The sequence below is a fragment of the Alsobacter ponti genome (assembly GCF_024294805.1).
GTDB lineage: Bacteria > Pseudomonadota > Alphaproteobacteria > Rhizobiales > Beijerinckiaceae > Alsobacter > Alsobacter ponti.
Map to the genome: position 1 here is coordinate 110767 of NZ_JANCLU010000001.1, position 110825 is coordinate 221591.

General features: G+C 70.6%; 109 protein-coding genes (2 of these 109 only partly in view). 53 read left to right on the top strand and 56 right to left on the bottom strand.

Features of this window, described 5'->3' with window-relative positions; genetic code table 11:
* The 11 genes from NK718_RS00565 to NK718_RS00615 all read right to left on the bottom strand — a co-directional run.
* Window positions 1-675, bottom strand: the beginning of a protein-coding gene (locus NK718_RS00565; protein ID WP_254737480.1) for a hypothetical protein. 1410 nt of this gene lie to the left of the window's left edge; the window shows 675 of its 2085 coding nt (coding positions 1-675); the start codon lies at window positions 673-675; the stop codon falls past the left edge of the window.
* A 1-nt stretch (window position 676) separates the two neighbouring features.
* Complete coding sequence (locus tag NK718_RS00570) at window positions 677-3562, bottom strand: DUF4159 domain-containing protein (protein WP_254737482.1); 2886 nt, start codon at window positions 3560-3562, stop codon at window positions 677-679.
* Window positions 3563-3565: 3 nt separating this feature from the next.
* Complete coding sequence (locus tag NK718_RS00575) at window positions 3566-4501, bottom strand: DUF58 domain-containing protein (RefSeq protein WP_254737484.1); 936 nt, start codon at window positions 4499-4501, stop codon at window positions 3566-3568.
* Between the two features lie 5 nt (window positions 4502-4506).
* Window positions 4507-5514, bottom strand: a complete 1008-nt coding sequence (locus tag NK718_RS00580) for an AAA family ATPase (protein ID WP_254737486.1) — start codon at window positions 5512-5514, stop codon at window positions 4507-4509.
* Between the two features lie 242 nt (window positions 5515-5756).
* Window positions 5757-6017, bottom strand: coding sequence for a hypothetical protein (locus tag NK718_RS00585; protein WP_254737488.1), 261 nt, complete (start codon window positions 6015-6017; stop codon window positions 5757-5759).
* A gap of 91 nt (window positions 6018-6108) precedes the next feature.
* Window positions 6109-7350, bottom strand: coding sequence for a CCA tRNA nucleotidyltransferase (locus NK718_RS00590; RefSeq protein WP_443092882.1), 1242 nt, complete (start codon window positions 7348-7350; stop codon window positions 6109-6111).
* Window positions 7351-7360: 10 nt separating this feature from the next.
* Complete coding sequence (locus tag NK718_RS00595; protein WP_254737490.1) at window positions 7361-7618, bottom strand: DUF6111 family protein; 258 nt, start codon at window positions 7616-7618, stop codon at window positions 7361-7363.
* The gene (locus NK718_RS00600; RefSeq protein ID WP_254737492.1) at window positions 7615-8286 is read right to left on the bottom strand and encodes a CoA pyrophosphatase; all 672 of its coding nucleotides are present in this window, start codon (window positions 8284-8286) and stop codon (window positions 7615-7617) included. The genes NK718_RS00595 and NK718_RS00600 overlap by 4 nt, the downstream gene beginning before the upstream one ends.
* The gene (locus tag NK718_RS00605) at window positions 8283-8906 is read right to left on the bottom strand and encodes a DUF1285 domain-containing protein (protein WP_371877186.1); all 624 of its coding nucleotides are present in this window, start codon (window positions 8904-8906) and stop codon (window positions 8283-8285) included. Before NK718_RS00605 ends, NK718_RS00600 begins: the two co-directional genes overlap by 4 nt.
* A 39-nt stretch (window positions 8907-8945) precedes the next feature.
* Window positions 8946-9872, bottom strand: a complete 927-nt coding sequence (gene hemF / locus NK718_RS00610; protein WP_254737496.1) for an oxygen-dependent coproporphyrinogen oxidase — start codon at window positions 9870-9872, stop codon at window positions 8946-8948.
* 35 nt (window positions 9873-9907) lie between these two features.
* Window positions 9908-10378, bottom strand: a complete 471-nt coding sequence (locus tag NK718_RS00615; RefSeq protein WP_256515082.1) for a tRNA (cytidine(34)-2'-O)-methyltransferase — start codon at window positions 10376-10378, stop codon at window positions 9908-9910.
* Window positions 10379-10660: 282 nt separating this feature from the next.
* Here NK718_RS00615 and petA point away from each other — a divergent pair, with 282 nt between their 5' ends.
* From petA to NK718_RS00635, 4 genes are all read left to right on the top strand, one after another.
* Window positions 10661-11185: a ubiquinol-cytochrome c reductase iron-sulfur subunit gene (gene petA, locus NK718_RS00620; RefSeq protein ID WP_371877187.1), complete on the top strand. Its 525-nt coding sequence runs from the start codon at window positions 10661-10663 to the stop codon at window positions 11183-11185.
* A gap of 41 nt (window positions 11186-11226) precedes the next feature.
* Window positions 11227-12504, top strand: coding sequence for a cytochrome b (locus NK718_RS00625; protein ID WP_254737500.1), 1278 nt, complete (start codon window positions 11227-11229; stop codon window positions 12502-12504).
* 29 nt (window positions 12505-12533) lie between these two features.
* Entirely contained in the window at window positions 12534-13397 is an 864-nt protein-coding gene (locus NK718_RS00630) for a cytochrome c1 (RefSeq protein WP_371877196.1), read from the top strand.
* A 115-nt stretch (window positions 13398-13512) separates the two neighbouring features.
* Window positions 13513-14388: an S-methyl-5'-thioadenosine phosphorylase gene (locus NK718_RS00635; RefSeq protein ID WP_254737504.1), complete on the top strand. Its 876-nt coding sequence runs from the start codon at window positions 13513-13515 to the stop codon at window positions 14386-14388.
* A gap of 150 nt (window positions 14389-14538) precedes the next feature.
* Here the strand turns inward: NK718_RS00635 and NK718_RS00640 are convergent, their stop codons facing one another.
* On the bottom strand, window positions 14539-14781 hold the full coding sequence (locus NK718_RS00640; RefSeq protein WP_254737506.1) for a hypothetical protein: 243 nt from the start codon (window positions 14779-14781) through the stop codon (window positions 14539-14541).
* A gap of 159 nt (window positions 14782-14940) precedes the next feature.
* Between NK718_RS00640 and NK718_RS00645 the strand changes: the two genes are divergently transcribed.
* Together NK718_RS00645 and NK718_RS00650 are read left to right on the top strand one after the other, a co-directional pair.
* Complete coding sequence (locus NK718_RS00645; protein WP_254737508.1) at window positions 14941-15480, top strand: adenine phosphoribosyltransferase; 540 nt, start codon at window positions 14941-14943, stop codon at window positions 15478-15480.
* A gap of 31 nt (window positions 15481-15511) precedes the next feature.
* The gene (locus tag NK718_RS00650; protein ID WP_254737510.1) at window positions 15512-16276 is read left to right on the top strand and encodes an SDR family NAD(P)-dependent oxidoreductase; all 765 of its coding nucleotides are present in this window, start codon (window positions 15512-15514) and stop codon (window positions 16274-16276) included.
* A 10-nt stretch (window positions 16277-16286) separates the two neighbouring features.
* On the opposite strand, the gene NK718_RS00655 is transcribed toward NK718_RS00650, so the two are convergent.
* Entirely contained in the window at window positions 16287-16769 is a 483-nt protein-coding gene (locus NK718_RS00655; protein ID WP_254737512.1) for a MaoC family dehydratase, read from the bottom strand.
* Complete coding sequence (locus tag NK718_RS00660; protein ID WP_254737514.1) at window positions 16766-17227, bottom strand: MaoC family dehydratase; 462 nt, start codon at window positions 17225-17227, stop codon at window positions 16766-16768. The genes NK718_RS00655 and NK718_RS00660 overlap by 4 nt, the downstream gene beginning before the upstream one ends.
* Before the next feature lie 183 nt (window positions 17228-17410).
* Between NK718_RS00660 and NK718_RS00665 the strand changes: the two genes are divergently transcribed.
* The 5 genes from NK718_RS00665 to NK718_RS00685 all read left to right on the top strand — a co-directional run bounded on the left by NK718_RS00665 (window position 17411) and on the right by NK718_RS00685 (window position 20666).
* Window positions 17411-17854: a hypothetical protein gene (locus NK718_RS00665; protein ID WP_254737516.1), complete on the top strand. Its 444-nt coding sequence runs from the start codon at window positions 17411-17413 to the stop codon at window positions 17852-17854.
* Between the two features lie 84 nt (window positions 17855-17938).
* Complete coding sequence (locus tag NK718_RS00670; RefSeq protein WP_256515087.1) at window positions 17939-18610, top strand: ribonuclease T2 family protein; 672 nt, start codon at window positions 17939-17941, stop codon at window positions 18608-18610.
* A 49-nt stretch (window positions 18611-18659) separates the two neighbouring features.
* Window positions 18660-19508, top strand: coding sequence for a 23S rRNA (adenine(2030)-N(6))-methyltransferase RlmJ (locus NK718_RS00675; RefSeq protein WP_254737520.1), 849 nt, complete (start codon window positions 18660-18662; stop codon window positions 19506-19508).
* A 224-nt stretch (window positions 19509-19732) separates the two neighbouring features.
* On the top strand, window positions 19733-19954 hold the full coding sequence (locus tag NK718_RS00680; protein WP_254737522.1) for a cold-shock protein: 222 nt from the start codon (window positions 19733-19735) through the stop codon (window positions 19952-19954).
* 118 nt (window positions 19955-20072) lie between these two features.
* Window positions 20073-20666, top strand: a complete 594-nt coding sequence (locus tag NK718_RS00685; protein ID WP_254737524.1) for a glutathione S-transferase — start codon at window positions 20073-20075, stop codon at window positions 20664-20666.
* Between the two features lie 66 nt (window positions 20667-20732).
* Here the strand turns inward: NK718_RS00685 and NK718_RS00690 are convergent, their stop codons facing one another.
* Entirely contained in the window at window positions 20733-21362 is a 630-nt protein-coding gene (locus NK718_RS00690) for an outer membrane protein (protein WP_254737526.1), read from the bottom strand.
* Between the two features lie 218 nt (window positions 21363-21580).
* Between NK718_RS00690 and NK718_RS00695 the strand changes: the two genes are divergently transcribed.
* Together NK718_RS00695 and NK718_RS00700 are read left to right on the top strand one after the other, a co-directional pair.
* Entirely contained in the window at window positions 21581-22378 is a 798-nt protein-coding gene (locus tag NK718_RS00695; RefSeq protein ID WP_254737528.1) for a glycosyltransferase family 2 protein, read from the top strand.
* Window positions 22375-23121, top strand: coding sequence for an SDR family oxidoreductase (locus NK718_RS00700; protein ID WP_254737530.1), 747 nt, complete (start codon window positions 22375-22377; stop codon window positions 23119-23121). The genes NK718_RS00695 and NK718_RS00700 overlap by 4 nt, the downstream gene beginning before the upstream one ends.
* Here the strand turns inward: NK718_RS00700 and pgeF are convergent.
* The 3 genes from pgeF to lgt are packed head-to-tail and all read right to left on the bottom strand — an operon-like array spanning window position 23108 to window position 25831.
* Window positions 23108-23941, bottom strand: coding sequence for a peptidoglycan editing factor PgeF (gene pgeF / locus NK718_RS00705; protein WP_371877188.1), 834 nt, complete (start codon window positions 23939-23941; stop codon window positions 23108-23110). The two genes, NK718_RS00700 and pgeF, sit on opposite strands and share 14 nt — an antisense overlap.
* A complete protein-coding gene (locus NK718_RS00710; RefSeq protein ID WP_254737534.1) occupies window positions 23904-25004 on the bottom strand; it encodes a class I SAM-dependent methyltransferase in 1101 nt (366 codons plus the stop codon). Before NK718_RS00710 ends, pgeF begins: the two co-directional genes overlap by 38 nt.
* Window positions 25001-25831, bottom strand: coding sequence for a prolipoprotein diacylglyceryl transferase (gene lgt, locus NK718_RS00715; protein WP_254737536.1), 831 nt, complete (start codon window positions 25829-25831; stop codon window positions 25001-25003). The genes NK718_RS00710 and lgt overlap by 4 nt, the downstream gene beginning before the upstream one ends.
* A 226-nt stretch (window positions 25832-26057) precedes the next feature.
* Between lgt and NK718_RS00720 the strand changes: the two genes are divergently transcribed.
* The 5 genes from NK718_RS00720 (at window position 26058) to NK718_RS00740 (ending at window position 29464) form a co-directional block, all read left to right on the top strand.
* Entirely contained in the window at window positions 26058-26333 is a 276-nt protein-coding gene (locus tag NK718_RS00720) for an accessory factor UbiK family protein (RefSeq protein WP_254737539.1), read from the top strand.
* Between the two features lie 301 nt (window positions 26334-26634).
* A complete protein-coding gene (locus NK718_RS00725) occupies window positions 26635-27138 on the top strand; it encodes a type III secretion system chaperone family protein (RefSeq protein ID WP_254737541.1) in 504 nt (167 codons plus the stop codon).
* 104 nt (window positions 27139-27242) lie between these two features.
* A complete protein-coding gene (gene proC / locus NK718_RS00730; RefSeq protein WP_254737543.1) occupies window positions 27243-28085 on the top strand; it encodes a pyrroline-5-carboxylate reductase in 843 nt (280 codons plus the stop codon).
* Between the two features lie 87 nt (window positions 28086-28172).
* Complete coding sequence (locus NK718_RS00735) at window positions 28173-28994, top strand: TetR/AcrR family transcriptional regulator (protein ID WP_254737545.1); 822 nt, start codon at window positions 28173-28175, stop codon at window positions 28992-28994.
* 107 nt (window positions 28995-29101) lie between these two features.
* Window positions 29102-29464: a tRNA-binding protein gene (locus NK718_RS00740; protein WP_254737547.1), complete on the top strand. Its 363-nt coding sequence runs from the start codon at window positions 29102-29104 to the stop codon at window positions 29462-29464.
* A 7-nt stretch (window positions 29465-29471) separates the two neighbouring features.
* On the opposite strand, the gene NK718_RS00745 is transcribed toward NK718_RS00740, so the two are convergent.
* The 3 genes from NK718_RS00745 to NK718_RS00755 are packed head-to-tail and all read right to left on the bottom strand — an operon-like array spanning window position 29472 to window position 32082.
* Window positions 29472-30836, bottom strand: coding sequence for an ATP-binding protein (locus NK718_RS00745; RefSeq protein WP_254737549.1), 1365 nt, complete (start codon window positions 30834-30836; stop codon window positions 29472-29474).
* Between the two features lie 8 nt (window positions 30837-30844).
* The gene (locus NK718_RS00750; RefSeq protein ID WP_254737551.1) at window positions 30845-31561 is read right to left on the bottom strand and encodes a response regulator; all 717 of its coding nucleotides are present in this window, start codon (window positions 31559-31561) and stop codon (window positions 30845-30847) included.
* Window positions 31558-32082, bottom strand: coding sequence for a MarR family winged helix-turn-helix transcriptional regulator (locus NK718_RS00755; RefSeq protein WP_371877189.1), 525 nt, complete (start codon window positions 32080-32082; stop codon window positions 31558-31560). Before NK718_RS00755 ends, NK718_RS00750 begins: the two co-directional genes overlap by 4 nt.
* 130 nt (window positions 32083-32212) lie before the next feature.
* On the opposite strand from NK718_RS00755, the gene NK718_RS00760 reads away from it, so the two are divergent.
* Entirely contained in the window at window positions 32213-33100 is an 888-nt protein-coding gene (locus tag NK718_RS00760) for a branched-chain amino acid aminotransferase (RefSeq protein WP_254737553.1), read from the top strand.
* A gap of 117 nt (window positions 33101-33217) precedes the next feature.
* Complete coding sequence (locus NK718_RS00765; RefSeq protein WP_254737555.1) at window positions 33218-34948, top strand: hypothetical protein; 1731 nt, start codon at window positions 33218-33220, stop codon at window positions 34946-34948.
* Here the strand turns inward: NK718_RS00765 and NK718_RS00770 are convergent.
* The 4 genes from NK718_RS00770 to uvrC form a co-directional block, all read right to left on the bottom strand.
* Window positions 34945-35409, bottom strand: a complete 465-nt coding sequence (locus tag NK718_RS00770) for a molybdenum cofactor biosynthesis protein MoaE (protein ID WP_254737557.1) — start codon at window positions 35407-35409, stop codon at window positions 34945-34947. The genes NK718_RS00765 and NK718_RS00770 overlap by 4 nt on opposite strands.
* Window positions 35410-35422: 13 nt before the next feature.
* Complete coding sequence (moaD, locus tag NK718_RS00775) at window positions 35423-35674, bottom strand: molybdopterin converting factor subunit 1 (protein WP_254737559.1); 252 nt, start codon at window positions 35672-35674, stop codon at window positions 35423-35425.
* 16 nt (window positions 35675-35690) lie between these two features.
* Window positions 35691-36290, bottom strand: a complete 600-nt coding sequence (gene pgsA, locus NK718_RS00780) for a CDP-diacylglycerol--glycerol-3-phosphate 3-phosphatidyltransferase (RefSeq protein WP_254737561.1) — start codon at window positions 36288-36290, stop codon at window positions 35691-35693.
* Between the two features lie 72 nt (window positions 36291-36362).
* Entirely contained in the window at window positions 36363-38426 is a 2064-nt protein-coding gene (gene uvrC, locus NK718_RS00785) for an excinuclease ABC subunit UvrC (RefSeq protein WP_254737563.1), read from the bottom strand.
* A gap of 131 nt (window positions 38427-38557) precedes the next feature.
* On the opposite strand from uvrC, the gene NK718_RS00790 reads away from it, so the two are divergent.
* The 7 genes from NK718_RS00790 (at window position 38558) to ychF (ending at window position 44699) form a co-directional block, all read left to right on the top strand.
* Window positions 38558-39709 (top strand): M24 family metallopeptidase, encoded by a 1152-nt coding sequence (locus tag NK718_RS00790; protein ID WP_254737568.1) that lies wholly within the window; start codon window positions 38558-38560, stop codon window positions 39707-39709.
* Between the two features lie 60 nt (window positions 39710-39769).
* The gene (locus tag NK718_RS00795) at window positions 39770-40321 is read left to right on the top strand and encodes a hypothetical protein (protein WP_254737572.1); all 552 of its coding nucleotides are present in this window, start codon (window positions 39770-39772) and stop codon (window positions 40319-40321) included.
* Between the two features lie 165 nt (window positions 40322-40486).
* Entirely contained in the window at window positions 40487-41431 is a 945-nt protein-coding gene (locus tag NK718_RS00800) for a ribose-phosphate pyrophosphokinase (protein WP_254737575.1), read from the top strand.
* Window positions 41432-41555: 124 nt separating this feature from the next.
* Window positions 41556-41996, top strand: coding sequence for a group I truncated hemoglobin (locus NK718_RS00805; RefSeq protein ID WP_254737578.1), 441 nt, complete (start codon window positions 41556-41558; stop codon window positions 41994-41996).
* Window positions 41997-42202: 206 nt separating this feature from the next.
* Entirely contained in the window at window positions 42203-42856 is a 654-nt protein-coding gene (locus NK718_RS00810) for a 50S ribosomal protein L25/general stress protein Ctc (protein ID WP_254737581.1), read from the top strand.
* Window positions 42857-42925: 69 nt separating this feature from the next.
* The gene (gene pth / locus NK718_RS00815) at window positions 42926-43534 is read left to right on the top strand and encodes an aminoacyl-tRNA hydrolase (RefSeq protein ID WP_254737584.1); all 609 of its coding nucleotides are present in this window, start codon (window positions 42926-42928) and stop codon (window positions 43532-43534) included.
* Between the two features lie 67 nt (window positions 43535-43601).
* Window positions 43602-44699: a redox-regulated ATPase YchF gene (gene ychF, locus NK718_RS00820; RefSeq protein ID WP_254737597.1), complete on the top strand. Its 1098-nt coding sequence runs from the start codon at window positions 43602-43604 to the stop codon at window positions 44697-44699.
* A 33-nt stretch (window positions 44700-44732) separates the two neighbouring features.
* Here the strand turns inward: ychF and NK718_RS00825 are convergent, their stop codons facing one another.
* A complete protein-coding gene (locus NK718_RS00825) occupies window positions 44733-48398 on the bottom strand; it encodes a hydantoinase B/oxoprolinase family protein (RefSeq protein ID WP_254738200.1) in 3666 nt (1221 codons plus the stop codon).
* A 105-nt stretch (window positions 48399-48503) separates the two neighbouring features.
* Window positions 48504-49400 (bottom strand): extensin-like domain-containing protein, encoded by an 897-nt coding sequence (locus NK718_RS00830; RefSeq protein ID WP_254737599.1) that lies wholly within the window; start codon window positions 49398-49400, stop codon window positions 48504-48506.
* A 173-nt stretch (window positions 49401-49573) separates the two neighbouring features.
* Here NK718_RS00830 and NK718_RS00835 point away from each other — a divergent pair, with 173 nt between their 5' ends.
* A complete protein-coding gene (locus NK718_RS00835) occupies window positions 49574-50812 on the top strand; it encodes an amidase (protein ID WP_254737601.1) in 1239 nt (412 codons plus the stop codon).
* Window positions 50813-51251: 439 nt separating this feature from the next.
* Here NK718_RS00835 and NK718_RS00840 read toward each other — a convergent pair whose 3' ends face one another.
* Complete coding sequence (locus tag NK718_RS00840) at window positions 51252-51569, bottom strand: hypothetical protein (protein WP_254737603.1); 318 nt, start codon at window positions 51567-51569, stop codon at window positions 51252-51254.
* A 109-nt stretch (window positions 51570-51678) separates the two neighbouring features.
* Between NK718_RS00840 and NK718_RS00845 the strand changes: the two genes are divergently transcribed.
* The 3 genes from NK718_RS00845 to NK718_RS00855 all read left to right on the top strand — a co-directional run bounded on the left by NK718_RS00845 (window position 51679) and on the right by NK718_RS00855 (window position 55161).
* Window positions 51679-51987, top strand: coding sequence for a cytochrome c family protein (locus NK718_RS00845; protein WP_254737606.1), 309 nt, complete (start codon window positions 51679-51681; stop codon window positions 51985-51987).
* 51 nt (window positions 51988-52038) lie between these two features.
* Window positions 52039-54777 carry an excinuclease ABC subunit UvrB gene (gene uvrB / locus NK718_RS00850; RefSeq protein ID WP_254737608.1) on the top strand — a complete coding sequence of 913 codons (2739 nt, stop codon included), beginning with the start codon at window positions 52039-52041 and terminating at the stop codon, window positions 54775-54777.
* Window positions 54778-54900: 123 nt separating this feature from the next.
* Window positions 54901-55161, top strand: a complete 261-nt coding sequence (locus NK718_RS00855) for a SemiSWEET family sugar transporter (protein ID WP_254737610.1) — start codon at window positions 54901-54903, stop codon at window positions 55159-55161.
* Here the strand turns inward: NK718_RS00855 and NK718_RS00860 are convergent.
* Window positions 55152-55691: a DUF1499 domain-containing protein gene (locus NK718_RS00860; RefSeq protein WP_254737612.1), complete on the bottom strand. Its 540-nt coding sequence runs from the start codon at window positions 55689-55691 to the stop codon at window positions 55152-55154. The genes NK718_RS00855 and NK718_RS00860 overlap by 10 nt on opposite strands.
* A gap of 118 nt (window positions 55692-55809) precedes the next feature.
* On the opposite strand from NK718_RS00860, the gene NK718_RS00865 reads away from it, so the two are divergent.
* Together NK718_RS00865 and NK718_RS00870 are read left to right on the top strand one after the other, a co-directional pair.
* The gene (locus NK718_RS00865; RefSeq protein WP_254737613.1) at window positions 55810-56166 is read left to right on the top strand and encodes a DMT family protein; all 357 of its coding nucleotides are present in this window, start codon (window positions 55810-55812) and stop codon (window positions 56164-56166) included.
* Between the two features lie 125 nt (window positions 56167-56291).
* A complete protein-coding gene (locus tag NK718_RS00870; protein ID WP_254737615.1) occupies window positions 56292-57494 on the top strand; it encodes a pyridoxal phosphate-dependent aminotransferase in 1203 nt (400 codons plus the stop codon).
* 96 nt (window positions 57495-57590) lie between these two features.
* Here the strand turns inward: NK718_RS00870 and NK718_RS00875 are convergent, their stop codons facing one another.
* On the bottom strand, window positions 57591-58223 hold the full coding sequence (locus NK718_RS00875; RefSeq protein WP_254737617.1) for an outer membrane protein: 633 nt from the start codon (window positions 58221-58223) through the stop codon (window positions 57591-57593).
* A gap of 438 nt (window positions 58224-58661) precedes the next feature.
* On the opposite strand from NK718_RS00875, the gene NK718_RS00880 reads away from it, so the two are divergent.
* Window positions 58662-60695 (top strand): elongation factor G, encoded by a 2034-nt coding sequence (locus tag NK718_RS00880; RefSeq protein ID WP_254737619.1) that lies wholly within the window; start codon window positions 58662-58664, stop codon window positions 60693-60695.
* Between the two features lie 330 nt (window positions 60696-61025).
* Here NK718_RS00880 and NK718_RS00885 read toward each other — a convergent pair whose 3' ends face one another.
* Genes NK718_RS00885 through NK718_RS00895 form a run of 3 tightly spaced genes read right to left on the bottom strand, consistent with a single transcriptional unit; the run spans window position 61026 to window position 63956 of the window.
* Window positions 61026-61943, bottom strand: a complete 918-nt coding sequence (locus tag NK718_RS00885; RefSeq protein WP_254737621.1) for a LysR family transcriptional regulator — start codon at window positions 61941-61943, stop codon at window positions 61026-61028.
* Complete coding sequence (trxB, locus tag NK718_RS00890) at window positions 61943-62905, bottom strand: thioredoxin-disulfide reductase (RefSeq protein WP_254737623.1); 963 nt, start codon at window positions 62903-62905, stop codon at window positions 61943-61945. The genes NK718_RS00885 and trxB overlap by 1 nt, the downstream gene beginning before the upstream one ends.
* A 34-nt stretch (window positions 62906-62939) precedes the next feature.
* The gene (locus tag NK718_RS00895; RefSeq protein WP_254737625.1) at window positions 62940-63956 is read right to left on the bottom strand and encodes a mitochondrial fission ELM1 family protein; all 1017 of its coding nucleotides are present in this window, start codon (window positions 63954-63956) and stop codon (window positions 62940-62942) included.
* Window positions 63957-64106: 150 nt separating this feature from the next.
* Here NK718_RS00895 and NK718_RS00900 point away from each other — a divergent pair, with 150 nt between their 5' ends.
* A complete protein-coding gene (locus NK718_RS00900) occupies window positions 64107-64568 on the top strand; it encodes an Lrp/AsnC family transcriptional regulator (protein ID WP_254737627.1) in 462 nt (153 codons plus the stop codon).
* 252 nt (window positions 64569-64820) lie between these two features.
* Here NK718_RS00900 and NK718_RS00905 read toward each other — a convergent pair whose 3' ends face one another.
* The 3 genes from NK718_RS00905 to carB form a co-directional block, all read right to left on the bottom strand.
* Window positions 64821-65372: a hypothetical protein gene (locus NK718_RS00905; protein ID WP_254737629.1), complete on the bottom strand. Its 552-nt coding sequence runs from the start codon at window positions 65370-65372 to the stop codon at window positions 64821-64823.
* Complete coding sequence (gene greA, locus NK718_RS00910; protein WP_254737631.1) at window positions 65344-65817, bottom strand: transcription elongation factor GreA; 474 nt, start codon at window positions 65815-65817, stop codon at window positions 65344-65346. Before greA ends, NK718_RS00905 begins: the two co-directional genes overlap by 29 nt.
* A gap of 108 nt (window positions 65818-65925) precedes the next feature.
* On the bottom strand, window positions 65926-69258 hold the full coding sequence (carB, locus tag NK718_RS00915; protein ID WP_254737633.1) for a carbamoyl-phosphate synthase large subunit: 3333 nt from the start codon (window positions 69256-69258) through the stop codon (window positions 65926-65928).
* Window positions 69259-69519: 261 nt separating this feature from the next.
* Here carB and NK718_RS00920 point away from each other — a divergent pair, with 261 nt between their 5' ends.
* A complete protein-coding gene (locus tag NK718_RS00920) occupies window positions 69520-69930 on the top strand; it encodes a GtrA family protein (RefSeq protein ID WP_254737635.1) in 411 nt (136 codons plus the stop codon).
* Window positions 69931-69933: 3 nt separating this feature from the next.
* Here NK718_RS00920 and NK718_RS00925 read toward each other — a convergent pair whose 3' ends face one another.
* The 3 genes from NK718_RS00925 to carA form a co-directional block, all read right to left on the bottom strand.
* Window positions 69934-70632, bottom strand: a complete 699-nt coding sequence (locus tag NK718_RS00925; RefSeq protein WP_254737637.1) for a class I SAM-dependent methyltransferase — start codon at window positions 70630-70632, stop codon at window positions 69934-69936.
* Between the two features lie 4 nt (window positions 70633-70636).
* Entirely contained in the window at window positions 70637-70969 is a 333-nt protein-coding gene (locus NK718_RS00930; protein ID WP_254737639.1) for a c-type cytochrome, read from the bottom strand.
* Window positions 70970-71050: 81 nt separating this feature from the next.
* Window positions 71051-72277: a glutamine-hydrolyzing carbamoyl-phosphate synthase small subunit gene (gene carA, locus NK718_RS00935; protein ID WP_254737641.1), complete on the bottom strand. Its 1227-nt coding sequence runs from the start codon at window positions 72275-72277 to the stop codon at window positions 71051-71053.
* Window positions 72278-72533: 256 nt separating this feature from the next.
* Between carA and NK718_RS00940 the strand changes: the two genes are divergently transcribed.
* From NK718_RS00940 to NK718_RS00960, 5 genes are all read left to right on the top strand, one after another.
* Window positions 72534-72992, top strand: coding sequence for a GatB/YqeY domain-containing protein (locus NK718_RS00940; RefSeq protein WP_254737643.1), 459 nt, complete (start codon window positions 72534-72536; stop codon window positions 72990-72992).
* Window positions 72993-73208: 216 nt separating this feature from the next.
* A complete protein-coding gene (gene dnaG, locus NK718_RS00945) occupies window positions 73209-75131 on the top strand; it encodes a DNA primase (RefSeq protein ID WP_254738202.1) in 1923 nt (640 codons plus the stop codon).
* Window positions 75132-75390: 259 nt separating this feature from the next.
* Window positions 75391-77373 carry an RNA polymerase sigma factor RpoD gene (gene rpoD, locus NK718_RS00950; protein WP_254737645.1) on the top strand — a complete coding sequence of 661 codons (1983 nt, stop codon included), beginning with the start codon at window positions 75391-75393 and terminating at the stop codon, window positions 77371-77373.
* Window positions 77374-77584: 211 nt separating this feature from the next.
* Entirely contained in the window at window positions 77585-78151 is a 567-nt protein-coding gene (locus NK718_RS00955; RefSeq protein ID WP_254737647.1) for a hypothetical protein, read from the top strand.
* Between the two features lie 135 nt (window positions 78152-78286).
* Window positions 78287-79726 carry an MATE family efflux transporter gene (locus NK718_RS00960; protein ID WP_371877190.1) on the top strand — a complete coding sequence of 480 codons (1440 nt, stop codon included), beginning with the start codon at window positions 78287-78289 and terminating at the stop codon, window positions 79724-79726.
* On the opposite strand, the gene NK718_RS00965 is transcribed toward NK718_RS00960, so the two are convergent.
* Window positions 79716-80147, bottom strand: a complete 432-nt coding sequence (locus tag NK718_RS00965; RefSeq protein WP_254737649.1) for a response regulator — start codon at window positions 80145-80147, stop codon at window positions 79716-79718. The genes NK718_RS00960 and NK718_RS00965 overlap by 11 nt on opposite strands.
* Before the next feature lie 186 nt (window positions 80148-80333).
* Between NK718_RS00965 and NK718_RS00970 the strand changes: the two genes are divergently transcribed.
* From NK718_RS00970 to NK718_RS00980, 3 genes are all read left to right on the top strand, one after another.
* Entirely contained in the window at window positions 80334-81542 is a 1209-nt protein-coding gene (locus NK718_RS00970) for a dipeptidase (protein ID WP_254737651.1), read from the top strand.
* An 87-nt stretch (window positions 81543-81629) separates the two neighbouring features.
* Entirely contained in the window at window positions 81630-81917 is a 288-nt protein-coding gene (locus tag NK718_RS00975; protein ID WP_254737655.1) for a YgaP family membrane protein, read from the top strand.
* Window positions 81918-82037: 120 nt separating this feature from the next.
* The gene (locus NK718_RS00980) at window positions 82038-82511 is read left to right on the top strand and encodes an NUDIX hydrolase (protein WP_254737657.1); all 474 of its coding nucleotides are present in this window, start codon (window positions 82038-82040) and stop codon (window positions 82509-82511) included.
* 7 nt (window positions 82512-82518) lie between these two features.
* On the opposite strand, the gene NK718_RS00985 is transcribed toward NK718_RS00980, so the two are convergent.
* Entirely contained in the window at window positions 82519-82818 is a 300-nt protein-coding gene (locus NK718_RS00985; RefSeq protein WP_254737660.1) for a hypothetical protein, read from the bottom strand.
* A 146-nt stretch (window positions 82819-82964) separates the two neighbouring features.
* Between NK718_RS00985 and NK718_RS00990 the strand changes: the two genes are divergently transcribed.
* Window positions 82965-83912: a nucleoside hydrolase gene (locus NK718_RS00990; RefSeq protein WP_254737662.1), complete on the top strand. Its 948-nt coding sequence runs from the start codon at window positions 82965-82967 to the stop codon at window positions 83910-83912.
* Window positions 83909-85690: an adenine deaminase gene (locus NK718_RS00995; RefSeq protein ID WP_254737666.1), complete on the top strand. Its 1782-nt coding sequence runs from the start codon at window positions 83909-83911 to the stop codon at window positions 85688-85690. The genes NK718_RS00990 and NK718_RS00995 overlap by 4 nt, the downstream gene beginning before the upstream one ends.
* On the opposite strand, the gene glsA is transcribed toward NK718_RS00995, so the two are convergent.
* From glsA to NK718_RS01050, 11 genes are all read right to left on the bottom strand, one after another.
* Window positions 85691-87553 (bottom strand): glutaminase A, encoded by a 1863-nt coding sequence (gene glsA / locus NK718_RS01000; RefSeq protein ID WP_254737668.1) that lies wholly within the window; start codon window positions 87551-87553, stop codon window positions 85691-85693.
* A 59-nt stretch (window positions 87554-87612) separates the two neighbouring features.
* A complete protein-coding gene (locus NK718_RS01005; RefSeq protein WP_254737671.1) occupies window positions 87613-88041 on the bottom strand; it encodes a hypothetical protein in 429 nt (142 codons plus the stop codon).
* A 73-nt stretch (window positions 88042-88114) separates the two neighbouring features.
* Window positions 88115-89626 (bottom strand): malonate--CoA ligase, encoded by a 1512-nt coding sequence (locus tag NK718_RS01010; protein ID WP_254737674.1) that lies wholly within the window; start codon window positions 89624-89626, stop codon window positions 88115-88117.
* A gap of 17 nt (window positions 89627-89643) precedes the next feature.
* Complete coding sequence (locus NK718_RS01015; protein WP_254737676.1) at window positions 89644-90909, bottom strand: allantoate amidohydrolase; 1266 nt, start codon at window positions 90907-90909, stop codon at window positions 89644-89646.
* A gap of 101 nt (window positions 90910-91010) precedes the next feature.
* Window positions 91011-91952, bottom strand: coding sequence for an acetamidase/formamidase family protein (locus NK718_RS01020; protein ID WP_254737678.1), 942 nt, complete (start codon window positions 91950-91952; stop codon window positions 91011-91013).
* A 30-nt stretch (window positions 91953-91982) separates the two neighbouring features.
* Entirely contained in the window at window positions 91983-93275 is a 1293-nt protein-coding gene (locus tag NK718_RS01025) for an amidohydrolase family protein (protein WP_254737680.1), read from the bottom strand.
* Window positions 93276-93352: 77 nt separating this feature from the next.
* On the bottom strand, window positions 93353-94297 hold the full coding sequence (locus NK718_RS01030) for an ABC transporter permease (RefSeq protein ID WP_254737682.1): 945 nt from the start codon (window positions 94295-94297) through the stop codon (window positions 93353-93355).
* A complete protein-coding gene (locus tag NK718_RS01035) occupies window positions 94294-95364 on the bottom strand; it encodes an ABC transporter permease (protein WP_254737684.1) in 1071 nt (356 codons plus the stop codon). Before NK718_RS01035 ends, NK718_RS01030 begins: the two co-directional genes overlap by 4 nt.
* A complete protein-coding gene (locus NK718_RS01040; RefSeq protein ID WP_254737686.1) occupies window positions 95361-96968 on the bottom strand; it encodes an ABC transporter ATP-binding protein in 1608 nt (535 codons plus the stop codon). Before NK718_RS01040 ends, NK718_RS01035 begins: the two co-directional genes overlap by 4 nt.
* A 106-nt stretch (window positions 96969-97074) precedes the next feature.
* On the bottom strand, window positions 97075-98088 hold the full coding sequence (locus NK718_RS01045; protein ID WP_254737688.1) for a BMP family protein: 1014 nt from the start codon (window positions 98086-98088) through the stop codon (window positions 97075-97077).
* 113 nt (window positions 98089-98201) lie between these two features.
* A complete protein-coding gene (locus NK718_RS01050; RefSeq protein WP_254737690.1) occupies window positions 98202-98462 on the bottom strand; it encodes a hypothetical protein in 261 nt (86 codons plus the stop codon).
* A 149-nt stretch (window positions 98463-98611) separates the two neighbouring features.
* Here NK718_RS01050 and NK718_RS01055 point away from each other — a divergent pair, with 149 nt between their 5' ends.
* The gene (locus tag NK718_RS01055) at window positions 98612-99685 is read left to right on the top strand and encodes an AI-2E family transporter (RefSeq protein ID WP_254737692.1); all 1074 of its coding nucleotides are present in this window, start codon (window positions 98612-98614) and stop codon (window positions 99683-99685) included.
* On the opposite strand, the gene NK718_RS01060 is transcribed toward NK718_RS01055, so the two are convergent.
* On the bottom strand, window positions 99686-102094 hold the full coding sequence (locus tag NK718_RS01060) for a thiamine pyrophosphate-binding protein (RefSeq protein ID WP_254737694.1): 2409 nt from the start codon (window positions 102092-102094) through the stop codon (window positions 99686-99688).
* Window positions 102095-102244: 150 nt separating this feature from the next.
* On the opposite strand from NK718_RS01060, the gene rocF reads away from it, so the two are divergent.
* Together rocF and minC are read left to right on the top strand one after the other, a co-directional pair.
* Window positions 102245-103198, top strand: a complete 954-nt coding sequence (rocF, locus tag NK718_RS01065; RefSeq protein WP_254737696.1) for an arginase — start codon at window positions 102245-102247, stop codon at window positions 103196-103198.
* 147 nt (window positions 103199-103345) lie between these two features.
* Complete coding sequence (minC, locus tag NK718_RS01070) at window positions 103346-104053, top strand: septum site-determining protein MinC (RefSeq protein WP_254737698.1); 708 nt, start codon at window positions 103346-103348, stop codon at window positions 104051-104053.
* A gap of 89 nt (window positions 104054-104142) precedes the next feature.
* On the opposite strand, the gene NK718_RS01075 is transcribed toward minC, so the two are convergent.
* From NK718_RS01075 to NK718_RS01085, 3 genes are all read right to left on the bottom strand, one after another.
* Window positions 104143-104577, bottom strand: a complete 435-nt coding sequence (locus tag NK718_RS01075; protein ID WP_254737700.1) for a Ros/MucR family transcriptional regulator — start codon at window positions 104575-104577, stop codon at window positions 104143-104145.
* Between the two features lie 434 nt (window positions 104578-105011).
* Window positions 105012-105728 (bottom strand): histidine utilization transcriptional repressor HutC, encoded by a 717-nt coding sequence (hutC, locus tag NK718_RS01080; protein WP_254737702.1) that lies wholly within the window; start codon window positions 105726-105728, stop codon window positions 105012-105014.
* Between the two features lie 3 nt (window positions 105729-105731).
* Window positions 105732-107090 carry a formimidoylglutamate deiminase gene (locus NK718_RS01085; protein WP_254737704.1) on the bottom strand — a complete coding sequence of 453 codons (1359 nt, stop codon included), beginning with the start codon at window positions 107088-107090 and terminating at the stop codon, window positions 105732-105734.
* A 102-nt stretch (window positions 107091-107192) separates the two neighbouring features.
* On the opposite strand from NK718_RS01085, the gene hutI reads away from it, so the two are divergent.
* The 4 genes in view from hutI to hutU are tightly spaced (at most 24 nt apart) and all read left to right on the top strand, a layout consistent with a single transcriptional unit that may run on beyond the window.
* On the top strand, window positions 107193-108434 hold the full coding sequence (gene hutI, locus NK718_RS01090; protein WP_254737706.1) for an imidazolonepropionase: 1242 nt from the start codon (window positions 107193-107195) through the stop codon (window positions 108432-108434).
* The gene (gene hutH, locus NK718_RS01095; RefSeq protein WP_254737708.1) at window positions 108431-109972 is read left to right on the top strand and encodes a histidine ammonia-lyase; all 1542 of its coding nucleotides are present in this window, start codon (window positions 108431-108433) and stop codon (window positions 109970-109972) included. Before hutI ends, hutH begins: the two co-directional genes overlap by 4 nt.
* A complete protein-coding gene (gene hutG, locus NK718_RS01100; protein WP_254737710.1) occupies window positions 109969-110787 on the top strand; it encodes an N-formylglutamate deformylase in 819 nt (272 codons plus the stop codon). The genes hutH and hutG overlap by 4 nt, the downstream gene beginning before the upstream one ends.
* Before the next feature lie 24 nt (window positions 110788-110811).
* Window positions 110812-110825 carry the 5' portion of a urocanate hydratase gene (gene hutU / locus NK718_RS01105; RefSeq protein ID WP_254737712.1) on the top strand. It continues 1663 nt past the right edge of the window, so only the first 14 of its 1677 coding nucleotides appear in the window; the start codon lies at window positions 110812-110814; its stop codon lies off the right edge, out of view.

Below are 110825 nucleotides of genomic sequence, written 5' to 3' on the forward strand. Positions count from 1 at the left end.
GCGCCGCTCCAGCACGCGCTGGCCGTCGCGGCTCACGGTGACCTTGACGGCGTCGGTGAAGCCCGGGTCGTCGATGCGCAGGCGGATCGTCTGGTCCTTGCCGACGATGCCGAAGCGCGGCGTATCCAGCAAAGCGATGCGGCGGTCGCGCTCGGCCGTGTGGCCGGTGATCAGCCCGTGGACGGGGGCGTGGAAGCCCAGCGCCTCGGCGGCTTCCGGGATGTCGTGGATCACGCCGTCGGTAATGAGGATCGCGCCGCCCATGCGGTCCGGCGGAACGTCCGCGAGGCCGCTCTGCAGCGCGGAGAACAGGCGGGTGCCCTCGCCCCCGCCGGAGGTTTCGCCGACCTCGATCGTGCGGGTCTCGACATCGGGCAGCGCGGCGAGGCGGGACTGCACGGCAGCGGCCACGGCGTCGGTCTGCGCCGCCCGCTTGTCGAGCGTCTGCGAGGCGGAGCGGTCGACGACGACGGCGACGACGTCCTTCAGCCGCTCGCGCTCCTCGCGCACGAAGGAGGGGTTGAACAAGGCGGCGATGAAAAAGGCGACGGCGAGCGCGCGCAGCACCGATCCCGTCTGGCGCACGGCGAGCGCCAGCCCCGCCGCCAGCACGCCGAGCAGCGCCAGCGGAACCAGCACGGGCAGCGGCAGAAGGGGCGACCAGTCGAGGCTCATGTCACTGCCCCAGCCGTTCGAGCAGGGCGGGCACGTGCACCTGGTCGGCCTTGTAGTTGCCGGTCATGGCGTACATGGCGATGTTCACGCCGGCCCGGAACGCCATCTCGCGCTGGCGCGGCGCGCCCGGCACCAGCGGATAGAGCGGTTCGCCGCGCCGGCCGCTCGCCCAGGCGGCGGCGAGGTCGTTCGAGGTGATGATGATCGGCGACACGCCGTCGCCGGCCCGCGCCGGGCGGTCGGCCTCCGGCCCCTCGCGCGGCAGCGCCTCGATCCAGGTCTGGCCGTCATTGTAGCGGCCGGGGAAGTTGTCGATCAGGTAGAAGGCCTTGGTGATCACGTGGTCCTTCGGCACCGGCTCCAGCTCGGGCACGGCGATGCCGGAGAGGATCTGGCGCAGGATGCGGTTCTCCGGCGTCTGCGGCGCGCCCGGACGCGACGACAGCGCGTCGCGCGTGTCGAACACCACGGTGCCGCCGTTCTTCATGAAGTCGTCGAGCTTGCGGATCGCGGCCTCGCCGGGCGCGGGCCGGTTCGAGACGATGGGCCAGTAGATCAGCGGATAGAGCGACAGCTCGTCGCGCGCCGGGTCGATGCCGGCCGGCTCGGCGGGGTCGAGCGCCGTGCGCGCCGACAGGTAGACGCCGAGGCCAGCAAGCCCCGAGCGGCTGATCTCGTCCACCGCCGCGTCGCCGCTCAGCACGTAGGCGAAGCGCGTGGCGAGCGCCGCGTCGGCTTCCTTCGGGCTCACCGGCGGGCGCGGCGTGGCCTGCGGCCGGGCGGCCGGCGCGCCTTGGGCAGGAGAGCCTTGGGCCGGAGCGCCTTGGACCGGAGGCGGCGCCTGGGCCAGCGCGGCGCGCGGATCGGCCAGCGATAGCGCCAGCGCGGCGGCGAGCACGAGGCCGGCGGCGGCGGCGCGGCCGCCGCGCACGAAGGCGAGCCGGCCGGAGAGCCAGAGCACCGCCAGCGTGTCGAGCGCGAAGCCGAACAGGGCGAGCGCAACCAGCCAGGGACGCAGATCGACGGGGGCCTCGCGCACCAGCGGTTCGGGCCGCGCGCCGAGCGCGGCGAAGTCGACAGGGGCGAGTTTCGCCGCGGCCGACAGCGTGTTGACCGCCAGCGGCGCGTCGGCCGAACCGTAGAAGCCCGGCGGGTGGTCGCGCGAGCCGGTGAGGTCGCCGCCCACGGCGACGGGCCTCGCCGTGGCGGGAGGCGGCCCGAACACGCCGAAGCCGTCCAGTGTGCGCAGCGGCGATACGAAGACGGGCGGGCCGGCGTTGCCGGCGGCGCGCGCCTGCGCCTCGCCGGTGCCCGCGAGCCCGACGATCCGGCGCAGCATGTCGACGAACAGGCCGGAGAGCGGCAGGTTGGACCAGCTCGTGTCGGCGGTGACGTGGACGAGCACGACGAGGCCCTGGCCGCGCCGCTCGGCGGTGATGATCGGCGTGCCGTCGGAGAGCGCGGCCCAGGTCTTGCGCGTCAGGTCGGCGTCGGGCTCGGCCAGAAGCTGGCGGTTGATGCCGACATCCTTCGGGGTCGCCAGCCCGCTGAACGGGCTCAACGCGTCGAAGGGCGCCAGCGTGCGCGGGCTCTCCCACGACAGCGCGCCGCCCAGCGCGCGTCCGCCCCGGCGCAGCCGCACCGGCACCAGCTCGTCACCGGTCGCCGCCGCCAGCCGGTTGCCGGCGAAGCGCAGCAGCACGCCGCCCTGCTGGACGTACTGGTTCAGCCGCTCGCGCAGATCGGCGGGCAGCGTGCCGATGTCGGCGAGCACGAGCATCGGCGTCTTTTCGTCGAGCAGGGTGCGGATCGCCTCCACCGGTCCCATGCGGGGCTCGCGCACGTCCGCGTAGGGAGAGAGCGCGCGCGACACGTAATAGGTCGGCGACAGCAGCGGCTGCGCCACGTCCACCGTCGCGCCGGAGACGACGCCGACGCGCCGCCGGCGGCTCGCCTCGTCGACCAGCGCCACCGCGCCGGCGGTGCGCTCGTCCGCCACGTCGAGGCGGGCGATGTCGTTGCGCAAATCGACCGGGAGCTTCAGCGTCGCCTGCGTCTCGACGGCCCCGGAGGGGAAGGCGAACGACGCTTCGCCCAGCGGCAGCCCGCGCCGGTCGCTGGCGCGGATGACGCCGGAGTCGCGGCCGTTGGGCGCGGCGCGCAGCACGCGCACCGACATGCCCGCGCCCGTGTTGTCGACGTTGGAGAGCGCCAGCGGACGCGCCACCGGGCCGGCGAGCACCGTCAGCGCGTGGTTGCCGATGGCCTGCTTCAGAGACGCCGCGAAGCCGGCGCCGTCGTCGATGGCGACGCCGTCGCTGATCCAGACGATCTCGGCCGTGGGCTCGCGGGACAGGAAGCGCTGCAGCGGCACGAGCAGCGCCATCCGGTCCGGCGAATGCGGCGCGGGCCGCAGCGCGCGCAGTTTCTCCAGCGCGGAGCCGGAATCGGCCATCTGCACGTCGGCCGCGCCGTCGGCCGTGGCGACGACGGCGGCGGGCCGTCCGGCGCGCGCCGCGCCGCGCAGCAGGTCCTCGGCCGCCTCGGTGCGCTGCGTCCAGTCCGGCGCGGCGGCCCAGCCGTTGTCGACCAGCAGCACCAGCGGACCGGAGCCGCCGGCAAGGTCCTTCGTGGGGTTCCAGACCGGCCCGGCCATGGCGACGATGACGAGGCCCGCGACCAGCAGCCTCAGCAGCAGCAGCCACCACGGCGTGCGCGCCGGCGTCTCCTGCCTCGGCACGAGGTCGAGGATCAGCTTGAGCGGCGGGAAGTCGATGCGCCGGGGCTGCGGCGGCGTCACCCGCAGCAGCAGCCACAGCGCGGGCAGCGCCGCCATCGCCAGCAGCACGGCGGGGGCGGAAAAGCCGAACGGCAGGGCCTCGAACATGGTTCAGCCTCCCGCCGCCAGAACCGGCCCGACCCCCGCGCCCCCGCGATCGGCGATGCGGCGGGCCAGCGTCAGCAGGGCCTCCGAGGCGGGACGGTCGGTGCGGTGGATCGTCAGCGTCCAGCCGCGGCGCGCGCACGCATCGCGCAGCGCCTCGCGGTGCGCCGCCATGCGCTCCAGGTACATCGCGCGGAACGAGCCGGCGTCGCCGACGCGCAGCGTGTCGGGGCCCTCGAGGTCGGCCAGCACGGCCTGCCCCTCGAAGGGGAACGTCTCCTCGACGGGGTCGACGACGAGCACGAGGTGGCCGCGCGCGCCGCGCGCCGCAATGCGCTCGATGGCCTCGCGCACCTTCGTGGCCGGGGAGAGGAAGTCGCCGATCAGCACCGCCTCGGTCAGCGGCGGCAGCGGCATGGCGGGCGGCAGGTCCTGGGGCGCGCGGTCGGCCGCCAGCGCCTCGGCCAGCTTGTCGACGATGGCGCGGGTCGCCGCCGGGTTGCTCAGGCCCATCAGGCCGACGCGCTCGCCGCCGCGCACCAGCACGTCGGCCAGGGCGAGGCCGAGCACCAGCGCGCGCTCCACCTTGGGCGCGAGCGCCAGCGACGACGAAAAGCCCATCGAGGCCGAGCGGTCGATCCAGAGCCAGATCGTGTGCGCCGCCTCCCACTCGCGCTCGCGCACGTAGTGCCGGTCGTCTCGGGCCGAGCGCCGCCAGTCGATCCGGTTCGCCGGCTCGCCGGGCGTGAAGGCGCGGAACTGCCAGAACGCCTCGCCGGGTCCGGCCTGTCGCCTGCCGTGGATGCCGTGCGCGGCGGTGGCGGCAATGCGGCGCGCCTCGATGACGATGCGGGGCAGGCGGCGGGCGAGGTCGAGCGCGTCCGTGGCCTGCCGGGGACCGGCCTTGGCTTCCTGGCGATCGAGCACCCGGACCTTGATCATGAGGGTCAGCCGATCCTCTCGACGAGCCGCGCGATGATGCCGTCGACGGTCGCGCCCTCCGCGCGGGCGGCGAAGGTGAGCGCGATGCGGTGCTTCAGCACCGGCCCGGCCAGCGCCACGACGTCGTCCAGCGACGGAGCCAGCCGGCCCTGGATCAGCGCGCGGGCGCGCACCGCCAGCATCAGCGACTGGCCGGCTCGCGGGCCGGGGCCCCAGGCGAGATGGTCTGCGATCTCGGCCGCGCCCTCGCCCGGCCGGGCCGAGCGCACGAGGTTGAGGATGGCCTCGACGACGCTCTCGCCGACGGGCAGGCGGCGCAGCAGGCGCTGGGCCGCCATCAGCTCTTCGGCCGTCATGGCCTGGGTGGGACGGGCCACGGCGTCGGTGGTGGTCTCCAGCAGGATGCGGCGTTCGGTGGCGGCGTCCGGGTAGGACACGTCGATCTGCATGATGAAGCGGTCGAGCTGCGCCTCGGGCAGCGGATAGGTGCCCTCCTGCTCGATCGGGTTCTGGGTGGCGAGGACGTGGAAGGGGCGCGGCAGGTCGTGGCTCTCGCCGGCGACGGTGACGTGGTACTCCTGCATCGCCTGCAGCAGCGCCGACTGGGTGCGCGGGCTGGCGCGGTTGATCTCGTCCGCCATCAGGAGCTGGGCGAAGATCGGGCCCCGGATGAAGCGGAACGAGCGCCGGCCGGCGGCGGCCTCCTCCAGCACCTCGGAACCGAGGATGTCGGACGGCATCAGGTCCGGCGTGAACTGGATGCGGCGGGATTCGAGCCCGAGCACCGTGCCCATGGCGTCGACCAGCTTCGTCTTCGCCAGGCCCGGAACGCCGACCACGAGGCCGTGCCCGCCGGCGAGAATGGTGATGAGGGCGTTCTCGACGACCTGCTCCTGGCCGAAGACGACGCTGGCGATCGCTTCCCGCGCGCGCCCGACCTGGGCCACCGCGGCCTCGGCCGATTGCACGATGGCGGTGTCGAGGCTGGCCGTGTTGGAAACCTCAGCGCTCATGGAGTCCCCGTTTTTCGTTTGGGCGGTCCGCCCGCCGTCTTGCCCTGTGGTCGTCTCGCCGGTCAAAACCTACCAAGCATCAGTTTCGCCCGGAGTTCCGGCCGCCTCAAGGCCGACGACGCCCCTCCGCGCAACTGTCGCCCACACGATCGCGTGCGCGCAACCAAGAAGTCGGGCGCGGGCGGCGCGCGGCAAGAGCTTCCAAGCCGCGCGCGGCGAAAGCGTGGCGCGAGCGTGGCGTCTCAATCGGCGCTGGGGAGGCGACGGATCGTGAACTCGATCTGGCCGTCGTCCAGCTCGCGCCACCACTCGATCTCGGTCATGTAGGCGGCCTTCGGGAAGCGGGCGAACCATTCCAGCGCCTTTTCCCGCGCTTCCTGGCGCGGCAGGGTGAAGGTGTCCCGACGCCAGCCGCCGCCGGCGCTGGGCGCGTCCTTGCGCTCGCGGCTCCGATTGGCCAGCCTCTGCGCGATGTCCGCCGGTCGCTGCGGCTGTCGGCTCATCGTCCCGCCTCGTTCCCGGGGCCTGGGGCCCCTGAGGGCGGATCGTAGCCCGCCGCACCGGCAAAATGGAGTCGAAAGCGCGCCGGCGCGTCTACGCCTCGGCGAGCGCGCGGGCGAGCAGCGCCCGGTGGGCCTCCGGGTCGGCCGGGAATCCGGCCGCGATCCACAGCGTCCGCGCCCGCTCCAGCACCGCGCCGACGCGCGGGCCGCGCGGCACGCCGAGCGCCATCACCGCCGCGCCGGAGAAGGGCGAGGCCGGCAAGGGTTCGTCCAGCGCGCCGGCGGCCTCGGCGAGCGCGGCCGGCCAAGGCAGGGCGCGGCGGCGGGCGGCTTCGACCGTGAGCGCGTCGCGCACCGGCTGCGCGCCGTGGCGGAAGGCGAGCTCGCGCAGACGCGCGCGGTCGAGCCCGTCGAAGCGCTCGTGCAGATGCTCCAGCAGGCGCGCGACGAGGGCGAGGCGCGCGCCCTCCGCGTTGGAGAGGCGCAGCCGCGCGTGCAGGCGCTCGGCGTCCTCGCGCGTCCGCACGGCGACGGCGGCGAGGCGCAGGATGGGGTCGTGCGCCGCCTCGTGGGGAGCGAGCGCGGCGAGCGCGGCGGCGTCGCCGACGCCAGCGAGGATGCGGTCGAGGAAGCCGCTGCCGGCCACGAGCGCCAGCGTTTCGGCGGCGCGGCGCGTCACCAGCAGCTTCAGCAGCTCGTTGCGGATGCGCTCGGCCGACAGGCGCGAGAGCCCGGCGCGCAGCCGCACGGCGGCGGTCAGCGCTGGGCGGTCGATTTCGCCATGCCCATAGTGGGAGTGGAAGCGGAACAGGCGCAGGATGCGCAGGTAATCCTCGCGGATGCGGGTCTCCGGGTCGCCGATGAAGCGCACGCGGCGCGCCTCGATGTCGGCGAGCCCGCCGATATGGTCCTCCACCGTCCCGTCGGCGCGGGCGTAGAGCGCGTTCATGGTGAAGTCGCGCCGCCTGGCGTCGTGCGAGAAGTCGCGGCCGAAGGCGACGACGGCGCGCCGCCCGTCCGTCTCGACGTCCTCGCGCAGCGTCGTCACCTCGAAGGGGTGGTGGGCGATGACCAGCGTCACGGTGCCGTGCTCGATGCCGGTCGGCACGGCGCGGATGCCGGCGGCCCGCGCGCGGCGCGTCACCTCCTCGGGCAGGGCGGTGGTGGCGATGTCGATGTCGCCCGGCGCGAGGCCGAGCAGGGCGTTGCGCACGGCCCCGCCGACGACGCGGGCCTGCTCGCCGTCGCGGTCGAGCAGCGCCAGGATGGCGCGCACCTCCGGCATCTCGATGAAGCCGCCGGGGGGCAGGCGCGTCGTCAGGGGGGCGCTCACCGTCCGTCCTTCATCGCGTCTGGGCCGGCACGAACACGCCGTTCTCCATGTGGGCGGGCACGTAGTCGCCGTGCCCGCGCGGCGCGGTGAGGCCCGTGTAGACGATCCAGCCCAGCGCCAGCACCAGCCCGGCGATGGTGAGCCAGGAGACGTTGCCGCTCCAGTGCAGCCGCTCGAAGAGCTTGCGCCGGCGCACCGCCAGCCACAGCGCGAACAGCGCGAAGGGAAGCAGGAAGAGGATGGCTTCCTCGAACAGAGCTCGGCTCATGTGGCGAAGAGCCTTTCATACATGTTCCGGACGATGCCCGCCGTGACGCCCCAGATGAGGTGGTCGCCATACGGCATGGCGTAGAAGTGCCGCTGCCGGCCGCGCCACTCGCGCGAGCGCCGCTCGTGGTTGTCCGGCGTCATCAGGAAGGCCAGCGGCACCTCGAACGCCTCGTCGACCTCGTCGGCGTTGACGGCGAGCGTGAAGCCCGGGCTGACCAGCCCGATCACCGGGACGATGCGGAAGCCCGTGCCGGTGAGGTAGAGGTCGAGGCAGGCGAGCGGACGCACGAAGCGGCGGTCCAGGCCGATCTCCTCCTCCGCCTCCCGCAGCGCGGCCATCACGGCCGAGCCGTCCGCCTCGTCGATCTTGCCGCCGGGGAAGGCCACCTGCCCGGAATGATCGCGCAGATGCGAGGCGCGGCGGGTGAGCAGCACCGTCGCCTCGCTCGGCCGCGCCACCACCGGGATCAGCACGGCGGCCGGGCGGGGAGGGCGCTCGGCGTGGCGCGAGGCGGGATCGTCGTCGGGGTTGAGCACGTGGTCGCCGCGCGCCGGCACGTGCGCGGGGTCGGCGGGGGCTTCCGGCTCGGCCAGCGACAGGCGCGCCAGCGCGCGCGCCTCGAACGCCTCGGGGCTGAAGGCGTCGCCGAGCACGGTGGAGCTCATGGCGCGTCCTCGCCGGCGGCGAGCTGGGCCGCCAGCTCCGCCGCCTCCGCCATCGGGAAGAACGTGCCGGCGGAGGCGACGCCGAACATCGCGACGCCCGCGACGTCCCGCTCCTCGCCCAGCTCGACGAGATCGTAGAACACCGGCCGGGAGACGCGCGCCCACAGCTCCCCGCGCACCAGCACGTAGGGGCGCAGCCCGCCGGTGGCCTCCCGCTCGAAGCGGAGCGGGTGGGAGGAATCGGCGATCACCCAGTCGTCGACATTGGTGCGGAAGGCGAGGGCGCGCCCGGCGCCTTCGCCGCGCGTCTCCATCGCCACCGCCACGAAGGGCGCGTCGTCGACCCGGATGCCGACGCGTTCCACCGGCGTCACCAGCACGAAGCGCTCGGGGTCCTTGCGCAGCACGGAGGCGAACAGCTTCACCAGGGCCGGCCGGCCGATCGGCGTGCCCATGTAGAACCACGTGCCGTCCGCCGCAATCCGCATGTCGATCTCGCCGCAATAGGCCGGGTTCCACAGATGGACGGGCGGCGGCCCCTTCCCGGCCGCGGCCTGCACGCCGGCCGTCAGCGAGTCGAGAGCCGGCGCGGGGGAAGACGGGCGTTCGCCTTGGGTCATGCTCCACATATAATGCGCGGCGCGGCCGGCCTCCAGCGCTCAGGGCCAGCGCACGCGGGGCGGCATGCTGGAGAGGATGCTCTCGACATTGCCGCCGGTGCGCAGGCCGAAGATCGTGCCCCGGTCGTAGAGCAGGTTGAACTCGACGTAGCGGCCGCGCCGCACCAGCTGCTCCTCGCGGTCCGCCGTGGTCCACGGCGTCGCCATGTTGGCGCGCACCAGCCGGGGATAGACGGAGAGGAAGGCGTCGCCCAGGTCGCGCGTGAAGGCGAAGTCGGCGTTCCAGTCGCCGCTGTCGAGCCAGTCATAGAAGATGCCGCCGACGCCGCGCGGCTCGTTGCGGTGCTTGAGGAAGAAGTACTCGTCGCACCACGCCTTCAACCGGCCGTGGTCGGCCACCGCCGCGTTGGCCTCGCAGGCGCCGCGCAAGGCGGCGTGGAAGGCGACCGTGTCCGGGTCGTCCTGCGTGCGCCTGCGATCGAGCACGGGGGTGAGGTCCGCGCCGCCGCCGAACCAGGCGCGCGTCGTCACCACGAAGCGCGTGTTCATGTGGACCGCCGGCACGTTCGGGTTCCAGGGGTGGGCGATGAGCGAGATGCCCGACGCCCAGAAGCGCGGATCCTCCGACGCGCCGGGGATCTGGCCGCGGAACTCCGGCGCGAACTCGCCGTGAACGGTGGAGACGTGGACACCGACCTTCTCGAACACCCGTCCGCGCATCATCGACATCTGCCCGCCGCCGCCCGGCGCGCCGGTGGAGTCGGTCCGCTCCCACGCTTTGCGCTCGAAGCGGCCGGCCGGGCCGGCCTCGGGGTCGAAGGGCCCGCGCGCCTCCTGCTCGATGCCCTCGAACGAGCCGCAGATGCGGTCGCGCAGCGCGCGGAACCAGGCGGAGGCCTGCTCCTTGCGGGCGTCCAGCACCGGGGCCTCGGGCAGGGGAGTGGCGGAAATCGGCTTCTCGGGCATCTCGAGTCCTTCGCGGGCGGCGTGTCGGCGCCGGGTCACGCACTCAAGCCGAACCCGCCGGTCTGGCGCAAGGCCTCGCCGACGATCATCGCCGCCGCCACGGCGACGTTGAGCGAGCGCAGGCCGGGTCGCATCGGCACCGTGATCCTGGCGTCCGCCGCCGCGTGGACCTCCGCCGGGACGCCGGCGGACTCGCGGCCGAGCAGGACGATGTCGCCGGGCGCGAAGGCGAAATCGGTGTAGGCCAGCTCCGCGCCGGTGGTGGCGAGCACCAGCCGCGCGCCCTCCAGCTTGCGCGCCGCCTCGAACGCCGCCCAGGAGACGTGGCGGCGGATCGCGACATGGTCGACATAGTCCATGCCGGCGCGGCGGAAATGACGGTCGGAGACCGGGAAACCGGCGGGCTCGATGATGTCGGCGGCCAGCCCGAGGCACGCCGCCATGCGCAGCATGGTGCCGGTGTTCTGGGGAATGTCGGGCTGGAACAGAGCGAGGCGCAAGGTCAAGGCGGCGGTCCGGCAGTCGAAATGCGGGGCGAAAACGCCCGATACGGCGCGGCCGGACGTATCCCCCGCGCCACGCTGGCGAATTGATGGGGATTCGCGGCCCCGATCATCATTCCGCACTATAGACAAGGCTTTCCTCTCATGCGAAACAGCCGCCGCGTGGCGACTCCCGTCGCCGGTCGCGCCGTTGCGGCGCGCCGATGGCGGACTTCGCCTGAGCCGATCGATCGAACGCCTGCCCGGCGCATCCCGGGGCGGGCGCAGGGTGCGAGGATGACGAACGTGGCGACTGCAGTGGCCGAGCCGACCCGGCGGGATTTCCTTTTCATCGCGACTGGCGCCGTGGGCGCGGTGGGCGCGGTCGCGATGGTGTGGCCCTTCGTGAGCCAGATGGCTCCGGACGCCGCCACGATCGCCGCCGGCGCGCCCGTCGAGTTCGACCTCTCGCCGGTCGGCGAGGGCCAGATCGTCAAGCTGTTCTGGCGCGGCAAGCTGATCTTCGTGCGTCACCGGACGCCTGAGGAGATCAAGGCGGCGCAGGACGTCAACCTCGCCTCCCTGCCCGACCCGCAGCCCGACGCCGAGCGCGTCAAGGCCGGCAAGGCGCAGTGGCTGGTCGTCTACGGCAACTGCACGCATCTGGGCTGCGTGCCGCTCGGCCACGAGGGCGCGTTCCACGGCTGGGCGTGCCCGTGCCACGGCTCGATCTTCGATACGTCCGGCCGCATCCGGCAGGGGCCGGCGCCGGTGAACCTCCCGGTGCCCCCGTACGCCTTCCTTTCCGATACCAAGATCCAGATCGGTTGAGATCAGCGGCTCCCTCGCGGGGCCCGTCGCAGGATTAAGCCATGAGCGGACATTCCACTTACGTTCCCAAGAGCGCCGTCGGGAGGTGGTTCGAGAGCCGGCTGCCCGTGATGGGGCTGCTGCACTCCTCGTTCGTCGTCTTCCCCAATCCGCGCAATCTGAACTACTTCTGGACGTTCGGCGGCATCCTGTCGTTCATGCTGGTGGCGCAGATCGTCACCGGCGTGGTGCTGGCGATGCACTACACGCCGCACGCCGACATGGCCTTCAACTCCGTCGAGCACATCATGCGCGATGTGAACTACGGCTGGCTGATCCGCTACCTGCACGCCAACGGCGCCTCGATGTTCTTCATCGCGGTGTACATCCACATCTTCCGCGGCTTCTACTACGGCTCGTACAAGGCGCCGCGCGAGATCCTGTGGATCCTCGGCGTCATCATCTTCCTGCTGATGATGGCGACGGCGTTCATGGGCTACGTGCTGCCGTGGGGCCAGATGAGCTACTGGGGCGCCACGGTCATCACCAACCTGTTCTCGGCCATCCCGCTGGTGGGCGAGACGGTCGTCAGCTACCTGTGGGGCGGCTTCTCGGTCGCCAACCCGACCCTCAACCGCTTCTTCTCGCTGCACTATTTGCTGCCCTTCATGATCGCGGGCGTCGTCGTCCTGCACATCTGGGCGCTGCACGTGCCGGGCTCCAACAACCCGTCCGGCGTCGAGAAGCAGACCGAGAAGGATACGCTGCCCTTCCACCCCTACTTCACGGTGAAGGACGGGCTGGCGCTGGTCGTGTTCATCATGTTCTTCTCGTGGTTCGCGTTCTACATCCCGAACTACCTCGGCCACGCCGACAACTACATCATGGCCGACCCGTCGGTGACCCCGGCGCACATCGTGCCCGAGTGGTACTTCCTGCCGTACTACGCCATCCTGCGCGCCGTGCCGGACAAGCTGCTCGGCGTTATCGCGATGTTCTCGTCGATCGCGGTGCTGGCGTTCCTGCCCTGGCTCGACACGTCGCGCGTCAAGTCGGCCACCTACCGGCCGCTGTACCGCCAGTTCTTCTGGGTGTTCGCCATCGTGTGCGTGCTGCTCGGCTGGCTCGGCGCCAAGCCGCCGGAGGGCGGCTACGTGATCGCCGCGCGCATCCTGACCGCCTACTACTTCGCGCACTTCCTGATCATCCTGCCGCTGCTGGGCCTGTTCGAGACGCCCCGTCGTCTGCCGGGCTCGATCGCGGAAGCGGTGCTCGGGAAGCAGGGCTCGGCGAACGCCATGGCCTCCGGCGCGGCGGCCGCGCCGAACACGAAGGGCTGAGCGAGAGAGACGGGAACAATCCGATGACCATGATCAACTCGCTCCGCCTCGGCGCCGCCGCGCTCGCCGCCGCCCTCGTCCTCTCGGCCCCCGTCAAGGCGGCCGAGGGCACGGTCCAGCCGCCCCGGCAGAGCTGGACCTTCGCCGGCCCGTTCGGCTCGTTCGACTCCACCCAGCTGCAGCGCGGCTTCAAGGTGTACCGGGAGGTCTGCTCGGCCTGCCACTCGATCCAGCTTCTGGCCTTCCGCAACCTCGCCGAGAAGGGCGGGCCGGAGTTCTCCGAGGCGCAGGTCAAGGCGCTGGCCGCCGAGTACAAGGTGAAGGACGGCCCCAACGACTCGGGCGACATGTTCGAGCGTCCCGGCCGCCCCGCCGACCGCTTCCCGCCGCCCTTCGCCAACAAGCAGGCGGCGCAGGCGGCCAATGGCGGCGCCTATCCGCCGGACTTCTCGGTGATCGCCAAGGCGCGCACCTACGAGCGCGGCTTCCCCTGGTTCGTGATTGACATCTTCACCCAGTTCCAGGAGCAGGGCGTCGACTACATCACCGCGCTGCTGACCGGCTACGAGCAGCCGCCGGCTGGCTTCCAGGTGCCCGAGGGCAAGTACTACAACGAGTACTTCCCCGGCCACGTCATCTCGATGCCGCAGCCGATCAGCGACGGCCAGGTCGAGTACCCGAAGGACGCCGACGGCCGCCCGCAGGCGCCGGAGACGGCCGTGCAGTACGCCAAGGACGTCTCGGCGTTCCTGATGTGGGCGGCCGAGCCGCACCTCGAGGCGCGCAAGGAGCTCGGCTTCAAGACGCTGGTCTTCCTGCTGCTGTTCGCCGGCCTGCTCTACTTCACCAAGAAGCGCATCTGGAGCCGCGTCGAGGGCCACGCGCACGCGTGATCCCACCGCCGGTTGAGGTTGGAGAAAGGCTCCGGAGACGGGGCCTTTTTCCGTTTATTGCGGGATCGCGGGATCGGGCTACAACTCGCCCACCTCGCGCACGGGAGCGGCGGTCATGGGGAAAGCGGTGCTGGGCGTCATCGGAGGGTCCGGAGTCTACGACCTTCCCGGCCTGACCGACCTGCGCGAGGAGCGCGTCGAGAGCCCGTTCGGCTCGCCCTCCGATACGCTGCGCTTCGGGCGGATCGGCGGGACGGAGATCGTCTTCCTGCCCCGGCACGGGCGCGGCCATCGCCTGTCCCCCTCCGACATCAACTACCGCGCCAATATCGACGCGATGAAGCGGGTGGGGGTGACCGACATCGTCTCCCTCTCCGCCTGCGGGTCGTTCCACGCGGAGCTCCCGCCCGGAACCTTCGTCGTCGTCGACCAGTACATCGACCGCACCTACCGCCGCGACAGCTCGTTCTTCGGCAAGGGCTGCGTCGCCCACGTGTCGATGGCCACGCCCGTCGGCCCCCGCCTCGCCGCGCGCGTCGCCGAAGCGGCGGAGGCCGAAGCCGCGCCGGTGCGGCGCGGCGGCGTCTATGTCTGCATCGAGGGCCCGCAGTTCTCGAGCCGCGCCGAGTCTCTCGTCTACAAGGCCATGGGCTGCGACGTGATCGGCATGACCGCGATGCCCGAGGCCAAGCTGGCGCGGGAGGCGGAGATCACCTTCGCCACCCTGGCGATGGTGACGGACTTCGACTGCTGGCACCCCGGACACGACGTCGTCGACGTGAAGGCGGTGGTGGACGTGATGAAGGACAATGTCGAGCGCGCCCGCCGCGTGCTGGCCCGGCTGGCGCGGGACTTCCCGGCCGAGCGCGAGGCCTGCCCGGCCGGCTCCCACCGCGCGCTCGACGACGCCATCATGACCGCGCCGGGCGCGCGCGACGACGAGGTTCTGGCGCGCCTCGACGCCGTGGCCGGGCGCGTGCTGGGCCGCTGAGGCCCGCCGGCATCCGGAATTCCAGCCGAAGATCCCGTGTTCGGCGGAATGGACGTTGGAACGCGCGATCGCGGCGCTGTTCGGCGCGGAATCCGGGGCTGACGTTCGCCGTTTCGCACCGGAATCCGACCGACTGCGAACAGGCCGCCCTCAGCGCACCATCATCCAGCCGTGCTGCCCGAAGCCGAACAGGGTTCCCAGCACCATCGCCACGAAACCCATGATCACCCACAGGATCAGGGTGGCCGGGACCGCCGCCAGCGCCGCCTTGACGAAGAAGGCGACCAGCCGCCCGAAGGGGATGTCGATATCCGCGATCGTGACTCCGGCCGGCCTCGCCTCGACCCTGACCGCGCCGGTCTGGATCGGGCCGCCCTGGTTGGGAACGCTCATGGCACACTCCTCATGGCACACTCCTCATGGCAAACCTCTCTCGGCAAACCTCCCGGGGAGGGTTGTGGTCGGGCGGGGGAGCGGGTCTATAGTGCCACCCCGCGCCGGAAGGCGCGAACCCAATCGCCGCTCCGCCTTGCCACCTCCCGCGAGCCCTCCATGCCGTTTGCCACGAGCCTCAAAGACGCCATCCGGACGATCCCGGACTATCCCAAGCCCGGCATCATGTTCCGGGACATCACGACGCTGCTCGGCGACGCCCGCGCCTTCCGGCGCACGGTGGACGAGCTGGTGCAGCCCTACGCCGGAACGAAGATCGACAAGATCGCCGGCATCGAGGCCCGCGGCTTCATCCTCGGCGGCGCGGTCGCGCACCAGCTCTCGGCGGGCTTCGTGCCGATCCGCAAGAAGGGCAAGCTGCCGCACACCGTCGTCTCGGTCGCCTACTCGCTCGAATACGGGCTCGACGAGATGGAGATGCACGAGGACGCCGTCGCGCCCGGCGAGCGCGTCATCCTCGTCGACGACCTGATCGCCACCGGCGGCACGGCGACGGCCGCTGTCGAACTGCTGCGGCGGATCGGCGCGGAGGTCGCCGCCTGCGTGTTCGTGATCGACTTACCCGATCTCGGCGGGGCCGACCGGCTGCGCGCGCTGGACGTCCCGGTGCGCACCCTGATTTCGTTCGAGGGCCACTGAGCCCTCGTCCGCGCCAATGCGGGAGACATCCATGATCGAAGACCTCAAAGGCAAGGTCGCCCTCGTCACGGGCGCGAGCACCGGCATCGGCGCGGCGGCGGCGAAAGGCTTCGCCGCCAACGGCGTCAAGGTCGCCGTCCACTACAACGCCAGCGCGGACGCGGCCCGGGCCGTGGTCGACGCCATCCGCGACGCCGGGGGCGAGGCCATGGCCGTGCGCGGCGACGTCACACGCCCCGAGGACGTGAAGCGCATCGTCGCCGAGACGCTCGGCGCGTTCGGGCGCATCGACGTGCTCGTCAACAACGCCGGCGGCATGCTCGGGCGGCGGGCGCTCGCCGAGATCGACGACGCGCACTACGAGCGCGTCATGCAGCTCAACGCCTGGTCGGTGCTCGCCTTCATGCGCGAGATCCAGCCGGTCATGAGGGCCCAGGGCGGGGGCGCGATCATCAACGTGACCTCCATCGCCGCCCGGAACGGCGGCGGAGGCGGGGCCGTGCTCTACGCCGCCTCCAAGGCGTTTGTGTCGAATTTCACGCGCGGCATGGCGAAGGAGCTTTGGGCGGACCGCATCCGCGTCAACGGGGTGGCGCCGGGGGTCATCGACACGCCGTTCCACGATCGCTACTCGAATGCGCAGCAGATCGAGGCCATGCGCCAGAGCGTGCCGATGGGGCGCGTCGGCGCGCCGGACGACTGCGTGGGAGCGTTCCTGTTCCTCGCCTCCGACGCGCTCTCCGGCTACATGATCGGCCAGATCCTCGAGGTGAACGGCGGCCAGCTGATGCCCTGAGGCCCGCCGGTCAGTCGGCGGGCTTCATCGGCCAGAACACCGAGCCGTTAAACTCGAAGACGCGCTCGCCGACCTGATTGACGCCGGTGTTGTGGTGGCTGACCAGACCCCACCCCGGGCGCGAGGCGACCGGCCGCTTGGCGGTGACGGTCGAACGGAACGTCACGGTGTCGCCGGCCCGCACCGGCCGGAGCCAGCGCAGGTCGCGGAAGCCGGGCGACGGCCCGAGCCGCACCGGGGGCAGCCCCGCCGCCTCGCGCTCGGCCTCGATCCGCTTGCGGTGCTCGACCATCTTCGACATCCATACCGCGGCCGTGTGCCAGCCGGAGGCGCACAGCGCGCCGAAATGGCTGCGTCGGCCGGCCTCCTCGTCGAGGTGAAACGCCTGGGGGTCGTAGGAGGCGGCGAAGGCCTTGATCTCGTCGGCGGTGAACAGGTGCGCGCCCAGCTCTGCGGTATCGCCGATCTCGAGCTCCTCGTAGAAGCCGCTCATGCCGCCTCTCCCGCGCCGCGACGCCCGAAAATCACGCTGTTCGTCTGCTCCATCACGACGGCGCCGTCCTGGTTCGTCACCTCGAAGCGAAACCGCACATAGCCCCGGTCGGCGCGCGTCGCCGAGGGCCGGGCCTCGAGAACGGTCATGCGCACGCCGAGCACGTCGCCCGGCCGCACGGGCCGCAGCCATTTCAGCTCGTCGATTCCCGGCGCGCCCATTCCAGTGGAGTCGCGCAGAACATTGTCGGCGAACAGGCGCATCAGCATCGCGCAGGTGTGCCAGCCGGAGGCGGCGAGCCCTCCCAGCATCGAGGTGGAGGCGGCGGCCTCGTCGAGGTGCATGGGCTGGGCGTCGAAACGGCTCGCGAAGGCGACGATTTCCTCGCGCGTGACCTTGTAGGCTCCGTAGGTCGACACCGCGCCGGGGACGAAATCCTCAAAGGCAAGAGAGGTCATCGGCGCTCCGCGTCCTGGCGTTCCCCAGCGGTCTAGCGGAACCGAGGGCCCCAGATCAACCTCAACCGTCGACGGCAATTCCGGAACAGTTGATGCTTTTTAAGGAGCGTGTCCTTGTTGCACTTGACCGTAGCAACCTGGAGAAGCATCGTTCCAGGTGATTTCGACCCGGAGATTTTGACGATGCGTCACGTCGTGCTGACCGCGTTCGCTGCGCTGGCCCTTGTGTCCGCCGCGCGGGCGGAGACGAACATGCCCGCCGAGCAGTGGGCGGTTCCGTACACGGCCTCGCCCTCGGCGATTCCGCCGTGCACGGCGCCGGAGGTGCTGGCCAAGATCCAGACCCGGTTCGCCGACACCGAAGCGTCGTTCTGGTCGTCGAACCTGTCCATCGTGTCGATCGACAAGGTCCGCGCCATCGGCTTCCGTCCCTGGGGGCTGGACTTCATTCCGCGCCAGTTCTGCACGGGCGTGGCGACGACGTCGGACGGGCACCGGCGGCAGGTCAACTTCTCCATCATCGAGGACGGCGGCATCATCGGTTGGGGCTGGGGCGTGCAGTGGTGCGTCGTTGGCCTCGACCGCAGTCTGGCCTACGCGCCGGCCTGCAAGCAGGCGCTGCCGTAGGACGAGGGGCATATCCCAAACCCCGCGAATTTGCTCTAGCGTGGCAGCCTGACGGTCCGTCTGGATTTCAGGTAGAGGATTGCCATGTTTCTCCGTCGCTTTTTGACGATACTTGCGCTCGTGGGGCTCGTTTCGTGCGCCGCGACCGGCTCGCAGGCCCAGGAGCGGCGCGGGGCCACGCCGGGCGATTTCGATTTCTACGTGCTCGCGCTGTCTTGGTCGCCCGGCTTCTGCGGCGCCGGGGGCGGCGACGGCAAGAGCCTCGACCAGTGCCGCGCGGGGGCCGAGCTGGGCTTCGTCGTGCACGGCCTCTGGCCGCAGGGGGAGCGCGGCTTTCCGGTCGACTGCGCCCCCGCCAACCGCACGCCGTCCCGGCTGGCGATCGAGAGCGCCAAGGACCTCTATCCGGACGAGGGGCTCGCCCGTTACCAGTGGCGCAAGCACGGCACGTGCTCGGGCGTGAGCCCGACGGACTATTACGCCGGCGTGCGGACCGCGCGCGACCGCGTCGCCATCCCCGCCGCGTTGCGGTCACCCCGGGAGGCGCAGACCTGGACGGCGGTCGATCTGGAGCGGGCCTTCGTCGCGGCCAATCCGGGATTGCGGGCCGATATGCTCTCCATCGCCTGCCGGGGCGAGGTTCTGCAGGAGGTGCGCGTCTGCTTCTCCAAGGACCTACGCGGGTTCCAGACCTGCCCCGAGGTCGACCGGCGCGGCTGCCGGGCGCGGCAGATCACCGTTCCGCCGGTCCGCTGAACCGACTCGCGCCGGTTGACGGCGGCGGCGGGATTTCTCTACTGGCGGCATGAACTATCGCCACGCCTTTCATGCCGGCAACTTCGCCGACGTGCTCAAGCACGCCGTCTTTGCGCTCATTCTCGATTATCTCGGGCGCAAGGAAGCTCCCTTCCGCGTCATCGACACGCATGCCGGGGTGGGCCTCTACGATTTGGGCGGCGACGAGGCCCAGCGCACCGGCGAGTGGGCCGGGGGCCTCGGCCGAGTGGAGGCGGCGTCCCCGCCGGCCGAGATCGCCGCGCTGCTCGCCCCGTGGCGCGGCGTGGTCGAGGAGGTGCGCCAGGATCACGGGCCCAGCATCTATCCCGGCTCGCCGGAACTCGCGCGAAGGCTGACGCGCCGGCAGGACCGGCTCGTCTTCATCGAGAAGCATCCCGTCGACGCCGGCCTGCTCGCGGAGAACATGCGGCGGGACGCGCGGGTGAAGGCGATCGAGCTCGACGGCTGGGTCGCGCTCAACGCCTATGTCCCGCCCAAGGAACGTCGCGGCGTGGTGCTGATCGACCCGCCCTTCGAGGAGCCCGGCGAACTCGCCCGCATGGCCCGCGCCCTCGCCGGGGCCTACGGGAAGTGGCGCACGGGGGTCTATGTGCTCTGGTATCCGATCAAGGACCGCCGGGACACGGACCGGTTCGCGGCCGAGTGCGCCGCGGGGCCGGCCGAGAAGATACTGCGGCTCGAACTGATGCTCAACGACGGGCGCGATCCGACGCGGCTCAACGGCAGCGGTCTCCTCGTCGTCAACCCGCCCTGGACGCTGGCGCGGGACGGCGCGGCGTTGCTGCCCTGGCTCGCCGCCACGCTTGGCGGGCCCGGCGCGCGCGGCGCATGCGAATGGCTGGCCGGCGGAGACTGAAAACAGTACGAAATTGATCGAAGTTCACCCGTCAACCGACAACTGGTTTACGGTTGCATATCGCTTCGCTTTAGCCGACAAATCATGATCGAGTGCGCCCTCTCGACGGCGGAGGCGGCCGATCTCGCATTGCGAATCCGGCTCCGATCGCCGCTGGGCTGGCCCTCGTGCGCGGGCGGACGCGCAGACACGCCGGCCAGTCGCCGGTGAGGGGAGCGGTGAGCATGCCTCAGCAGGGGATCGTGAAGTTCTTCAACACGGACAAGGGCTACGGCTTCATCAAGCCGGATGACGGTGGGCGCGACATTTTCGTCCACGTGACGGCCGTCTCGCGCGCCGGCCTGCAGTCGCTGGACCAGGGCCAGAAAGTGTCGTTCGAAATCGAGCCCGACAAGAAGGGCAAGGGTCCGAAGGCCGTCGACATCGTCGTGCTGTCGGACGCGTGACCGGGCGGCGACGTCGCCCCTCCATGCGCACGCGCGGCGGCGCGGGCCAACCGGGTTGACAGACTCGGCACGGTGATCGGACATCCCGTGCCACAGTCCTCCACGCCCGGAGCATCCCATGCAGCTTCGCTATTCGCCGGCCTCTCCCTTCGCGCGCAAGGTGGTCATCGCGGCCCACCTGCTCGGCCTGAAGGACCGCATCGCGGTGACGACGACCGACACGGTCAACCCCGACGCCGCGTTCCTGGCCGAGAACCCGCTGGGCAAGATCCCCGCTTTGGTCCTCGACGACGGCGAGGTGCTGTTCGATTCCCGCGTCATCCTCGACTATCTGGACCAGCTCTCGGGCGGCCGGCTGATTGCCGGCGGGTCGGCCCGCTTCGCCGATTTGCGCCTCGAGGCGTTGGCCGACGGCGTCATGGACGCCGCGCTGCTGCAGATCTACGAGACGCGCTTCCGTGACGAGGCGGGGCGCAGCCCGGCCTGGGTCGCCCGGCAGGCCGCCAAGGTGGACCGCGCCCTCGCGGTTCTCGAGGCGGCGCCTCCGTCGCTGGACGCCATCACGGTCGGGCCGATCGCGGTGGCCTGCGCGCTGGGCTATCTCGACCTGCGCTTCGGTGGGGCGTGGCGCGCCGGCCATCCCCGGCTCGTCGCCTGGCTCGACGCCTTCGCCGCGCGCGTCCCCGCCTTCGAGGCGACACGGCCGGCCTGAGCCGCCAACGAAAAAGGCGCCCGGCCAGGCCGGGCGCCTTCGACGCTTCGGGGGGTCAGCCGGGCGTCAGAACTTATAGTTCACGCCCCCGCGAATGACATTCGTCGAGGTGTCGATGCGGCCGAGGCCGGCCGCGGTCGGGTAATCCTGGCTGCCGAGGTCGTAGTAGAGATATTCGGCGCGCACCGTGACGTTCGGCATCACCATCATCTCGGCGCCGGCGCCCAGCACCCAGCCGGACGCGGTGTCCTTGGTCTGGCCGTAGATATTGCTGTACTTCGTGTCGCCGAAGCCCCAGCCCGCCGTCACGTAAGGCAGGATGTTGCCGAAGCTGTAGCCGGCGCGACCGCGGATCGAGCCGAGCCAGTTGATGTCGGACTTCTCCTGGAAGCTGGAGTTGCCGATGCCGGAATAGGTGATGTCCGCCTCGGCGCCGACGACGACCTTGTCGAACTGGAAGTTGTAGCCGCCCTGGAGGCCGCCGACGAAGCCGGAGGTGTCGATCGGGCCCGACGAGCCGAAGCCGCCGCCCAGATGCACGCCGGCATAGAAGCCCTGCCAGTTGGAAACCGGCGCGGCGTAGACCGGAGCCGGCGCGTAGGGATCGGTCCGGCGCGGCAAGTCGGCCGCCGCTGCGATCTGAACGCCGGCGAGGCCGGCGATGAGGGCGATGGTCGCAGTCTTTGCAGTTGACATGGCAGCATCCACTCGTGATGGCGGCAGTACGCGCCGCTGAACTGTGGACTTCATACGCCAATCGGAATTGAGCTTTAACCCTAACCCGTTCGTAAGGTAACCGATCACTTAACCTCACCGGGGGCGGGACAATGGCCCCTTTACACACGTGTACGAGACGTTAAGAACGGCGCAGCTTTCCCGCGCGCGGGGGCGCGGACGGGCGCCCGGATGGATCGATGACGCAGAAGTCCCCGCTTCCCCTCTCGGTTTTCATCATCTGCCGCAACGAGGCGGATCGCATCGGGCCGACCATCGAGGCGGTGCGGGCCATTTCCGACGATATCGTGGTGATCGACTCGGGATCGACGGACGGCACCCAGGCCGTCGCGGCGGCGCTCGGCGCGCGGGTGATCGAGCGGCCCTTCCCCGGCTACGGCGAGCAGAAGCGGTTCGGCGAAACCCAGTGCCGGCACGAGTGGATGCTGAACGTCGACGCCGACGAGGTGGTGCCGGCCCGTCTGGCCGACGAGATCCGCTCGCTCTGGGCGAACGGCGCGCCCGAGTGCGACGCCTACGCCATTCGCATCGCGGAGATCTTTCCGGGGGAGGGCGAGCCGCACCGCTTCGCCTACACGCTCGCGCCCGTGCGGCTCTATCGCAAGAGCGCGGGCTCCTACTCGCCGTCGCCGGTGCACGACCGGGTCGACCTCGTGCCGGGGGCGAAGGTGGGCCACCTGCACGGCGTCATCCATCATTACTCGGTGCGCTCGCTGGGCGCGCAGATCGCCAAGCTCAACGCCTACACGGACCGGCAGGTCGAGGACCTCGACGCGCGCGGCATGCGGCTGTCGACGCTGCGGCTCGTGCTGGAGTTTCCGGCGAACTTCCTGAAAGCCTATTTCGGGCGGCGGCACGTGCTGCGCGGGACGTACGGCTTCATGACGGCGATGAACTACGCCTTCTTCCGCTACATGCGCATCGCCAAGCACATGGAGGCGCGGCTCTTGCGCAAAAACCGCGACGGGCGGCGGTGAGCGCGGCGCTCGTCACCGGCGCGGCCAAGCGCATCGGCGCGGCGATCGCGCGACGCCTGGCCGCGGCGGGATACGCCGTGGCGATCCACTGCCGCGACTCGCGCGCGGAGGCCGACGCGCTGGCCGAGGAGATCGCGCGGCAGGGCGGCCGAGCCGCCGTGGTGGCCGGCGACCTCGCGGAGCCCTCCGCCTGCGCCCGTGTCGTCGCCGAGGCGGCGGCGGCGCTGGGCGGGCTGGACCTGCTGGTCAACAACGCCTCGCTGTTCCTGCCGGACACGCTGGCCGACGTCGAGCCCGGGCTGTGGGACCGGCACTTCGCCGTCAACGCGCGCGCGCCGGTGCTGCTGGCGCAGGCGTTCGCCGCGCAGGCGGGCGGCCGCTCCGACCCCTCCATCGTCAACATCGTGGACCAGCGCGTGCTGAGGCTGACGCCGCAGTTCTTCTCCTACACGCTGAGCAAGGCCGCGCTGCACGCGGCGACGGTGACGATGGCGCAGGCGCTGGCGCCGTCCGTCCGCGTCAACGCCGTCGGGCCGGGGCCGACGGCGGCCAATATCCATGACGGCGAGGAGGGTTTGGCGCGCGAGGCCGCCGGCGTTCCGCTGGCGCGCGCGGTGGACCCGGCCGAAATCGCCGAAGCCGTGCTTTACCTTGCCCGCGCGCGGAGCGTCACCGGCCAGTTGCTGGCGGTCGACGCCGGCCAGCACATCGGCTGGCGCACGCCGGACATCATCGAGACGTGAGCGCGATGGCGGAGACGAGCCGTCCGTAATCCGGCTCGCCGCGATGCGTGGCGCGGCGGTAGCTGTAGAAGCGCGACTCGTCGGCGTAGGTGCATTCGCCGATGTTCTCGAACCGGCCCACGCCGGCGGCGCGCAGCCGCGAACCGATGAACCCCGGCAGGTCGAAATAGGAGTGGCCCTCCCGCTCCGAGGGCCGGAAAAAGCGCCCGTGACCCGCATCCTCGTCGAGGAAACGGGCGACGAATTCCGGCCCGACCTCGTAGGCGGCGGCGCTGATGGTGGGGCCGAGCACGGCCGACACGCGGGCGCGCCTGGCCCCCAGGCCTTCCATGGCGGCGAGCGTCGACTCCAGCACGCCGGTGAACGCGCCCTTCCAGCCGGCGTGGCACGCGCCGACGACCCCCGCTTCGGCGTCCGCGAACAGCACCGGCCCGCAATCGGCCGAGAGCACGGCCAGCGCCACGCCAGGCGTGCGCGTCGCCATGCCGTCCGCGCGCGGGCGTTCGCCGGACCAGGGGCCTTCCACGACCAGCGTGTCGGGCGAGTGGACCTGATGCACCGTGACGAGGCGCGAGGGTTCGACACCCAGCGTGCGCGCCATGCGGGCGCGGTTTTCGACGACGTGCTCGGCGGTGTCGGACGACCCCTGGCCGCCGTTCAGGCTGGCGAAGACGCCGCCGGAGACGCCTCCCTGGCGCGTGAAGAAGGCGTGGGAGACGCCGGGCAGGTCCAGGGCCGGGGCGCGAAGCGTCGGGATCAAGGCTGGCTCCGATTCGGATGGGTCAGGCGCGAGGGTCGGCGGCGGGGACCGGGCTGTCAAACCCCGCGACGCCGTCGAGTCCGGGCTGCGTCACCGCGATGGCCTTGAACAGCGCGCCCATGTCCTCCGCCCCCGTTCCGGCAAGGCGGCTCACGGCGGCGTCGATGCCCGCCGCATCCGCGGTCGGGGCGCGCTTCAGCACGGCGGCGCGAGCCGAAAGGCCGAGCGCCTCCAGGAAGCTCCCCTGCGTCGTCGGGCCGAACACCGCCGCGCCCTCGGCCCGCGCCACTCGGGCGAGGGCCGCGAAGTCGACATGCACGGTGAGGTCCGCCTCGCCCGGCTCGGCCAGCGGATCGACGAAGCGGTGCCCCTTGACGGCCTGCAGGGTGTCGCCGAGGCCTGATGCGGCGTGGCCGTAATCGATGGCGAGCAGCGCGCCGCCCTCGCGCGCGATGCGGGCCGCCAATCGGCGCATGAGCGCGGCCGACGCCTCCGCGACCTCCAGCACCGCCCCCTCGGGGGCGGCGAGGGTGAGCGCCGGCTCCGGCTCGGGAGACAGGCCGATGGCGAGTCGGTCGTCCGCTCCGAGCCCGACGAGGCGCTCGCACCAGCCGCGCGGCGTGCGGACGAACTGGCGCAGCGGAAGCGCGTCGAAGAACTCGTTGGCGACCACCAGCATCGGGCCGGCCGGCAGGGTCGAGACGTCGTCGTGCCAGGTCGGCTCGATGTTCGCGCCGGCCAGCGTCCGCCTTTGCCGTTCGCGCAGCACCGGGCTCGTCTCGACCAGATGCACGTCGAGCGCGGCGCGAAAGGCGGGCAGCACGCGGGCGGCCCGCAGGGCGTCGGCCATCAGCGTGCCGCGGCCGGGGCCCAGCTCGACCAGGCGAAGCCGCGCCGGCGCGCCGAGGCGTCCCCAAGTATCGGCGCACCACAGGCCGATCAGCTCGCCGAACATCTGCGAGATTTCCGGCGCGGTGATGAAATCGCCCGCCTCGCCGAACGGGTCGCGGGTCATGTAGTAGCCGTGGCGCGGATGGCCGAGGCACAGCGCCATGTAGCGCGCGACGCTGATGGGCCCTTCGGCGGCGATCAGGGCCGCGATGTCGCGCCCCAGCGGGGTCACGCTGGGGTCTCGACCGCCGGCCGGCGCAGCGCCGCGAGAACGAGGGCGGCCCCGACCAGAATGACGGGGACCGATAGCAGCATCCCCATCGTCAGCCCGCCCCACAGGAAGCCGAGCTGCGGGTCGGGCTCGCGAAAGAACTCCGACACGATGCGGGCGACGCCGTAGCCGATGCCGAACATGCCGGATACGAGGCCGGCCCGGCGCAGCGCTCCCGCGCGGATGGCGAACGCCAGAAGCACGAGCAGGACCACCCCTTCGAGGAACGACTCGTAGAGCTGGCTGGGATGGCGCGGCAGCGGGCCGCCATTGGGAAACACGATGGCCCACGGCGCGTCCGAGACGCGGCCCCACAGCTCGCTATTGATGAAGTTCGCCACCCGCCCCAGCATCAAGCCGATGGGCGCGACGGCGGCGGCCACGTCGGCGAGCGACAGTACCGGCAGGTTCCTGCGGCGCGCCAGCACGATCAGCGCCAGCGCGCAGCCGAACAGCCCGCCGTGGAACGACATGCCGCCGTGCCAGACCGCGACGATCTCGCCCGGGTTCTGGATGAAGAAGGGCAGGTTGTAGAACAGCACGTAGAAGATCCGCCCGCCGAGCACGACGCCGAGCGCCGCCCAGACGAGAAGATCGTCCAGCACCTCGGGGGAGGGGCGGGGGCGTCCGCCCCACAGCGGCTCGGCGGCGGCGAGGCGCCGCGCGTACCACCATCCGCCGATCAGGCCCGCGACATAGGCGAGCGCGTACCAGCGGATCGCGAACGGCCCGATCTGCAGCAGCACCGGGTCGATCACGGGGAAGGGCAGGGCGAGCATGGGGGGCATCGGACTCAGCATTCGCGCGGCGGCCTCGTCGGTCTGCGTCGGTCTCGGGCGGCAGGCGCCCCGCCGACGGCACGCTGCATGCGCCTTCGAGGGAATCGCGTCAAGCCAGCGGCAACGGGCGGGGCCCCGGGCGCGTTCCATTCGTCGCGGGTGTCAGCGGGCGTGCGGCGTGCTACGAGAACGGCCAATTCGCGCGCCGCCCCCGCCATTGCATGGAGTTCCGACCATGGCCCAGAACCGTCTCCTCGACGACGTCGCCCGTCTCGTCACCGACGCCGCCGGCATGGCGCAAGGGGTTCGGCGCGAGGTCGAGGGCGTCGTAAAGGCGCAGTTCGAGCGGCTGATCCGCGACATGGACGTGGTCAGCCGCGACGAATTCGAGGCCGTTCGCGAAATGGCGATCCTCGCCCGCGATGAGAACGAACGGCTCGCCGCGCGCATCGCTGCGCTCGAGGCCCGGCTGGCCGGCAAGCCCGCCGAAGATCCCGCCGCGACGATCTGAGCGCCGGCCCCCCGGCTGCCGGCGACCGGTCCCGCTATCGCTGTGGACGGACCTCGCCTGCCGATTGTGCAGAGCGGACGAATCCCGGACGGTCCAACTCGCTCGTTGTGCGTCACGACTCGTGCGCGCTATCGTCGGAGCAAGAGGTGATTCGCCGGGAATCGCAGGGCCTTAACGGCTTCTTCGATGAGCGGAGAATTCGGGCTCGTCCGGATGCGTCGCGTCCAGGTCGGGTCGAGTTCCGACGAGTGTGCGTGTGAACCGCGTTTGACGGAGCCAGCCACGCGAGCCGGGGATCGGCATGACCGCCATTGAAGTTGACGTGATCGAACGAACCGAGCATCCGCTCGACGTCGTGGAACGCCTCGCCACCGTTCACGACTGGTCGTTCGACCGGGCCGACGAGAACGAAATCTCCGTGTCCGTCACGGGGAGTTGGGCCGAGTACCACGTGGCTTTCACGTGGCTCGAGGACATGGAGGCGCTGCATGTCGCCTGCGCCTTCGACCTCAAGGTCGCGGCGCGCCGGCGCTACGACATGCTCGAGCTGGTCTCCCTCATCAACGAGCAGCTCTGGGTGGGTCACTTCGACCTGTGGTCCGCCGAGGACGTCGTGATGTTCCGCCACTCGCTGCTCCTGGCGGGTGGGGCGGAGCCGAACGGCAGCCAGTGCGAGGGCCTGCTGAAAGTCGCCCTCGACGCCTGCGACCGCTACTACCAGGCCTTCCAGTTCGTGCTGTGGGCGGGCAAGTCGCCGCGCGAGGCGCTGGAAGGGGCGATGTTCGAGACGGTCGGCGAGGCCTGACGGCTCCGCGCCGGGGCGCGCTCTCGACAGGGCTCCGCCCGCGTGCTTTCTGAACTCCGAGAGGCGGCGCCGGGCCGCGCCGCCGGTTGATCGGGGTTTGCGCGATGTCCTCCTCCTCACTCGTACCGCCTGAGTCCCTGCCGTCCTCGCTCGTGCTCGTGGGCTGCGGCAAGATGGGTGGCGCCATGCTCGAAGGCTGGCTGCGGATGGGCCTGTCGGGCGAACGGGTCACCATCGTCGATCCGAACGCCGCGCATCATCTCGTCGCGGTGTGCGAGCAGCACGGAATCGCGCTCAACCCGAGCCCCGAACTGATCCGCCCGCCGGAAGTGCTGGTGCTCGGCATCAAGCCGCAAATGCTCGACGAGGCCTCGCCGACGCTCGCGCCCTTGGTCGGCCCGGAGACGCTGGTCCTCTCGATCCTCGCCGGCAAGACCATCGCCGACCTGAAGGCCCGCGTGCCGTCCATTCGGTCGGCCGTTCGCGCCATGCCGAACCTGCCCGCCTCGGTGCTGCGCGGCGTCACCGGCGTCGCGCCGAGCCCGGAGGTCAGCGCCCGCCAGCGAGAGGTCGCGGAGACGCTGCTGTCCGGCGTCGGGCGGGTGGAATGGCTGGACGGCGAGCACCTGATCGACGCGGTGACGGCGGTGTCCGGCTCCGGCCCCGCCTATGTCTTCTACCTCACCGAGTGCCTGGCCCGCGCCGGCGCGGCGCTCGGGCTGCCGGCCGACCTCGCCGACCGGCTGGCGCGCGCCACGGTGGAGGGCGCGGGCGAGCTGCTGCACCGGTCCGACCTGCCGCCCGGCGCGCTTCGCGAGAACGTCACCTCGCCCGGCGGCACGACGGCTGCCGCGCTGAACGTGTTGATGCGCGAGAACGGGCTCGATCCCCTGATGCGCGAGGCCGTCGCCGCCGCTCACCGCCGCGCCGGCGAATTGTCCGGCTGAGGCGGCCTCAGGCGTCGTCGCCAGCGCCGTGGAATTCGCGCGACGTGCGCCCTATCTCCGGAGTGTAGCTGCGCCAGGGAGACGAAGATGGCCAGGAAAGCCGATCCAAAGTCCGCCGCCGGCAAGGCCGGTTCGGGAGGTGCCCGCGGGAGCCGCGCCGCTTCCGCGTCGCGCACCGAAAGGGACGATAGCGCGGGCGGGACGTCGCGCTCGGCGCGCGACCGGGTCATCGACGCGCTGATGGCGCTGGCGGAGGAGCGGCGCTGGGACGAGATCGGGTTGACCGATATCGCGGAGGCGGCGGGTGTTTCGCTCGCCGAGCTGCGCGACCTGTTCCCCTCCAAGGGCGCGATTCTCGGCGGCTTCAGCCGCCGCATCGACCGGCAGGTCCTGGAAGGGACCAACGACGACCTCGTGGGCGAACCGGTCCGCGAGCGGCTGTTCGACGTGATGATGCGCCGGCTGGATGCGCTGGCTCCCTACCGCGAGTCGCTGCGGCGGATCATGCGCGACATGTCGCTCGACCCGCTCCACCTCGCCGCGCTCAACCAGATGCAGCTCAACTCGCAGCGCTTCATGCTGGCGGCCGCGGGCATCGACACCGAAGGCCCCGTCGGCGCGGTCAAGCTGCAGGGCGCGGTGCTCGTCTGGGGCCGGACTCTCCGGACCTGGCTCGACGACGACGATCCCGGCCTGGCGCGGACCATGGCGTCGCTGGACCGCGACCTGCGGCGGGGCGGCGAGTTCGTGCGCGGGCTCACCGACCTCACCCGCATGGCGTCGCCGTTCTGCGCCCTGTTCCGCCGCGTGGCGGAGGACGGGCGACGGCTGCGCCAGCGTCGCCGGGCGCGGCGCGGCGACGAGGACCGCGACCGCGGCCTCGACGACGAGGACTACGCCAGGGCCTGAGGGCCGCCGCGGCTTGGGCGCGGCCGCGTTCCGCGCTACATCGAAAAGGGGCGCGCCGGTGTGCCGGCCGCGCCCCTTTCTCGTGTCCGACCCGCAAGGATCGCCTCATGTCCAAGCCCGCCGCCGCGCCCGCGCCCGTGATCGCCTTCGACGACTTCCTCAAGGTCGACATCCGTGTCGGCACGATCGTCCAGGCCGAGCCGTTTCCGCAGGCGCGCAAGCCGGCCTTCAAGCTGGTGATCGACTTCGGCGAGGGGATCGGCCTCAAGAAGTCCTCCGCCCAGATCACCGTGAACCACCGGCTCGAGGATCTCGTCGGGCGCCAGGTGCTCGCCGTCGTGAACTTCCCTCCGCGCCAGATCGGCCCGTTCATGTCGGAAGTGCTGACGCTCGGCGTGCCCGACGCGGACGGTGAGGTGATGCTGATCGGCCCCGACCGGCCGGTCCCCAAGGGCGGTCGCCTCTATTGACGCAGGCCTAGACCGGCACGCGGACCGTGGCGCGCAGGCCGCCCAGCGGACTGTCGCCGAGCAGGATGTCGCCGCCGTGCGAGCGGGCGATGTCGCGGGCGATGGCGAGGCCGAGGCCGGTGCCGCCCTCGTCGACGTTGCGCGACTCGTCCAGCCGCACGAAGGGCCGGAACACCTCCTCGCGCTGGCCGACGGGAATGCCCGGGCCGTCGTCGTCCACCGTGATGCTGAGCCAGCGCGGATCGCGCGTGGCGGTGATCGCGATCTTTTCTCCGTGCCGGGCGGCGTTGGCCACGAGATTGCCGATGCAGCGCTTGAAGGCGTCCGGCCGCACCCTCGCCACCGGGTCGCCGCTGACCATGACCTGAGTGGCGTGGCCCGTGCGCTCGGCGTCGGTCTTCAGCTCCTCGAGGAGCTGGCCCATGTCGACGGGCGCGGAGGCCTCGCCCGCGTCGCCGCGCGCGAAGGCCAGGTAGGCCTCCAGCATGCGGCTCATCTCGTCGATGTCCTTCTTGATGTCGTCGAGCTCGGGCGTGTCCTCGTCCATCAGCGCGGTCGACAGCTTGAAGCGCGTCAGGATGGTGCGCAGGTCGTGGCTGACGCCGTTCAGCATCGCCGTGCGCTGCTCGATCGCCCGCTCCACGCGCCGGCGCATTTCGATGAAGGCGTGGCCGGCCTGCCGCACCTCGCGGGCGCCGCGGGGGTGGAAGTCGATCTCCTGGCCCTTGCCGAACGCCTCCGCCGCCTCGGCGAGCCGCAGCACGGGGCGAATCTGGTTGCGCAGGAACACGATGGCGATGGCGATAAGCACGAGGGAGGTGCCGACCATCCACATCAGGAAGATGTGGGAGTTCGAGGCGTAGGCCTGCGACCGTCGCGTCAGGATTCGCATGACGCCGAAATCGAGCTGGATGCGGATTTCGATCAGGTTCGAGCGCCCGACGGTGTCGATCCAGAACGGCTTGCCGATCTGCTGGCGCAACTCGCGCGAGAGCGTGCTGTCGAGGATGGAGAAGAACGGCTTGGGGCCGGGCGGCGGCAGCGGGCCCCGCGGCAGGATCTCCATGTCGAGGTTGAGCGAGTCGCTGGCGATGCGCGACAGCGTTTCGTAGTTGGGGTCCTGCGGGTAGCTCTCGGCCACCTGGATCAGCCCGGCGATGTCCTGCGTCACCGCCGCCGAGAGGCGCCGCGTCACCGTCTGCCAGTGCCGCTCCATGAAGGCGTAGGCGAGCACCGACTGCAGAATCACCATCGGCGCGATGATGATGATGAGCGCGCGCGCGTAGAGCCCCTTCGGCATGCGCCCAGCCAGCCAGCGGCCCGCCTTGCGGTACAGGGAGGCGGGCTGCTTCACGAGGGCGAGGGCGCGCATCGGGATGCCTAGTCGACCTGAAGGCGGTAGCCGAGCCCGCGCACCGTTTGCAGGTGCAGGGGATTGGCGGGATCGAGCTCGATCTTGCGCCGAAGCCGGTTGATCTGCACGTCCACCGTGCGCTCGTTGGAGGCGTCGCCCGAACCGGCCAGTTCCTCGCGCGCCACCGTCTCGCCCGGCCGGCTGGCCAGCAGCGTCAGCATTTCGCGCTCGCGGTCGGTGATGCGGATGATCTCCTCTCCCTGTCGCAATTCGCCGCGCTCCGGCCGGTAGACGAACGGGCCGAAGCGCACGAACTCGGGGGCGCTCGACGGCGAAGCCGCCGGCGCGCTGCGGCGCAGGATGTTGTTGAGCCGCAGCAGAAGCTCGCGCGGCTCGAACGGCTTGGCCACGTAGTCGTCCGCCCCGATCTCCAGACCGCGCACCCTGTCCGCGCCCTCCGAGCGGGCGGTGAGCATGACGATGGGCACGCTCGACGTGCCGCGCAGCCAGGCCGCGAGGTCGAACCCGTTCTCGCCCGGCATCATCACGTCGAGCACGCAGAGGTCGAACACGAGGTTGGCGAGGCGCGCCCGCGCGCGGGCGGCATCTGGCGCGGTCGTGACGCGATAGCCGTGCTCCGACAGGAAGCGGGACAGGAGGTCACGGATACGCCGGTCGTCGTCGACGACGAGAATGTGCGGGGCGTCGTCCGCCGGAGTGGGGCGAGGGCGCGGCGCGCTCACTGTGCCTCGTCCTCGTCGCGGCCGCCATGCACCAGGCGGTCGGCCGAGGGCCGCTCCGCCGGCTCGATCATCGCCTCCAGGAACCGGGCGGCGGCCTCGCGCGAGCCCGGCCCGGCCTCCTCGAGCGCCCGCGCAATGCGCCGCGTCTGCAGCCGGGCCATGTCGTCGGCGAGAGCTCGGCCGCGAGCGGTCGGGTAGAGGAGGCGCTGGCGGCGGTCGTTGACCCCGGCCCGCTGCTCCACGAAGCCCTGCTCCAGCAACTCCTTGAGCACTCTGTTGAGGCTCTGCTTGGTGATCTTCAGGATATCGAGCAGCGCCGCGATGGTCAGGCCGGGATTGCGGTGCACGAAATGGAGCACGCGATGGTGCGCCCGGCCGAAGCCATAAGCGGCGAGGATCCTGTCCGGGTCGCCGACGAAATCGCGGTAGGCGAAAAACAGGAGCTCGATCAGCTCGTACTGCGGCCGCTCCGTCGCCGGCGCGTCGGATTCGGTGCGGTTCATGTCGAGGGCGGGCTGCATGGGTTTCGGGCAGTGTCCCCGGTTACGTCAGTCATGTTGACATATTTCAGCTTGATTGTTACTCGTCAAGGCCTCGCGGCGAAAGGAAAGAACCCAGCGCGCCGCGAACACCGATCCAAGGAGCGAAACCATGTCCGTCATCCCGTTCGATCAGCGTGAAGGTTACATCTGGTTCAACGGCCAGATCGTGCCCTGGGCGGACGCGAAGCTCCATGTACTCACGCACGGCCTGCATTACGGCTCGTCCGTGTTCGAAGGCGAGCGCGCCTATGGCGGCGTCATCTTCAAGAGCACCGAGCACTCGCAGCGGTTCCACCGCTCGGCCGAAATCCTCGATTTCAAGATCCCGTACTCCGTTGCCGAGATCGACGCCGCCAAGGCCGAGATCATCGCCCGGAACGGCCTGGTGAACTGCTATGTCCGCCCCGTCGCGTGGCGCGGCAGCGAAATGATGGCGGTCGCCGCCCAGCACTCCAAGATCCACGTCGCCATCGCGGTGTGGGAGTGGCCGTCCATGTTCGACGTCGCGCAGAAGATGCGCGGCATCCGCCTCGACATTGCCGAATGGCGTCGTCCGGACCCCAGGACGGCCCCGCATGACGCCAAGGCGGCGGGCCTCTACATGATCGCCACGCTTTCCAAGCATGCCGCCGAAAGAAAGGGCTACGCCGACGCGCTGATGCTCGACTGGCAGGGCCGCGTGGCCGAATGCACCGGCGCCAACGTGCTCTTCACGAAGGGCGGGGTGATTCACACGCCGACCGCCGACTGCTTCCTGGACGGCATCACCCGCCGGACGGTGATCGATCTCGCCAAGCGCCGCGGCATCGAGGTCGTCGAGCGCCGGATCATGCCGGATGAGCTGGCGAGCTTCGAGGAATGCTTCATCGTCGGCACGGCCGCCGAGGTGAGCCCCGTGTCGGAGATCGGCCCGTACCGCTTCACCCCCGGCGCCATCTCGCGCCAGCTGATCGAGGACTACACGGCCGAGGTGAATCCGAAGGCCAAGGCCGCCTGATCCGATAGGAGCTGGCGCGCCGGCCGAAAGAAACCGGGGCCGCGAGCGGGGCGTTGGTGGGCGAAACCCACCGGAAGCCCGCTCGTGGCCCTTTTTCTTGCCGCCGGGATCGGCTGAATGCTGGTCTACGGCGACGCCGCATTCACCCGCTCGACCCGCGAAGCGCTCGCCGCCGCCGCCGAGCGCTGGCGCCGGGCCGACGCCGCCGTGGCGGCGCTGCGCCATTCCGAGCGCGTGACCGCGTTCCTGTCAGTCGCCGAACTCGCCCAGGGCATCGCCGACGCCGCGTTCCATCGCGACGGGCAGGACGAGACCGACCCCGCCTCCGACGGCGTCCTCGACCTCCTGACCGTGCTGGCGCGCGGCCTGCTCGACTCGTGGCGCGGCTCGGAGACGGCCGACGGTGAGGGCGAGGCGCGACGCCGCTTCGCCAGCCTGGCGGCGCTCGATGTGCCGGAAACGGTGTCGTGCCGGAAGGCGGAGGGCTACGCGTTCTATGCCCTCTATCCCGAGAGCTACGGGCTCGCGGCGCTGACGTCCGGCCTGAGGCCGCGCACCCGTGTCATCGGCCTGCGCAGCATCGGAACGGGGCTCGCCGCCATGGTCGCCGCCGCGCTCGGGGCTCGCGCCGTCACGCTGCGCCCGCACGGCGATCCGTTCCGGCGCGAACTCGCCATCGGGCCGCGCCTGTCCGCCTGGCTTCTGGCCGATGTCGACGCCGCGTTCGCGGTGGTCGACGAAGGGCCGGGCCTGTCCGGCAGCTCGTTCGGCTGCGTCGTCGACTGGCTGGAGGCTCACGGCGTCGCGCGCGAGCGCATCCACCTGTTCCCGAGCCACGCCGGGCCGCCGGGGCCTCAGGCCGACCCGGCGCACCGCGCGCGCTGGGAGACGCTGTCGCGGCATGTCGTGAGCTTCGAGGACGCCGTCCTGCCGCGCCTGGGCTCCTGGGTCGGCGACCTCACGGGCGGACCTCAGTCGCCGCTCGAGGATGTGTCGGGCGGCGCGTGGCGGGAGCGCGCCTTCCCGTCGGAGAGCGACTGGCCGGCGGCCAACGTGGCGCAGGAGCGGCGCAAATATCTGCTGCGGGCGGGCGGAAGGGCCTGGCTCCTGAAGTTCGCGGGGCTCGGCGAAGCGGGGGAGGCGGCGTTCGCCCGCGCCCGCGTGCTCGGCGAGGCCTGCTTTACGCCGCCGCCTTCCGGGCTGCGGAACGGCTTCTTGGTGCGGGAATGGATCGAGGGGGCGCGGCCGGTCGATAACGAGGGTCCGCTGCGGCCCAGGCTGCTGGCGCGCGTAGGCGAGTATCTCGGCTTCCGGGCGCTGTCGTTCCCCGCCGGGCCGGAGTGGGGCGCGAGCCTGGCGGAGCTGTCCGTCATGGCCGAGCGCAACGCCGGGCTCGCGCTGGGCCCCGAAGCCGCCCGCCGTCTCGCGCGGTGGCGTGCCCGCCTGCCGGAGTTGGAGCGCGCGGTTCGGCGCGTGGCGACGGACAACCGCATGCACGCGCATGAGTGGCTCGTCGTCGGCGGTGACGCGATCGTGAAGACCGACGCCGTGGATCATTGCGCCGCGCACGACCTGATCGGCTGCCAGGACATTGGCTGGGACGTCGCCGGCGCGGCGGTCGAGTTCAAGCTGACGGAGCGAGAGCTGTCGGGGCTGTGCGAGCGCGTCGGCGGGCGGGCGGGACGGGAGGTTTCGCGCGACCTGCTCGCTTTTCTGCTGCCCTGCTACGCGGCCTTCCAGCTTGGCGCGGCGACGATGGCGGCGGATGGCCTGGCGGGATCAGCCGAGGAAAAGCGCCTGCGCGCCGAGGCCACGCGATACGCGGCCGTGCTGAAGCGTCGGCTCTAGCGCCGCCAGCGCTCGGCGGCGCGGTCGTCCGCGTCCGTCGCGGCGACCCAATCACCCTCGCTGCCGTCGACGTGGTGCTCCTTCTTCCAGAAAGGAGCGCGCGTCTTCAAATAATCCATCAGGAACTCGGCCGCCTCGAACGCCGCCTTGCGGTGGGCCGAGGCCGTGACGACCAGGACGATGTCGCCGCCCGGCGGAATGCGGCCGTGCCGGTGGATGGCGGTGACGCCCATCAGCGGCCAGCGCGATGCCGCCTCCTCGGCGACACGCCGAATTTCCTCCTCGGCCATGCCGGGATAGTGCTCCAGCTCGAGCGCGGCCAGCCGGCCCGCCTCGGCGCGGCACAGGCCGGTGAACGTCACGACGGCCCCGACGTCCGTGCGGCCGGCGGAGAGCCGCGCCGCCTCCGCGGCGGCGTCGAAGGGACCGGGCTGGATGCGGACCGTGATCGGGCAATCCATCGCGCCCTCCCGCTCAGCCGCCCGTCATCGGCGGGAAGAACGCGATCTCCCGCGCCCCGGCGATCGGCGCGTCGGGCTTGACGTGCTTGCGGTCGATCGCCGCGCGCACGATACCCGGGTTCTCGAAGGCGTAGGCGTATTCCTCGCCCCGCCCGGCCAGCCACGCCGCGAGCTCGGCGACGGTGCGCACCTCGGCCGGCGGCGACAGCTCTTCCTCGGGCTTGCCGATGCGCTCGCGCACCCAGGCGAAATAGACGAGTTTCATGGCGTCCTCCGGGGCCTCACGCGCCGTGATCGACGATGTGGTGGATGCCCGCGCGGAAATAGTCCCAGCCCGTGTAGAGCGTCAGCAGGGCGGCGATCCAGAGCAGGATCAGGCCGGTCGCGAGCGTGCCGGGAAGCACCGCCTCGCCGGCCGGCCCGGCGATCAGGAAGCCGAGCGCCACGAGCTGCAACGTGGTCTTCCACTTCGCCACGGTCGACACGGGCACGCTGACGCGCAGTTCGGCCAGATATTCGCGCAGTCCCGAGACGAGGATCTCGCGCGACAGGATGACGATGGCGGCCCAGAGCGACCACCCGCTGATCGTGCGGTCCGCCACCAGCATCAGCAGAGTCGCGGCCACCAGAAGCTTGTCGGCAATGGGGTCGAGCATGCGACCCAGGGTCGATTGCTGCGACCAGGCGCGGGCCAGGTAGCCGTCGAAGAAATCGGTGATTCCCGCCGCGATGAACACGGCGAGCGCCGTCCACCGCATCCAGAACTCGTCCGGATAGTACATGCATACGACGACCAGCGGCACGGCCGCGACGCGCCCGTAGGTGAGCACGTTGGGAAGGTTGAAGGGGTTAGCCCGCCGCATGTTGGTCGCCAGGGTCATGAGGTCTCGAATGAACATGGCGCGGCGGGCGAGGTCAACCGCCGCGCCGGCATGGCGGACCGGGCCCGGGCGTCAGCCGCGCCCGTCGTGAAAGAAGTCGTACACCGCCCGCGCCGTCGCCATGTTGACGCCGGGCGCGGTGGCGAGGTCGTCGAGCGAGGCGCGCGCGATGGCCTTGGCCGTGCCGAAATGCAGCAGCAAAGCGCGCTTGCGGGCGGGGCCGATGCCGGAAATCTCGTCGAGCGGGCTCTTGGTGAACTCGCGCTTGCGCTTGGCCCGGTGGGCGCCGATGGCGAAGCGGTGCGCCTCGTCGCGCAGGCGCTGGATGAAGTAGAGCGCGGGATCGCGGGGTGCGAGCTTGAACGGGTCGCGGCCCGGCACGAAGAAGGTTTCGCGCCCCGCGTCGCGGTCCGGCCCCTTGGCGACGCCGACGAGCGGAACGTCCGTGACGCCCACCCCGGCAAGCGCCTCGCGGGCGGCTTCCAGCTGCCCTTTGCCGCCGTCGATCAGCACGAGGTCCGGCCAGGCCGGCATCTCCGTCGCCTCGCCGCCCGCCGAATCGCGCGGCGCTTCCTTGACGAGACGCCCGAAGCGGCGCGTCAGCACCTCGCGCATCATGCCGAAATCGTCGCCAGGCGTGAGCTCCTCGGAGCGGATATTGAACGTGCGGTAGTGGGTCTTCGAGAACCCCTGCGGCCCAGCCACGATCATCGCGCCGACCGCGTTCGAGCCCATGATGTGGGAGTTGTCGTACACCTCGACGCGGCGGATCGTCCCCGCGACGCCGAACGCCTGGGCCAGGGCGGCGAGCAGCTTCTGCTGCGACGACGTGTCGGCCAGCTTGCGGCCCAGCGCCTCGCGGGCGTTGGTGCAGGCGTGCTCCACGAGATCCCGCTTCTCGCCGCGCCGGGGAACGGCGACCTCGACCTTGAAACCGGACCTCGCGCCCAGCGCGTCCTGCAGCAGGTCGCGGTCGTCGATGTCCTGCGACAGCAGCACGAGGCGGGGTGTCGGCTTGTCGTCGTAGAACTGCGCCACGAACGCGCCCAGCACCTCGGCGGCCGGGGTCGACCGATCCGCCTTGGGGAAATAGGCGCGATTGCCCCAGTTCTGGAAATTGCGAAAGAAGAACGCCTCGATGCAGAACTGTCCCGCTTCCTCGTGAAGCGCGAACACGTCGGCCTCCTCGACGGTCCTGGGGTTGATGTCCTGGCTCGACTGGATCGCGCTCAGCGCGGCGAGGCGGTCGCGGTAACGCGCCGCGCGCTCGAACTCCAGGTCGTCCGACGCCTTCTGCATCTCGGCGGCGAGCGCCTGCTTAACACCCTGGCTCTTGCCGCGCATGAAGTCGCGCGCCTGCGCCACGAGGCGGGCGTACTCGACGTGCCCGACCTCGCCGGTGCACGGCCCGGCGCAGCGCTTGATCTGGTGCAGCAGGCAAGGCCGGGTGCGGTTCTCGTAATAGGAATCGGAGCAGCTGCGCAGCAGGAAGGCGCGCTGCAGCGCGCTGAGCGTGCGGTTGACGGCCCACACGCTCGCGAACGGGCCGAAATAGTCGCCCGGCCGGTTGCGCGCGCCGCGGTGCTTGGTCAGCTGCGGCGACACGTGGTCGCCGGTGATGAAAATGTAGGGGAACGACTTGTCGTCGCGCAGCAGCACGTTGAAGCGCGGCTTCAGCTGCTTGATGAGGTTGGCCTCCAGCAGCAGCGCCTCGGTTTCCGTCTCCGTGGTGACGAATTCCATCGCCGCCGTCTCGGAGATCATCCGGGCGATGCGGTTGCCGTGCCCGATGCCTCGGGCGTAGGAGGCCACCCGCTTCTTCAGGCTCCGCGCCTTGCCGACATAGAGAACGTCGCCGGCCGAATCGAGCATGCGGTAGACACCCGGCCCGTTCGGCAGGGTGTGCCAGAAATGCCGGATCACGGCGACGCCGGCCTTCAGGCGGGCGCCGCCCGTCGCCTCGTCGAAGTCGAGCGAGGCGCCCGAATCGGCCTCGGCGACCTCGCTCTCGCCTTCGTCCGCCTCGTCGGTCTCGTCGAAGTCGGTGTCGAAGCCGTCCGGCGGCGTATCGTCCGCCGGCGCCAGCCGCCTAGGAGGCGGCGGCGCGGAATCGGGGGTCTTGGGAGGGCGGCTCATGCGCCAGATGTAGGGTGCTGCGCCGGGGAGGTGAAGCCGGAATGTTACGAAGGCGGGGTTTCGCGGGGGCTGGACGCGGGGCATCCGGCGCGCCACCTTGCCGCCCGGTCAATCCCGGGAACAGACGCATCATGGCCCTTCATTTCACGCAGCAGGAATTCGCGTCGCGCCTCGTTCGCTTGCAGGCCGCCATGCAGGCGCGCGGCCTCGACGGCATGCTGCTCTTCGCCCAGGAAAGCCATTACTGGCTGACCGGCTACGACTCGTTCGGCTTCTGCTTTTACCAGTGCCTCTACGTGGGGGCGGACGGGCGCATGGCGCTGCTGACGCGCTCCGCCGACCTGCGGCAGGCGCAGCACACCTCGATCCTCCGCGACATCCGCATCTGGCGCGACGCCGCCGACGCCGACCCGACGCGCGACACGGCCGCAATGATCCGCGATCTCGCCGGGCAGGGCCGCCGCCTCGGCGTCGAGTACGACAGCTACGGCCTGACCCATTTCAACGGAAAGCGGCTGGAAGCGGCGATGGAGGGTGTGGCGACGCTGGTCGATGGTTCCGACGTCGTGCCGCGCCTGCGCGCCGTCAAGTCTGAGGCGGAAATCGCCTATGTCCGCAAGGCGGCCGAGTTGTCGGACCTCGCGGACGCGGCGGCGCTCGGGGCGGCGCGGGCCGGCGCGGACGAGGGGGAGATTCTCGCCGCGCAGCACGCGGCCATCTTCGCGGCCGGCGGCGACTATCCCGGCAACGAGTTCATCATCGGCTCGGACCGTGACGCCCTCCTGTGCCGCTACAAGTCGGGCCGCCGCCGCCTTGCCGGTAACGACCAGCTCACGCTCGAGTTCGCCGGAGCGTACCGGCACTACCACGCCGCGATCATGCGCACCGTGGTGGTGGGCGAACCCCGCCCGCTTCATTTGCGCTATCACGCGGCGGCGCGGGAGGCGCTGCTGGCCTGCGAGGCGGCGCTGAAGCCCGGCGCGACGGCCGGCGACGTGTTCGACGCGCATACGCGGGTGTTCGACGCGCACGGCCTGGCGAGCCATCGGCTCAACGCCTGCGGATATTCGCTCGGCGCGAAATTCACCCCGTCGTGGATGGATCCTCCGATGTTCTACGCCAGCAACCCCTGGGTGATCGAACCCGGAATGGTGATGTTCGCCCACATGATCCTGATGGATTCCGAGACCGAGACGGCGATGTGTCTCGGCCGCACCTACCTCGTGACGGCCGAAGGCGCGTTAACCTTGAACGCGGCGAAGCTGGACCTGATGCTTCGCTGACGTTAATCTTTGTTTAAGGAGTGGCTGCCCGGAGGGGGCTGCCAGACCGGGGAGGGGCTCATGCGCCAGCACGCCAGAACGGTCCGCCGCCTCGCCGCGGCCGGCGGCGCCATCGCCGGCGCGCTCCTCCTGTCCGCCTGCCAGCAAGGCCTGCAGACCGCCTCCGCCGTGCAGGCCCCGGGCGTGCCCGTCGCGTTCGACACGCTGGAAGGCGCGCCGGAGCCGGTGCTGAGCAAGGTCATGGCCGAGGTGAACAGCCAGGCCTCGGCCAGGCGCATCGAGATCGTGTCCAGCGAAGCGCAGCCGCGCTACCGCCTCCAGGGCTACCTCACGGCCTATCCCAGCGAGGACGGCGAAACGACCCTGGCCTTCGTGTGGGACGTGTTCGACTCCTCCAAGAAGCGCGCCCAGCGCGTCTCCACGACCACCGTCGCCAAGGGCCAGTCGAGCGACCCGTGGTTGCAGATCGGCGAAACGCAGATCGCCAAGGCCGCCGCCGACAGCATGAACGAGGTCGCGAGTTTCCTGGCGGCGGGCCAGAATCAGGGCGGCACGACGGCCGTCGCGGGCGCATCGTCGCGCGCCCTCGGCTTCAGCGCGGTCGAGCCGTGATGCGCCGCCCACGGGGGCGGCGTTTTTTCACAGTGCTCATGCGAATTCCGCAAGAGCCCATGCTTGTTTGGCCGCTTTCAGGCTGCTAAGAGCGCCCTGCGGGCTGCATCGCTGGCGCTGGCTCCGCTTCTTGTCGTTGCGAACCGAAATACCGGAGCGGACCCCATGAAGGCTGCGATCAAACTCGTAGCGGGCAATTCGAACCGGGCTCTGGCCGACGCCATCGCCGCCTATCTCGAAGTGCCCCTCGCCAAGTGCCAGGTGCGGCGCTTCGCGGACATGGAGATCTTCGTCGAGATCCAGGAGAACGTCCGCGGACAGGACGTCTTCATCATCCAGTCGACGTCGTTCCCCGCGAACGACCATCTGATGGAGCTCCTGATCCTCATCGACGCCCTGCGCCGCGCCTCGGCGCGCCGCATCACCGCCGTGGTCCCGTATTTCGGCTACGCGCGCCAGGACCGCAAGGCGGGGCCGCGCACCCCGATCTCGGCCAAGCTGGTGGCCAACCTCATCACCGAGGCCGGCGCCGACCGCGTGCTGACGGTCGACCTGCACGCCGGGCAGATCCAGGGCTTCTTCGACATCCCGACCGACAATCTGTTCGGCGCGCCCGTCATGGTCCGCGACGTCAAGGAGCGGATGGACCTCTCCAACCTCATGGTCGTGTCGCCGGACGTCGGCGGCGTGGTGCGCGCCCGCGCCCTCGCCAAGCGCATCGACGCGCCGCTCGCCATCGTCGACAAGCGCCGCGAGCGCGCCGGCGAAAGCGAGGTGATGAACATCATCGGCGAGGTGGAAGGCCGCACCTGCATCCTCGTCGACGACATCGTCGATTCCGGCGGCACGCTGTGCAACGCCGCCGACGCGCTCCTCAAGGAGGGCGCCAAGGAAGTCCACGCCTACATCACCCACGGCGTGCTCTCCGGCGGCGCGGTGGCGCGCATCGCCGCCTCCAAGCTCAAGACGCTGGTGCTGACGGACTCCATCCAGCCGACCGAGGCGGTGAAGGTGGCGCGCAACATCCGCGTCATCTCGGTCGCGTCGCTGCTCGGCGAGGCCATCGGCCGCACCGCGCTGGAAGAAAGCGTGTCGAGCCTGTTCGACTGAGGGCCCCGGCCTCTAGCCGGCCCGTCGCCGTAGCTGCCCAGCACGTTCGGTGACCTCGTTACAGACGGAAACCGCGCGGTTGTGAGATTCCTCCTTCGGCTCCCATCGAGCATTGGAGGAACCCATGTTTTCTTTGATCAATTTGCACCGTCGCGCCGCCGCCGCCGTCGTCATCGCCCTGGCTCTCGGCTCGTCGGCCTTCGCGGCCGACAAGACGCTTTACGACCGCCTGGGCGGCAAGCCCGCGCTCGAGGCCGTCGTCGGCGAGCTGTGGGCGATCACCTCGAAGGACAAGCGGATCAACAAGTATTTCGCGAACACGAAACCCGAGGCGTTCGCCGGGCAGCTCGTCGACTTCCTGTGCGAGGCGAGCGGCGGCCCCTGCAAGTACAAGGGCCAGGACATGGTCGCCGCCCACACCGGCATGCACCTGAAGAACAAGGACTTCGACGCGCTGGCGCAGAACGTCGTCAAGGCGCTCGACAAGTTCAAGGTGCCCGCCCGCGAGAAGAAGGAAGTGATGACGATGCTCGGCAGCCTGCGGAGCTCCATCGTCAATCACTGAATGCTCAATCACTGAAGGCGAGGGGACCCGGCCGCCGGCCGGGTCCCACCCTCGTTCTACTTTGCCCGCCGGCGTCTTGCTCCGCCGGGGCTTTTCCCCTATAGACCCCTGCGCCGCCCTGCACCCTTGGAGGAGAGCGGCCCACCCAAGTCCCGATGCGCCCGGAGACGGCGTGCCGCGGGACTGATTTTGTTTTGGAGAAACCCATGTCCACCGCAGTGAAGCAGATCCTGGCTTCGAAGCGGGCGGCTGGCGGCAAGGGGGCCGCTCGCGCCGTTCGTCGTGAGGGCCGCGTTCCCGCCGTGATCTACGGCGGCGGAGAAGCGCCCGTCGCGATCTCGCTCGACTACAAGTCCACCTATCAGCTCATCTTCGCCGGTCACTTCCTGACGACGCCGTTCGAAATCGACGTCGACGGCGAGAAGACCCGCGTCCTGCCGCGCGACTATCAGCTCGATCCGGTGCGCGACTTCCCGCTGCACGTCGACTTCCTGCGCGTGAAGGCGGGCCAGGAGCTGCGTGTTGAGGTGCCCGTGCACATCGTCGGCCAGGAGGCTTCGCCCGGCCTGAAGCGCGGCGGCACGCTCAACATCGTCCGCCACACGGTGGAGATGTGGGTGCCGGCCGACAACATCCCGGATTCGATCACGGCCGACCTGACCGGCTACGAGATCAACGACTCGCTGCACATCTCGGCGATCAAGCTGCCGGAAGGCTGCCGCCCGGTGATCGCTGACCGCGACTTCACGGTCATCACCGTGGTCGCGCCGTCGGGCATGCGCGAGGCCGAGGCCACCGCGGCCGCGGCCCCCGCCACCGCGCCGGCCGCCCCGGCCGCCGCTCCGGCCGCCAAGAAGTAAGGGGACGATCCGTCGTCCGGAGAGCCCCGCGGCGCATGCCGCGGGGCTCTTTTCGTTGGGAGTGGAGCCATGCTGCTGTTCGTCGGCCTGGGGAATCCGGGCGCGCGCTACGCCGGCAACCGGCACAATATCGGCTTCATGGCGGTCGATGAGATCGCCCGCGTCCACCGCGCCGGCCCGTGGCGGCGCCGTTTCCAGGGCGAGGCCACCGAAGCGACCATCGGCGGCGAGCGGGTGCTGCTGCTGCGGCCCGAGACGTTCATGAACGAGTCCGGCCGCTCGGTGGCGGAAGCGATGCGCTTCTTCAAGATTCCGCTCGCCGACGTCGTCGTGTTCCACGACGAGCTCGACCTGCCGCCCGCCAAGCTGCGCATGAAGGCCGGCGGAGGCAACGCCGGGCACAACGGGCTGCGCTCTATCACCGCGCAGTGCGGCAACGACTACCGGCGCGCCCGCATGGGCATCGGCCACCCGGGCGACAAGACGCTGGTGCATCCCTACGTGCTGAGCGACTTCGCCAAGTCCGAGCAGCCCTGGGTCGAGGATTTGTGCCGCGCCTGCGCCGACGCCGCCGAACTTCTCGCCCGCGGCGAGGACGCCAGCTTCCAGAACAAGGTTCACCTGGCCATGGAGGGGCGCGGCTGGGGCGAGGTGAAGGGCGTCAAGGACCGCGCCTGAGCTTGCCTTTTCCGCCGTTCCCCACCACAAGGCTGGCCAACAGCTTCACATCCGGACCGGACCTCCCATGGGCTTCAAATGCGGCATCGTCGGCCTGCCGAACGTCGGCAAGTCGACCCTCTTCAACGCGCTGACGCAGACGGCGGCGGCGCAGGCGGCCAACTACCCGTTCTGCACCATCGAGCCGAATGTCGGCGACGTCGCCGTGCCCGATCCCCGGCTCGACAAGCTCGCCGCCATCGCGGGTTCCGCGCAGATCATTCCGACGCGCATCACCTTCGTCGACATCGCCGGCATCGTGCGCGGCGCGTCGAAGGGGGAAGGGCTCGGCAACCAGTTCCTCGCCAACATCCGCGAGGTGGACGCCATCGCCCATGTCGTGCGCTGCTTCGAGAACGGCGACATCACCCATGTCGAGGGCCGCATCGACCCGGTCGCCGACATCGAGACGATCGAGACCGAGCTGATGCTCGCCGACCTCGAGAGTCTCGAGAAGCGCGTCGTCGCGCTGGAGAAGAAGGCGCGCGGCGGCGACAAGGAGGCGAAGGAGCAGCTCGACATCGTCACCCGCTGCCTCGCCCTGCTGCGCGAAGGCCAGCCGGCCCGCCTCGTCCAGCGTTCCGCCGAGGAAGAGCGCACGTTCCAGATGCTCAACCTGCTCACCGCCAAGCCGGTGCTCTACGTGTGCAACGTCGAGGAGGCCTCCGCCCACGACGGCAACGCCTTCTCCGCCCGCGTCTTCGAGCGGGCCAAGGAAGAGGGCGCGGTCGCGGTGGTGGTGTCGGCGCAGATCGAGAGCGAGATCGCCGTGCTCTCCGCCGAGGAGCAGGCGGAATATCTGGAGGCCGTCGGCCTCGACGAGCCCGGCCTCAACCGCGTCATCCGCGCGGGCTACGATCTGCTGCACCTCGTCACCTACTTCACGGTGGGGCCGAAGGAGGCGCGGGCCTGGACCATCACCAAGGGCACGAAGGCCCCGCAGGCGGCCGGCGTCATCCATACGGACTTCGAGAAGGGCTTCATCCGCGCCGAGACGATCGCGTATGACGACTACATCGCCTGCAAGGGCGAGGGTGGCGCGCGCGACGCCGGCAAGTTCCGGCTCGAAGGCAAGGACTACGTCGTCGCCGACGGCGACGTCCTGCACTTCCGCTTCGCCAACTGATCGGACGCGGGGCGTCCCGCGCCCCGCCCCGCCTCAGCCGCGCAGCTTGGGGTCGCCGTAGCCGCCGCCCGTCGGCGTCACCACGGTCACCGCCTCTCCGGCCTCGAGCCTTGTCTGGTCGCAGCCGCCCAGCTCGTCGACGCGGCCGTCCAGCCGGCGCACGAGCGTGCGGCCGCATTCGCCCGGCTCCCCGCCCAGCATCCCGAACGGCCGCACCTTGCGGTGCGACGAGAGGATGGCGCACTCCATCCCCGTGAGGAAACGCAGCGTGCGGCTTGTGCCGTCGCCGGCGTTCCACTGCCCCTTGCCGCCGGAGCCGGCGCGGATGTGGAAATCCTCCAGCAGCACCGGGAAGCGGTATTCCAGCACTTCCGGGTCGGTCAGCCGTGAGTTGGTCATGTGGACGTGCACGCCCGGCGTGCCGTCGAAGCCAGGGCCGGCCGGCGAGCCCGAGCAGATCGTCTCGTAATACTGGTATTCGTCGTTGCCGAAGGTGAGGTTGTTCATCGTGCCCTGCGAGGCAGCCATCGCCCCCAGCGCGCCGAACAGGCAGTTGGTGACGGCCTGGCTCACCTCGACGTTCCCGGCCACCACGGCGGCCGGGTACTCCGGCGACAGCATCGAGCCCTGCGGGACGACGATGCGGATCGGCCGCAGGCAGCCGGCGTTCATCGGGATCTCGTCGTCCACCATCACGCGGAAGACGTAGAGCACAGCCGCGCGCGTCACCGGGGCGGGGGCGTTGAAGTTATCCGGGCGCTGCGGCGAGGTGCCGGTGAAGTCGACCGTGGCCTCGCGGCGCGCCTTGTCGACGGTGATGCGCACCTTGATGGCGCAGCCCTGGTCCATCGGGTAGGTGAACTCGGAGTCGTGCAGCCGGTCGAGCACGCGGCGCACGCTCTCGGCGGCGTTGTCCTGCACGTGGCCCATATAGGCGTGCACGACGGGCAACGTGAACTCGGCGACCATCTTGCGCAGCTCGCGCACGCCTTTCTCGTTCGCCGCGATCTGCGCCTTGAGGTCGTTGACGTTCTGCACGACGTTGCGCACGGGGTAGCGCGCGCCGGTGAGCAGCGCGACCGTCTCGGCCTCGCGGAACCGGCCCTGCTCGACGATCTGGAAGTTGTCGATATAGACGCCTTCCTCCTCGATATTGGTGGCGAGCGGGCTCATCGAGCCCGGCGCGACGCCGCCCACGTCGGCATGGTGGCCGCGCGACGCGACCCAGAACAGGATGTCTCGGCCGGCCTCGTCGAACACCGGCGTGCAGACGGTGATGTCGGGCAGATGGGTGCCGCCATTGTAGGGCGCGTTGAGCATGAAGACGTCGCCGGGCCGGATGCGGCCCTCGTTCATGCGGATGATGGTCTCGACGGACCGGTCCATCGAGCCGAGGTGAACCGGCATGTGCGGGGCGTTGGCGACCAGCGTGCCGTCGCGGTCGAACACCGCGCAGGAGAAGTCGAGCCGCTCCTTGATGTTCACGGAATAGGCGGTGTTCTGCAGCGTCACGCCCATCTGTTCGGCGATGGACATGAACAGGTTGTTGAAGATTTCCAGCATCACCGGGTCGGCCGAGGTGCCGACGGCGCTGCGGCGGGGTAGCGGCACGACGCGAGTCAGGACGAGGTGGTTCTTGGCGGTCAACGCCGCCTGCCAGCCGTCCTCCACCACAACGGTCTGGTGCGGCTCGATGACGAGGGCGGGGCCGCGCACCGCGTGCCCGGGGCGCAACTGGTCGCGGGTGAACACGCCGGCGTCGCGCCAGCGCCCCTGCGAGTAGAAGCGGGTGCGCTCGACGGGCTCCGGCGTCGGTTCCGGCGCGACGGCGGCCTCCGCCTCGGCCGAGCGGGCGCCGCCGCCCACGGCCTCCACCGACACGGCCTCCACCACGAGCTCCTTCGTCTCGTCGATGAAGCCGAAGCGCGCGCGATGGGCGGCCTGGAAATGCGCCGTCATCGCAGCCAGCGTCGCGTCGTCGTCGCCGGCCGGCTCCACCGGGGTTTCCAGCGAGGTGTCGGTGCCGGCGTAGCGCAGGTGGGCGCGCACATGCACGACGATGGACTCGCGGTCGACGCCCTGTCCGGCGACCTCGTCCCGGCAGATCTCGCCCAGGCGCTCGGCCTCGCGCTTCAGCGACGCCAGCGCGGGCGCGCCGAACTTCACCTCCAGCGCCTGCTGGCGCGAGGCGCGGATGTCGGCGAGCCCCATGCCGTAGGCCGAGAGAAGCGACGAGAACGGGTGGATCAGCACCGTCTTCATCGCCAGCGCGTCGGCGACGAGGCAGGCATGCTGGCCGCTCGCGCCGCCAAAGGCGTTGAGCGCGTATTGCGTCACGTCGTAGCCGCGCGCCACGGAGATCTTCTTGATCGCCTCCGCCATGTTGGCGACGGCGATCTGCACGAAGCCGTCGGCGATCTGCTCGGGGGCGCGGGCCTCGCGCGTGGCGGCGTTCACCTCCTGCGCCATGGCATCGAACGCCGCGCGCACGGTCTCGGTGTCGAGCGGCTGGTCCTGGCCAGGCCCGAAGATGCGCGGGAACCACTGGGCCGGCAGCTTGCCCAGCATCACGTTGGCGTCGGTCACCGCCAGCGGCCCCCCGCGCCGGTAGCAGGCCGGGCCGGGATTGGCCCCGGCGGAATCGGGCCCGACCCGGAAGCGGGACCCGTCGAAATGCAGGATCGAGCCGCCGCCGGCCGCGACGGTGTGGATCAGCATCATCGGCGCGCGCATGCGCACGCCCGCCACCTCGGTCTCGAAGGCGCGCTCGTACTCGCCGTCGAAATGCGCCACGTCGGTGGAGGTGCCGCCCATGTCGAAGCCGATGACGCGGCCGAAGCCGGCCTCGCGCCCCGTTTCGGCGAGAGCGACCACGCCGCCGGCCGGGCCGGACAGGATGGCGTCCTTGCCGGCGAAGAGGTCGGCGGCGGTGAGGCCGCCCGACGACATCATGAACATCAGCCGCGCGCCAGAGCCCGCTTCGGGGTCGGCCGCGTCGACGCCGAGCTCGCTCGCCACCTGCGCCACGTAGCGGCCGAGAATGGGAGAGAGGTAGGCGTCCACGACCGTGGTGTCGCCGCGTCCGACCAGCTTGATCAGCGGGCTGACCTCGTGGCTCACCGACACCTGCGCGAAGCCGATGTCGCGGGCGATGGCGGCCACCAGCCGCTCGTGCTCGGGGTAGCGGTAGGCGTGCATGAACACGATGGCGACGGCGTCGAACCCGGCCGCGCGGGCCGCCTCCAGTTCGCGCCGCGCCACGTCGAGGTCCGGCGTCTTCTCCACCGCCCCGTCGGCGCGCACGCGCTCGTCGATCTCGACGACGTCGGAGTAAAGCTGCTCGGGCTTGACGATCTGTCGCGCGAAGATGCGCGGGCGCGCCTGGTAGCCGATGCGGAGCGCGTCCCGGAAGCCCTTTGTGGTGACAAGCAAAGTGCGCTCGCCCTTGCGCTCGAGCAGCGCGTTGGTCGCGACGGTGGTTCCCATGCGCACGTCGCCGATGCGGCCGCGCGGGATCGGCTGGCCGGGCGCGAGGCCCAGCAGGTCGCGAATGCCCTGCACGGCGGCGTCGCGATAGGCCTCGGGGTTCTCGGAGAGCAGCTTGCGCGCGTGCAGCCGGCCGTCGGGGTCGCGCCCCACGATGTCGGTGAAGGTGCCGCCGCGGTCGATCCAGAAGTCCCAGCGCGAAGCGCCCGACATGCCGCTCATCGACCCCTCCTCCGTTCGACGGCTCCGCATGGGCCGGGACGCCGGTTCCGGTTGGGTAATGGGTCGCCGGAGCGATGACAAGCGGGCCGGACGGCCTCAGCGGCCCACGGCGGCCGGCGGGCGCGGCGCGAACGGGTCGAAGCCGCGCGGCCCCGTCGGCATCACCGGCTCGCTCTCCACCTCCCCCTCGGCCTCGCCATCGTATGGCTCCTCGGAGGGCTGGGCGAGCATCATCGGGTTCGCCCCGCTCGCCACCGAGGGATAGAGCGCCGGCTGCTGCGGGCGCGGCGTGGCCGCCCGGGAGGCGAGCGCGTCGAGGCGCGGTTCGAACTTGATGACGGGCTTGCAGATCACCCGGCCGCGGCTGTGGCGGGCGAGGTCCAGGTGGAAGTGGTTGTAGTGCTGCGCGTCGGAGCCTGGGCCCAGCACCGTCGTGAAGTGGCGGCAGGAGCCGACGAACACCTCGCGCAGGAATTCCTGGTCGCGCGGCTGGCCGCGCCAGCCCTTCTCGACGTTGATCTCGCGCCCGTCGGCGAGGCGGAAGGCCATCACGTCCATGGCGTTGCCGAAGGCGTGCTCGGACTTCGGGCCGCCGAGCCGGTTGTTGACGCTGCGGCAGGAATAGGAGCCGGCCCGCAACTCGGCCACGGGCGCGCCGTAATAGAGCGCCGCGGCGGGCTGAACGACGTCCGCCAGCCACTGGTCGACGCCGGTCAGCATCGGGCAGCCGAGCACCGCCTTGTTGGTGAGGCCCACCGTGCCGTCGCCGAGGGCCGCGACGCGGAACGGCTGCAGCATGCCGCACGCGCCGGGACCTGAGATTTCGCGCGCCGGTTCGACGTAGGCCGAGATCTTGACGGACTTCGATGACAGGCAGGCCTGCTCGGCCTCGTCCCGCCAGGCCGCGCGCCGCTCGAAGTTGAACAGCCCGCAGCCCGACAAAAGGGCGAGAACGCCGGAAGCAATGGCGAGTAGAAGGCCTGAACGCCGCATGCGGCGACCTTGCGCCCGCATGTTTAAGCTCTGCTGAATCGATCGATTCGCGAGGAGTCCCAAACCGGGCTGAAAGGCTTGACGAACGTCGGCTCCCGGTCACACTTCGCCCCCCGGACCCCGCGCCGGCCGCACAATCCTGCCGCGCTCCCGCAACGAAAGGCTCGTCCCCCGTGCTGTCGCTTCTCGATCTTCGCCGCCGCATCGACTCCGGCGAACTGTCCGCGTCCGACGCGATCCGCCAGTCCCTGCAGGCGATCGGCGAGCGCGACGGCGCGCTGAAGGCCTTCGCCAGCGTCGACCGCTCGGCCGTCGCGGGGCATGGGCTGCTGGCCGGCGTGGCGCTCGGCGTGAAGGACATCATCGACACCGCCGACCTGCCGACCGAGATGGGCTGCAAGGCGATCTACGGAAGCTGGCGGCCGCGCGCGGACGCCGCTATCGTCTCGCTCGCCAAAATGGCCGGCGCGACCGTGGTGGGGAAGACCGAGACGACGGCGTTCGCGTTCCTCGATCCCGCGCCGACTCTCAATCCGCACCGCGCCGACCGGACGCCCGGCGGATCGTCCTCGGGCTCGGCCGCCGCCGTGGCGGCGGGGCTCGTGCCGCTCGCCATCGGCACGCAGACCGGCGGCTCGGTGATCCGCCCGGCCTCGTTCTGCGGCGTCGCGGCCATAAAGCCCTCGTTCCGCCTGCTGCCGACCGTCGGCCTCAAGACGTCCGCGTGGACCCTGGACACGCTGGGCCTGATGGCCGCCAGCGTGGCCGACTGCGCCTACGCGCTCGAGGCGATCAGCGGGCGCGAGATGCGCCTGCCCGACGACCCCGGCGCGCCCCGTTTCGCGCTGGCGCGCCAGCGTTTCGCGGGGGACGCCGCCCCGGAAGGCGAGGCGGCGCTGGAGAAGGCAGCCCGGCTGGCGGAGAAGGCCGGCGCGACCGTGGTCGAAATCGACCTGCCGAGGCCCTTCGCGGACGCGTGGGCGATCCACGGCACGGTGCAGAACTACGAAATCCGCGTGTCGATGGCGTGGGAATATCTGAACCGCCGGGCCGACCTGCCGCCTCGCATCGGCGGCCTGCTCGACGAGGCCCAGTCGATCCGGGCGAGCGACTACGACGCCGTGCGCGGCGCGGCCCGCCGGGCGCGACTCGCCGCCAAGGATTTCTTCGCGGAGCACGGAGTTGACGCGATCCTGACCTATTCCGCGCCGGGCGCCGCTCCCGACCGCTCCACCACCGGCGACCCCCGCTTCAACAAGCTGCTGACCCTGCTCGGCGCGCCCTGCGTCAACGTCCCCGGCCTCGTGTCGGGGGATAGCCTGCCGGTCGGCGTCCAGGTGGTCGCGCCGTTCGGCCGCGACGCGCAGGCGCTGCGGGCGGCGGCCTGGCTGGAACGTATCGTTCGCGCCTGAACAACTCTTCTATAAGACTGGGCATCCCTGGGCCGCCGGCCGCGGAAACGAGCATTCCATTGAGGACACTCGAAAAAATCGGGAGAAACGCGGCGTGTGCGTTGCAATAAGCCGCATGGACACCACTCGGAACAACTCTGTTTAAATCTGAAACATCTTGCTTCATCGCCCTCCAACGGTCCCCTGCCGGAGAGTGACTGTTGCGAACCGCAGAAAAGGTGGTATTTTTAACCGGTCGTTAAGAGCCAGCGGAGGCCAACATGGTTCTGACCCAGCGGCTGAATATGGCGGTGATGTTCGCCGCGTTCGCCCTTGTCGGCGCGGTCGTGATGGGCTGGATTTGAGAAAAAGCGCCCCACGGCGATCGCCACGACGACAGCGACAGGGCATGCAGGCCGTCGGCTCGACCCGACGGCTTTTTTTTGTGCCTGGCGGAAGCTCAACCGCGCGGACGCGGCGTGTAGGGGAGTTCGGCGGTGGGGCAAGCGCCCGACACCGGCTGCCACGACGGATTGTTGATCACCATCACGCAGCGGACCATGCGCGCGCCCTCGGGAGTGCGCAGGCACATCGTCTCGCCCATGGCGAAGGTCTGGCCGTTGGCGCGGCAGGTGCAAGGCGGCAGCTCAGGGGCGGGGCCGGGCGTCACGAAGCGATGCTCCTGCGCGCGAGCTTCGCCCGCCGGCAGCAAGGCCAGCGCCGGACCGACAATGGCGACCGACAGTACGGACGCCGGCAGGGACGCCCTTCGAAGCATGGCTGATCCTAGCACGAACGTCCCTCCCACGCGAGGGACGCACGCCGCGGACTTGGCTTGAGGGGCGCGGGCGTGCGACACCGGAGCGACCAACGCACCGGAGTCGCCCATGCCGCGCTACATCATCCTCGACAATGTCACGGGATCCATCCGGGCTGACACGCTCGACCTGGACGGGCCGCCGCGCGACGAGTCGCCGCTGGAGGCGGTGCGGCGCTACGACGCGCTGACCCTCGACGACGAGCGCAGCTACGCCGAGGAACACCCCAGCGCGGCGCTCAACAACGTGCTCGGCTACATCGTGTACCTGGCCCCGGACGACTATCCGAAGATCAGGGACGGCGAAGACCAGGATGTCATCGACGCGATGATCGCGGCGTGCGAGCCGGTCGCCTTCGTCGAGGTGCGCGAGCTCTGAGGGCGGGCCGGCGGCCTTGCCGCCGCCATGGACTCGTCCCATCTTCGGCCGATGGCGAAATCCCCGAAGAAACCGGCGCGCGAGACGCGGGCCAAGGCGTCGAAGCCCGAGCTGCTGCCGCTCGACGAGCATCTGGCCGCGCTGCTCAATCCCGCCCTCAACCGCGAGCGCGGCCGTGGCGCCGGCGGGCTGGCCGAGAGCCCGCAGGCGGGCTACGACCCGGAGGACGTCGAGAACGTCGACCCCGCCCTGGCGCGCAAGCTCGGCCTGCCGACCTCGGGCGGCGAGCGCGCCGCCGAACCCGACGCGCTGAGCCCGGGGGACCGCCGCCGCGACAAGGGCCTGTCGCGCGCCGACATCCTCAACGCCGCGCCGAGGCGCGTGCGGCAGGGCAACGTGCTGCGCGACGAGGAGGATGACGCGCAAACGCGCGGCAACGGCATTGCCGGCGCGGCGGCGACCGTCGAGTCGCTGAAGGCTCTGCTGGAGGCGGGCGACCCCAATCTGCGCCAGACCAGCGTGTGGACCCCGCACCGTCCGCCGCGCCCCGAGAAGTCCGAAGGCGGCATCAGGTTCGAGCTCGTCTCGCAATTCGAGCCGAAGGGCGACCAGCCGCAGGCCATCGCCGAGCTGGTCGACGGCGTCAGCCGCCACGAGCGGGACCAGGTGCTGCTCGGCGTCACCGGCTCGGGCAAGACGTTCACGATGGCGCAGGTCATCGCCCGCACCAACCGCCCGGCGCTGATCCTCGCGCCGAACAAGACGCTCGCGGCCCAGCTCTACGGAGAGTTCAAGAGCTTCTTCCCGAACAACGCGGTCGAGTACTTCGTGTCGTACTACGACTACTACCAGCCCGAAGCCTACGTCCCGCGCACCGACACCTATATCGAGAAGGAATCGTCGATCAACGAGCAGATTGACCGCATGCGGCACGCGGCGACGCGCGCGCTGCTGGAGCGCGACGACGTCATCATCGTCGCCTCGGTCTCGTGCATCTACGGCATCGGCTCGGTCGAAACCTACACGGCGATGACCTTCTCCATCCGGCTCGGCGAGCGGCTGGACCAGCGCCAGCTCCTCGCCGACCTGGTGGCGCTGCAATACAAGCGCTCGATGGGCGACTTCCAGCGCGGCACCTTCCGCGTGCGCGGCGACGTGGTGGAGATCTTCCCGGCCCACTACGAGGACCGCGCCTGGCGCGTCAGCCTGTTCGGCGACGAGGTGGAGTCGATCCACGAGTTCGACCCGCTCACCGGCCAGAAGACCGCCGAGCTCGAGTTCGTGAAGGTCTACGCGAACTCGCACTACGTCACGCCCAAGCCGACCCTCCAGCAGGCGGTGAAGAGCATCAAGGAGGAGATGAAGCAGCGGCTCGACGAGCTGAACCGCATGGGCCGCCTCCTGGAGGCCCAGCGGCTCGAGCAGCGCACCACGTTCGACCTCGAGATGCTGGAGGCGACCGGCTCGTGCGCCGGCATCGAGAACTATTCGCGCTATCTCACCGGCCGCCGGCCGGGCGAGCCGCCGCCGACGCTGTTCGAGTACCTGCCCGACAACGCCCTCGTTTTCACCGACGAGAGCCACGTTACCGTGCCGCAGATCGGCGGCATGTACAGGGGCGACTTCCGCCGCAAGGCGACGCTCGCCGAATACGGCTTCCGCCTGCCGTCCTGCATGGACAACCGGCCGCTGCGCTTCGAGGAATGGGACGCCATGCGCCCGCAGACCGTCCACGTCTCGGCGACGCCGGGCGAATGGGAGATGGAGCGCACCGGCGGCGTCTTCGTCGAGCAGGTCATCCGCCCCACGGGGCTGATCGACCCGGTGGTCGACGTGCGCCCGGCGCGCGCCCAGGTCGACGACCTGCTGGGCGAGGTCCGCGAGGTCGCCGCCGGCGGCTACCGCACGCTGGTGACGGTGCTGACCAAGCGCATGGCCGAGGACCTGACCGAGTACCTGCACGAGAACGGCGTGCGCGTGCGCTACATGCACTCCGACATCGACACGATCGAGCGCATCGAGATCCTGCGCGACCTGCGGCTCGGCGCCTTCGACGTGCTGGTGGGCATCAACCTGCTGCGCGAGGGGCTGGACATCCCGGAATGCGCGCTGGTGGCCATCCTCGACGCCGACAAGGAAGGGTTCCTGCGCTCCGAGACGTCGCTGATCCAGACCATCGGCCGCGCCGCCCGCAACGTCGACGGACGGGTCATCCTCTACGCCGACCAGGTCACCGGCTCGATGGAGCGCGCCATCGCCGAAACGAACCGCCGCCGCGAGAAGCAGCAGGCCTGGAACGAGGCCAACGGCATCACGCCCGAAAGCGTGAAGCGCAGCATCGGCGACATCCTCGACAGCGTCTACGAACGCGACCACGTGCGGGTGGATACGGGCGTCGCCAAGGAAGGCGCGCTGGTCGGCCACAACATGAAGGCGACGCTGTCCGACCTCGAGAAGCGGATGCGCGAGGCCGCGGCCAACCTCGAATTCGAAACGGCGGCGCGGCTGCGCGACGAAATCAAGCGGCTGCAGGCCACCGAACTCGCCATCGCCGAGGACCCGCTGGCCACCCAGACCGAAGTCGACGAGCGCACCGGCGGCTATCGCGGCCCGAGGAAATATGGCGCGGCGGCCAACATGCCGGAGACCCGCGCCCGCAAGCCGACGCTCGACGAGATGGGGCCGCACAATCTCGGCGGCGGCGCCGGCCGTCCGCTCGGGGCCGAGGCGGCTGCGCGCAGCAAGGCGGGCCGCCCGGGCACCCGCGCGTTCAAGGGGCGCAAGGCCTAGGAGGCGTCTTCCGGATTGACAGGACCGGGCGCGGGGGCCACACCGAAACGACAGCCCGAGGTTCGGATTCCCCCCAAGCACCGGTCCCCCCCAAGGTCCCCCTGAGGTCCCCCAAGGTTCCCAATGTCGCCTTTCCTCATCGAGGTCATCGGCGCTGTCGCCGCCGTGACGACGACCGTGTGCTGGCTGCCGCAGGCGCTGCGCGTCATCCGCACGCGCGACACGCGGGCCATCTCCGCGTGGGCGCAGGGTACGCTGCTCATCGGCATCATCTTGTGGATCATCTACGGCTTCGGCATCGGCAGCCAGCCGGTGATCTGGTCGAACACCATCAGCTTCATGCTGATCGGCACGATCTTCACGCTCAAGCTGCGCTACGGCTGAGCCGGCCGGGTCCCGGCCGCGACGCGCGGATCGGCCAGATAGCCGCGGATGCGCGCCAGGTTGGCTCCGAAATCGCTGCGCCCCAGCAGGCTGCGGCTGTAGATCGCCACCGTCGCGCCGCCGCCCGCAACCGGAAGAACCATCACGTCCACGGTGTCGGGGAAGCGCCACACCGGCGTGCGCACCACGAAACGGTCGCCGCGGCCGGGCGTCGCCTCGGCCACTTGCCGCGCGCCCGGGTCGGCGAGGATGACGGCGCGCAGCCTTTCGCGCAGGTCGTGATAGGGCACGTCCCACACCGGCGAGACGATGTCGGCCCTGGCGTCCGGGCACAATTCGCGCGGGCACGCCAGCGCGTCGTTGGGGTCGGCGCGGCGCATCAGCCGCGTGAAATCCACAGGGCCCTGGTCGGCCGGGCCGCCGATGCGCTCCCACAGGCGGTCGAGCCCGATCGGCCCGTCCGGAAAGGCGCGCGCCGCCGCGAACAGGACGGCCAGCAGAATCGGGACGGCGAACGCGATCATGCGCATGTCTGGAGCGTCTCGGATGCGACGCCGCGAGACTTCCCCGCCAGGCCCCGGAAAGCAAGGGCGCGGCGCGCTTCCCGATGCTAAGAGACCGACGACATCCCCCTCAGCGAGCCCGCTCATGCCCTTCGTCTCGTCCCCCTTCGTGCTCCCCGTCGCGATGCTCGTGGCGTCCAATGTCTTCATGACGTTCGCGTGGTACGGACATCTCAAGTTCCCGGCCAAGGCGCTCTGGGCCGTGGTGCTGGTGAGCTGGGGCATCGCTTTTTTCGAATACTGGCTCGCTGTGCCGGCCAACCGCATCGGCCATCAGGTCTATTCGGCGGCCGAACTGAAGACGATCCAGGAAGTCGTCACGCTGGTCGTGTTCGCGGGCTTTTCGACCGTCGTGTTGAAGGAGCCGCTGGGCTGGAACCACGCGGTCGGCTTCGCCCTCATCGCCGCCGGGGCGTTTTTCGTGTTCCAGGGGCGCGGTTGAGGCGGCGGCGCGGACACGCGAAAGCCGCGCCCTTCCCGCCATTCCTTCTTGCTCTGCCGCTGCGGCGGGACTAGGTTCCCGCGCGCCCTTCAAAGGGCGATTGTCCAGCAACCCGGAGCCTCGACATGGCCTTCCTCGCCGAAACTTTGTCCCGCGTGAAGCCTTCCGCCACGATCGCCGTGACGCAGAAGGCGCGCGAGCTCAAAGCGCAGGGCCGCGAGATCATCAGCCTGTCGGTGGGCGAGCCGGACTTCGATACGCCAGAGAACATCAAGCAGGCGGCCATCGACGCGATCCGCCGGGGCGAGACGAAGTACACGCCGGTGTCGGGCATCACGCCGCTGCGCGAGGCCATCGCGGCCAAGTTCAAGCGCGAGAACGGCCTCGACTACAAGTGGCAGCAGACGATCGTCGGCACGGGCGGAAAGCAGATCCTGTACAACGCCTTCCTGGTGACGATGAACCCCGGCGACGAGGTCATCATCCCGGCGCCGTACTGGGTGAGCTATCCGGACATGGTGCTCCTGTGCGGCGGCACGCCGGTGTTCGTCGACACCAAGCTGGAGAAGAACTTCAAGCTCCAGGCGGAGGATCTCGAGCGCGCCATCACCAAGCGCACCAAGTGGGTGGTGCTGAACTCGCCTTCCAACCCGTCGGGCGCGGCCTATACGCGCGACGAGCTGAAGGCGCTGACGGAGGTGCTGCTGCGCCATCCGCACGTCTGGATCCTCACCGACGACATGTACGAGCACCTGACCTACGGCGACTTCGTGTTCACCACGCCCGCCCAGGTCGAGCCCACGCTGTGGGAGCGCACGCTGACCATGAACGGCGTGTCCAAGGCCTACGCGATGACGGGCTGGCGCATCGGCTACGCCGGCGCGCCGGACTCGCTCATCAAGGCGATGGACATGGTGCAGGGCCAGCAGACCTCCGGCGCGTGCTCCATCGCCCAGTGGGCGGCGGTCGAGGCGCTGAACGGTCCGCAGGACTTCATCCCGAAGAGCCGCAAGGTGTTCGAGGGTCGTCGCGACCTCGTGGTGTCGATGCTCAACCAGGCCAAGGGCCTCAAGTGCCCGACGCCGGAAGGCGCGTTCTACGTGTACCCGTCCTGCGCCGAGGCGCTGGGCAAGGTGTCGCCGGCCGGCAAGCGGATCGAAACGGACGAGGACTTCGTCTCCGAGCTGCTGCAGGCCGAGGGCGTCGCGGCCGTCCACGGCTCGGCGTTCGGCCTCGGGCCGAACTTCCGCATCTCCTACGCGACGTCGAACGAGCTGCTGGAGCAGGCCTGCGCCAAGATCCAGCGCTTCTGCGCCAGCCTCCGCTGAAGCAAGCGCGCCGAAAACGGAAAGGCCCCGCCGGCGCAACCGGCGGGGCCTTTTTCGTTTCGGGGGCCGGGCGGGGGAGGCCGCCGGGCCTGCCGGTCAGAAGCGGTAGTTCACGCCGGCGCGGACGACGCTGAAGTCGGCCGCGCGCTTCTGCGTCCCGGTCACTGCCCCGGCGGCGTTCAGGACGTCCGTGCTGACCTTCTGCGAGCCGTTGTAGAGGTACTCGCCCTTCACCGACCAGTTGCGGTTGACGGCGAACTCGACGCCGCCGCCGGCGGTCCAGAAGGCGCGCGATGCGCCCGTCACGTCGGCGCCCGCGACGCCGCCCGTGGCGTAGACGAGCACGTTGTTGATGGCGTAGCCGGCGCGCGCGCGGGCCGTGCCGTACCAGGTCGCGTCGACCTTGGCGAAGTGGCCGGTCGCCCCGACGGCCTCGACGCGGCGCTGCAGCGGCAGCCAGCTCAGGTCGCCCTCGACGCCGAGCACGATGTTGCTGGGGAGCTGGTAGTTGTAGCCGACGGTGCCGCCGAGGCCGACGCCGGCGTCCTTGCCCCCCTTGTTCATGAATGAGGCGCCGACCGTCACGCCCGCATAGGCGCCGGTCCAGGTGAAGACGGGGGCCACCGGGGCGACATAGGCGGGCGCCACCTTGCGGGAGGGAAGGTCCGCGGCGACGGCCGAACCGGCCAGCAGGATCGAGGCAATGGCGGCCAGCGCGTACTTAGTCATGGTAAAAAACTCCTTACCGATCTGAAGAAAATCTTCGATGTGTCTATGGTTCGATAATTCTAAATGACCTCTTAAGGTCAAGCTCGGACAGAGTTCCGCATGGCGCCTATGCATCGTGATTTGTCGCGTTACTCGCCACGATTTCGCCATTCTCGCGATGAGGGCCGTTATTTCGGGCCATAGTTGCCACAATGCTTGCATAATTCGGATTCGGAACTGCAACTTGAAGTAGTGGGCCGCGAGAATTCTCGCTCCGAAGCGTGGCGCGCCGCGCCGTTTCCGATTCCACTTGCATCGGCCCGCGCGCGGGCAGAGCATCGGAACGCTGCAAGGCCAAGCAGTCCGATGATTGTTGGCCGGAGCCCGGCCAACGCCACCCCTAGGGAGGAGCGCATGGCTACGTCTGGCTCGGAGCAAAACGCCTCAAGAAGAGAGCCCATGGGTCCGCGATGCATCGCCATCGTCGGACCCTTTCAAAGCGGCAAGACCACCCTGCTGGAAGCCATCCTCGAGCGAACCGGGGCCGTTCAGCGCGCCGGCCGCGTGACCGACGGCTCGACCGTCGGCGACTCGAGCGCCGAGGCGCGCGCCCACGGCCACGGCGTCGAACCCAACGTCGCGACGACGACGTTCATGGGCGAGCGGATGACATTCATCGACTGCCCCGGTTCGGTCGAGTTCATGCACGACATGCGGGCGGTGACGCCTGTGTGCGACGCGGCGATCGTCGTGTGCGAGGCCGACGAGCGGAAGCTGGCCGCGCTGCAGGTCGTGCTACGCGAGCTGGAGGAGGCGGGCATCCCGCGCTTCGTTTTCCTCAACAAGGTGGAGACGCTGACGGGGATGGTCCACGACCATCTCGCCATGCTGCAGACCGCTTCCCGCACGCCGCTCCTGCTGCGCCAGATGCCGATCTGGAAGAACGGCATCATCGTCGGCTACATCGACCTCGCGCTGGAGCGCGCCTTCGTCTATCGCGAGCACGCGCCGAGCGAGGTGGTCGACATCTCGGCCGAGGACCTGGTGCTCGAGCGCGAAGCGCGCTTCTCCATGCTGGAACGGCTCGCCGACTACGACGAGCGCCTGATGGAGGAGCTGATCGAGGAGATCGAGCCGCCACGCGACCAGGTCTTCGACGACTTGCGCAAGGAATTGCGCGACGGACACGCCGTGCCGGTGCTGTTCGGCTCGGCCGATCGCGCCAACGGCATCACCCGACTGCTCAAGGCGCTCCGCCACGAGGCGCCCGGCGTCGGCGCCACGCGCGACCGGCTGGGCGTGCCGGCGTCCGGCCAGCCGCTGGCGCACGTGATGAAGACCATCCACACGGCCCATGGCGGCAAACTGTCCGTCGCACGCGTGCTGCGCGGAAGCTTCAAGGAAGGCGACACGGTGATCGGCTCGGGCGGGGTGGAAACCCGCGTCGGCGGCGTGCAGAGGCTGGTTGGACAGGCCGGCGTGCGCGAGCCGGAGGCCAAAGAGGGCGACGTGCTCGCCTTCGGCCGCCTGGAGGGCGTGTCGACCGGCGACAGCTTCGCGGCGGGGCGCACGCCGCCCGCCGCCGTCGCGTCGGTCGCGCCGCCGGAGCCGGTGTTCGCGACCGCCATCTCGACGCGCGACCGCAAGGACGACGTGCGCCTCAACGCCGCCCTCGCCAAGCTGACCGAGGAGGATCCCGGGCTCATCATGCGGCACATGGCCGACAGCGGCGAGCTGCGCCTGATGGGCCAGGGCGAGGTGCATCTGCGCGTCTCGCTGGAGCGACTCTCCGGGCGTTACGGCGTCGAGGTCGACCGCCATCCGCCGCGGATCGGCTACCGCGAGACCATCCGCGGCAAGGTGACGGTGCGCGGCCGGCACAAGAAGCAGACCGGCGGCCACGGCCAGTTCGGCGACGTGGTGCTGGAGGTCGAGCCGCTGCCGCGCGGCTCCGGGTTCGAGTTCGTCGACAAGATCACCGGCGGCGTGGTGCCGCGCCAGTACATCTCGTCGGTCGAGCACGGGGTGCGCGAGGCGCTGGACGAGGGGACGCTGGGCTTCCCGGTGGTCGACGTGCGCGTCGCGCTGACGGACGGCTCCTACCACACGGTCGATTCCTCCGACATGGCATTCCGCGCCGCCGCGCGGCTCGGCATGGCCGAGGCGCTGCCCAAGGCGCAGTCGGTGCTGCTGGAGCCGATCCATCTCGTCGAGATCGGCATCCCGAGCGACGCGATGTCGAAGGCCAGCGCCATCGTCTCCGGCCGGCGCGGGCAGATCCTGGGCTACGACGCGCGACCGGGCTGGGAGGGCTGGGACACGCTGAAGGCGCTGATGCCGGAATCGGAGATCGGAGACCTCATCGTCGAGCTGCGCTCCGCCACCTCCGGCGTCGGCACGTTCAGCTCGTCGCTGGATCATCTGGCCGAGCTGAGCGGCAAGCCGGCGGAAGCGGTGATGCGCAAGGCCCATCCGGCGCGACACGCTTCCTGATCGGGGCATGCTCAAAAAAAGGCCGGGTATCGTTTCCGATACCCGGCCAAATTGGAGTCGTTCCGGATCAAAACCCGAAAACCGTCCAGAGGGGAACGGTCCAACGTGATCTCAACACCGGGAGGGGAAGGTGGAGACCACGGCCGGAACCGGGATCCTTATGCCGCAGTGCAACGCATGCGAGCAACGCATATGATGTCATAACTGCCATGCGCTGCGCGGCTCTTGGGCAAAACGCCTTGCAAATCAGCATGTTCCGCCACAATCGCAGGCGAGCCACGCGGTGTCGCGCCAAGGGGAGGCCGGCGGGCTCGGCCCGCCGCGCCGCCCTCAGAACGTCCAGCGCTGGGCCTTGCTGACGAGGAAGTCGCGGAAGACCTGCACGCGCGCCACGTTCTTCATTTCCTCGGGGTAGACCAGGTAGGAATCGAGCGACGGCATGCCGTCCGAGTTCAACACCTGCACGAGGCCCGAATCGGCCTCGACGAGGTAGTCCGGCAGCACGGCGATGCCGATGCCGCGCTCCACCGCGCGCTTCAGCGCGGTGATGTTGTTGACCGTCAGCGCGGCCGTGCGCGGGTTCTTCGGGTCGCGGCCCACCGTGGTCAGCCAGTGCACGTCCATCAAGTAGGAGGGCGTCACGCCGCCATAGGTGAGGATGCGGTGCTCCTCCAACTCGGACAGGTCCTTGGGCTGGCCGTGGCCCTTGATGTATTCGGGCGACGCGTAGGCGTGGAAGTGGACGGTGAACAGGCGGCGCTGGATGAGGTCGCCCTGCACCGGCTGGCGCAGCCAGATGGCGACGTCCGCCTCGCGCATCGACAGGTCCAGCTCCTCGTCGGTGAGCAGCACCTGCACCCGCACCTCGGAGTAGAGGTCGAGGAACTCTCCCAGCCGCGGCGTCAGCCAGTTGGCGCCGAGGCCGAGCGTGGTGGTGACGCGCAGGTCGCCGTTCGGCCGCTCGCGGCTGTCGCTGAGGCGCGAGCGCGTGGCCTCGAGCTTGAGCATCATCTCCTTGGCGGTGCGAAACAGCAGCTCGCCCTGCTCGGTGAGGATGAGCCCGCGCGCGTGGCGGTGGAACAGCGGCACGGAGAGGTCGCGTTCCAGCGCGCCGACCTGCCGGCTGACCGCCGACTGGCTCAGCCCCAGCGCGTCGCCGGCGTGGGTGAAGCTGCCCGCCTCGGCGGCGGTGTAGAAGATCCGGACCTTGTCCCAGTCGAGCGACGACGACAGCATGGTGAGCGGCATTATTCTGCAGCCTGACGTTCGAGGAGATGCCCGGCGAGCCAGCGCTCGGCGTCGAGCGCGGCCATGCAGCCGAGCCCGGCCGCTGTGACGGCCTGGCGATAGGTTTCGTCGGTGACGTCGCCGGCGGCGAACACGCCCGCGATATTGGTCTCGGTGCGGCCCGGCGTGGTCTCGAGATAGCCGGAGGGCCGCATGGCCAGCTGGCCGACGAACAGCTCGGTGGCCGGCTTATGGCCGATGGCGATGAACACGCCGTCGGTCTTCACCTCGCGCAGCGCGCCCGTCTTGACGTTCTTGAGGCGCACATGCGTCACCGCCGGCGGGTTCTGCTCGCCGCGGATCTCGTCGATGGCGCTGTCCCAGATCACCTCGACCTTGGGATGCGCGAACAGCCGCTCCTGCAGGATGCGCTCGGCGCGGAAGCTGTCGCGGCGATGCACCACCGTCACCTTCGAGGCGATGTTGGCGAGATAAAGCGCCTCCTCGACGGCGGTGTTGCCGCCGCCGACGACCACCACTTCCCTGTTGCGGAAGAAAAAGCCGTCGCAGGTGGCGCAGGCGGAGACGCCGAAGCCCTTGAACGCCTCCTCGCTCGGCAGGCCGAGCCAGCGGGCCTGCGCGCCCGTCGCGACGATCAGGGCGTCGCACGTGTAGGTCGTGCCGCTGTCGCCGACGAGCTTGAACGGGCGCTGCGTAAGGTCGACGCTGCCGATGTGGTCGGAGACGATGGTCGCGCCCACGTGCTCGGCCTGCTTCTGCATCTGCTCCATCAGCCAGGGGCCCTGGATGACGTCGGCGAAGCCGGGATAGTTCTCCACGTCGGTGGTGATGGTGAGCTGGCCGCCCGGCTGGTAGCCGGAGATCAGCACCGGCTCGAGCATGGCTCGGGCGGCGTAGATCGCGGCCGTATACCCGGCCGGGCCGGAGCCCAGAATCACCAGCTTCGCGTGCAGGCTCGACATAACGACGGTCCTCGATTCCGGCGCGGCGGGGCGCTCAGATGTCCGATCCGGAGCTGGAACGATGCCGCGCAAACGCCTCGGCGATGGCCGAGGCGATGAGAGGGGTGGAATTTAGTGCGGGATATGCATTGCTTTCAAGCTGCCCTTGAAAGAAACGCACGGCTCCCCGCTGCAAAAGCGCGTCAAGGAAGGCGCGGACCTTCCGATTCCCGGATTTTCCGCGCTCGCTGGGCTCGAAGACGTACACCGGCCTGCCGGTGGCGCATGCCTCGCCGACCATGTTCACCGAATCGGCGGTGACGACCAGCGCGTCCGCCCCCGCCAGCAAGGCCATGTAGGGGTTCTCTCCCGCGCCGTCCCACCACCAGCCGCCGCTCGCCTCCACGATCGGGCGCAGCGCGGCGACGAGGGCCGGCGGCGAGCGACGCGAGGGGGTCGCCATCAGGCGGGCTTGCTTCGAGAGTTCGGCAAGACCCAGCGCAAACCGCTCGATGTCGGCGGGCGTGAACACGTGGTTGCGGCTGTCGCCGCCGAGCAGCAGCGCGACGCGCGGGTGGGGCAGGGAGGCGATGGCGGGGGGCAGCGACGCGGCCGCCTCGGCGAGGCGCTGCGCGGACAGGCGGTGGGGCGAGGTCAGCGTCGCCAGCACGTTGGGGCCGCGCAGGCGGTCGTGCTCGGGCACCCAGATGAAGTCGGCGGCCCCGCATCCGGTGCGAGGGTCCTTCAGGAACACGGTGAAGGTGCGCCCGCCGGAGGCCTTCTTCACCGCCCTGACATAGGGCACGGCGCGCCGGCCCGAGGCGATCAGCAGGTCGGGGAAGGGGGGCGCGATGGGGCTGCCGGGCCGCGCCGGCGCATCGGCGGGGTCGATCGGCCCCCACGGCATCGCCCACACGAAGGGTCGTCGCGGGCGCACGCGGCGGATGTCGGGCGTCAGCCCAAGGGCCTCGGCCACGCCGAGGCATTGCACCTCGTCCCCGGCCTTGCCGTCCGTCAGCACCCAGCAGGTCGTGGAGGAGGCGAGCATGGCGGGAGCGCGGCCTTGCGACATGGCGAGTGCTGCGTGCCACGAACCGGCCCGGCAGGCAAGCAATCGGCACGAATTTCGCTGGAGGACGACGGGGCCCAGCCATTCCGGGCCTGTTCATGCAGCCTGGCCTTGTCTACACAGGAGCCAGAGAGATCGACGGAACCAAGCTAAGTGCCTTTCCGACTGGACGACATCGACCTGCAGATCATCCGCGAGCTTCAGGCCGACGGCCGCATGACGAATGTCGAGCTGGCGCGCCGCGTCGGCATGTCCGCGCCGCCCTGCCTGCGCCGGGTCCGCGCGCTCGAGGAGGCGGGCATCATCACCGGCTACCGGGCGCTCGTGGACGAGAAGGCGCTGGGGCTGGAGATCGTGTTCTTCGCCTTCGTCCACCTCTCCAGCCAGGCCGAGGCCGACCTCGCGACCTTTCGCGAGCAGATCCGGCAATGGAAGGCGGTCCGCGAGTGCTGGACGCTGTCCGGCGACATCGATTTCATCCTCAAGGGCGTCGCGCCGGACCTGCGCGCCTTTCAGGCGCTCGTCGGCGAACTAACGGCGCTGCCCAATGTGCGGACGATCCGCACCGCCGTGGCGCTCGAAAAAGTGAAGGACGAGCCCATCGCGCCGCTCTGAACGGGCGGACGCCAGTCCGCCCCCCGTTCCCGGAACCCCGGAGCGATAGCGGAGGGGGATCCGGGATCCAGCGCATGGATGAAGCCGCGAAGCGGCTCGGCATAGGCCTTTTCGTTCGGACGCGCTGACGCGCGACATGTTGCGCTGGGCCCCGGCTCCGGTTCCGCTTCGCTGCACCGGTCCGGGGACGGGCGGGCCGGAGGCCCGCGGGCTGGCCATGAGCACCGGGCCCCGGCCGGCGAAGCCGGCGGCTCAGCCGCCGAGCTTCTTGCGCATCCAGCCGACCCAGAAGTCGCACAGCGCCTGCAGACGCAGCGGATCGCCCATCGGGTTCAGCACGTCGAACCAGCGCGAGGTATAGCCGCCCAGCATCGGCACGCGCTCGATAACGGCGCCTTTCGAGACGATCAGCGCCTCGCCTTCCATGTAGTCGGTCGACTCGCCCGACCCCGAGCCGCCGCCCGGGCCTTCCGACATCGGCTCGGTGAAGCTGACCGAGGTGATGCGCAGCACGAGCTTCGGCGCGCTCTTGTCGGAGGGGTTGACCATGCCGGCGAGCAGCCGCGACGCCGCGTCGGCGATGCCGGCCTGGACGCGGTCCGCGAACAGGCCAAGCCCCTTGGCGCGCAGCGTGTCGACGTCCACGATCACGGCGCTGTAGCGCTGCGGGGTCGAGACCTGCGCCGTCACGCACCCGGCCAGCGCCAGCGACGCCCCGCCGGCCAGCAAAATGCGGCGCGTGAGACGCGCGCCGTCCACGCCGGGGGCGGCGCGGTCAGACGAAGGCGACGTCCACGATTTCATAGCTCTTTCCCCCGCCCGGCGTGTTCACCTCGACCGAGTCGCCCGTCTTCTTGCCGATAAGGGCGCGGGCGATGGGGGAGCTGATGGACACCTTGCCGGACTTCACGTCGGCCTCGGAGTCGCCGACGATCTGGTAGGTCTTTTCTTCCTCGGTGTCCTCGTCGATGAGCTTCACCGTGGCGCCGAACTTGATCGTCGACCCGGACAGCTTGGCCACGTCGATGATCTCGGCGCGCGACAGCTTGTCCTCGAGCTCGGCGATCCGGCCCTCGTTCAGGGACTGCGATTCCTTGGCGGCGTGGTACTCGGCGTTCTCGGAGAGGTCGCCGTGCGACCGCGCCTCGGAAATCGCCGCAATGATCCGGGGGCGTTCCTGCTGCTGGCGGAACCGAAGCTCCTCCTCCAGCGCCTTGTACCCCCCGGGGGTCATCGGAATCTTGTCCATCGTCTCATCCGTCCGATCAAAAAAGCACGAAGGCTGCCGCTGGTCCCAGGACCGAGCCGGCAGCCATCGTCGGTTCGCTGTCTAGGCCGCGAGCCCGCCCCGGAGGGGTCAGGCCGTCGTGGCCGAATAGTCCTGCAGGGCGCGCACCTGGAGATCTCCGCCGAGATAGGCCTTGATGCCCTGCGTCGCCGCCACCGCGCCTGCTAGCGTGGTGTAATAAGGCACTTTATGCAAGAGGGCCGCCCGGCGCAGCGATCTGGAGTCGTTGAGCGCCTGCTTGCCTTCGGTGGTGTTGAAGACGAGCTGGATGTCGCCGTTCTTGATGGCGTCGACGACATGGGGCCGGCCTTCCAGCACCTTGTGGATCTTGGCCGCGGCGACGCCGTTCTCTTCCAGGAAACGCTGGGTTCCGCTGGTGGCGACGATCTTAAAGCCCAGTCCGGCCAGTTCCTTCATGGCGTCGAGAATGCGCGGCTTGTGGCTGTCGCGCACCGACACGAACACCGTGCCCGACTTCGGCACCTTGGTGCCGCCGCCGAGCTGGCTCTTGGCGAAGGCGACCCCGAAGGACCGGTCGAGGCCGATGACCTCGCCCGTGGAGCGCATTTCCGGGCCGAGCAGCACGTCGACGCCGGGGAAGCGCGCGAAGGGGAACACCGCCTCCTTCACGCCGATATGATCGAGCCGCTTCGTCCGCAGGCCGAAGCTCCCTAGGCTCTCGCCCGCCATGATGCGCGAGGCGATCTTGGCGATCGGCTCCCCGATCACCTTGGCCACGAAGGGCACGGTGCGCGAGGCGCGCGGATTGACCTCGAGCACGTAGATCTCGCCGTCCTTGAGCGCGTACTGGACGTTCATGAGGCCGCCGACATTCAGCGCCAGCGCCAGTTCGCGCGTCTGGCGCTCCAGCTCGGCGATCACCTCCGGCTTCAGCGAGTGCGGCGGCAGGGCGCAGGCGGAGTCGCCGGAGTGGATGCCGGCCTCCTCGATGTGTTCCATGATGCCGGCGATGAACACGTCCTTGCCGTCGCACAGGCAGTCGACGTCCACCTCGATGGCGTCCGACAGATAGCGGTCGAACAGCAGCGGGTTCTTGCCGAGGACGGTGTTGATCTGGCCCGTCTTGTCGTTGGGGTAGCGCGCCTTGATGTCGTTGGGCACGAGCTCCGGCAGCGTGCCGAGCAAATAGCGGTCGAACGTCGCCTCGTCGTGGATGATCTCCATGGCCCGGCCGCCGAGCACGTAGGAGGGGCGCACCACGACCGGCAGGCCGAGCTCCTGCATCACAAGCCGGCTCTGCTCCACCGAATAGGCGATGCCATTCTCCGGCTGCTTGAGGCCGAGCCGGTCGAGCAGGCGCTTGAAGCGGTCGCGGTCCTCGGCGAGGTCGATCATGTCGGGCGAGGTGCCGAGGATCGGTATGCCGGCGGCCTCGAGCGCCTTGGCGAGCTTCAGCGGCGTCTGGCCGCCGAACTGCACGATGACGCCCATCAGCGTGCCGTTCTCCTGCTCCTTGCGCAGGACCTCGATGACGTCCTCGTTGGTCAGCGGCTCGAAATAGAGGCGGTCGGACGTGTCGTAGTCGGTCGACACCGTCTCCGGGTTGCAGTTGACCATGATCGTCTCGTAGCCCGCGTCGTTGAGCGCGAAGCAGGCGTGACAGCAGCAATAGTCGAACTCGATGCCCTGGCCGATGCGGTTCGGGCCGCCGCCCAGGATGACCACCTTCTTGCGGTCGGTGGGGCGCGCCTCGTCGGCCGGCTTGCCGGCGAAGGGCGGGGCGTAGGTGGAGTACATGTAGGCGGTGGGCGAGGCGAACTCGGCCGCGCACGTGTCGATGCGCTTGTAGACCGGGCGCACGTCGAGGGCGCGGCGGCGCTTGGCGACGTCCTCCTCGCGCAGCCGCGTCAGCATGGCGAGCCGGGCGTCGGAGAAGCCCATGGCCTTGAGCTGGCGGAACGCGCCGGTGGTGGTCGGCAGGCCGAGCGCGCGGACGCGGTCCTCGGTCGCGACGATCTGGGCGATCTGCTCGAGGAACCACTTGTCGATGCGGCAGGCCTCGTAGATCTGGTCGATGTCGAAGCCCAGGCGCATGGCCTGCGCCACCTTGAGCAGGCGGTCGGGCGTCGGGGTGCCGAGCGCGGCGCGGATGGCGTTCTTGTCGTCGCCCTGGCCGAGGCCCTCGATCTCGATCTCGTCGAGCCCGTGCAGCCCGGTCTCCAGCGAGCGCAGCGCCTTCTGCAGCGATTCCTGCAAGGTGCGGCCGATCGCCATCGCCTCGCCGACGGACTTCATCGACGTGGTCAGCGTGTTCTCGGCGCCGGGAAACTTCTCGAAGGCGAAGCGCGGGATCTTGGTGACGACGTAGTCGATGGTCGGCTCGAACGAGGCCGGCGTGGCGCCGCCGGTGATGTCGTTGGCGATCTCGTCGAGCGTGTAGCCGACGGCAAGCCGCGCCGCGACCTTGGCGATCGGGAAGCCGGTGGCCTTCGAGGCGAGCGCCGAGGAGCGCGACACGCGCGGGTTCATCTCGATCACGATCATGCGGCCGGAGTCCGGGTCGATCGCGAACTGCACGTTGGAGCCGCCCGTCTCGACGCCGATCTCGCGCAGCACGGCGAGCGAGGCGTCGCGCATGCGCTGGTATTCCTTGTCGGTCAGCGTCAGGGCCGGGGCGATGGTGATGCTGTCGCCGGTGTGGACGCCCATCGGGTCGATGTTCTCGATGGAGCACACGATGATGCAGTTGTCCGCGCGGTCGCGGACCACCTCCATCTCGTATTCCTTCCAGCCGAGCACGCTTTCCTCGATCAGCACCTCGTTGGTCGGCGAGGCGTCGATGCCGCGCTCGACGATGTCGAGGTACTCGGCCTTGTTGTAGGCGATGCCGCCGCCGGTGCCGCCCATGGTGAAGGAGGGGCGGATGATCGCCGGCAGGCCGATGTCGGACAGCACGTCGAGCGCCTGGGAGAGCGTCTTGACCTGGTGCGAGCGCGGCGTGTCGAGCCCGATCTTGGTCATGGCGTCGCGGAACAGCTCGCGATCCTCGGCCTTGTCGATGGCCTCGGCGGTGGCGCCGATCATCTCGACGTCGAAGGTCTCCAGCACGCCCATCTTCTTCAGCGACAGGGCGCAGTTCAGCGCCGTCTGGCCGCCCATGGTGGGCAGCAGCGCGAAGCCGCCGGGGACCGCGTGGCGCTCCTTCTCGATGATCTTGGCGACGATCTCCGGCGTGATCGGCTCGACATAGGTCCGGTCCGCGAGGTCCGGATCGGTCATGATCGTCGCCGGGTTGGAGTTCACGAGGACGATGCGGTAGCCCTCCTCCTTGAGCGCCTTCACCGCCTGCGTGCCCGAATAGTCGAACTCGCAGGCCTGGCCGATGACGATCGGGCCGGCGCCGATGATGAGGATGGTCGAAATGTCTGTCCGCTTCGGCATGTCGCCCTTCAAGTCCCGTCCGTGCGCGGCCCGGCCGGGAGGCCTGGGTCATGCCGCGCGCATAAAAAAAGGCCGCTCCCCGGCCATCCGGTGGGCGCAGCCTCGCTCGGGATCGATGATCTGCATCGAGCGGGGCACGCGCTGTCGTCCGACTTCCCGCTGAAGTCGGGAGTTCGTAAACGAGAATCGTCGGGGAGGGAAGGGGCATCGCCCCGCCGACGCCGGTTGACCCGCCGGCTGCCGCGCCCCACAAGCGGGCGCATGCGACGCGAGTCCCCCCACGCCGGCCCCTTGCGGGCGCTTTTCCGCCAGTTCTCGGCCTTCGCCGGCGTCGGCCTCGTGGCGGCGGTGGCGCATTACGGCGCGCTGATCGGGCTGGTGGAGGGCGCGGGCGCGTCCCCGGTGCCGGCGACGCTGGCCGGCTACGTGCTTGGCGGCGTCGTCTCCTACGCGCTCAACCGCCGCTACGCGTTCGACAGCGACCGGCCCCACCGCGAGGCGACGTGGCGCTTCGCCACGGTGGCGGGCGTCGGCTTCGTGCTGACGGGACTGTTCATGGGCCTGTTCAACGGCCGGCTGGGGCTGCCCTATCTGCCCGCGCAGGTGCTGACGACCGGCGTCGTGCTGCTGTGGAGCTTTTCGGCCAACCGGTTCTGGACGTTCCGGCCCTGAATTTCAGAGCGGGTGGGCGACGAAGGTCATCCGCGCCTGGTTGTGGCCGATATTCGGATGGCGGCGCTCGGCCGCGAAGCCGGCGTCGTCGAGGATGCCCAGCATGTCGGCCTCGTCGTAGGTCGACAGGCCGAGCCGGCCGCGCAGGCGGCGATAGTCGGAGAAGAAGGTCCGCGCCAGCCCGCCCAGCGCGGCGAGGAAGAAGCCGCCCTCGAAACCGAAGCGCAGCAGCGCGGCGGCGTCGGTCAGGGGGCTGACGTCGGGCGGGATCACGTCGCCCAGCACCAGCGTGCCGCCCGGCTTCAGCTTGGCGCGGAACACCGCGAGCCAGCGGATCAGCTCCGGCCGCGCCAGGTATTGCAGCAGCGAGTTCACCACCACGAAATCGAGCGAGGCGTCCGGCAGGGCCTCCACCTCGGCGGGGTCGATGACGCGGATCGTCGGGTCGCCCGGGTAGCGGGCGCGCACGCGGGCGAGCACGGTCGGCGCGGCGTCCGACAGATAGAGCGTGGCGCAGCGCCGCGAGAGCGTGCGCGCCTCGGTCGCCTCGCCGCAGCCGAAGTCCAGCGCCACCGGCTGGCCGGCCGGCGCCAGCGCGGCGACGTCGCGCGCGACCATGCGGTCGTGCAGCATCTTGTGGCGGGCGTTCACGTAGATGGCGTGCTCGCCGTTCCAGAAGTCCAGCCAGCTTGTCCCGGCCATGGGGTCAGCGCTTCCGGTTGACCGTCTTGAGATAGGCGGTGAGGTCGTCGATCTGCGCCGGCGTGAACTGGTATTCTGGCATTTCGAGGCCCTCGTGGCCGACGCTGATGCCCTCGGCCAGCGCCTCCTGCAGCGACTCGACCGGGTAGAACTCGGCCAGCGTGCGGAACGGCGGCGATTTCGGGTTGGGGCTGGCGCCGCGGCGGCCGATGGCGTGGCAGGAGGCGCAGTTCGCCTTGGCGAGGGCTTCGCCGCGCTTCGCGCTGCCCGCGGCCTCGGCCGGCTCCGCCAGCATCAGCGCCAATCCTGCCAGCGCAATCGCCACGCGCGCGGTCATGCAAGCCCTCCCCGGCCGCGAATCACCCCCGCGATGGTGGCGCGCCGCCCCGCGCCCCGCAACCGGGGGCTGCCTCCGGGTTCAGCGACCCTCCGACGCCTTGCGGGAGTCGATCATCTCGACGAAGCGGTCGAACAGGTAGTGGCTGTCCTGCGGGCCGGGCGAAGCCTCGGGGTGGTGCTGCACGGAGAAGGCCGGCCGGTCGGTGAGGGCGATGCCGCAGTTCGAGCCATCGAACAGCGACACGTGCGTCTCGCGCGCATTCGCCGGCAGCGTCTCGCGATCGACCGCGAAGCCGTGGTTCATCGAGACGATCTCCACCTTGTCGGTGGTGAAGTCCTTCACCGGATGGTTCGCGCCGTGGTGCCCCTGGTGCATCTTCCTGGTCTTCGCGCCGACGGCGAGCGCCATCATCTGGTGGCCGAGGCAGATGCCGAAAGTGGGGATGTTGCGGTCCAGCAGCTCGCGGATCACCGGCACCGCGTACTCGCCGGTCGCGGCCGGGTCGCCGGGGCCGTTGGAGAGGAACACGCCGTCGGGGCGCAGCGCCAGCACGTCCTCGGCGGTCGCGGTGGCGGGAACGACGGTCACCTTGCAGCCCCGGTCGGCGAGCAGGCGCAGGATGTTGCGCTTGACGCCGTAGTCGATGGCGACGACGTGGCGCGTCGGCGCGTCCTGGCGGCCGTAGCCCTCGCCGAGGGTCCAGCTCGTCTCGTCCCAGGAGAAGCGCTGCGTCGAGGTCACCATGGGCACGAGGTCCAGCCCGTCCATGGAGGGCAGGGCGGCTGCGCGCGCCTTCAGCGCGGGCAGGTCGAACGCGCCGGAGGGGTCGTGCGCGATGACCGCGTTGGGCATGCCCTTCTCGCGGATCAGCGCGGTGAGCGCGCGCGTGTCGATGCCGGCGAGGCCGACGATGCCGCGCGCCTTCAGCCAGGCGTCGAAATGGCGCGTGGCGCGCCAGTTGCTCGGGCTGGTGATGCCGGTGTGGAGGATGACGCCGCGCACGCCCGAATCGGCGGCCATGTTCACCGTCTCCACGTCTTCCTCGTTGGTGCCGACATTGCCGACATGCGGGAAGGTGAAGGTGACGATCTGCCCGGCGTAGGAGGGATCAGTGAGGATCTCCTCGTAGCCCGTCATGGCGGTGTTGAAGCAGACCTCGCCGGTGGCCTCGCCCACCGCGCCGACGCCGAAGCCCTCGAGCACGGTGCCGTCGGCCAGCACCAGCACGGCCGTGGTCTTGGGGTCCTCCCAGGCGTCGGCCGCGTTGGAGCCTACGGCCGCCGTGGAGGCCTGATCTTGAAGCATCGCCATTTTCGTCCTAAATCCCGTCGCCCGACGCGGAGATGAGGGCGAGGGGCTTTCGCGCGCCAGCGGGCGCGCGGTTCCGCCCCGGATCGCGGTCGCCGGGCTCAGGCCGGGAAACTATGACGGGCGGACGCCAGCGTCAACCCTTCTCGGTCTGTGAATTCATGTTGTTTATCAGGCACTTGGATTTCCGCGTGCCGGCCGGCCCGATTCGCGGGCAGGCTCGCGCGGGTCCGCAACGAAGGGCAGGAGCCCCATGCGCCAGCAGTTCACAGACGCGCTCAAGGAGGCCATGAAGGCGGGCGACAAACGCCGCGTCTCCACGGTCCGGCTCATCACCGCCGCCCTCAAGGACCGCGACATCGAGGCGCGCGGCGCGGGCAAGGAGCCACTGTCCGACGACGAGATTCTCGGCGTGCTTCAGAAGATGGTGAAGCAGCGCCAGGAGAGCCTGAAGATCTACGAGGACGCCGGTCGCGCCGACCTCGCCGAGCAGGAGCGCGAGGAACTGGCCATCATCATGGGCTTCATGCCCCGCCAGATGGACGAGGCGCAGGTCAAGGCCGCCATCGACGCGGCGGTGGCCGAGACGGGCGCGGCGAGCCTGAAGGACATGGGCAAGGTGATGGCCGCGCTCAAGGAGCGCTACGCCGGCCAGATGGACTTCGGCAAGGCCAGCGCCGCCATCAAGGCCCGCCTCTCCGGCCAGGCCTGAGCGCGGTCGCGACCGACTCGGCGGCGGGCGGCTGACGCGAAAAGCCGGCGAGCCTGGACGCGCCCCTCCATGGAGCGGCGCGAGCCGGGCTCGCGGGCCTGTGGATAGCGGGGATTGCGCACCGGAAGACCGGCGAAGTGACCCGCTTCGGGCCTCGGCGGGCGGCGCGGCCCCGTGCCGCTTGCAACCCCGACGCGCCGTGCTACCTCATCTTCGATGCGCTATCCGCCAGGACTTCTCGACGAAATTCGCGCCCGGCTGCCGGTGTCGGAAGTCGTGGGCAAGCGCGTGCGCCTGCAGAAGGCGGGGCGGGAGTGGAAGGGCCTGTCGCCCTTCAACGCGGAGCGCACGCCCTCCTTCTTCGTCAACGACCAGAAGGGTTTCTACCACGACTTCTCGTCCGGCCGGCACGGCGACATCTTCTCCTTCGTGATGGAGACGGAGGGGCTGGAGTTCCCCGAGGCCGTCGAGCGGCTGGCGGGGCTCGCCGGGGTGTCGTTGCCCAAGGTCTCCCGCGAGGCGGAGGAGCAGGAGCACCGCGCCAAGTCGCTGATCGACGTGATGGCGCTGGCCGCCGCCTTCTTCCAGGCGGAGCTGCGGGGGCGGCGCGGCGCCAAGGCCCGCGCCTATCTGGAGGGGCGCGGCCTCTCGGAGGAGGCGTGGACGCGCTTCGGCATGGGCTACGCGCCGGCCGACCGCTACGCGCTGCGCGACCATCTCGCCGGCAAGGGCGTTCCCGCGCAGGCCATGCTGGAAGCGGGCCTGCTGGTCGAGCGCGAGGACGTCAACGTCCCCTACGACCGGTTCCGCGACCGCGTGATGTTCCCGATCTGCGACGCGCGCGGCCGGGTGATCGCCTTCGGCGGGCGGGCCCTCGAAAAGGACGTGCCGGCAAAGTACCTCAACAGCCCGGACACGCCGCTCTTCCACAAGGGCCAGGTGCTCTACAATCACCACAACGCGCGCAAGGCGGCGCACGACCGCGGCACGGTGATCGCCGTGGAGGGCTATGTCGACGTCATCGCCATGAGCCTCGCCGGGTTTCCCAACTCGGTCGCCCCGCTCGGCACGGCGCTGACGCCGGAACAGCTCGCTTTGCTGTGGCGCATGGCCGACGAGCCGATCCTGTGCTTCGACGGCGACAAGGCCGGCCGGCGCGCCGCGTGGCGGGCCATCGACGTGGCGATGCCGTCCTTGCAGCCGGGCAAGTCGCTGCGCTTCGCGCTGCTGCCCGAGGGGCAGGACCCCGACGACCTCGCCCGCTCAGGCGGGCAGGCGGCGCTGCAAAAGGCGCTCGACCAGGCGATGCCGCTGGTCGACCTTTTGTGGATGCGCGAGGTTGAGGCCGGCCCCCTCGACACGCCGGAGCGCCGCGCGGCGCTGGAACGGCGGATGCGCGAAGTGCTCGCCACCATCAAGGACGAGGATTTGCGCCGCCATTACAGGGCGGAGATGGACGTGCGGCTGCGCGCCCTGATGCCCGGCGCGGGCGGCGGCAGGGGCGGCGGACGCGCCGGCGGCGGGCGCGAAGGCGGGCGCGGCCGGCCGGGGCAGGGGCGCGGATCGTCGGGCGGACCGCCAGAGCCGTTGCGCGCCAGCGCCAGCCTGTCGCGCAGCGCCATTTTCGCGGCGCCCTCGGCGGTGTCGCCGCGCGAGGCGATGATCCTGCTGATCCTCACCGCCCATCCCGTCCTGCTGGCGGAGCAGGCCGAGACGCTGGCCGCCATGGACTTCGCGCACGCCGATACGCGCCGCGTTCGGCAGGCGCTGGTCGACTTCGAGGCCCATCGCGAAGCGGGCGAGGAGGGCGATCCGCGCGGCTGGATCGTGGCCATGGGGCTCGGCCCCGTGCTCGACCGGCTGGAGGCCGTGGTGCGGCATGGCGACCGATGGTGTCTTGACTCCGGGGCCGATCCTGAACAAGTCAGGGACAGCCTCAGGCAGGCGATGACCTTGCATCGCCGCGCGCTGACGCTACATAACGAACTCGGGATGGCCCGCACGGCGTTCGCGCAGGACGAAAGCGAGGCCAGCCTGGCTTGGATACGCGACCTCGTCCTCCAGATTTCGACCCTCGACGGGACGGAAGCCGAGATCGATCGCGGCGCGCGGGCCTCCGGGCCGGACCAGGATCGATAGCGTTGCGGCCGCCTGGAAGGCGCGCCGACAGGAAAGTGCGTGAGAAGGAGCCGGTGAGGGAGCGGTCCGCGTGCGGCGGGGCGGCTCGTTCGGGCTCCGGTCGGAAACGGTTAAGGGTGACTTAAGCGATTCACGACATTGATCGAGGCCGGTTTTCGTGCAGGGCGGCGGGACGGGAGTCCCTGCTGCCCATTCTGACGTGAACTTCGTTGTTTCTCCGGGCGTTGGCGTGGCCCGGGCGGGTTTGGAGCGATCGGGAATGGCGACAAAGACGAACGAGAAGGCCGAAGGCGACGTCGCGGATGCACCGCAGGCGGACAGCCCGCTTCTCGACCTGACCGATCAGGCCGTCAAGCGAATGATCAAGCTCGCGAAGAAGCGCGGGTTTGTCACCTATGAAGAGCTGAACGAGGTCCTCCCCTCCGAGGAAGTCACGTCCGAGCAGATCGAGGACATCCTCGCCATGCTCAACGAGATGGGGATCAACGTCATCGAGTCCGAGGAGGCCGACGCGGACCGCCCGGAAGCGAGCGACGAGAGCGAGGACGAGGAGGGCGGCGAGCTCGTCGAGACGGCGCGCGCCCTGCCGGCCAAGGTCGAGCGCGCCGAGCCGGCCGACCGCACCGACGACCCCGTGCGCATGTACCTGCGCGAGATGGGCTCGGTCGAGCTGCTGTCGCGCGAGGGCGAGATCGCCATCGCCAAGCGCATCGAGGCCGGCCGCGAGGCCATGATCGCCGGGCTGTGCGAGAGCCCGCTGACCTTCCAGGCCATCATCATCTGGCGCGACGAGCTGAACGAAGCCAAGGTTTTGCTGCGCGACATCATCGACCTCGAGGCGACCTACGCCGGCCCGGAGGGCAAGGGCGGGCCAAAGGTCGAGGAGGGCGAGGAGGAGGCCGAGGGCGAGACGCTGGCGGCCGAGGGCGACGCCGTTCCCGAGGGCGACCTCGAGGAAGACGACATGGAGAACAACGTCTCCCTGTCGGCCATGGAGTCCGAGCTGAAGCCGAAGGTGCTGGAAACCTTCGACCGCATCGCCGACGCCTACAAGAAGCTGCGCCGCCTGCAGGACCAGAACGTCGAGTCCAAGCTGCAGAACACGTCGCTGACGCCGGCCCAGGAGCGCAAGTACAAGAAGCTCAAGGAAGAGATCGTCACCGACGTCAAGTCGCTGTCGCTCAACGCCAACCGCATCGAGGCGCTGGTCGAGCAGCTCTACGACATCAACAAGCGGCTCATCGGCCTGGAAGGCCGGCTGATGCGGCTGGCCGAGAGCTACCGCGTCTCGCGCGAGGACTTCCTGAAGAACTACCAGGGGTCGGAGCTCGACCCCAAGTGGCTGCTGCGCGTCTCCAAGCTCGGGACCCGCGGCTGGAAGGAGTTCGTCGCCAACGACAAGGACTCGATCAAGGACATCAGGCAGGACATCCACAATCTCGCCTCGGAGACGGGGCTGGAGATCCAGGAGTTCCGCAAGATCGTCCACATGGTGCAGAAGGGCGAGCGCGAGGCGCGCCAGGCCAAGAAGGAAATGGTGGAGGCGAACCTGCGCCTCGTCATCTCCATCGCCAAGAAGTACACGAACCGCGGCCTGCAGTTCCTGGACCTGATCCAGGAGGGCAATATCGGCCTGATGAAGGCGGTGGACAAGTTCGAGTACCGGCGCGGCTACAAGTTCTCGACCTACGCGACGTGGTGGATCCGGCAGGCGATCACCCGCTCCATCGCCGACCAGGCGCGCACTATCCGCATCCCGGTGCACATGATCGAGACGATCAACAAGATCGTCCGCACCAGCCGCCAGATGCTGCACGAGATCGGCCGCGAGCCGACCCCGGAGGAGCTGGCCGAGAAGCTGGCCATGCCGCTGGAGAAGGTGCGCAAGGTGCTGAAGATCGCCAAGGAGCCGATCTCGCTCGAAACGCCCATCGGCGACGAGGAGGACAGCCACCTCGGCGACTTCATCGAGGACAAGAATGCCATCCTGCCCATCGACGCGGCGATTCAGTCCAATTTGCGCGAGACGACGACGCGCGTGCTCGCCTCGCTGACGCCGCGCGAGGAGCGCGTACTGCGCATGCGCTTCGGCATCGGCATGAACACCGACCACACGCTGGAGGAAGTCGGCCAGCAGTTCTCGGTGACGCGCGAGCGCATCCGCCAGATCGAGGCGAAGGCGCTGCGCAAGCTCAAGCATCCCAGCCGCAGCCGCAAGCTGCGCAGCTTCCTCGACAACTAACGAAAAGCCCCCCGGAGACGGGGGCTTTTTCGTGAGCCGGGGCCGTGCGCCGCGCGGGGCAGACCGGCGCGGCCCGCCTGTCGCCCGCCTCCCGAAAGCAGCCTATGATTGCGGAACGCTCCTCCAAGCGGGGGAGTTCGTCTCCGCGCGCGCCGGCCCGCTTCGCGGCGCCCGGGAGCCGCGGAACCGCAACAGAACTCGGGAGATCGCCATGCGCACGGCTCTACTCATCTCCGCAGCACTCATGGCCGTGATGGCCGGCACGTCCGGCGCGGCGCTCGCGCAGGATCGTGGCGGACGCGGCGACATGGAGCGCATGCGCCAGATGGACCGCATGCATCGGGACTGGAACTCGGACGACCGGCAGTCCGACCGCCGCTCCTGGCGCGATGACCGCGGCGGCGACCAGGCCGACAACGAGGACGACGGCTACGACGACAACAATGACGACCATGACGCCATGGTGCGCATGCATCGCCGCATGATGATGGACCGCATGGGCGGCATGGGCCGCGGCATGGGAGGCGGCATGGGCGGCATGGGCGGCGGCATGATGGGCGGTCGCGGCATGATGGGCGGTGGCATGATGGGCGGCGGGGCGCGCTTCGTGTTCCGCTCCGGCGACACCCGCATGGCCGTGACGTGCAGCCCGAGCGAGACGATGAAGGCCTGCGTCGACGCGGCGACCGCGCTGATGGACCGCGCCCGCGCGGCCAATCCCGCGTCGCCGGCCCCGACGCCGACCCCCACGCCGACGCCGACGCCCAGCCCGCAATAGGCCCAGCGCCTTCGCCGGCAGGCCCGGCCGCGCCGCTCCCGAACGGGCGGCGCGGCTTTTCCGTCTGGTCCCCTGCGTGGCGACGTGCGCGAAAGCGCACGCCATCCGCGACCGATTGCGCTAGAAGCCCGTGCCATGACCGAGATCCCGATCCAGCGCGACATCGACCGCGAGGCCGAGATCGCCCGCCCCGCCCCGCGCGCGTGGTGGGAGGAGGCGCGCGCCACGATGGCGCTGGCGTGGCCGCTGATCCTCACCAACCTGGCGCAGACCGGCATGACCACGACCGACGTGGTGATGATGGGCCATCTCGGCCCGCAGGCGCTGGCGGCGGGCTCGCTCGGCTTCAACCTGCACTTCGCCATCCTGATCTTCGGCATCGGCGTCATCAGCGCCGCCTCGCCGCTGATCGCCGCCGAGCGCGGGCGCAACCGTCACGCGGTGCGCGAGGTGCGGCGCACGGTGCGCCAGGGCCTGTGGGCCTGCGTGGCGATCAGCGTGCCGAGCTGGCTGGTGCTGTGGCACGGCGAGGCGATCCTGCTGGCGATGGGGCAGGAGCCGCATCTGGCGGCGCTGGCCGGCGCGTATCTGCGCACGCTGCAATGGGGCATGCTGCCCTTCCTCGGCTACCTCGTGCTGCGCTCGTATCTCGCGGCGATGGAGCGCCCGCGCTGGGCGCTGGCCGCCGTCGTGGTGGCGTTCCTGTTCAACATCTTCGCCAACTGGGTGCTGATGTTCGGCCATCTCGGCGTGCCGCCGCTTGGCCTGCCGGGCTCGGGGCTGGCGACGACGCTGGCCTCGGTGGTGCTGTTCGGCGGCCTCGCGGTCGTCGTCCAGATGGACCGCCGCTTCCGCCGCTACCACCTGTTCGGCCGCTTCTGGCGGCCCGACTGGCCGCGCCTGCGCGACTACTGGCGGCTCGGCCTGCCGATCGGCGCGACGCTGGCCTTCGAGGTCACGATCTTCAACTGCGCGGTGTTCCTGATGGGGTTGATCGGCGCCGACGAGCTCGCCGCCCACTCCATCGCCATCCAGATCGCCTCGCTCGTCTTCATGGTTCCGCTCGGCTTCAACCAGGCGGTGACGGTGCGCGTCGGCCGGGCCTTCGGGGCGGGCGACCCCCACGGCGTCAGCCTCGCGGGCTGGGCGTCCTTCGCGCTCGGCGTCGGCTTCATGGTGCTCACCGCGACGGTGATGGTGGTCGCCCCGCGCGTGCTGGTCGGCTTCTTCATCGACATCGACGCGCCGGCCAACGCGGCGGTGGTCGAGTTCGCCGTGGTGTTCCTGTTCTACGCGGCTCTGTTCCAGGTGGCGGACGGCGCGCAGGCGGTCGGCTCGGGCATGCTGCGCGGGCTGCACGACACGCGCGTGCCGATGATCTACGCGGCGATCGGCTATTGGGGCGTCGGACTGCCGCTGAGCGTCGGGCTCGGCTTTGGCACGGGGCTGCGCGGCTCGGGCATCTGGATGGGGCTGGCGGCGGGGCTGACGGTGGTGGCCGTGCTGATGATGCAGCGCTGGCTGCGGCGCGATGCGCTGGGCCTCGCCGGGCGCGCGGGCGCGCTCAGCCGCTGAGTTCGCCGGAGCGGTCGAACGGCCGCGCCCACGCGGCCGGCGGCGTCCTCGCCTCGGTGTCGGCGAACACGCGCGTCATCATCCGGTACAGCGTGTCCTGATCGTAGGGCTTGGCGATCTGCGGCAGGGCGCAGTAGGGCGCGGGGATCACGTTGGTGGTCGCGTAGCCGCTGCACAGGATGAGCGGAATGGAGCGCTCGATCAGCATCTCGGCGACGGGGTAGACCAGCCGCCCGCGGACGTTGACGTCCAGCAGCGCGCCGTCGAGCCGTTCCTTGAGAATGATCTTCTCGGCTTCCCCGATGTCGGAGGCGGGACCGATGATTTCGCACCCGAACGTCTGGAGCATGTCCTCCATCGCCAGTGCAATCAGCAGTTCATCCTCGACGACGAGGATGCGGAGGTTCATGAGGTCCATCATCTACGGTGTTCACGATGGTTATTTGTTGGAATTTGAACGTTCGGAAGCGTCCATTCGTTCCATGACTCTGGAATTTCAGGGTTAACCGGACGTGAGGGCTGGACGGGCGCGGCCGCCGGGGCCAGCCTGCGTGGCAGGCGCGGGCGCGATTCCCGCGCCGCCAGACGCCGCCGATCCGGATCTCCCATGCACCGCGCCGCCACTCCCACCGCACGCCGCGCCGACGCCGCCCACCTGGAGCGGGCGCTGGCGCTGCTGGAGCGCCTGCCGCTCGTCGACGGGCACAACGACCTGCCCTGGGTGATCCACGACGACGCGCGGGCGCGCGGCGACGTCGCCGCGTTCGATCCCGGCCGCCCCAGGCAGGACCATGACACCGACATCCCGCGCATGAAGCAGGGCCGCGTCTCCGCGCAGTTCTGGGCCGCGTTCATCCCCACGCTGACGCCGCATCCCGGCCGTACGGTGATGGAGGTGGTCGACATCATCCTGCGCCTCACCGAAGCCTACCCCGACACGTTCCTGCCGGCGCGCCGGGCGAGCGACATCGCGCGCGCCAAGGCGCTGGGCAAGATCGCCTCCTTCATCGCCATCGAGGGCGGAGTGGGGCTGGAGAACAGCCTGTCGCCGCTGCGCGTGTGGAACGCCGCCGGCGCGCGGCTGATGACGCTCTGCCATAACGAGACGCTGGACTGGGTGGACAGCGCCACCGACGCGCCGCGCCACGGCGGGCTCACCCCCTTCGGCCGCGCCGTCGTGCTCGAGCTGAACCGGCTAGGCATGATCGTCGACCTCGCGCACGTCTCTCACGACGTGATGCGGCAGGTGCTGGACATCACGCGCGCGCCGGTCGTGTTCTCCCACTCCAACGCCTTCACCCTGTGCGACCACCCCCGCAACGTGCCCGACGACGTGCTCGACCGGGTGCGCGCCAATGGCGGGCTGGTGATGGCGACCTTCGTGCCGAACTTCATCAGCCAGGCCTCGCGCGACTGGTACCGGCCGCTGTGCGACGCCTGGGGCAAGGCGGCCCCGCCCTCCGGGCCCGGCGACGCCTTCGCCGACCTCGCCCGCCGCGCCGGCGCGCCGCCGCGCGCCACGCTGGAGCAACTCTGCGACCACATCGAGTACATCGCCGGGCGCGCCGGCCTCGACCATGTCGGCATCGGCTCGGACTTCTACGGCGGCCGCACGCCGGACGGGCTGGAGGACGTCAGCCGCTTCCCGCATTTGTTGGCGGGGCTGATGGCGCGCGGATGGTCCGACGAGGCCATCGCGGGCATCGCGTCGGCCAATTTCGTGCGGGTGTTCCGCAAGGTGGAGGCGGTCGGCCGCCGCCTGCGCCGCACGGAGACGCCGCGCGTCGGCCGCGTCGAGGCTTTCGACCGCGCCTAGTGAGCGCCGGGAACGTTGGCGCGGGCGGGCCGTTTCCGCCCACCGGGCCGCTCCGCGCGGCCCCGCGCCATCGAGCAGGAGCTTGCCATGTCGGACATCGCGCACCAGGCCCAGGACGTGGCCGCGGATCTGTGGGAGGGCATGACGTCCGGCCCGCCCAACGTGGGAGACGTCGAACGCATCGCCTCGACCGTCATGGGCCTCGGCCTGCTGGCGTGGGGGCTGCGCCAGGGCGGAACCTCCGGCATGCTCGCCGGGCTTGCGGGCGTCATGCTGACGACGCGCGGCGCCACCGGCTATTGCCCCGCCTACGCCGCCATGGATAGCGCCGGCGACGACGAAGGCATGGGCCACCGCCCTGATACATTGCATTAGAGCGAATTTCACAACCTTCGGTCTACGTTAACCGAACCTCAACGGCGGAGCGGGATCATTCGCGATCCCGCTCCGCGCCTTTTCGGCCCGGGCGGACCTCTCTGGAGGCGAGGCCCGACGATGAAGGCCCATCGCGACCACGGGTTCGAGGCCGACGCGCCGCCCCGCGTGCAATACGCCGCGCTTCCGTACCGCTACGACCGGGGCGAGCTGTTCGTCCTGCTGGTGACCTCGCGCGACACCGGGCGCTGGATCATTCCCAAGGGATGGCCCGTCCACGGCAAGAAGCCGCACAAATCCGCCGCCCGCGAGGCGCTGGAGGAGGCCGGCGTCGTCGGCGTGGTGGCAAAGAAGCCGGTCGGCGTATTCGAGTACTGGAAGCGGCTGAGCGACAGCTTCGCGCTGTGCGCCGTGCGCGTCTTCCCGCTCTATGTCGAGCGGCAGCGCGCCGAGTGGCGGGAGCAGGGCCAGCGCCAATTGCTGTGGACGCGCCCGTCGGAGGCGGCCGAGCTCGTCGACGAGCCGGGCCTGTCGGCCATCATCCTCGCCTTCGAAGAGCGGATGCGCGAGCGCATGGCGCGGCTCGCGAGCTGAGCCGACCTCAGCCGGCGGCGCGCCCCAGCAGCTCGCGCGCGATGATTTCCCATTCCGCTTCGAGCGTGGACTCCGGACGGGAGCGTCCGGCGCGCGCGTACCAGTAACCGGCATTGCCGAGGTCGCCTTCCTTGCGGTGCAGGTAGGCATGGACCCACGAGCCGTCGCGGGCCTCGTCGGCCTGGGCGTGCGTATGGGCCTTCTCCCAGTCACCCTTGCCGTCCCACCACAGGGCCAGCAGGGCCTCGCCGAGGCCCGGCGGCGGCGCGGCCTCGCCGAGCGAGGCCCGGAAAGCGTCGAAGGTCATGCGTCCTCGCCGGTTTCTCGTCCTGCCGGGATTATAGGGCGTCGCCCGGCGCGCGCCATGCACGGGGGAGGGGCGGGGCGCGCCCTCGCGGCGTTGCTTCGCCCGCCTCGCGTGGCCTATCGTGCGCCGCCATCGGAAGACACGAATTGACCACTCCCGCACCCGCGCCGCGCCGTGTCTGGATCGACACGGATTGCGGCTTCGACGACATGGCCGCCATCGCGATGGTGGCCGCGGACCCCAACTGGGCCATTGCCGGCATCGGCCTCGTCGCGGGCAACGCGCCGCTGCCGGTCGTCGTCGACAACGCCGCGCGCATGAGCGCCTTCTTCGGCTGGCGCGCCCCTCTGCATGTCGGGCGCGACCGGCCGCTGATCGGCGAGCCGATCACGGCCCAGGCCATCCTCGGCGACGACGCGCTGGCGAGCGCCGGCCGCGGCCTGCCGCCGGCCCCGGCGCGCCTCTCCCCTACCGGCGCGCTCGACGCGCTGGCGCAAGCCGCCGCGCCGGGCGGCCTCACCGTTCTGGCGCTGGGCCCGCTGACCAACCTCGCCGTCGCCCTGCTGGCCCGCCCGGAGATCGCGCGCGGCCTCGACGGGATGATCTGGATGGGGGGCAGCGCCGGCGCGGGCAACCACACCGCGGCGGCCGAGTTCAACGCGCTGTGCGACCCCGAGGCCGTGCAGATCGTGCTCGATGCCGGCGTTCCCTTCACCATGGTCGGCCTCGACGCCTGCCGGACCGTGCCGATCTCGATGGAGGACGTCGCCCTCATCCGGTCGCGCGGCGGCGAGCGCGCCGAAATCCTCGCCGACCTCACCGAAGGCTATGTCCGCATCGGGCGCGGGCGGCCGATGGCGCTGTACGATCCCGTCGCCGCCGCCGCCCTGGTCGCGCCCGGGACGGTGGAGACCGCCCCGGCGCGGGTCGAGATGGAGCGTGGCGCGGGGCCGGCGCGGGGCATGACGATCTGCGAGTTTCGCGCGCACAAGGCCGCGCCCAACGCGCTGGTGGCGCGCCGGGGCGACGCGGCCGGCATCCTGGCGCTGATGCGTGCCGCCTTCGACGCCGCCAGCACGGGAGCATCCGCATGACCGGCGACCCCACGAGGACCGAACTCGTCGACCCGGCCGAGCGCCGGGCCGCCGTCGACGCGGCGCTCGGCCGCCGCCCCTTCGACGTGCTGGTGGCGGGCGGCACGGTGGTCGACGTCGCCACCGGCGAGCTGCGCGAGGCCGATGTCGGCATCGTCGGCCGGCTGATCGCGAGCGTGCATCCGCGCGGCGCGCGCGCCGACGCCGCGCGCATCGTCGACGCCGCCGGCGGCTTCGTCGCTCCGGGGCTCATCGACTCCCACATGCACGTCGAAAGCTCGATGATGACGCCGCGGGTCTACGCGCAAACCGTGCTGCCGCAGGGCACGACGACCGTGGTGTGGGACCCGCACGAGGTCGGCAACGTGCTCGGCCTCGAGGGCGTGCGCTGGGCCATCGCGGCGAGCCGCGACCTGCCCTTGCGGGTGCTGACTTTGGCCCCCTCCTGCGTGCCCTCCGCGCCCGGGCTGGAGCTCTCCGGCGCGACCTTCGACGGGCCGGAGATGCGCGAGATGCTCTCCTGGCCCGAGATCGCCGGCGTCGCCGAGGTCATGGACATGCGCGGCGTGCTGGACGGCTCGGCCCGCATGCGCGCCATCGTCGGCGAGGGGCTGGCCAGCGGCAAGCTCGTCTGCGGCCACGCGCGCGGCCTCGCCGGCCCCGAGCTGGAGGCCTACGCGGCGGCCGGGGTGGGCTCCGACCACGAGCTCGTCTCGGCCGAGGACTGCCTCGCCAAGCTGCGCGCCGGACTGACGGTGGAGCTGCGCGGCAGCCACGACTATCTGCTGCCCGACTGCGTGGCCGCGCTCAACGCCCTGCCCATGGTTCCGCAGACGCTGACTTTGTGCACCGACGACGTGTTTCCAGACGACCTGGTCGACAAGGGCGGCATGGTCGACCTGCTGCGCCGGCTGGTGCGCTACGGGCTGGCGCCGACCCAGGCCATCCGCGCCGCGACGCTGAACGCGGCCATGCGGCTGAAGCGCGACGACCTCGGCCTCGTCGGCCCGGGGCGGCGCGCCGACATCGTGGTGTTCGACGACCTCGCCACCCTCGGCGTGCGGCACGTGCTGGCCGACGGCGAGCTGGCGGCGAGCGCCGGCCGCCTCCTCTCGACGCTGCGCCCGGACCCCGTCGCCGCGCCCACGGCGACGATGCGCCTCGCGCCGCTCGCCCCGGACGACTTCGCCCCGCGCGTTCCCGGCCGGGCCGACGGCCCGGTGCGGCTCAACGCCATTCGCGGCGCGCGCTTCACCGCATGGTCGCAGGTTGAGACGCGGATCGAGGCCGGCCGGGTGGTGCTGCCGGACGGCGTCTCGGTGATGGCCATGGCGCACCGCCACGGCCGCGGCCCGGCGACGCCAGCGCTCGCTCTGCTGGAGGACTGGGGCACGTTCCGGGGTGCGTTCGCGACCACCGTCTCCCACGACTCGCACAACCTCGCGGTGTTCGGCCGCGACCCGGCCGACATGGCCGCCGCCGCCAACGCGCTGATCGCCTGCGGCGGCGGCATGGCCGTGGCCAAGGACGGCAAGGTGACGGCGCTGCTTCCCCTGCCGGTGTGCGGGCTGCTCTCGGAGGACGCGCCGGAGGCCATCGCCGCCGGCTTCCGCGCCGTGAAGGCCGCCTGCGACGACATCGCCGAGTGGAAGCCGCCCTACCGGGTGTTCAAGGCCTTCGTCGGCGCGAGCCTCGCCTGCAACGCGGGGCCGCATCTGACCGACCTCGGCCTGACCGACGGCGGCACGGGGGAAATCCGCCCGGCCGTCGTCGCCTGATCAGCGCGCCAGCGCGCCGATCTCGGCATTGGCCCGGCGCAGCCGGTCCGCGAGGCTGGCCCCGACCCGCAGCAGGATCTTGGCGCACAAAGCCGGCTCGCGCCGTTGCAGCGCCGCGAAGGCCTCGCGGGTGAGCATGTAGCAGCGCACCGGAGTGGCGGCCACGACGTCGGCGGTGCGCACACCGTTCTCGAACAGGGCGAGCTCGCCGAACATCGTGCCGGCTTCCAGCGACCCCAACCTATGGTGGCGGTCAGAGCCTTCAACCTTGACGCGAATGTCGCAGCGCCCGGCGACCGCCAAGAACAGTCGGTCGGCCTTTTCGCCCGTTCTGGCCAGAACATCGCCTGTTCCGAAGTGTTCCAGAACAAGGTGCCGTCGAAAGACGTCGAACTCGTCGGAGTCCAGCGTGTTCAGGAGGGCGAAGTCCGCCAATTCCACTTCGGCTTCGAAAGAATGCAAAACTCCGGCGGCTGCCAGGATTGCATCCTCGCAAGCTTCGAGCGCTGCGTCGACGCCATCGGCGAGGCGGAAGCCGGCGAGGCGCGGCGTCTCGGGGGAGGGCGCCAGCAGCGCCGCCTTGCCCTGCGCCGCAAGCTCTTCCGCCAGCCCCGACAGGACCCTCGCGGCGACCTCGCTCATCGAGGAAATCCGCCGTGAATCCAGGACGATATGATCGAATGACGCGGCTTCTCCGAGGATCAGGCGGGTCAGCCTCTCGGCGTCGGAGAAGGACAGGTCGCCCTGGATCTCGTAGACGGCGATGCGATGCGCCGAGCGGTCCAGCGCCTCCGTCTCCCGCTCCCGCCGCGCCCGCTTCGAGCGCACCTCGGACCCCCGGTAGGCGCGCCGCACGGCGCTCGTCCGCGCGCCCCGAAAATCCAGCAGATGCAGCTTCAATTCCCGGGAGAGGTTAGTACACACCTTGATGCCGCGCCAACTGTTCCCCGTCTCGTCAAGACGCGGGGAGTAAACTCCAAGTCCAAGCTGCTCGGGCAACACGGCCATGATTCCGCCGCCCACGCCGCTCTTGGCCGGCATGCCGACATCATACTGCCAACCGCCGGCGTAATCGTACATGCCGCAGGTCGCCATGACGCTGAGAACGTCGCGGGCGAGGTCCGGCGCCAGCACCCGCGCCCCGGTCAGCGGGTTCACTCCCTCGTTGGCCAGGGTCGCCCCCACAACCGCAAGGTCGCGGGCGGTGACCCGGATCGAGCACTGCAGGAAATACAGGTCGAGGTGCTCCTCGACCGGCCCGTCGACCATGCCCGCGTTCAACTCCAGGTAGGCAATGGCGCGGTTGCGATGGCCGGTCTGCGCCTCCGACCGATAGACCGCCTCGTCGATCTCCAGGGGGCGCCCGACAAAGGCCTCGAACATCGCCATGATGCGCGCCAGCCGCGCCTTGCGCCCCTCGCCCCGCACCAGGGCGGTAGCGGCGATGGCGCCCGAGTTGACCATCGGATTGAACGGGCGATTGTGCTGCTCGTCGAAGGCGATGGAGTTGAACGGGTCGCCCGAAGGCTCCACCCCGATCTTCCTGAGCACCGCCTCGCGGCCATGGTCGCGCAGCGCCAGCGCGTACACGATCGGTTTGGAAATTGACTGGATCGTGAAGGGCTTGCGCGTGTCCCCGACCTCGTGGACGAAGCCGTCCGTGATGGCCATGGCGATGCCGAAATCGCGCGGATCGGCGAGCGTCAGCTCGGGGATGTAGTCCGCCAGCCGTCCCTCGTCGTGATCGCGGTAGCGCCGGTGAATGTCCTGCAGGATGCGCTGCACCGGATGGCCGGCGAGAAGCGGCGCGGCGGCGCTCCCGCCCGGGTAAGCCTGCGTGTCGTCGGCCGTTGTCTGCCTCATGGTCCCCCTCCTCTCGGCGGAAAGGGACAGGCAAGAAACACGCCGAAGTTGCGCAGCTTTTAGTAGCAGCCGCCGGTCGGGCAGACCTGGCCCGGAATCTTGTTGATCTCGGGATAGGGCATGATCGGCTCCGGCGCGCCCTGCCGGCGCATGCGCGCCTGGTCGCGCTCGAAGTCGTGCAGGCTGCGCTGCAAGGCCCTGCGGCCGCGCGCATCGTTCATGTCGGGCAGGATCAACGTGTCCTGCGGAGGGGCGGGCAGCGGCGTCAGGGTGCCGGGACGCTTGCTCGCCGGCACGGTCTTGGCGATATCCGGCTTCTGCCCCTTCGCCTCCTGCTCGCGCCGCTTGGCGATCTTTGCGTCAATGCAATCGCGGTAGCCCGGCTTGCCCCAGGTGCAGTCCTCCGCACGCGCGGAAGTTGCAGCGGTCGCGAGGAAACCGGCGGCCAGGAGCGCGACCGAGTTGACGCAAAAACGGGCGATGGACATCGGCTTTCCCTTGCTCTGCCCATCAGATAAGCGCAAGGCCGCGCCCGCGCCAGAGGCGGGGCCGATCCGCCGACTACAACCTTGGGGTGAACTGGTCCCGCAGGACGTTCTTCTGCACCTTGCCCATCGTGTTGCGGGGGAGCTCGGGAACGAAGATCACGTATTTCGGCTGCTTGAACCGCGCCAGGCGCTCCCTGAGGCCGGCGCGGACGTCGTCCTCCGACACTTCCGCGCCCGGCTTGCGCACGATCACGGCGGTCACCGCCTCGCCGAAATCGGCGTCGGGGACGCCGATGACCGCGCTTTCCTCGACGCCCGGCAGGCCGTCGATCTCGGTCTCGACCTCCTTGGGATAGATGTTCAGGCCGCCCGAAATGATCAGGTCCTTGCCACGGCCGACGATATGGACGTATCCGCGCCCGTCGATCTTGCCGAGGTCGCCGGTGATGAAGAACCCATCCGGCCGGAATTCGGCGTTCGTCTTCTCGGGCATGCGCCAATACCCCTTGAAGACATTGGGGCCCTTGACCTCGATCATGCCGACGTCTTCGGCCGCCAGCTCGCGCCCGGTCTCCGGATCGACCACGCGCAGCGACACGCCCGGCAGCGGGAACCCCACCGTGCCGGGCACGCGATCGCCGTCATAGGGGTTGGAGGTGTTCATGTTGGTTTCGGTCATCCCGTAGCGTTCCAGGATGGCCTTGCCGGTGCGGGCGGAGAACTCGCGGTGGGTTTCGGCGAGCAGGGGGGCGGAGCCCGAGATGAACAGCCGCATCCCGGCCACGGCCTCGCGGATCAACCCTGGGTTGCCGAGCAGCCGCGTATAGAAGGTCGGCACGCCCATCAGCGCGGTCGCGCGGCCGGCCAGCGCCAGAACCTGGGCCGGGTCGAACTTCGGCAGGAAGATCATCGTCGCGCCAGCCGCCAAGATGGTGTTGGTGGCGACGAACAGCCCGTGCGTGTGGAAGACGGGCAGCGCGTGGATCAGCACGTCGGCCGGGGTGAAACGCCAATAGTCCTTGAGAGTCAAGGCGTTGCTGAGCAGGTTGTCATGGCTCAGCATGGCCCCCTTGGAGCGGCCGGTGGTGCCGGAGGTGTAGAGGATGGCGGCGAGGTCGTCCGGTTCGCGTTCGACGGTCGGGAAGTTCGGCTCCTGGCGGGCTGCAACCTCCGCGAGTGTACCACAACCATGCTCGTCGAGAGTCTCGACGCGCGCCACTTTCGCCGCCGCCGCGATGGGCGCCAGCGCGTCGCGCTTTGCAGGATCGCACACGAACAGCGACGGCTCCGCGTCGCCCAGGAAGTAGCTCACCTCCGCCGCCGTATAGGCGGTGTTGAGCGGCAGGAAGATCGCCCCGGCGCGGATGCAGGCGAGGTAAAGCACGAGAACTTCAGGGCTTTTCTCCACTTGCACGGCGACGCGGTCGCCGGTGGCGACGCCCAGCGCGCGCAGCGCGCCGGCCCAGCGCGCGGTCGCCTCCCACAGCCCGCCATAGGTGAGCACGGACCCGTCCGTCCGCTCCAGGAAGGTCCGGTCGTCGGCAATCGTGCAAGCGCGAAGCGAGTCGAAAAGGTGGTTGGCCACGCTGTTCTTGTCCCTATTCAACCGGAATTCGGCATGGAAGTCGGATCGTTCCGGCGCGCCAGGCGGCGCAGCACGTCGACCAGCACGTCCACGGCGACGCCGGCGTCTTCCGTGGTGATATGCTCGGCCGGGTTGTGGCTGATGCCGCCCCGGCAGCGCACGAAGATCATGCCGATCGGGCACAGCGCAACCATGGCGAGCCCGTCATGACCCGCCCCGCTGGTCAGGCGGATGGGTTGTATATTCCGCTCGGCGATACTTTGTTCGATCGAAGCAACCAGATGTTCCGCGCACTTCGCGGCCGGTTCGTCATAGAAACCGCGCACTTCGACCGTGACATTCCGTTGCTTTGCGATTTCCGAGAATTGTTCCGAGAGCGCCCGGATGGCGGCATCCCGGATCTCGTCGCGCGGGCTGCGGCAATCGAGCGTGAAGCGCACGCCGGACGGGATCACGTTCACCGCGCCCGGCTGGAACTGGAGCTGGCCGACCGTGGCCACGAGATCGGTCGTTTCGCGCGCCAGCCGCTCCACGGCCAGCACCATCTCGGCGGCGGCGGTTCCCGCGTCGCGGCGCAGCGCCATCGGCACGGTGCCCGCGTGGCCGGCGACGCCGGAGACTTCGACCACGGCGCGGGTCGCGCCGGCGATGGCGGTGACGACGCCGACGGGCGCGCCTTGCGCCTCCAGCACCGGCCCCTGCTCGATATGCGCCTCGAGGTAGCCGATCACCTGGCTCGGGTCGCGCCTCAGCGCGGCGATGCCGTCCGGGTCGAGCCCGAACGCGACCAGCGCCTCGCGCAGGCTCACGCCGTCGTCGTCCCGGGCGTCGAGCGAGGCGGGGTCGAACAGGCCGGCCAGCGCGCGCGAGCTTGTCAGCGTCACCGGGAAGCGCACGCCCTCCTCGTCGCCGAAGGCCAGCACCTCGATGGCGAAGGGCAGGCGCTCGCCCCTCTCGTGCAGCCGCGCCACCGCCTCGATGGCGGCGAGCACGCCGAGATTGCCGTCATAGATGCCGGCGTTGCGCACCGTGTCGATGTGGGAGCCGAGCAGCATCGTCTTGCCGCCGGGCGCGGCAGCCGGATAGCGGCCGACGACGGTGCCGGCGGCGTCCATCGCCACCTCCATGCCGGCCTCGCGCATCCAGGCGGCGACCTGGTCGGCGGCCTGGCGATGCTCCGGGGTGAGATAGAGCCTCGTCATCTCGCCCGGCTGCGCCGTGAAGCGCGACAGCTCCTTGAGCCGCGCCATCAGCCGTTCGCCGCCCTTCGCCCCGTCCGTCATCCGTCGCCCTCCCGCGCGCCACGCCGCCCCGGCGGCCACCGTTTATGGCGCGGCCCCGCGCGGCGGCGCAAGGGGCCGCCCGGCCGCCCCGGCCCGCTTTATCACCGCCGGTCGAGCAGCTCCTTGGCGATCATGCAGTGCACGCCCTTGGAGCCGTTGACGGTCTGGGTCACGTGCAGATCGGCGGCGAGGGAGCAGAGCGTGTAGGCGTCCTCGCGCGACAGGCCGGCCTTCTCGCCCATCAGCACGATCATGTCGCGCAGGGCGCGGACGACACACTGGTCGAGGTCGGGGTCCATGCCCATGGTGATGTAGTGCGTCGGCGTCTCGGCGCGCGGGTAGGTGAAGACGAGGTCGTCGCGCAGCACGAACTCGAACGTGCCTTGCAGCGCGGTCTCGATGGCGGTGACGTTGACCTCGCCGTCGCCCTGCGCGCCGTGGCCGTCGCCGCACGAGAAATTGGCGCCGTCGACGAACACCGGCAGGAACAGGGTCGCGCCGGCGACGAGCTCCTTGTTGTCGATGTTGCCGGCGAAGGCGCGCGGCACGAGCGAGGTCAGCCGTCCCCAGCCGCGCGGCGGCGCGACGCCCATGACGCCGAAGAACGGCGCGAGCTTCAGCTCCAGCCCCCAGGGCAGGGTGGCGACATTGCGCTGCGCGTCGAGCGGGATGTGCAGCATCCGCGTCTCGTGGAAATCGTCCTGCAGCGTGCCGGCGAGCGGCCGGATGACGTTGTAGCCCCAGTCCTGCCGGAGCTGGATGTCCTTGATGCGCACCTCCAGCACGTGGCCGGGCTTGGCTCCTCGCACCGCCACCGGCCCGGTGAGGATGTGGCCGGGGAGCTGCTTCACGGCGCGCTGGTGAACCTCGTGGATCTCGGGCGGCACGTGGAAGCCGGGGCCGGGCAATTGCTCGGGCGCGCCGGCGAGGCAGTCGATGGTGACGCTGTCGCCGCTCTCCACGGTGAGCACGGGCGGCAGCGATCCGTCGAAGAAGCCCCAGTGGCAGGTTTCGGCGCTCGCTTTCAGGTGGTGATGGGCCATGGTGTCGATGTGTCCGGGTTGGGGGAAGGGTCAGCCCTCGCGGGGCGCGTAGTCGGTGGGGTCGAGCGTGGCCGGACGGCCGGGCAAGGAGAGCGCGGCGACGCGCGGGGCGGTCTCGGCGATCACCGCGCCGCGCCGGACCACGGCGAGCCGCGTCGCGCGCAGGCGGATCGCCTCGATCGGGTCGGCCGCCTGCAACAGCACGAAGTCGGCGTTGCAGCCGGGCTCCAGCCCGTAGCCCTCCAGCCGCATGGCGCTGGCGGCGTTGACGGTGACGGCGTCGAAGCACCAGCGCATCGCCTCGCGCGACGAGAGCTGGCCGACATGCAGCCCCATCGAGGCGACTTCGAGCATGTCGCCGCTGCCGAGCGAGTACCAGGGGTCCATGACGCAGTCGTGCCCGAACGCCACGTTGACGCCGGCGGCGCGCAACTCGGGCACGCGCGTCTGGCCGCGGCGCTTCGGGTAGGTGTCGTGCCGGCCCTGCAGCATGATGTTGATGAGCGGGTTGGCGATGGCGTGGACGCCGGCTTCGGCGATCAGCGGGATGAGCTTCGAGACGTAGTAATTGTCCATCGAGTGCATCGAGGTGAGGTGCGAGCCGGCGACGCGGCCCTGCATGCCGTGGCGCTGCGTCTCATAGGCCAGCGTCTCGATGTGGCGCGACAGCGGGTCGTCGGTCTCGTCGCAATGAATGTCGACCAGCAGGCCGCGCTCGGCGGCGATCTGGCACAGCGCCCGCAGCGAGGCCGCGCCGTCCGCCATGGTGCGCTCGAAATGCGGGATGCCGCCCACCACGTCGACGCCCTTGTCCAGCGCCCGGCGCAGATTGTCCGCCGCGCGGGGCGAGCGGTAATAGCCGTCCTGCGGGAAGGCGACGAGCTGCAGGTCGATATAGGGCGCGATGCGCTTTTTTACCTCGAGCAGCGCGTCGACCGCGAGCAGGCGGTCGTCGCACACGTCGACATGGGTGCGGATGGCCAGCAGGCCCTGCGACACGGCGAGGTCGCAGTAGCGCAGCGCGCGCTCGACCACGGCTTCCTGCGTCAGCAGCGGCTTCAGTTCGCCCCACAGCGCGATGCCTTCCAGCAGCGTGCCCGAGCGGTTGAGGCGCGGCAGGCCGAGCGACAGGGTGGCGTCCATGTGGAAGTGGCAATCCACGAAAGGCGGCGAGACGAGCCGGCCCTCGGCCTCCAGCGTGCGCCGCGCCGCGCCGTCGAGGCGGGGCGCGACGGCGGCGATCCGCCCGCCCTGGCAGGCGATGTCCTGGCCGGTCCGCCCGTCCGGGAGGGCAGCGTTGCGGACGACGAGATCGAAGGTCATGGCGGGCTCCTCGAAAGGCTCTCGGACGGGCTGGCGCGCACGCCGCGCGGCGCGCTCCCGCGTGGGCGGCGCGGCGCTCAGCGCTGGCCGCGAAAATAAGGCTGCATCAGCGCCCGTGGATAGTCCGCCCGGCGGGCCACGAGCAACAAGGCGAGGATGGAGAGGGCGTAGGGGACCATCAGGAACACCTGGCTCGGCGCCACGCCGCCCGACACGGTCTGCAGCCGCACCTGGAAGGCGTCGAAGGCGCCGAACAGCAGCGCGCCGAGCAGCGCCTTGCCGGGCCGCCACGACGCGAACACGGTGAGCGCGATGCACACCCAGCCGCGCCCGCCGATCATGCCGAAGAAGAAGGCGTTGAAGGCGGACATGGTGAGGAACGCGCCGCCGAGCGCCATCAGCGCCGAGCCCGCCATCACCGCGCCCATGCGCAGCGCCGTCACCGACAGGCCCTGCGACTCGACCGCCGCCGGGTTGTCGCCGCAGGCCCGCAGCGCGAGGCCGAGCGGCGTGCGGGCGAGGACGTAGCCGAGCACGACGACGAGCCCGATGGCGAGCCAGGTCAGCGCCGTCTGCTGCGCCAGCACCTCGCCGAGCACCGGGATGGCGCGCAGCGGGCCGGGATCGAGCGGCTGGAAGGGCGTGATGCGCGGCGGGCTGGTGACGCTGGGAAACGCCACCCGGTAGCCGAAATAGCTCATGCTGGTGGCGAGCAGCGTCACGCCGATGCCGGTGACGTGCTGGGACAGGCCGAGCGGCACGGTGAGGATGGCGTGCAGCAGGCCGAAGGCCGCGCCGGTGAGCGCGGCGACGGCGACGCCGCCCCACAGCGACAGCCCCAGATAGACCGACAGCCAGCCCGCCATCGCCCCCGCCACGAAGATGCCCTCGATGCCGAGGTTGAGCACGCCCGCCCGCTCGCACAGCAGCGCGCCGAGCACGCCGAAGATCAGCGGCGTGGCGATGCGCAGCGCCGCCGCCCAGAAGCTCGGGTTGGCGAGGATGTCGAGCGTCGCGGTCATGTCCTGGCATCCCGGCGGGTGAATTCCACGCGGTAGCGCGTCGCCAGCCCGCCGACCAGCACGCAGAGCAGCGCCATGGCGACCACGAGGTCGGCGAGATAGTTGGAGACGCCGATGGAGCGGCTCATCGTGTCCGCGCCCACGAACACCCCGGCGACGAAGATCGAGGCCGGGATCACGCCCAGCGGCGACAGGCCGGAGAGCATCGCCACGACGATGCCGGCGTAGCCGAAGCCGGGCGACAGGTCCGCCGTGAGATAGCCCTTCAGCCCCGCCACCTCGCACGCGCCGGCGAGCCCGGCGCACGCGCCCGACAGCAGGCCGACGCGCAGCATGGTGCGGGTGACGGGCAGGCCGGCATAGCGCGCGGCGGGCGCGTTCTCGCCGACGGCGCGGATCTCGAAGCCCCAGACGGTGCGGTCGATCATCAGCTGCGCCAGCACGGCGGCGACGACGGCGATGCCGAAGCCCCAGTGCAGACGCATCTTGTCGACGATCTTGGGCAGCACCGCCTCGTCGACCAGGGGCTCGGACTGCGGCCAGCCCAGCCCCATCGGGTCCTTCATCGGGCCTTCCAGCATCATCTGCACGAACAGCAGCACGATGAAGTTGAGCAGCAGCGTCGTCACCACCTCGTCAGCCGAAAAGCGCAGCTTGAAGACGACGGGCGCGAGCATCAGGAGCGCGCCGGCCGCCGCGCCCGCCAGCAGCACCAGCGGCACGAGGGCCGGCGCGGGCAGCGACACCGCGCCCGTGCCCACCGCCACGGCGGCGAGCGCGCCGGCGTAGAGCTGGCCCTCCGCGCCGATGTTCCACAGCCGGGCGCGGAACGCGATGGCGGCGGCGAGGCCGGTGAAGATCAGCGGCGTGGCGCGCGACAGCGTCTCGGTGAAGGCGAACAGCGAGCCCGCCGCGCCCTCGGCCATCAGGCGGAACGCGCCGGCCACCGGGGCGCCGGTGAGCGCCAGCGGCACGGCGGTGAGCGCCAACGCCGCCAGCGCCGCGCCGACCGACGCCACCGCCGACAGCCAGAGCGGGGGATTGTCGCGCCGCGCCAGCCGGATCATGGGGCCCTCCCGCCGGCCGTCTCGAACTCGGGCTCCTGCGTCGTCGGGTCATGCCCGGCCATCATCAGCCCGACGGCGCGGGTGTCGAGCGTCTCGGTGGCGAAGGAGGGCGTCAGCCGCCCGTGATGGATGGCGGCGATGCGGTCGGCCAGCACGAAGATTTCGTCCAGGTCCTCGGAGATCAGCAGCACGCCCGCGCCGCGGTCGCGCGCCGCGATGAGGCGGCGGTGGACGTCGGCCGTGGCGGCGACGTCGAGGCCGCGCGTCGGCTGGTTGGCGAGGATGAGCATGGGCGAGCGCTCCAGCGCGCGGGCGAGGATGACCTTCTGCATGTTGCCGCCGGAGAGCAGGCGGATGGGCGCGTCCGGCCCGGGGCAGCGCACGTCGAAGGCGGCGATGGCCTCCTCGGCGTGCTCGCGCGCGGCGCGGCGGCGGATGAAGCCGAGGCGCTGGAACGCGCCGTCGCGCACGCTCTCCAGCATCAGGTTCTCGGCGATGCTCATGCGCCCGATGCTGCCTTCGCGATGGCGGTCCTCCGGGATGCGTCCGACCCCCCGGCGCACCATCGCGGCGGGATCGGCGGCGCGGATTGTGCCGCCCAGCACTTCCAGACGTCCGCTGCGGGGCGCGGCGAGGCCGGCGACCAGCGCCGCCAGCGCGCCCTGTCCGTTGCCGGAGACGCCCGCCACCCCGACGATCTCGCCGCCATGGACGACGAGGCTCGCCTCGCGCAGCGCGCCGCGCCCGCGTTCGCCGTCGGCGCTGGCATGATCCAGCACCAGCACCGGCGGGCCGCCGGGCCGGCGCGGCGTGCGCGTCACCTCGATGCTGCGGCCGACCATCAGGTCGGCGAGGGTGGCGCGGTCGCAGCCGGCGGCGGCGCGGTCGGCGACGAGCCTTCCTCCGCGCAGCACGAGGATGCGGTGGCACAGGGCCACGACCTCGGCCAGCTTGTGGCTGATGAAGATGACGGCGAGGCCGCGCGCCGCCAGCGCGCGCACGGTCGCCGCCAGGCCGTCGGCCTCCTGCGGGGTGAGCACGGCGGTCGGCTCGTCGAGGATGAGCACGCGCGCGTCGCGGTAGAGCGCCTTCAGGATCTCGACGCGCTGCTTCTCGCCCACCGACAGGCGCGACACCGGCGCGTCGAGGTCGACGTCGAGGCCGGAGGAGGCGGCGATCGCCTCGACCCGGGCGCGCGCGCCGCCGCCGCCATAGGAGAGCCGCCACAGCGATTCCGTGCCGAGCACGATGTTCTCGAAGGCGGTGAGGTTCTCCGCCAGCGTGAAGTGCTGGTGGACCATGCCGACGCCGGCCCGCAGCGCCGCCTCCGCCGAGCCCGGCGGCAGCGGCGCGAGCGCGCCGTCGGGGCCGGCCACCGACACCTCGCCCTCGTCGGCGACGTAGTGGCCGAAGATGATGTTCATCAGTGTCGTCTTGCCCGCGCCGTTCTCGCCGAGCAGGGCGACGATCTCCCCGGGCGCGACCTCGAAGCCGATGTCGTCGTTGGCGATCAGCGGGCCGAAGCGCTTGGTGATCCCGCGCAGCGACAGCACCGGCCGGGCCGGCGCGCGCGCCTCGGCCTGCGGGCCCCGCGCGGCGCTCATCGGCGGGCCGCGCCGGGACGATCCCGCCGCGACGCGGCGGGGCGGAAGCGGCCGGCGGAGCGAGCCGCCGGCGCTGTCGGACGATCGGTCACGAGGGACCGTCCGGTCACATGGTCGACTTGGGCTCGGCGTCGTTGACGTCGACGCGGAACAGGCCGTCGGCGATCTCCTTCTCCTTCGCCTGCACCAGCGCGGACACGTCGGCGGGCACCAGCGCCGGGTCGAGCGGGGCGAGGCTCGCGCCGCCATAGGACATGTAGCTGAACTGCCCGTAGTCGATCGGCTCGAACGTGCCGGCGGTGACCGCCTTCACGGCGCGGTCGATGGTCGGCTCCATGTGCCACAGGGCGGAGGCGAGGATGACGCCCGGATAGTCCTTGGCGGTGTCGATGACGTTGCCGATCGCCTTGACCTTGCGCTCCTTGGCCGCGTCGGTGACGCCGAAGCGCTCGGCGTAGAGAATGTCCGCGCCCTTGTCGATCATGGCGAAGGCGGCCTCCTTCGCCTTGGGCGGGTCGTACCAGGAGTTGATGAAGGAGACGAGGAACTTGACATTCGGGTTGACCGACTTCGCGCCCTCCATGAAGGCGTGCATCAGCCGGTTGACCTCGGGAATGGCGTAGCCGCCCACCATGCCGATGACATTCGACTTGGTGGTCTTCCCGGCCACCATGCCGGACAGGTAGGACGGCTCGTGGATCCAGTTGTCGAACACCGCGAAGTTCGGCTTGGTCGGTCCGAAGGACGAGCCCATCAGGAAGGCGATCTTGGGGTAGTCCGCCGCCACCTTGCGGGCGGCGCGTTCCACCGCGAAGGCCTCGCCGACGATCAGGTCGTTCCCCTCCTGCGCGTACTGGCGCATGACGCGCTCGTAGTCGGTGTTGGCGACGTTCTCGGAGAACTTGTACGTCACCTCGCCGCGCGCCTGCGCCGCCTTGAGCGCCTTGTCGATGCGCGACACCCATTGCTGCTCGACGGGCACGGTGTAGATGGCCGCGACCTTGATCGGCGGCGTCTTCTGCGCAAAGGCCGTGCCGCCGGTCGCGGCGAGCGCGGCGAAGCCGGCCCCGAGGCCCAGCGCGGCGCGGCGGTTGAGGTCGGCGGTGATCCTGCTCGTCATGGTCGTCCCCCTGGTCGGCCCCTGAATCGCCGGAGTGTCACGCGGGACGAGGGCCAAATCAACGCGAAAGCCCGCCGCGCGGGGCGCTGTCCACCGCCGCCGGGGGGAGGCGGCTACGCCCGCCAGCCCGGCTCGGCGTCGGGAGGGGCGGGCGAACCGTCCCGGCCGGTCCGGATCGCCGCCTCCAGGGCGCGCCAGCGCGTGACGATGCGGTCATCCCAGGGCGCGCGGTCGAAGGCGCGGCGCGCCTCTTCCACCAGCACCTGCAGCTCGATGACGAGCTGTTGCGTCTCGGGCGTGCCGGGCGCGCGGGCCATGGCGTCGAGCACCGCGTCGAGCGCGACGAGGTCGAGCGGCCGATCGATGAAGCGCATGGCGTCGTTGTCCTTCGCGGGGCCGGCGGCGTGCCGGGGCTCATTCCGGCGGGCCAACTTCCGGGAGCCGCCGGGCGTTCCAGGCAGGCGGGCGGGAACGTCGCCGCGCGCGCCCGCGTTGGCGGCCGGGGGAGTACGGGACCTGATCGATGCCGACGACCGACGGTTCCGCTCCGTCTTCCACCCATTCGGACACCTTCGCCCGCCGCGTAGCGGTGGCGGTGTGCATTGCGCTCGGCATCGGCGCGCTGGCGGCGCTGCTCGTCGAGCTGTCGCAGGTGCTGCTGCTCATCTTCGGCGCGGTCGTCGTCTCGACCGTTCTGCACGCCATCGGCGATCCCATCGCCCGCCGCACCGGCATCCCGCGCGTCTGGGCGCTGCCGCTGTCGGCGCTGATCGTGCTCGGCGTCGTCGGCGGCACGCTGTGGTTCCTCGGCGCGCAGGTGGCGGGGCAGCTCGCCCAGGCCGCTCAGGCGGCGGAGTCCGCCATTCCGAAGGTCGGCCACGCCCTCGGCGTGCCGGACCTCGAGGCGGTGATCGCGTCCGAGTTCCAGCGGCTGGCGGGCGGCGACATGCTCGGCCGCGTCACCTCGCTGGGCGCGACGGCGCTGGGGGCCGCCACCGACCTCCTGATCGTGCTGTTCGGCGGCGTCTACATCGCGCTGACGCCGCGCCTCTACCGCGACGGGTTCGTAATGCTGCTGCCGCAGGCCGCGCGCGCCAAGACGTCGCGCGCCTTCGACGCCGCCGGGCGGGCGCTCAAGCTCTGGCTGCTCGGGCAGTTGTTCGCCATGGTCATCACCGGCGTGCTGACGGGGCTGGCGCTGTGGTTCATCGGCGTGCCGGCGGCGGCGGGGCTGGGGCTCATCGCCGGCGTGCTCGAGTTCATCCCGCTGCTCGGCCCCTTCCTCGGCGCGGCGGCGGGCATCCTCGCGGCGGCGGGCATGGGCACGTCGGCGCTGATGTGGACCATCGCCGCCTTCCTGGCGATCCAGCAGATCGAGTCGAACGTCATCCAGCCCATCGTGACGCGCCGCTCGGTCGAGATTCCGCCCGCGCTGCTGCTGTTCGCCGTCATCGCCTTCGGCGCGATGCTGGGCGTGCTCGGCGTTATTCTCGCCGTGCCGCTGACGGTCGTCCTCTACGTGCTCGTCAAGGCGCTCTACGTGCGCGAAGTGCTCGACGAGCCGACCAGCGTGCCGGGGGAGGCGAAGCCCGGCTGATCAGGGCAGGGCGCGCAGATGCCGCACGGGGCGTCCCGGCGCGACGGACTGGGCGGCCGCCGCGATGGCGTTCGCGTCGATGCCGAAGTGGCGGTAGAGGTCGGCGAGCGAGCCGGTCTGCCCGAAATGCTCGACGCCGAGCGCCCGCAGGCGGTGGCCGTGCACCGAGCCGAGCCAGGCCAGCGTCGCCGGGTGCCCGTCGATCACCGTCACCAGGCCGCAATCGCGCGACAGCGGCGCCAGCAGGCGCTCGACATGGCTCATCGCGCCGGTCTGGCCGCGCTGGCGGGCGCGCTCCGCCGCCGTCCAGCCGGCGTTGAGGCGGTCGGCCGAGGTGATGGCGAGCAGGCCGACGTCGCGGCGGTCCTCGCCGATCAGCCCGGTGGCGGCGATCGCCTCGGGGGCGATCGCGCCCTGATAGGCGATCACCACTTCGCAGTTCGGGCCCGGCGGGCGCAGCCAGTACGCCCCGTCGATGATGGCGGCGGCCAGCTCCGGCGTCATGGCCCGGCCGGGCTGCTCGACCGGCCGCGTCGACAGGCGCAGGTAGACGGAGCCGCCGGTCTCGTCGCGCAGCCAGCTCTTTTCCTCGATCGGCCTGTCGTCGTGCTCGCCCTCGCCGTGGCGCTGCATGTAGTCGAAGGCGAAGCGCATCATCACCGCCAGCTCGTCGACGAAGGCGGGCTCGAAGGCGCAAAGCCCGTCCTGGGCCAGGCCGATCAGCGGCGAGGAGATCGACTGGTGCGCGCCGCCCTCCGGGGCCAGCGTCACGCCCGAGGGCGTCGCGACCAGCAGGAAGCGCGCATCCTGGTAGCAGGCGTAGTTGAGCGCATCGAGCCCGCGCGCGATGAACGGGTCGTAGAGCGTGCCGATGGGCAGCAGGCGCTCGCCGAAAAGCGAGTAGGACAGGCCCAGCGCGGACAGCGCCAGGAACAGGTTCATTTCGGCGATGCCCAGCTCGAGGTGCTGGCCGGTGGGCGAGAACTCCCATTTCTGCGCCGAGGCGATGCGCTCCTCGCGGAACGTGTCGGCCATCGAGGCGCGGGCGTAGAGTCCGCGCCGGTTCACCCACGGGCCGAGATTGGTCGAGACGGTGACGTCCGGCGAGGTGGTGACGATGCGCTCGGCCAGCGGGCCGCCGGCGCGCGCGATCTCGTCGAGGATGCGGCCGAAGCCCATCTGCGTCGAGACGACGGGCTGCGTCGCGGCCTCCAGCGTGGCGGGCACCGGGATCGCCGGCGCGTCGAGCCGGCGGCGGCCGCGGGCGTGGAAGGGCGAGCGGGCGATGAACGCCTCCAGCTCGCGCCGCGGAAGGGCGAGGCCCTCGAACTTGTCCCATTCGTGCCCGGGCCGGACGTTCATGCCGGCGCGGAACTGGTCCATCTGCGCCGGGGTCATCAGGCCGGAGTGGTTGTCCTTGTGGCCGGCGAGCGGCAGGCCGTGGCCCTTGACGGTGTAGGCGATGAAGCAGACCGGCCGGTCGTGGTCGATGCTCTCGAACGCCTCCAGCAGGGTCGGCAGGTCGTGGCCGCCGAGATTGGTCATCAGCGCGGCCAGTTCCTCGTCGCTGCGCCGCTCGATCAGCTTCGTCACGGGCCCCTGGTCGCCGAGGTCGTCGAGCAGGCGCTTGCGCCAGGCCGCGCCGCCCTGGAAGGTCAGCGCCGAATAGACCTGGTTGGGGCAGGTGTCGATCCACTCGCGCAGGCGCTCGCCCCCGGGCTCGGAGAAGGCCTGCCGCATCAGCGAGCCGTGCTTCAGCGTCACGACGTCCCAGCCCATCGAGCGGAACAGGGCCTCGAAACGGGCGTACAGCCCCTCGCGGATCACCGCGTCCAGGCTCTGGCGGTTGTAGTCGATGATCCACCACGTGTTGCGGACGCCGTGCTTGAAGCCCTCCAGCAGCGCCTCGAAGATGTTGCCCTCGTCGAGCTCGGCGTCGCCGACCAGGGCGATCATGCGGCCTTCCGGCTCGTCGCCGCCCCAGCCGTGCGCCCTGACGTAGTCCTGCGCCAGCGAGGCGAACAGCGTCTGCGCCACGCCGAGCCCGACCGAGCCGGTCGAGAAGTCGACATCGTCGACGTCCTTGGTGCGCGAGGGATAGCTCTGCGCGCCCTTGTAGCCGCGGAAATTCTCCAGCTTGTCGCGCGTCTGCAGGCCGGCCAGGTACTGGATGGCGTGGAACACGGGACTCGCGTGCGGCTTCACCGCCACGCGGTCGTGCGGGCGCAGCACGGCGAAATAGAGCGCCGTCATGATGGCGGCGAGCGAGGCGGAGGACGCCTGATGCCCGCCCACCTTCAGCCCGTCCTCGTTGGTCCGCACATGGTTGGCGTTGTGGATCATCCACGATGCGAGCCACAGCACCTTTCGATTCAGCTCCGTGAGCGGCGGCAGGCGGGGATCGGACACGGACGGGCCTCCTCTGGGTGTTCGCGATCCTGTCCCGGCCGGAGCCGCCGCTCAAGTCCCGATTGACCGGTCCGGCCGTCTCCCTACGATGCGGCGGCGACGCCGCGCCGGCGACGCGCCTGCAGACCGCCCGATTCGAGAGCCCGATTCATGCCCGCCTCCGCCGCCAAGTCGACCATCGCGCTGATCGGCGTTCCGCTCGAGCTGGGCGCCGGCGCGGCCGGCACCGTGATGGGGCCGGCGGCGCTGCGCACGGCCGGCCTGCGCGCCGCCATCGCCGGGCTCGGCCACCACGTCGTGGACGAAGGCGACATGGACGTGCCCCACGCCGTACCCGAGTTCGCGCCGGGCGAGCTCGCCAATTGCCGCAACCTCTCCGACGTAGCGGCCTGGACCGGCGAGATCCACGACCGCGCCCTCTCACTGCTGGCGAGCGGCGCGCTGCCGATCTTCATGGGCGGCGACCATTCGATCGCCATGGGCACGATCAGCGCCGTGTCGCGCTTCTGCGCCGAGGCGGGGCGGCGGCTGGTGGTGCTGTGGCTCGACGCCCACGCCGACTTCAACACGCCGGCGACGTCCCCCTCGGGCAACATGCACGGCATGTCCGTGGCGTTCCTGTGCGGCGAGCCGTCGCTGACGCCGGTGCTGGGCGAGCGCGCCTTCCCGGCGCTGGCGGCGGGCGACATCCACCTGTTCGGCGTGCGCTCGGTCGACGCCGAGGAGCGGCGGACGCTGGTGGAGCGCGGCGTCGACTGCGTCGACATGCGAATGATCGACGAGTTCGGCATGTCCGCCCTGCTGCGCGGCATCCTCGACGGGCTCGACCCCGAAACGACGCACCTGCACGTCAGCTTCGACGTCGATTTCCTCGACCCGGAGCTCGCCCCCGGCACGGGGACGACCGTGCCCGGCGGCGCCACCTACCGCGAGGCGCACCTCGTGATGGAGATGCTGCACGACAGCGGCCTGGTGCGCTCGCTCGACATCGTGGAGTTGAACCCCTTCCTCGACGACCGCGGCAAGAGCGCCCGCGTGGCGGTCGATCTGGTCGGCAGCCTGTTCGGCCGCTCGATCGTGCACCGGCCGTCGCCGCGTGCGTAGCGATGTGCGCGGCGCGACTTGCGCGCGCGGCGGGAACGGTGTTCCTCAATCGAGTGGCATCGTGATTCGCGGCCCCGCCGCCGCTTGCCCCCGGAGCGCCGCCCGGCTGCGCCCGGGCGACGCCGGGCCTTCAGGCAGGACAGAGACGTGAGCACCAATACCGACCCTCGTCCCTCCATCCGCTTCCGCGGCCGCAACTTCCTCGCGCTCGTCGTCGCGCCCGATCCGCCGCTCGACAAGTGGTACCAGGACCTCGATTCCTGGCTTGCCCGCGCGCCGGCGTTTTTCATGGGCCGGCCGGTGATCCTCGATCTCTCCGCCGTGGCGCTGGACAAGGCCGGCATCGCCGCGCTCGTGCAGCAGTTGCAGGCCCGCAACGTGCGCGTGATGGGCATCGACGGCGCGGAGGTCGAGTGGCTCGGCCTCGGCATCCCGCCGAGCCTCGTCGGCGGCAAGGGCGAGCCCGCGCCGGCGGTCGCCGCCGAGCAGGCCCACGCGCACGCGGTGGCGCCGTCCGACGGCGAGCCCAGCTCGCTGGTCGTCGACGGCGCCGTGCGCAGCGGCCAGTCGATCTATTTCCCGCGCGGCGACGTCACCGTCGTCGGCGCGGTGCAGTCGGGCGCGGAGATCGTCGCCGGCGGCTCCATCACCGTGCACGGGGCGCTGCGCGGCCGGGCTATCGCCGGCGCGTCGGGCAACGACAAGGCGCGTATCTTCTGCCGCAAGTTCGAGGCCGAGTTCCTGTGCATCGACGGGTACTATCTCGACGCGGACTCGCTGGACCCCCGGCTGCACGGCAAGCCGGTGCAGGCGCGCCTCGACGGCGGCCGCCTGATCACCGAGCCGATGGACTGACGCGGTTCGCCGCATCGCCGACGCGACGCGCATGAAAAAGGCCGCCGGGCGAACCCGGCGGCCTTTTCGCATCAAATTGGCGCGCGCGACTACTTCTTGGCGCGGGCCTTCACCGACTTCTTGCGCTGCTGGCCGAGGCCCATGCTCTTGGCGAGCGCGGAGCGGGCGGCGGCGTAGTTCGGGGCGACCATCGGATAGTCGCTCGGCAGGCCCCACTTGGCGCGGTATTCGTCCGCCGTCATGCCGTAGGCCGTGCGCAGATGCCGCTTCAGCGACTTGAACTGGCGGCCGTCCTCAAGGCAGACGATGTAGTCCGGCATCACCGACTTCTTGACCGGAACGGCCGGCTTCAGTTCGACCGGGGCAGGCTCGGCCGCGCCGCTCTGCAAGGTCAGCAGCGCCTTATGCACGTCGTTGATGAGGCTGGGCAGTTCGCCCGAAACGACTGTGTTGTTGCTGACATAGGCGGAAACGATATCCACCGCGAGTTCGAGCACGGGCGCGGGAGACGCGGACTGATCCATGATGACGGGGCTTCCCAAAGGTGAGTTGATAATGGAGTGATGTGCTCCATTTCGAATCCGTTTTCAAGAGGGGCTTTCGCAATCACGCAAAATTAAAACATCTCCGGATGGCGCAAGATGGCAAGTATTGGTGGGCCTGTATCCCCTGTCTGCCCCTCTGCAACCAACCGTCGCAAACCGCCATGTCGCGCGGTTATTTTTTAACGATATCCGCGCCAATCTTACCGATATGTAATGGCAGCTCGCTGCGCCGGACAGTGGTGCCGAAACCTGCATTTGACATTTCGCGCCAGATGCACGGGGCCGAGCGGCGGTCGCCGCGGCCGCGAACACTTTGTGAATCGCCGTTAACGGGCGCGCTTGATTGGAGGGCGAGACGAATTCTCGCGGCTTGTGAATTGTCAAGACTTTCCGCGAACTCGTGACGCCGCCGTTCAACCTTGTGTCGGCGCGAAGCGAGCGACCAGTTCGTGCGCGTCTCCCGGGTAGGTCAGCCGCACGAAGGTGACGGGGCGCTCGGCGCTCCAGGTGCGCCGCTCGACGGCGAGGCAGGCCGCGCCCTCCGCCATGCTGAACAGCGCCGCCGCGTCGCGATCCGCGCCGACGGCCCGGATCCGGTGCTCGGCGCTGGTCCACGGCACGCGCCCGACCAGCCACGCGCCGGGGGCGACCTCGTCGAACCGCTCTTCGGCCGCCTCGGGCACGGCGTCGAGGCTGATCAGGCGCTCCTCCCGGCAGAACGGCCGCGCGCCGGCGAAGTGGACGCAGCCGAGCTCCAGCACGGGCGCGCCGGCTTGCAGGTCGATCAGCGCGCGGTCGGCCCCGGCCGCCCGGCGTCGGCGGCGCACCGTCACCTCGTAGCGATAGGGCAGGCCGAGCGCGGCGACCTCGGTGCGGATGTCGCGGATGTCGAGCACGGCGGATTGGGTCAGCGGCCGGCTGACGAAGCTGCCCGCCCTTCGCCGGCGCTCGATCAGGCCGCCCGCCGCGAGCTGGGTCAGCACCTTGTTCACCGTCATGCGCGAGACGCCGTAATGGGCGGTCAGCTCGTGCTCCGACGGGATGCGGTGACCCGGCGGCCACGCGCCGGACAGGATCTTGTCCTCGATCTCGCCGAGGATCGACTGGTGCAGGGATTGCGGCCGCGTCATGGATCAGCGCGAGGCCAGGTCCGCCATCACGCGGCGGAAACGCTCCGCGACGCGCTCGCGCTCGACGTGGCGGCCGGCTTCGACGCGCTTGCGGCCCGCCGTCCAGACGCTGTCGACGCCCGTGCCGCGCGCCGAGAACACCAGGCTGTCGAGCAGGGCGTCGCCGCCGCGGCCGGCGAACGCGACATCGTCGACGTCGAGCGACACCATGTCGGCCGGCGCGCCCGGCGCGAGGCCGCAAAGCGGCGCGCCCAGCGCCGCCGCGCCGCCGGCGAGCGCCGCGTCGAACAGGAAGCGCCCGGTCGAGCCGCCGGGCTGGGCCAGCACGTTGCGGGCGCGCAGCTTGAGGCGCTGCGAATATTCGAGCTGGCGCAACTCGTCGCCGAGCCCGACCAGCACGTTGGAATCCGAGCCGATGCCGAAGCGCCCGCCGGCCGCGACGAAACGGCTGGCGTCGAACACGCCGTCGCCGAGGCTGGCCTCGGTGATCGGGCACAGGCCGACCGTCGCGCCGCGTCGCACCACGGCCTCGTTCTCCTCCCCGGTCATGTGCGTGGCGTGGATCAGGCACCAGCGTGGGTCGACGGCGGCGTGCTCCAGCAGCCACTGCACCGGGCGCGCGCCCGACCATGTGCGGCAGTCCTCCACCTCGCGCATCTGCTCGGCGACATGGATGTGGATCGGCCCGCCGCCCGCCATGTCGAGCACATGGCCCAGCTCGTCCGGCGTCACCGCGCGCAGGCTGTGGGGCGCGACGCCGACAACGCCGCCCGGAAGCGCGGCGACGGCGGCGCGGCTCTCCTCCAGCAGCCGCGCGTACAAGTCGAGCCCGCAGACGAAGCGGCGCTGCAGAGGCGAGGGCGCGATGCCGCCGAAGCCGGCATGGGCGTAGAACACGGGCAGCAGGGTGAGGCCGATACCGGTGTCTCCCGCCGCCGCGACGATGCGTTGCGCCATCTCGGCGGGGGCGGCGTAAGGCTGGCCGTTGCGGTCGTGATGCAAATAGTGGAACTCGCCGACGCGGCCGAACCCCGCTTCCAGCATCTCGACATAGAGCTGCGCCGCGACGGCCTCCACCTGCTCCGGCGTCATCGACAGGGCGAAGCGGTACATCGTGTCGCGCCAGCTCCAGAAGCTGTCCGCCGAACTTCCCCGCGTCTCCGCCAGCCCCGCCATGCCGCGCTGGAAGGCGTGGCTGTGGACATTGCCCACGGCCGGCAGCAGCACCGCGCAAACTTCGTCGTTGGCCTCGGCCGCCGCGTTCGCCTGGACGGAGGCGATGCGGCCGTCCTCGACGACGATTCGAACGTCGCGCAGCCATCCGGAAGGGGTCAGCGCCTGGCCGGCGTGCAGGGTCGTCATTCGTGTCTCCCGCCCAAGATCCACAATCGGGGTTGCGTCCGTTCGAACATTATGTCTATACAATAACGAACGACGCGAGGAACTCAAGGAGAGAATGCGCCCATGTCCGTCGCGGGCAAGGAGAACCGGGAGGAGGGCCGCGCCAGGCTGTGGACGGGCGCCCGCCTCGCCACGATGGCGGCCGGCCAGCCGGGACTGGGCATCGTCGAGGACGGCGCCGTCCTCGCGGAGAACGGCCGCATCGTCTTCGCCGGCCGCCGCGCCGACCTGCCGGCCGCCGCCGCCGCGCGCGCCGAGACCGTCGATTGCGACGGGCGCTGGATCACGCCGGGCCTCGTCGATTGCCACACCCATCTCGTCCACGCCGGCAACCGGGCGCGCGAGTTCGAAATGCGCCTCGCCGGCGCGAGCTACGAGGAGGTGGCGCGGGCCGGCGGCGGCATCGTCTCCTCGGTGCGGGCGCTGCGCGCGGCGAGCGAGGACGACCTCGTCCGCGAGACGCTGCCGCGCCTCGACGCGCTGGCGGCCGAAGGCGTCACCACGGTCGAGGTGAAGTCCGGCTACGGCCTCGACCTCGCCAACGAGCGCAAGTCGCTCGCTGCCGCGCGCCGCCTCGGCGAGCTGCGCGACATGCGCGTGGTGACCACCTTCCTCGGCGCGCACGCTTTGCCGCCCGAAGCCGCCGGCGACAAGGACGCCTATATCGCGCAGGTCGCGGACGTCATGCTGCCGGCGCTCGCCGCGGAAGGGCTCGTCGACGCCGTCGACGGGTTCTGCGAGGGCATCGCCTTCTCGCCGGACCAGATCGCCCGCGTGTTCGAGCGGGCGCGCGGGCTCGGCCTGCCGGTGAAGCTTCACGCCGACCAGCTGTCCAACCTGCACGGCGCGGCGCTGGCGGCGCGCTACGGCGCGCTGTCGGCCGACCATCTGGAGCACACCGACGAGGACGGCGCGGCCGCCATGGCGCGGGCGGGCACGGTCGCGACGATCCTGCCCGGCGCGTTCTACTTCATCCGGGAGACGCGGCGTCCGCCGATCGACCTGTTCCGCCGCCACGGCGTGCCGATGGCGGTGGCCACGGACTGCAACCCGGGCACCGCGCCGCTCACCTCGCTGTTGCTCGCCATGAACATGGCCGCGACCCTCTTCCGCATGACGGTGGAAGAATGCCTGGCGGGCGTCACACGCGAGGCGGCCCGCGCCCTTGGCCTCTCCGCCGAGATCGGCACGCTGGAGGCCGGCAAGGCCGCCGACCTCGCCATCTGGACCGTCGAGAGCCCGGCGGAGCTCGTCTACCGCATGGGCTTCAACCCGCTTCACGCCCGCATCAGGAGGGGACAGTGACCAGCATCGTACTACGGCCCGGCGACGCCTCGCTCGCCGACTGGCGCGCCATCTATCGCGGGGCGACGCCGTCGCTCGATCCGGCCTGCGCGCGGGCCGTGGCGGCCGGCGCCGAGGCCGTGGCCCGGATCCTCGCCAGGGGCGAACCCGTCTACGGCATCAACACCGGCTTCGGAAAGCTCGCCAGCGTCCGCATCGACGACGCCGATTTGGAGACGCTTCAGCGCAACATCGTGCTGTCGCACGCGGCGGGCGTCGGCGAGCCGATGCCGCGCCCGGTGGCGCGGCTGATGATGGCGCTGAAGCTCGCCAGCCTCGCGCAGGGGGCGTCGGGCGTGCGCCCGGCCACGCTGCGGCTGCTGGAGGACATGCTGGCGCGCGACGTCGTGCCGGTCGTGCCCGCCCAGGGCTCGGTGGGCGCGTCGGGCGACCTCGCCCCGCTGGCGCACATGACGGCGGTGATGATCGGCGTCGGCGAGGCGATCACGCCCGCCGGCCGCGTGCCGGCGCGCGACGCGCTCGCGGCGGCCGGGCTCGCGCCCGTCGCCCTGGGGCCGAAGGAAGGGCTCGCGCTGCTCAACGGCACCCAGTTCTCCACGGCCAACGCGCTCGCCGGCCTGTTCGAGGCCGAGACGCTGCTGCGCGCGGCGCTGGTCACCGGCGCGCTGTCCACCGACGCGGCGCGCGGCTCCGACGCGCCGTTCGATCCGCGCATCCATCTTCTGCGCCGCCATCCGGGGCAGATCGAGACGGCGCAGGCGCTGCGCGCGCTGCTCGCCGGCAGCGCCATCCGCGCCTCGCACCTCGTCGGCGACGAGCGCGTGCAGGATCCCTATTGCCTGCGCTGCCAGCCGCAGGTGATGGGCGCGGCGCTCGACGTGCTGCGCCAGGCCGCCGCGCTGCTCGCCACCGAGGCGAACGGCGTGTCGGACAACCCGCTGATTTTCGCCGAGGACGGCGAGGCGCTGTCGGGCGGCAACTTCCACGCCGAGCCGGTGGCCTTCGCCGCCGACATGATCGCCATGACCGTGTGCGAGATCGGCTCGCTGGCCGAGCGCCGCATCGCCATGCTGGTCGACCCGGCGCTGTCCGGGCTTCCCGCCTTCCTGACGCCGAAGCCCGGCCTCAACTCGGGCTTCATGATCCCGCAGGTCACCGCCGCCGCGCTCGTCTCCGAGAACAAGCAGCGCGCCTACCCGGCCAGCGTCGACTCCATCCCCACCTCCGCCAACCAGGAGGACCATGTGTCGATGGCCGCGCACGGCGCGCGCCGCCTCGCGCCGATGGCCGAGAACGCCTTCGCCGTGATCGGCATCGAGCTGCTGGCGGCGGCGCAGGGCTGCGACTTCCACGCGCCGCTGACATCGAGCGCCGCGCTGGAGGCGGTTCGCGGCCTCGTGCGCGGGGAGGTCGCGCATCTCTCCGACGACCGGCACATGCATCCCGACATGCAGGCCGCCATCGCGCTGGTGCGCTCCGGCGCGCTCGCCGAGGCGGCCGGCATCGCCCTGCCGGCGCTCGCGGAGGCGCGGCCATGACCCGCCCCGACTGGCTCGAGGTCGTCGAGCGCGACGCGCCGCTCCTCGTCAGCATTCCGCACACCGGCGTCGACCTGCGCGGGCTGGAGAGCCGCGTCGTGTCGCCCTGGCTGGCGCGCAAGGACGCCGACTGGTGGATCGACCGCCTCTACCGCTTCGCCGACGAGCTGGGCGCGACGGTGGTGCGGACATCCGTGTCGCGCACCGTCATCGACGTCAATCGCGATCCGTCGGGCGCGTCGCTCTACCCCGGCCAGGCGACCACCGGGCTGTGCCCGACGACAACGTTCGACGGCGAACCGCTCTACCGTGACGGCGAGGCGCCGGACGAGGCGGAGATCGCGGCGCGCCGCCGCGACTATTTCGAGCCTTACCATGCGGCCCTTCGCGAGCAGATCGGCCGTCTGCGCTCGCGCCACGACGCCATCGTGCTCTACGACTGCCACTCGATCCGCTCGGTCATTCCGCGCCTGTTCGAGGGCGAGCTGCCGGTGTTCAACCTCGGCACGAACTCGGGCGCGTCGGCCGACCTCGCGCTGGTGGACGCGATCACCGAGATTCTGCGCGCCTCGGGCCGCTCCTTCGTCGTGGACGGCCGCTTCAAGGGCGGCTGGATCACCCGCGCCTATGGCAGCCCGGAGGCGGGCGTCCACGCCCTGCAGATGGAGCTGGCCTGCCGCTTCTACATGCGCGAGAGGCCCGGCCCGGTCGATTCCGGCGCGTGGCCGACGCCCTTCGACTCCGACTTCGCCGAGCCGGCGCGCCAGACGCTGGCCCGCGTGCTCGAAACCGCGCTCGCCTTCGCGCGGGCCTGACACCCCGAACCCGAGGACACGCCGATGACCTTCAATCC

Excerpts from the sequence above, each read along its gene's own strand:
- hutG (WP_254737710.1), top strand. The coding sequence starts at position 109,969 with ATGACCCGCCCCGACTGGCTCGAGGTCGTCGAGCGCGACGCGCCGCTC.
- NK718_RS00885 (WP_254737621.1), bottom strand. The coding sequence starts at position 61,943 with ATGCCGCTCACCATGCTGTCGTCGTCGCTCGACTGGGACAAGGTCCGG.
- NK718_RS00770 (WP_254737557.1), bottom strand. The coding sequence starts at position 35,409 with ATGGATTGCCCGATCACGGTCCGCATCCAGCCCGGTCCCTTCGACGCC.
- NK718_RS00580 (WP_254737486.1), bottom strand. The coding sequence starts at position 5,514 with ATGAGCGCTGAGGTTTCCAACACGGCCAGCCTCGACACCGCCATCGTG.
- NK718_RS00685 (WP_254737524.1), top strand. The coding sequence starts at position 20,073 with ATGCAGCTTCGCTATTCGCCGGCCTCTCCCTTCGCGCGCAAGGTGGTC.
- NK718_RS00595 (WP_254737490.1), bottom strand. The coding sequence starts at position 7,618 with ATGAGCCGAGCTCTGTTCGAGGAAGCCATCCTCTTCCTGCTTCCCTTC.
- NK718_RS00830 (WP_254737599.1), bottom strand. The coding sequence starts at position 49,400 with ATGCGGCGTTCAGGCCTTCTACTCGCCATTGCTTCCGGCGTTCTCGCC.
- NK718_RS01005 (WP_254737671.1), bottom strand. The coding sequence starts at position 88,041 with ATGTCCATCGCCCGTTTTTGCGTCAACTCGGTCGCGCTCCTGGCCGCC.
- NK718_RS00655 (WP_254737512.1), bottom strand. The coding sequence starts at position 16,769 with ATGAGCGGCTTCTACGAGGAGCTCGAGATCGGCGATACCGCAGAGCTG.
- glsA (WP_254737668.1), bottom strand. The coding sequence starts at position 87,553 with ATGAGGCAGACAACGGCCGACGACACGCAGGCTTACCCGGGCGGGAGC.
- NK718_RS00865 (WP_254737613.1), top strand. The coding sequence starts at position 55,810 with ATGCCCTTCGTCTCGTCCCCCTTCGTGCTCCCCGTCGCGATGCTCGTG.
- NK718_RS00605 (WP_371877186.1), bottom strand. The coding sequence starts at position 8,906 with ATGACCCAAGGCGAACGCCCGTCTTCCCCCGCGCCGGCTCTCGACTCG.
- NK718_RS01085 (WP_254737704.1), bottom strand. The coding sequence starts at position 107,090 with ATGACGACCCTGCACGCCGGCCAGGCGCTGACCCCTTCCGGATGGCTG.
- uvrB (WP_254737608.1), top strand. The coding sequence starts at position 52,039 with ATGGCGAAATCCCCGAAGAAACCGGCGCGCGAGACGCGGGCCAAGGCG.
- hutC (WP_254737702.1), bottom strand. The coding sequence starts at position 105,728 with ATGACGCGGCCGCAATCCCTGCACCAGTCGATCCTCGGCGAGATCGAG.
- NK718_RS00905 (WP_254737629.1), bottom strand. The coding sequence starts at position 65,372 with ATGAAATCGTGGACGTCGCCTTCGTCTGACCGCGCCGCCCCCGGCGTG.
- NK718_RS00985 (WP_254737660.1), bottom strand. The coding sequence starts at position 82,818 with ATGACCTTCGACGCTTTCCGGGCCTCGCTCGGCGAGGCCGCGCCGCCG.
- NK718_RS00795 (WP_254737572.1), top strand. The coding sequence starts at position 39,770 with ATGCGCCAGCACGCCAGAACGGTCCGCCGCCTCGCCGCGGCCGGCGGC.
- NK718_RS00670 (WP_256515087.1), top strand. The coding sequence starts at position 17,939 with ATGTTTCTCCGTCGCTTTTTGACGATACTTGCGCTCGTGGGGCTCGTT.
- NK718_RS01035 (WP_254737684.1), bottom strand. The coding sequence starts at position 95,364 with ATGATCCGGCTGGCGCGGCGCGACAATCCCCCGCTCTGGCTGTCGGCG.
- NK718_RS00965 (WP_254737649.1), bottom strand. The coding sequence starts at position 80,147 with ATGATGGACCTCATGAACCTCCGCATCCTCGTCGTCGAGGATGAACTG.
- uvrC (WP_254737563.1), bottom strand. The coding sequence starts at position 38,426 with ATGAGCCGCCCTCCCAAGACCCCCGATTCCGCGCCGCCGCCTCCTAGG.
- NK718_RS00575 (WP_254737484.1), bottom strand. The coding sequence starts at position 4,501 with ATGATCAAGGTCCGGGTGCTCGATCGCCAGGAAGCCAAGGCCGGTCCC.
- NK718_RS00970 (WP_254737651.1), top strand. The coding sequence starts at position 80,334 with ATGCACCGCGCCGCCACTCCCACCGCACGCCGCGCCGACGCCGCCCAC.
- NK718_RS00980 (WP_254737657.1), top strand. The coding sequence starts at position 82,038 with ATGAAGGCCCATCGCGACCACGGGTTCGAGGCCGACGCGCCGCCCCGC.
- NK718_RS01040 (WP_254737686.1), bottom strand. The coding sequence starts at position 96,968 with ATGAGCGCCGCGCGGGGCCCGCAGGCCGAGGCGCGCGCGCCGGCCCGG.
- NK718_RS00960 (WP_371877190.1), top strand. The coding sequence starts at position 78,287 with ATGACCGAGATCCCGATCCAGCGCGACATCGACCGCGAGGCCGAGATC.
- NK718_RS00585 (WP_254737488.1), bottom strand. The coding sequence starts at position 6,017 with ATGAGCCGACAGCCGCAGCGACCGGCGGACATCGCGCAGAGGCTGGCC.
- NK718_RS01045 (WP_254737688.1), bottom strand. The coding sequence starts at position 98,088 with ATGACGAGCAGGATCACCGCCGACCTCAACCGCCGCGCCGCGCTGGGC.
- NK718_RS00940 (WP_254737643.1), top strand. The coding sequence starts at position 72,534 with ATGCGCCAGCAGTTCACAGACGCGCTCAAGGAGGCCATGAAGGCGGGC.
- hutI (WP_254737706.1), top strand. The coding sequence starts at position 107,193 with ATGTCCGTCGCGGGCAAGGAGAACCGGGAGGAGGGCCGCGCCAGGCTG.
- NK718_RS01050 (WP_254737690.1), bottom strand. The coding sequence starts at position 98,462 with ATGCGCTTCATCGATCGGCCGCTCGACCTCGTCGCGCTCGACGCGGTG.
- NK718_RS00630 (WP_371877196.1), top strand. The coding sequence starts at position 12,534 with ATGATCAACTCGCTCCGCCTCGGCGCCGCCGCGCTCGCCGCCGCCCTC.
- NK718_RS00600 (WP_254737492.1), bottom strand. The coding sequence starts at position 8,286 with ATGAGCTCCACCGTGCTCGGCGACGCCTTCAGCCCCGAGGCGTTCGAG.
- NK718_RS00800 (WP_254737575.1), top strand. The coding sequence starts at position 40,487 with ATGAAGGCTGCGATCAAACTCGTAGCGGGCAATTCGAACCGGGCTCTG.
- NK718_RS00755 (WP_371877189.1), bottom strand. The coding sequence starts at position 32,082 with ATGCAGCCCGCCCTCGACATGAACCGCACCGAATCCGACGCGCCGGCG.
- NK718_RS00645 (WP_254737508.1), top strand. The coding sequence starts at position 14,941 with ATGCCGTTTGCCACGAGCCTCAAAGACGCCATCCGGACGATCCCGGAC.
- trxB (WP_254737623.1), bottom strand. The coding sequence starts at position 62,905 with ATGTCGAGCCTGCACGCGAAGCTGGTGATTCTGGGCTCCGGCCCGGCC.
- NK718_RS01025 (WP_254737680.1), bottom strand. The coding sequence starts at position 93,275 with ATGACCTTCGATCTCGTCGTCCGCAACGCTGCCCTCCCGGACGGGCGG.
- NK718_RS00920 (WP_254737635.1), top strand. The coding sequence starts at position 69,520 with ATGCGACGCGAGTCCCCCCACGCCGGCCCCTTGCGGGCGCTTTTCCGC.
- lgt (WP_254737536.1), bottom strand. The coding sequence starts at position 25,831 with ATGCCCCCCATGCTCGCCCTGCCCTTCCCCGTGATCGACCCGGTGCTG.
- NK718_RS00875 (WP_254737617.1), bottom strand. The coding sequence starts at position 58,223 with ATGACTAAGTACGCGCTGGCCGCCATTGCCTCGATCCTGCTGGCCGGT.
- NK718_RS00740 (WP_254737547.1), top strand. The coding sequence starts at position 29,102 with ATGTCCAAGCCCGCCGCCGCGCCCGCGCCCGTGATCGCCTTCGACGAC.
- NK718_RS00845 (WP_254737606.1), top strand. The coding sequence starts at position 51,679 with ATGCCGCGCTACATCATCCTCGACAATGTCACGGGATCCATCCGGGCT.
- greA (WP_254737631.1), bottom strand. The coding sequence starts at position 65,817 with ATGGACAAGATTCCGATGACCCCCGGGGGGTACAAGGCGCTGGAGGAG.
- NK718_RS00675 (WP_254737520.1), top strand. The coding sequence starts at position 18,660 with ATGAACTATCGCCACGCCTTTCATGCCGGCAACTTCGCCGACGTGCTC.
- NK718_RS00895 (WP_254737625.1), bottom strand. The coding sequence starts at position 63,956 with ATGTCGCAAGGCCGCGCTCCCGCCATGCTCGCCTCCTCCACGACCTGC.
- carA (WP_254737641.1), bottom strand. The coding sequence starts at position 72,277 with ATGCTTCAAGATCAGGCCTCCACGGCGGCCGTAGGCTCCAACGCGGCC.
- NK718_RS01020 (WP_254737678.1), bottom strand. The coding sequence starts at position 91,952 with ATGGCCCATCACCACCTGAAAGCGAGCGCCGAAACCTGCCACTGGGGC.
- NK718_RS00680 (WP_254737522.1), top strand. The coding sequence starts at position 19,733 with ATGCCTCAGCAGGGGATCGTGAAGTTCTTCAACACGGACAAGGGCTAC.
- NK718_RS00635 (WP_254737504.1), top strand. The coding sequence starts at position 13,513 with ATGGGGAAAGCGGTGCTGGGCGTCATCGGAGGGTCCGGAGTCTACGAC.
- NK718_RS00955 (WP_254737647.1), top strand. The coding sequence starts at position 77,585 with ATGCGCACGGCTCTACTCATCTCCGCAGCACTCATGGCCGTGATGGCC.
- dnaG (WP_254738202.1), top strand. The coding sequence starts at position 73,209 with ATGCGCTATCCGCCAGGACTTCTCGACGAAATTCGCGCCCGGCTGCCG.
- rpoD (WP_254737645.1), top strand. The coding sequence starts at position 75,391 with ATGGCGACAAAGACGAACGAGAAGGCCGAAGGCGACGTCGCGGATGCA.
- NK718_RS00975 (WP_254737655.1), top strand. The coding sequence starts at position 81,630 with ATGTCGGACATCGCGCACCAGGCCCAGGACGTGGCCGCGGATCTGTGG.
- NK718_RS00695 (WP_254737528.1), top strand. The coding sequence starts at position 21,581 with ATGACGCAGAAGTCCCCGCTTCCCCTCTCGGTTTTCATCATCTGCCGC.
- NK718_RS00625 (WP_254737500.1), top strand. The coding sequence starts at position 11,227 with ATGAGCGGACATTCCACTTACGTTCCCAAGAGCGCCGTCGGGAGGTGG.
- moaD (WP_254737559.1), bottom strand. The coding sequence starts at position 35,674 with ATGAAACTCGTCTATTTCGCCTGGGTGCGCGAGCGCATCGGCAAGCCC.
- NK718_RS00725 (WP_254737541.1), top strand. The coding sequence starts at position 26,635 with ATGACCGCCATTGAAGTTGACGTGATCGAACGAACCGAGCATCCGCTC.
- NK718_RS00790 (WP_254737568.1), top strand. The coding sequence starts at position 38,558 with ATGGCCCTTCATTTCACGCAGCAGGAATTCGCGTCGCGCCTCGTTCGC.
- NK718_RS00840 (WP_254737603.1), bottom strand. The coding sequence starts at position 51,569 with ATGCTTCGAAGGGCGTCCCTGCCGGCGTCCGTACTGTCGGTCGCCATT.
- NK718_RS00860 (WP_254737612.1), bottom strand. The coding sequence starts at position 55,691 with ATGCGCATGATCGCGTTCGCCGTCCCGATTCTGCTGGCCGTCCTGTTC.
- NK718_RS00745 (WP_254737549.1), bottom strand. The coding sequence starts at position 30,836 with ATGCGCGCCCTCGCCCTCGTGAAGCAGCCCGCCTCCCTGTACCGCAAG.
- NK718_RS00765 (WP_254737555.1), top strand. The coding sequence starts at position 33,218 with ATGCTGGTCTACGGCGACGCCGCATTCACCCGCTCGACCCGCGAAGCG.
- NK718_RS00825 (WP_254738200.1), bottom strand. The coding sequence starts at position 48,398 with ATGTCGGGCGCTTCGCGCTGGGACTTCTGGATCGACCGCGGCGGCACC.
- NK718_RS00805 (WP_254737578.1), top strand. The coding sequence starts at position 41,556 with ATGTTTTCTTTGATCAATTTGCACCGTCGCGCCGCCGCCGCCGTCGTC.
- pth (WP_254737584.1), top strand. The coding sequence starts at position 42,926 with ATGCTGCTGTTCGTCGGCCTGGGGAATCCGGGCGCGCGCTACGCCGGC.
- NK718_RS00720 (WP_254737539.1), top strand. The coding sequence starts at position 26,058 with ATGGCCCAGAACCGTCTCCTCGACGACGTCGCCCGTCTCGTCACCGAC.
- NK718_RS01075 (WP_254737700.1), bottom strand. The coding sequence starts at position 104,577 with ATGGATCAGTCCGCGTCTCCCGCGCCCGTGCTCGAACTCGCGGTGGAT.
- pgsA (WP_254737561.1), bottom strand. The coding sequence starts at position 36,290 with ATGACCCTGGCGACCAACATGCGGCGGGCTAACCCCTTCAACCTTCCC.
- NK718_RS00810 (WP_254737581.1), top strand. The coding sequence starts at position 42,203 with ATGTCCACCGCAGTGAAGCAGATCCTGGCTTCGAAGCGGGCGGCTGGC.
- NK718_RS00690 (WP_254737526.1), bottom strand. The coding sequence starts at position 21,362 with ATGTCAACTGCAAAGACTGCGACCATCGCCCTCATCGCCGGCCTCGCC.
- NK718_RS00880 (WP_254737619.1), top strand. The coding sequence starts at position 58,662 with ATGGGTCCGCGATGCATCGCCATCGTCGGACCCTTTCAAAGCGGCAAG.
- proC (WP_254737543.1), top strand. The coding sequence starts at position 27,243 with ATGTCCTCCTCCTCACTCGTACCGCCTGAGTCCCTGCCGTCCTCGCTC.
- ychF (WP_254737597.1), top strand. The coding sequence starts at position 43,602 with ATGGGCTTCAAATGCGGCATCGTCGGCCTGCCGAACGTCGGCAAGTCG.
- hemF (WP_254737496.1), bottom strand. The coding sequence starts at position 9,872 with ATGCCCGAGAAGCCGATTTCCGCCACTCCCCTGCCCGAGGCCCCGGTG.
- NK718_RS00870 (WP_254737615.1), top strand. The coding sequence starts at position 56,292 with ATGGCCTTCCTCGCCGAAACTTTGTCCCGCGTGAAGCCTTCCGCCACG.
- NK718_RS00930 (WP_254737639.1), bottom strand. The coding sequence starts at position 70,969 with ATGACCGCGCGCGTGGCGATTGCGCTGGCAGGATTGGCGCTGATGCTG.
- NK718_RS00660 (WP_254737514.1), bottom strand. The coding sequence starts at position 17,227 with ATGACCTCTCTTGCCTTTGAGGATTTCGTCCCCGGCGCGGTGTCGACC.
- NK718_RS01015 (WP_254737676.1), bottom strand. The coding sequence starts at position 90,909 with ATGACGGACGGGGCGAAGGGCGGCGAACGGCTGATGGCGCGGCTCAAG.
- NK718_RS00640 (WP_254737506.1), bottom strand. The coding sequence starts at position 14,781 with ATGAGCGTTCCCAACCAGGGCGGCCCGATCCAGACCGGCGCGGTCAGG.
- NK718_RS00650 (WP_254737510.1), top strand. The coding sequence starts at position 15,512 with ATGATCGAAGACCTCAAAGGCAAGGTCGCCCTCGTCACGGGCGCGAGC.
- NK718_RS00735 (WP_254737545.1), top strand. The coding sequence starts at position 28,173 with ATGGCCAGGAAAGCCGATCCAAAGTCCGCCGCCGGCAAGGCCGGTTCG.
- NK718_RS00995 (WP_254737666.1), top strand. The coding sequence starts at position 83,909 with ATGACCGGCGACCCCACGAGGACCGAACTCGTCGACCCGGCCGAGCGC.
- NK718_RS00665 (WP_254737516.1), top strand. The coding sequence starts at position 17,411 with ATGCGTCACGTCGTGCTGACCGCGTTCGCTGCGCTGGCCCTTGTGTCC.
- NK718_RS00760 (WP_254737553.1), top strand. The coding sequence starts at position 32,213 with ATGTCCGTCATCCCGTTCGATCAGCGTGAAGGTTACATCTGGTTCAAC.
- carB (WP_254737633.1), bottom strand. The coding sequence starts at position 69,258 with ATGCCGAAGCGGACAGACATTTCGACCATCCTCATCATCGGCGCCGGC.
- rocF (WP_254737696.1), top strand. The coding sequence starts at position 102,245 with ATGCCCGCCTCCGCCGCCAAGTCGACCATCGCGCTGATCGGCGTTCCG.
- NK718_RS00925 (WP_254737637.1), bottom strand. The coding sequence starts at position 70,632 with ATGGCCGGGACAAGCTGGCTGGACTTCTGGAACGGCGAGCACGCCATC.
- NK718_RS00570 (WP_254737482.1), bottom strand. The coding sequence starts at position 3,562 with ATGTTCGAGGCCCTGCCGTTCGGCTTTTCCGCCCCCGCCGTGCTGCTG.
- NK718_RS01030 (WP_254737682.1), bottom strand. The coding sequence starts at position 94,297 with ATGACCGCGACGCTCGACATCCTCGCCAACCCGAGCTTCTGGGCGGCG.
- NK718_RS00855 (WP_254737610.1), top strand. The coding sequence starts at position 54,901 with ATGTCGCCTTTCCTCATCGAGGTCATCGGCGCTGTCGCCGCCGTGACG.
- NK718_RS01055 (WP_254737692.1), top strand. The coding sequence starts at position 98,612 with ATGCCGACGACCGACGGTTCCGCTCCGTCTTCCACCCATTCGGACACC.